The organism is Deinococcus aetherius (genome assembly GCF_025997855.1).
GTDB classification, from domain to species: domain Bacteria; phylum Deinococcota; class Deinococci; order Deinococcales; family Deinococcaceae; genus Deinococcus; species Deinococcus aetherius.
In genome coordinates this window covers 882,241-992,990 of record NZ_AP026560.1, presented here as the reverse complement: position 1 = coordinate 992,990, position 110,750 = coordinate 882,241, and the positions used below count along the sequence as shown (strand labels likewise).

Annotated in this window: 113 protein-coding genes, 2 tRNA genes and 2 pseudogenes (2 of these 117 only partly in view); 70 read left to right on the top strand and 47 right to left on the bottom strand. The window is 67.3% G+C overall.

Features of this window, described 5'->3' with window-relative positions; translation table 11 throughout:
- Window positions 1-706: the 5' portion of an alpha/beta fold hydrolase gene (locus DAETH_RS05155; RefSeq protein ID WP_264776845.1), read on the bottom strand. Its footprint begins 104 nt before the window's first position; 706 of the gene's 810 nt are visible here — the first part of the coding sequence; its start codon is at window positions 704-706; the stop codon falls past the left edge of the window.
- Window positions 707-867: 161 nt separating this feature from the next.
- Between DAETH_RS05155 and DAETH_RS05150 the strand changes: the two genes are divergently transcribed.
- Window positions 868-1,536, top strand: a complete 669-nt coding sequence (locus DAETH_RS05150) for a hypothetical protein (RefSeq protein ID WP_319993732.1) — start codon at window positions 868-870, stop codon at window positions 1,534-1,536.
- On the opposite strand, the gene DAETH_RS05145 is transcribed toward DAETH_RS05150, so the two are convergent.
- On the bottom strand, window positions 1,530-2,129 hold the full coding sequence (locus DAETH_RS05145; RefSeq protein ID WP_264776844.1) for a hypothetical protein: 600 nt from the start codon (window positions 2,127-2,129) through the stop codon (window positions 1,530-1,532). The genes DAETH_RS05150 and DAETH_RS05145 overlap by 7 nt on opposite strands.
- Window positions 2,130-2,545: 416 nt before the next feature.
- Here DAETH_RS05145 and DAETH_RS05140 point away from each other — a divergent pair, with 416 nt between their 5' ends.
- From DAETH_RS05140 to DAETH_RS05125, 4 genes are all read left to right on the top strand, one after another.
- Window positions 2,546-3,520, top strand: a complete 975-nt coding sequence (locus tag DAETH_RS05140; RefSeq protein ID WP_264776843.1) for a polyprenyl synthetase family protein — start codon at window positions 2,546-2,548, stop codon at window positions 3,518-3,520.
- A 256-nt stretch (window positions 3,521-3,776) separates the two neighbouring features.
- Window positions 3,777-5,024: a Glu/Leu/Phe/Val family dehydrogenase gene (locus DAETH_RS05135; RefSeq protein WP_264776842.1), complete on the top strand. Its 1,248-nt coding sequence runs from the start codon at window positions 3,777-3,779 to the stop codon at window positions 5,022-5,024.
- A gap of 83 nt (window positions 5,025-5,107) precedes the next feature.
- Window positions 5,108-6,436 (top strand): Glu/Leu/Phe/Val family dehydrogenase, encoded by a 1,329-nt coding sequence (locus tag DAETH_RS05130; RefSeq protein ID WP_264776841.1) that lies wholly within the window; start codon window positions 5,108-5,110, stop codon window positions 6,434-6,436.
- A gap of 160 nt (window positions 6,437-6,596) precedes the next feature.
- Complete coding sequence (locus tag DAETH_RS05125) at window positions 6,597-7,535, top strand: quinate 5-dehydrogenase (protein WP_264776840.1); 939 nt, start codon at window positions 6,597-6,599, stop codon at window positions 7,533-7,535.
- 101 nt (window positions 7,536-7,636) lie between these two features.
- On the opposite strand, the gene DAETH_RS05120 is transcribed toward DAETH_RS05125, so the two are convergent.
- Window positions 7,637-8,557, bottom strand: coding sequence for a phosphotransferase family protein (locus tag DAETH_RS05120; protein ID WP_264776839.1), 921 nt, complete (start codon window positions 8,555-8,557; stop codon window positions 7,637-7,639).
- Window positions 8,558-8,620: 63 nt separating this feature from the next.
- Between DAETH_RS05120 and xpt the strand changes: the two genes are divergently transcribed.
- From xpt to DAETH_RS05095, 5 genes are all read left to right on the top strand, one after another.
- Window positions 8,621-9,232: a xanthine phosphoribosyltransferase gene (xpt, locus tag DAETH_RS05115; RefSeq protein ID WP_264776838.1), complete on the top strand. Its 612-nt coding sequence runs from the start codon at window positions 8,621-8,623 to the stop codon at window positions 9,230-9,232.
- 82 nt (window positions 9,233-9,314) lie between these two features.
- Entirely contained in the window at window positions 9,315-9,800 is a 486-nt protein-coding gene (locus DAETH_RS05110; RefSeq protein ID WP_264776837.1) for a general stress protein, read from the top strand.
- Window positions 9,801-9,898: 98 nt separating this feature from the next.
- Window positions 9,899-11,461, top strand: a complete 1,563-nt coding sequence (locus DAETH_RS05105; RefSeq protein WP_264776836.1) for an acyl-CoA carboxylase subunit beta — start codon at window positions 9,899-9,901, stop codon at window positions 11,459-11,461.
- A gap of 57 nt (window positions 11,462-11,518) precedes the next feature.
- A complete protein-coding gene (gene mazE / locus DAETH_RS05100; protein WP_264776835.1) occupies window positions 11,519-11,758 on the top strand; it encodes a type II toxin-antitoxin system MazE family antitoxin in 240 nt (79 codons plus the stop codon).
- The gene (locus tag DAETH_RS05095; RefSeq protein ID WP_264776834.1) at window positions 11,755-12,180 is read left to right on the top strand and encodes a type II toxin-antitoxin system VapC family toxin; all 426 of its coding nucleotides are present in this window, start codon (window positions 11,755-11,757) and stop codon (window positions 12,178-12,180) included. The genes mazE and DAETH_RS05095 overlap by 4 nt, the downstream gene beginning before the upstream one ends.
- A 20-nt stretch (window positions 12,181-12,200) precedes the next feature.
- On the opposite strand, the gene DAETH_RS05090 is transcribed toward DAETH_RS05095, so the two are convergent.
- The 6 genes from DAETH_RS05090 to trxB all read right to left on the bottom strand — a co-directional run bounded on the left by DAETH_RS05090 (window position 12,201) and on the right by trxB (window position 16,738).
- The gene (locus tag DAETH_RS05090) at window positions 12,201-12,653 is read right to left on the bottom strand and encodes a MarR family winged helix-turn-helix transcriptional regulator (protein WP_319993731.1); all 453 of its coding nucleotides are present in this window, start codon (window positions 12,651-12,653) and stop codon (window positions 12,201-12,203) included.
- A 116-nt stretch (window positions 12,654-12,769) separates the two neighbouring features.
- Window positions 12,770-13,948, bottom strand: coding sequence for an MFS transporter (locus DAETH_RS05085; RefSeq protein ID WP_264776833.1), 1,179 nt, complete (start codon window positions 13,946-13,948; stop codon window positions 12,770-12,772).
- A 91-nt stretch (window positions 13,949-14,039) separates the two neighbouring features.
- Window positions 14,040-14,720, bottom strand: coding sequence for a hypothetical protein (locus DAETH_RS05080; RefSeq protein WP_264776832.1), 681 nt, complete (start codon window positions 14,718-14,720; stop codon window positions 14,040-14,042).
- 57 nt (window positions 14,721-14,777) lie between these two features.
- Window positions 14,778-14,852 (bottom strand) — tRNA-Glu (locus DAETH_RS05075).
- Window positions 14,853-15,179: 327 nt separating this feature from the next.
- The gene (locus tag DAETH_RS05070) at window positions 15,180-15,692 is read right to left on the bottom strand and encodes an HD domain-containing protein (RefSeq protein WP_264776831.1); all 513 of its coding nucleotides are present in this window, start codon (window positions 15,690-15,692) and stop codon (window positions 15,180-15,182) included.
- A gap of 71 nt (window positions 15,693-15,763) precedes the next feature.
- Window positions 15,764-16,738 carry a thioredoxin-disulfide reductase gene (trxB, locus tag DAETH_RS05065; protein WP_264776830.1) on the bottom strand — a complete coding sequence of 325 codons (975 nt, stop codon included), beginning with the start codon at window positions 16,736-16,738 and terminating at the stop codon, window positions 15,764-15,766.
- Window positions 16,739-17,350: 612 nt separating this feature from the next.
- Here trxB and DAETH_RS05060 point away from each other — a divergent pair.
- The 3 genes from DAETH_RS05060 (at window position 17,351) to DAETH_RS05050 (ending at window position 19,241) form a co-directional block, all read left to right on the top strand.
- Window positions 17,351-17,539 (top strand): helix-turn-helix domain-containing protein, encoded by a 189-nt coding sequence (locus DAETH_RS05060; RefSeq protein WP_264776829.1) that lies wholly within the window; start codon window positions 17,351-17,353, stop codon window positions 17,537-17,539.
- Window positions 17,540-17,647: 108 nt separating this feature from the next.
- Complete coding sequence (locus DAETH_RS05055; protein WP_319993730.1) at window positions 17,648-17,911, top strand: helix-turn-helix domain-containing protein; 264 nt, start codon at window positions 17,648-17,650, stop codon at window positions 17,909-17,911.
- Between the two features lie 529 nt (window positions 17,912-18,440).
- Window positions 18,441-19,241, top strand: coding sequence for a hypothetical protein (locus DAETH_RS05050; RefSeq protein WP_264776827.1), 801 nt, complete (start codon window positions 18,441-18,443; stop codon window positions 19,239-19,241).
- A gap of 159 nt (window positions 19,242-19,400) precedes the next feature.
- Here DAETH_RS05050 and DAETH_RS05045 read toward each other — a convergent pair whose 3' ends face one another.
- Window positions 19,401-20,291: a hypothetical protein gene (locus DAETH_RS05045; RefSeq protein WP_264776826.1), complete on the bottom strand. Its 891-nt coding sequence runs from the start codon at window positions 20,289-20,291 to the stop codon at window positions 19,401-19,403.
- Window positions 20,292-20,375: 84 nt separating this feature from the next.
- Between DAETH_RS05045 and DAETH_RS05040 the strand changes: the two genes are divergently transcribed.
- The 13 genes from DAETH_RS05040 (at window position 20,376) to DAETH_RS04980 (ending at window position 31,675) form a co-directional block, all read left to right on the top strand.
- Window positions 20,376-20,678 (top strand): helix-turn-helix transcriptional regulator, encoded by a 303-nt coding sequence (locus DAETH_RS05040; RefSeq protein WP_264776825.1) that lies wholly within the window; start codon window positions 20,376-20,378, stop codon window positions 20,676-20,678.
- Between the two features lie 248 nt (window positions 20,679-20,926).
- Window positions 20,927-21,280, top strand: a complete 354-nt coding sequence (locus DAETH_RS05035; RefSeq protein WP_264776824.1) for a hypothetical protein — start codon at window positions 20,927-20,929, stop codon at window positions 21,278-21,280.
- A 61-nt stretch (window positions 21,281-21,341) separates the two neighbouring features.
- Window positions 21,342-24,137, top strand: a complete 2,796-nt coding sequence (locus DAETH_RS05030) for a class I SAM-dependent DNA methyltransferase (protein ID WP_264776823.1) — start codon at window positions 21,342-21,344, stop codon at window positions 24,135-24,137.
- Window positions 24,138-24,318: 181 nt separating this feature from the next.
- Entirely contained in the window at window positions 24,319-25,518 is a 1,200-nt protein-coding gene (locus DAETH_RS05025; protein WP_264776822.1) for a hypothetical protein, read from the top strand.
- Between the two features lie 720 nt (window positions 25,519-26,238).
- Window positions 26,239-26,559: a type II toxin-antitoxin system HicB family antitoxin gene (locus tag DAETH_RS05020; protein WP_264776821.1), complete on the top strand. Its 321-nt coding sequence runs from the start codon at window positions 26,239-26,241 to the stop codon at window positions 26,557-26,559.
- Entirely contained in the window at window positions 26,543-26,956 is a 414-nt protein-coding gene (locus tag DAETH_RS05015) for a helix-turn-helix domain-containing protein (protein ID WP_264776820.1), read from the top strand. The genes DAETH_RS05020 and DAETH_RS05015 overlap by 17 nt, the downstream gene beginning before the upstream one ends.
- 67 nt (window positions 26,957-27,023) lie before the next feature.
- A complete protein-coding gene (locus tag DAETH_RS05010; RefSeq protein WP_264776819.1) occupies window positions 27,024-27,344 on the top strand; it encodes an ArsR/SmtB family transcription factor in 321 nt (106 codons plus the stop codon).
- Window positions 27,345-27,348: 4 nt separating this feature from the next.
- Complete coding sequence (locus DAETH_RS05005) at window positions 27,349-27,810, top strand: arsenate reductase ArsC (protein ID WP_264776818.1); 462 nt, start codon at window positions 27,349-27,351, stop codon at window positions 27,808-27,810.
- 1 nt (window position 27,811) lies between these two features.
- Window positions 27,812-28,498 carry an MIP/aquaporin family protein gene (locus DAETH_RS05000; protein WP_264776817.1) on the top strand — a complete coding sequence of 229 codons (687 nt, stop codon included), beginning with the start codon at window positions 27,812-27,814 and terminating at the stop codon, window positions 28,496-28,498.
- The gene (locus DAETH_RS04995) at window positions 28,495-28,944 is read left to right on the top strand and encodes an arsenate reductase ArsC (protein WP_264776816.1); all 450 of its coding nucleotides are present in this window, start codon (window positions 28,495-28,497) and stop codon (window positions 28,942-28,944) included. Before DAETH_RS05000 ends, DAETH_RS04995 begins: the two co-directional genes overlap by 4 nt.
- Before the next feature lie 81 nt (window positions 28,945-29,025).
- Window positions 29,026-29,505: a MarR family winged helix-turn-helix transcriptional regulator gene (locus DAETH_RS04990; protein WP_264776815.1), complete on the top strand. Its 480-nt coding sequence runs from the start codon at window positions 29,026-29,028 to the stop codon at window positions 29,503-29,505.
- On the top strand, window positions 29,493-30,482 hold the full coding sequence (gene arsN2, locus DAETH_RS04985; RefSeq protein ID WP_264776814.1) for an arsenic resistance N-acetyltransferase ArsN2: 990 nt from the start codon (window positions 29,493-29,495) through the stop codon (window positions 30,480-30,482). The genes DAETH_RS04990 and arsN2 overlap by 13 nt, the downstream gene beginning before the upstream one ends.
- Entirely contained in the window at window positions 30,482-31,675 is a 1,194-nt protein-coding gene (locus DAETH_RS04980) for an MFS transporter (protein ID WP_264776813.1), read from the top strand. Before arsN2 ends, DAETH_RS04980 begins: the two co-directional genes overlap by 1 nt.
- A gap of 88 nt (window positions 31,676-31,763) precedes the next feature.
- On the opposite strand, the gene DAETH_RS04975 is transcribed toward DAETH_RS04980, so the two are convergent.
- Entirely contained in the window at window positions 31,764-32,378 is a 615-nt protein-coding gene (locus DAETH_RS04975; RefSeq protein WP_264776812.1) for a hypothetical protein, read from the bottom strand.
- Between the two features lie 117 nt (window positions 32,379-32,495).
- Between DAETH_RS04975 and DAETH_RS04970 the strand changes: the two genes are divergently transcribed.
- The 4 genes from DAETH_RS04970 to DAETH_RS04955 all read left to right on the top strand — a co-directional run bounded on the left by DAETH_RS04970 (window position 32,496) and on the right by DAETH_RS04955 (window position 36,062).
- Complete coding sequence (locus tag DAETH_RS04970; protein WP_264776811.1) at window positions 32,496-33,518, top strand: tyrosine-type recombinase/integrase; 1,023 nt, start codon at window positions 32,496-32,498, stop codon at window positions 33,516-33,518.
- A gap of 70 nt (window positions 33,519-33,588) precedes the next feature.
- A complete protein-coding gene (locus tag DAETH_RS04965) occupies window positions 33,589-34,179 on the top strand; it encodes a DUF305 domain-containing protein (protein ID WP_319993729.1) in 591 nt (196 codons plus the stop codon).
- Window positions 34,180-34,253: 74 nt separating this feature from the next.
- A complete protein-coding gene (locus tag DAETH_RS04960; protein ID WP_264776810.1) occupies window positions 34,254-34,925 on the top strand; it encodes a winged helix-turn-helix domain-containing protein in 672 nt (223 codons plus the stop codon).
- A gap of 3 nt (window positions 34,926-34,928) precedes the next feature.
- Entirely contained in the window at window positions 34,929-36,062 is a 1,134-nt protein-coding gene (locus DAETH_RS04955; RefSeq protein WP_264776809.1) for a sensor histidine kinase, read from the top strand.
- 23 nt (window positions 36,063-36,085) lie between these two features.
- Here DAETH_RS04955 and DAETH_RS04950 read toward each other — a convergent pair whose 3' ends face one another.
- Window positions 36,086-36,691, bottom strand: a complete 606-nt coding sequence (locus DAETH_RS04950; protein ID WP_264776808.1) for a DUF305 domain-containing protein — start codon at window positions 36,689-36,691, stop codon at window positions 36,086-36,088.
- Window positions 36,688-37,110, bottom strand: coding sequence for a four-helix bundle copper-binding protein (locus DAETH_RS04945; RefSeq protein ID WP_264776807.1), 423 nt, complete (start codon window positions 37,108-37,110; stop codon window positions 36,688-36,690). Before DAETH_RS04945 ends, DAETH_RS04950 begins: the two co-directional genes overlap by 4 nt.
- 239 nt (window positions 37,111-37,349) lie before the next feature.
- On the opposite strand from DAETH_RS04945, the gene DAETH_RS04940 reads away from it, so the two are divergent.
- The 3 genes from DAETH_RS04940 to DAETH_RS04930 all read left to right on the top strand — a co-directional run bounded on the left by DAETH_RS04940 (window position 37,350) and on the right by DAETH_RS04930 (window position 42,340).
- Window positions 37,350-39,830, top strand: coding sequence for a heavy metal translocating P-type ATPase (locus DAETH_RS04940; RefSeq protein ID WP_264776806.1), 2,481 nt, complete (start codon window positions 37,350-37,352; stop codon window positions 39,828-39,830).
- Between the two features lie 97 nt (window positions 39,831-39,927).
- Window positions 39,928-40,527, top strand: coding sequence for a hypothetical protein (locus DAETH_RS04935; protein ID WP_264776805.1), 600 nt, complete (start codon window positions 39,928-39,930; stop codon window positions 40,525-40,527).
- A gap of 286 nt (window positions 40,528-40,813) precedes the next feature.
- Window positions 40,814-42,340 carry a tyrosine-type recombinase/integrase gene (locus tag DAETH_RS04930; protein ID WP_264776804.1) on the top strand — a complete coding sequence of 509 codons (1,527 nt, stop codon included), beginning with the start codon at window positions 40,814-40,816 and terminating at the stop codon, window positions 42,338-42,340.
- Here DAETH_RS04930 and DAETH_RS04925 read toward each other — a convergent pair.
- Window positions 42,312-42,385, bottom strand: a tRNA-Gln gene (locus DAETH_RS04925). The two genes, DAETH_RS04930 and DAETH_RS04925, sit on opposite strands and share 29 nt — an antisense overlap.
- A 264-nt stretch (window positions 42,386-42,649) precedes the next feature.
- Between DAETH_RS04925 and DAETH_RS04920 the strand changes: the two genes are divergently transcribed.
- Window positions 42,650-44,464, top strand: coding sequence for a 30S ribosomal protein S1 (locus DAETH_RS04920; RefSeq protein ID WP_264776803.1), 1,815 nt, complete (start codon window positions 42,650-42,652; stop codon window positions 44,462-44,464).
- Between the two features lie 58 nt (window positions 44,465-44,522).
- Here DAETH_RS04920 and DAETH_RS04915 read toward each other — a convergent pair.
- Window positions 44,523-45,746, bottom strand: a pseudogene (locus DAETH_RS04915) (ComEC/Rec2 family competence protein); the annotation flags it as partial.
- Window positions 45,747-45,805: 59 nt separating this feature from the next.
- On the opposite strand from DAETH_RS04915, the gene DAETH_RS24615 reads away from it, so the two are divergent.
- From DAETH_RS24615 to DAETH_RS04905, 3 genes are all read left to right on the top strand, one after another.
- A complete protein-coding gene (locus DAETH_RS24615; RefSeq protein WP_406585095.1) occupies window positions 45,806-46,186 on the top strand; it encodes a transposase in 381 nt (126 codons plus the stop codon).
- A gap of 276 nt (window positions 46,187-46,462) precedes the next feature.
- Entirely contained in the window at window positions 46,463-47,677 is a 1,215-nt protein-coding gene (locus DAETH_RS04910) for a tyrosine-type recombinase/integrase (protein ID WP_264776802.1), read from the top strand.
- Entirely contained in the window at window positions 47,674-49,911 is a 2,238-nt protein-coding gene (locus DAETH_RS04905; RefSeq protein WP_264776801.1) for a tyrosine-type recombinase/integrase, read from the top strand. The genes DAETH_RS04910 and DAETH_RS04905 overlap by 4 nt, the downstream gene beginning before the upstream one ends.
- Before the next feature lie 64 nt (window positions 49,912-49,975).
- Here DAETH_RS04905 and DAETH_RS04900 read toward each other — a convergent pair whose 3' ends face one another.
- The 3 genes from DAETH_RS04900 to DAETH_RS04890 form a co-directional block, all read right to left on the bottom strand.
- The gene (locus DAETH_RS04900; protein WP_264776800.1) at window positions 49,976-50,260 is read right to left on the bottom strand and encodes a DNA methyltransferase family protein; all 285 of its coding nucleotides are present in this window, start codon (window positions 50,258-50,260) and stop codon (window positions 49,976-49,978) included.
- A gap of 88 nt (window positions 50,261-50,348) precedes the next feature.
- Window positions 50,349-50,780 carry a hypothetical protein gene (locus DAETH_RS04895; RefSeq protein WP_264776799.1) on the bottom strand — a complete coding sequence of 144 codons (432 nt, stop codon included), beginning with the start codon at window positions 50,778-50,780 and terminating at the stop codon, window positions 50,349-50,351.
- An 18-nt stretch (window positions 50,781-50,798) separates the two neighbouring features.
- Window positions 50,799-51,434, bottom strand: a complete 636-nt coding sequence (locus DAETH_RS04890) for a hypothetical protein (protein WP_264776798.1) — start codon at window positions 51,432-51,434, stop codon at window positions 50,799-50,801.
- 29 nt (window positions 51,435-51,463) lie between these two features.
- Between DAETH_RS04890 and DAETH_RS04885 the strand changes: the two genes are divergently transcribed.
- The 6 genes from DAETH_RS04885 to DAETH_RS04860 all read left to right on the top strand — a co-directional run bounded on the left by DAETH_RS04885 (window position 51,464) and on the right by DAETH_RS04860 (window position 56,485).
- The gene (locus DAETH_RS04885) at window positions 51,464-51,763 is read left to right on the top strand and encodes a hypothetical protein (protein WP_264776797.1); all 300 of its coding nucleotides are present in this window, start codon (window positions 51,464-51,466) and stop codon (window positions 51,761-51,763) included.
- Between the two features lie 280 nt (window positions 51,764-52,043).
- On the top strand, window positions 52,044-52,259 hold the full coding sequence (locus DAETH_RS04880) for a hypothetical protein (protein WP_264776796.1): 216 nt from the start codon (window positions 52,044-52,046) through the stop codon (window positions 52,257-52,259).
- 53 nt (window positions 52,260-52,312) lie between these two features.
- On the top strand, window positions 52,313-53,098 hold the full coding sequence (locus DAETH_RS04875; RefSeq protein WP_264774389.1) for an IS982 family transposase: 786 nt from the start codon (window positions 52,313-52,315) through the stop codon (window positions 53,096-53,098).
- Between the two features lie 334 nt (window positions 53,099-53,432).
- Window positions 53,433-54,719 carry an IS21 family transposase gene (istA, locus tag DAETH_RS04870; RefSeq protein WP_264776795.1) on the top strand — a complete coding sequence of 429 codons (1,287 nt, stop codon included), beginning with the start codon at window positions 53,433-53,435 and terminating at the stop codon, window positions 54,717-54,719.
- The gene (gene istB / locus DAETH_RS04865) at window positions 54,716-55,516 is read left to right on the top strand and encodes an IS21-like element helper ATPase IstB (RefSeq protein ID WP_264776794.1); all 801 of its coding nucleotides are present in this window, start codon (window positions 54,716-54,718) and stop codon (window positions 55,514-55,516) included. The genes istA and istB overlap by 4 nt, the downstream gene beginning before the upstream one ends.
- 231 nt (window positions 55,517-55,747) lie before the next feature.
- Window positions 55,748-56,485 (top strand): sunset domain-containing protein, encoded by a 738-nt coding sequence (locus tag DAETH_RS04860; protein WP_264776793.1) that lies wholly within the window; start codon window positions 55,748-55,750, stop codon window positions 56,483-56,485.
- A 343-nt stretch (window positions 56,486-56,828) separates the two neighbouring features.
- Here DAETH_RS04860 and DAETH_RS04855 read toward each other — a convergent pair whose 3' ends face one another.
- The 7 genes and pseudogenes from DAETH_RS04855 to DAETH_RS04825 form a co-directional block, all read right to left on the bottom strand.
- Window positions 56,829-57,680, bottom strand: coding sequence for a DUF6602 domain-containing protein (locus tag DAETH_RS04855; RefSeq protein ID WP_264776792.1), 852 nt, complete (start codon window positions 57,678-57,680; stop codon window positions 56,829-56,831).
- Window positions 57,681-58,450: 770 nt separating this feature from the next.
- Window positions 58,451-59,773: a HEPN/Toprim-associated domain-containing protein gene (locus tag DAETH_RS04850; protein ID WP_264776791.1), complete on the bottom strand. Its 1,323-nt coding sequence runs from the start codon at window positions 59,771-59,773 to the stop codon at window positions 58,451-58,453.
- 153 nt (window positions 59,774-59,926) lie between these two features.
- Window positions 59,927-60,979, bottom strand: coding sequence for a hypothetical protein (locus DAETH_RS04845; RefSeq protein ID WP_264776790.1), 1,053 nt, complete (start codon window positions 60,977-60,979; stop codon window positions 59,927-59,929).
- A 1-nt stretch (window position 60,980) separates the two neighbouring features.
- Window positions 60,981-62,183 (bottom strand): hypothetical protein, encoded by a 1,203-nt coding sequence (locus DAETH_RS04840; RefSeq protein ID WP_264776789.1) that lies wholly within the window; start codon window positions 62,181-62,183, stop codon window positions 60,981-60,983.
- Window positions 62,184-62,244: 61 nt separating this feature from the next.
- Window positions 62,245-62,513 (bottom strand): annotated as a pseudogene (locus DAETH_RS04835) (IS4 family transposase); the annotation flags it as partial.
- Window positions 62,514-63,135: 622 nt separating this feature from the next.
- A complete protein-coding gene (locus DAETH_RS04830; RefSeq protein WP_319993727.1) occupies window positions 63,136-64,176 on the bottom strand; it encodes a ComEC/Rec2 family competence protein in 1,041 nt (346 codons plus the stop codon).
- Window positions 64,176-64,559: a ComEA family DNA-binding protein gene (locus DAETH_RS04825; protein WP_264776788.1), complete on the bottom strand. Its 384-nt coding sequence runs from the start codon at window positions 64,557-64,559 to the stop codon at window positions 64,176-64,178. The genes DAETH_RS04830 and DAETH_RS04825 overlap by 1 nt, the downstream gene beginning before the upstream one ends.
- A gap of 70 nt (window positions 64,560-64,629) precedes the next feature.
- Between DAETH_RS04825 and yedA the strand changes: the two genes are divergently transcribed.
- A complete protein-coding gene (gene yedA, locus DAETH_RS04820; protein ID WP_264776787.1) occupies window positions 64,630-65,541 on the top strand; it encodes a drug/metabolite exporter YedA in 912 nt (303 codons plus the stop codon).
- Window positions 65,542-65,621: 80 nt separating this feature from the next.
- Window positions 65,622-66,767 carry a DNA glycosylase AlkZ-like family protein gene (locus DAETH_RS04815; RefSeq protein ID WP_264776786.1) on the top strand — a complete coding sequence of 382 codons (1,146 nt, stop codon included), beginning with the start codon at window positions 65,622-65,624 and terminating at the stop codon, window positions 66,765-66,767.
- On the opposite strand, the gene DAETH_RS04810 is transcribed toward DAETH_RS04815, so the two are convergent.
- From DAETH_RS04810 to DAETH_RS04800, 3 genes are read right to left on the bottom strand one after another with little or no spacing between them, the layout of a single operon-like run.
- Window positions 66,728-68,056 carry a PQQ-like beta-propeller repeat protein gene (locus tag DAETH_RS04810; protein WP_264776785.1) on the bottom strand — a complete coding sequence of 443 codons (1,329 nt, stop codon included), beginning with the start codon at window positions 68,054-68,056 and terminating at the stop codon, window positions 66,728-66,730. The two genes, DAETH_RS04815 and DAETH_RS04810, sit on opposite strands and share 40 nt — an antisense overlap.
- A gap of 3 nt (window positions 68,057-68,059) precedes the next feature.
- Window positions 68,060-69,079, bottom strand: coding sequence for a phosphotransferase family protein (locus tag DAETH_RS04805; protein ID WP_264776784.1), 1,020 nt, complete (start codon window positions 69,077-69,079; stop codon window positions 68,060-68,062).
- Complete coding sequence (locus tag DAETH_RS04800) at window positions 69,076-69,351, bottom strand: hypothetical protein (RefSeq protein ID WP_264776783.1); 276 nt, start codon at window positions 69,349-69,351, stop codon at window positions 69,076-69,078. The genes DAETH_RS04805 and DAETH_RS04800 overlap by 4 nt, the downstream gene beginning before the upstream one ends.
- A 116-nt stretch (window positions 69,352-69,467) precedes the next feature.
- Here DAETH_RS04800 and glmM point away from each other — a divergent pair, with 116 nt between their 5' ends.
- Complete coding sequence (gene glmM, locus DAETH_RS04795) at window positions 69,468-70,802, top strand: phosphoglucosamine mutase (RefSeq protein WP_264776782.1); 1,335 nt, start codon at window positions 69,468-69,470, stop codon at window positions 70,800-70,802.
- A 3-nt stretch (window positions 70,803-70,805) separates the two neighbouring features.
- Here glmM and DAETH_RS04790 read toward each other — a convergent pair whose 3' ends face one another.
- Window positions 70,806-71,609 (bottom strand): alpha/beta hydrolase, encoded by an 804-nt coding sequence (locus DAETH_RS04790; protein ID WP_264776781.1) that lies wholly within the window; start codon window positions 71,607-71,609, stop codon window positions 70,806-70,808.
- Window positions 71,610-71,727: 118 nt separating this feature from the next.
- Here DAETH_RS04790 and polA point away from each other — a divergent pair, with 118 nt between their 5' ends.
- The 3 genes from polA (at window position 71,728) to DAETH_RS04775 (ending at window position 75,580) form a co-directional block, all read left to right on the top strand.
- Window positions 71,728-74,466, top strand: a complete 2,739-nt coding sequence (gene polA / locus DAETH_RS04785; protein ID WP_264776780.1) for a DNA polymerase I — start codon at window positions 71,728-71,730, stop codon at window positions 74,464-74,466.
- A gap of 93 nt (window positions 74,467-74,559) precedes the next feature.
- The gene (locus DAETH_RS04780) at window positions 74,560-74,883 is read left to right on the top strand and encodes a hypothetical protein (RefSeq protein WP_264776779.1); all 324 of its coding nucleotides are present in this window, start codon (window positions 74,560-74,562) and stop codon (window positions 74,881-74,883) included.
- A 97-nt stretch (window positions 74,884-74,980) separates the two neighbouring features.
- A complete protein-coding gene (locus DAETH_RS04775; RefSeq protein ID WP_264776778.1) occupies window positions 74,981-75,580 on the top strand; it encodes an HAD family hydrolase in 600 nt (199 codons plus the stop codon).
- Window positions 75,581-75,583: 3 nt separating this feature from the next.
- Here the strand turns inward: DAETH_RS04775 and DAETH_RS04770 are convergent, their stop codons facing one another.
- From DAETH_RS04770 to DAETH_RS04750, 5 genes are all read right to left on the bottom strand, one after another.
- Window positions 75,584-75,817: a hypothetical protein gene (locus tag DAETH_RS04770; protein ID WP_264776777.1), complete on the bottom strand. Its 234-nt coding sequence runs from the start codon at window positions 75,815-75,817 to the stop codon at window positions 75,584-75,586.
- Between the two features lie 9 nt (window positions 75,818-75,826).
- Window positions 75,827-77,230, bottom strand: coding sequence for an IS30 family transposase (locus DAETH_RS04765; RefSeq protein ID WP_264774760.1), 1,404 nt, complete (start codon window positions 77,228-77,230; stop codon window positions 75,827-75,829).
- Window positions 77,231-77,244: 14 nt separating this feature from the next.
- The gene (locus DAETH_RS04760) at window positions 77,245-78,072 is read right to left on the bottom strand and encodes a WD40 repeat domain-containing protein (protein ID WP_264776776.1); all 828 of its coding nucleotides are present in this window, start codon (window positions 78,070-78,072) and stop codon (window positions 77,245-77,247) included.
- Window positions 78,073-78,140: 68 nt separating this feature from the next.
- Window positions 78,141-78,470: a cyclic-di-AMP receptor gene (locus DAETH_RS04755; RefSeq protein WP_102125769.1), complete on the bottom strand. Its 330-nt coding sequence runs from the start codon at window positions 78,468-78,470 to the stop codon at window positions 78,141-78,143.
- A 117-nt stretch (window positions 78,471-78,587) separates the two neighbouring features.
- Entirely contained in the window at window positions 78,588-79,091 is a 504-nt protein-coding gene (locus DAETH_RS04750) for a transcription initiation factor IIE subunit alpha family protein (protein ID WP_264776775.1), read from the bottom strand.
- Window positions 79,092-79,545: 454 nt separating this feature from the next.
- On the opposite strand from DAETH_RS04750, the gene DAETH_RS04745 reads away from it, so the two are divergent.
- Both DAETH_RS04745 and DAETH_RS04740 read left to right on the top strand, forming a co-directional pair.
- Complete coding sequence (locus DAETH_RS04745) at window positions 79,546-80,301, top strand: ABC transporter ATP-binding protein (RefSeq protein WP_264776774.1); 756 nt, start codon at window positions 79,546-79,548, stop codon at window positions 80,299-80,301.
- On the top strand, window positions 80,291-81,538 hold the full coding sequence (locus DAETH_RS04740) for an ABC transporter permease (protein ID WP_264776773.1): 1,248 nt from the start codon (window positions 80,291-80,293) through the stop codon (window positions 81,536-81,538). Before DAETH_RS04745 ends, DAETH_RS04740 begins: the two co-directional genes overlap by 11 nt.
- A gap of 60 nt (window positions 81,539-81,598) precedes the next feature.
- Here DAETH_RS04740 and DAETH_RS04735 read toward each other — a convergent pair whose 3' ends face one another.
- Window positions 81,599-83,311, bottom strand: a complete 1,713-nt coding sequence (locus DAETH_RS04735; RefSeq protein ID WP_264776772.1) for a PRC-barrel domain-containing protein — start codon at window positions 83,309-83,311, stop codon at window positions 81,599-81,601.
- A 40-nt stretch (window positions 83,312-83,351) separates the two neighbouring features.
- The gene (locus DAETH_RS04730; RefSeq protein ID WP_264776771.1) at window positions 83,352-83,486 is read right to left on the bottom strand and encodes a hypothetical protein; all 135 of its coding nucleotides are present in this window, start codon (window positions 83,484-83,486) and stop codon (window positions 83,352-83,354) included.
- A 121-nt stretch (window positions 83,487-83,607) separates the two neighbouring features.
- Between DAETH_RS04730 and DAETH_RS04725 the strand changes: the two genes are divergently transcribed.
- The 3 genes from DAETH_RS04725 (at window position 83,608) to DAETH_RS04715 (ending at window position 85,836) form a co-directional block, all read left to right on the top strand.
- A complete protein-coding gene (locus DAETH_RS04725; protein WP_264776770.1) occupies window positions 83,608-84,387 on the top strand; it encodes an AAA family ATPase in 780 nt (259 codons plus the stop codon).
- A complete protein-coding gene (locus DAETH_RS04720; protein ID WP_264776769.1) occupies window positions 84,384-85,472 on the top strand; it encodes an enolase C-terminal domain-like protein in 1,089 nt (362 codons plus the stop codon). The genes DAETH_RS04725 and DAETH_RS04720 overlap by 4 nt, the downstream gene beginning before the upstream one ends.
- 88 nt (window positions 85,473-85,560) lie before the next feature.
- A complete protein-coding gene (locus DAETH_RS04715; protein ID WP_264776768.1) occupies window positions 85,561-85,836 on the top strand; it encodes a hypothetical protein in 276 nt (91 codons plus the stop codon).
- 87 nt (window positions 85,837-85,923) lie between these two features.
- Here the strand turns inward: DAETH_RS04715 and DAETH_RS04710 are convergent, their stop codons facing one another.
- A complete protein-coding gene (locus DAETH_RS04710; RefSeq protein WP_264776767.1) occupies window positions 85,924-87,270 on the bottom strand; it encodes a S8 family peptidase in 1,347 nt (448 codons plus the stop codon).
- A 99-nt stretch (window positions 87,271-87,369) separates the two neighbouring features.
- Between DAETH_RS04710 and DAETH_RS04705 the strand changes: the two genes are divergently transcribed.
- The 3 genes from DAETH_RS04705 to DAETH_RS04695 all read left to right on the top strand — a co-directional run bounded on the left by DAETH_RS04705 (window position 87,370) and on the right by DAETH_RS04695 (window position 88,809).
- Window positions 87,370-87,957 carry a Uma2 family endonuclease gene (locus tag DAETH_RS04705; RefSeq protein WP_264776766.1) on the top strand — a complete coding sequence of 196 codons (588 nt, stop codon included), beginning with the start codon at window positions 87,370-87,372 and terminating at the stop codon, window positions 87,955-87,957.
- A gap of 172 nt (window positions 87,958-88,129) precedes the next feature.
- The gene (locus DAETH_RS04700) at window positions 88,130-88,384 is read left to right on the top strand and encodes an AbrB/MazE/SpoVT family DNA-binding domain-containing protein (protein ID WP_264776765.1); all 255 of its coding nucleotides are present in this window, start codon (window positions 88,130-88,132) and stop codon (window positions 88,382-88,384) included.
- Window positions 88,381-88,809, top strand: coding sequence for a type II toxin-antitoxin system VapC family toxin (locus DAETH_RS04695; RefSeq protein WP_264776764.1), 429 nt, complete (start codon window positions 88,381-88,383; stop codon window positions 88,807-88,809). The genes DAETH_RS04700 and DAETH_RS04695 overlap by 4 nt, the downstream gene beginning before the upstream one ends.
- 106 nt (window positions 88,810-88,915) lie before the next feature.
- Here DAETH_RS04695 and DAETH_RS04690 read toward each other — a convergent pair whose 3' ends face one another.
- Both DAETH_RS04690 and acnA read right to left on the bottom strand, forming a co-directional pair.
- Window positions 88,916-89,662 carry a hypothetical protein gene (locus tag DAETH_RS04690; RefSeq protein WP_264776763.1) on the bottom strand — a complete coding sequence of 249 codons (747 nt, stop codon included), beginning with the start codon at window positions 89,660-89,662 and terminating at the stop codon, window positions 88,916-88,918.
- 58 nt (window positions 89,663-89,720) lie between these two features.
- A complete protein-coding gene (gene acnA / locus DAETH_RS04685) occupies window positions 89,721-92,435 on the bottom strand; it encodes an aconitate hydratase AcnA (RefSeq protein ID WP_264776762.1) in 2,715 nt (904 codons plus the stop codon).
- A gap of 294 nt (window positions 92,436-92,729) precedes the next feature.
- Here acnA and DAETH_RS04680 point away from each other — a divergent pair, with 294 nt between their 5' ends.
- Window positions 92,730-93,074, top strand: coding sequence for a hypothetical protein (locus DAETH_RS04680; RefSeq protein ID WP_264776761.1), 345 nt, complete (start codon window positions 92,730-92,732; stop codon window positions 93,072-93,074).
- Between the two features lie 196 nt (window positions 93,075-93,270).
- On the opposite strand, the gene DAETH_RS04675 is transcribed toward DAETH_RS04680, so the two are convergent.
- The 4 genes from DAETH_RS04675 to DAETH_RS04660 all read right to left on the bottom strand — a co-directional run bounded on the left by DAETH_RS04675 (window position 93,271) and on the right by DAETH_RS04660 (window position 96,667).
- Entirely contained in the window at window positions 93,271-94,338 is a 1,068-nt protein-coding gene (locus DAETH_RS04675) for a type III polyketide synthase (RefSeq protein WP_264776760.1), read from the bottom strand.
- Between the two features lie 143 nt (window positions 94,339-94,481).
- Window positions 94,482-95,375, bottom strand: coding sequence for an aldo/keto reductase (locus DAETH_RS04670; protein ID WP_264776759.1), 894 nt, complete (start codon window positions 95,373-95,375; stop codon window positions 94,482-94,484).
- A gap of 100 nt (window positions 95,376-95,475) precedes the next feature.
- Window positions 95,476-96,243 (bottom strand): nitroreductase family protein, encoded by a 768-nt coding sequence (locus DAETH_RS04665; RefSeq protein WP_406585103.1) that lies wholly within the window; start codon window positions 96,241-96,243, stop codon window positions 95,476-95,478.
- Between the two features lie 109 nt (window positions 96,244-96,352).
- A complete protein-coding gene (locus DAETH_RS04660) occupies window positions 96,353-96,667 on the bottom strand; it encodes a hypothetical protein (RefSeq protein ID WP_264776757.1) in 315 nt (104 codons plus the stop codon).
- Window positions 96,668-96,701: 34 nt separating this feature from the next.
- Between DAETH_RS04660 and DAETH_RS04655 the strand changes: the two genes are divergently transcribed.
- Entirely contained in the window at window positions 96,702-97,190 is a 489-nt protein-coding gene (locus DAETH_RS04655) for a hypothetical protein (RefSeq protein WP_264776756.1), read from the top strand.
- A 37-nt stretch (window positions 97,191-97,227) separates the two neighbouring features.
- Here the strand turns inward: DAETH_RS04655 and DAETH_RS04650 are convergent, their stop codons facing one another.
- Window positions 97,228-98,277 carry a GGDEF domain-containing protein gene (locus DAETH_RS04650; protein WP_264776755.1) on the bottom strand — a complete coding sequence of 350 codons (1,050 nt, stop codon included), beginning with the start codon at window positions 98,275-98,277 and terminating at the stop codon, window positions 97,228-97,230.
- 144 nt (window positions 98,278-98,421) lie between these two features.
- A complete protein-coding gene (gene ndk, locus DAETH_RS04645; RefSeq protein WP_264776754.1) occupies window positions 98,422-98,838 on the bottom strand; it encodes a nucleoside-diphosphate kinase in 417 nt (138 codons plus the stop codon).
- A 210-nt stretch (window positions 98,839-99,048) separates the two neighbouring features.
- Here ndk and DAETH_RS04640 point away from each other — a divergent pair, with 210 nt between their 5' ends.
- Together DAETH_RS04640 and DAETH_RS04635 are read left to right on the top strand one after the other, a co-directional pair.
- Window positions 99,049-101,040, top strand: a complete 1,992-nt coding sequence (locus tag DAETH_RS04640; protein WP_264776753.1) for an ABC transporter permease — start codon at window positions 99,049-99,051, stop codon at window positions 101,038-101,040.
- A complete protein-coding gene (locus DAETH_RS04635; protein ID WP_264776752.1) occupies window positions 101,041-101,955 on the top strand; it encodes an ABC transporter permease in 915 nt (304 codons plus the stop codon).
- A gap of 61 nt (window positions 101,956-102,016) precedes the next feature.
- Here DAETH_RS04635 and DAETH_RS04630 read toward each other — a convergent pair whose 3' ends face one another.
- Complete coding sequence (locus DAETH_RS04630; RefSeq protein ID WP_264776751.1) at window positions 102,017-102,973, bottom strand: LysR family transcriptional regulator; 957 nt, start codon at window positions 102,971-102,973, stop codon at window positions 102,017-102,019.
- Window positions 102,974-103,103: 130 nt separating this feature from the next.
- On the opposite strand from DAETH_RS04630, the gene DAETH_RS04625 reads away from it, so the two are divergent.
- The 7 genes from DAETH_RS04625 (at window position 103,104) to DAETH_RS04595 (ending at window position 108,055) form a co-directional block, all read left to right on the top strand.
- Window positions 103,104-103,391: a hypothetical protein gene (locus DAETH_RS04625; RefSeq protein WP_264776750.1), complete on the top strand. Its 288-nt coding sequence runs from the start codon at window positions 103,104-103,106 to the stop codon at window positions 103,389-103,391.
- A gap of 90 nt (window positions 103,392-103,481) precedes the next feature.
- Window positions 103,482-104,849: a LysM peptidoglycan-binding domain-containing protein gene (locus tag DAETH_RS04620; protein ID WP_264776749.1), complete on the top strand. Its 1,368-nt coding sequence runs from the start codon at window positions 103,482-103,484 to the stop codon at window positions 104,847-104,849.
- A 121-nt stretch (window positions 104,850-104,970) separates the two neighbouring features.
- Window positions 104,971-105,258, top strand: a complete 288-nt coding sequence (locus DAETH_RS04615) for a ribosome-binding factor A (protein ID WP_264776748.1) — start codon at window positions 104,971-104,973, stop codon at window positions 105,256-105,258.
- Window positions 105,255-105,680 carry an acyl-CoA thioesterase gene (locus tag DAETH_RS04610; protein ID WP_264776747.1) on the top strand — a complete coding sequence of 142 codons (426 nt, stop codon included), beginning with the start codon at window positions 105,255-105,257 and terminating at the stop codon, window positions 105,678-105,680. The genes DAETH_RS04615 and DAETH_RS04610 overlap by 4 nt, the downstream gene beginning before the upstream one ends.
- 51 nt (window positions 105,681-105,731) lie before the next feature.
- Window positions 105,732-106,013 (top strand): hypothetical protein, encoded by a 282-nt coding sequence (locus DAETH_RS04605; protein ID WP_264776746.1) that lies wholly within the window; start codon window positions 105,732-105,734, stop codon window positions 106,011-106,013.
- 55 nt (window positions 106,014-106,068) lie between these two features.
- On the top strand, window positions 106,069-106,545 hold the full coding sequence (locus tag DAETH_RS04600) for an NUDIX domain-containing protein (RefSeq protein WP_264776745.1): 477 nt from the start codon (window positions 106,069-106,071) through the stop codon (window positions 106,543-106,545).
- 4 nt (window positions 106,546-106,549) lie between these two features.
- Window positions 106,550-108,055: a M1 family metallopeptidase gene (locus tag DAETH_RS04595; protein WP_264776744.1), complete on the top strand. Its 1,506-nt coding sequence runs from the start codon at window positions 106,550-106,552 to the stop codon at window positions 108,053-108,055.
- On the opposite strand, the gene DAETH_RS04590 is transcribed toward DAETH_RS04595, so the two are convergent.
- Window positions 108,039-108,779, bottom strand: coding sequence for a hypothetical protein (locus DAETH_RS04590; RefSeq protein WP_264776743.1), 741 nt, complete (start codon window positions 108,777-108,779; stop codon window positions 108,039-108,041). The genes DAETH_RS04595 and DAETH_RS04590 overlap by 17 nt on opposite strands.
- Window positions 108,780-108,925: 146 nt before the next feature.
- On the opposite strand from DAETH_RS04590, the gene DAETH_RS04585 reads away from it, so the two are divergent.
- A complete protein-coding gene (locus DAETH_RS04585) occupies window positions 108,926-110,650 on the top strand; it encodes a sensor histidine kinase (protein ID WP_264776742.1) in 1,725 nt (574 codons plus the stop codon).
- A protein-coding gene (locus tag DAETH_RS04580) for a DUF4097 domain-containing protein (protein ID WP_264776741.1) crosses the window boundary here: on the top strand, window positions 110,647-110,750 show its start. Its footprint extends 958 nt past the window's final position; the window shows 104 of its 1,062 coding nt (coding positions 1-104); its start codon is at window positions 110,647-110,649; its stop codon lies beyond the right edge, outside the window. Before DAETH_RS04585 ends, DAETH_RS04580 begins: the two co-directional genes overlap by 4 nt.

Sequence of the window (110,750 nt, the reverse complement as noted above, 5' to 3'; positions counted from 1 at the left end):
GGCCTCCCGGCAGCACCGCCAGCCTTCCCCCCGCCAGCTTGGAGACGACCTCGATGCTGTGCCCCAGTGTCACTTCGTCCTGATCGCCCTGGAGGACGAGCGTGGGCGCGTTCACCTCCCGCAGGCGGTCCAGGTCCAATTCCGGTTCCTGCTCGATCATCGCCATCATCTTGGCGAACACGACCGGAAAGTGCCCCGGACCATCCGGCGAGACGGCGTCGTATTCCTGCCGCAGGTAGCCCACCGCCTGGGGGGAGCGCAGAAAGGCCAACAGCGGGCTGTTCGGCAGCTTCCCGGAACTGTTGTAATACTGGCCGATCAGCACCAGCCGTCTCACCAGATCCGGGCGGGTCAGGGCGACGAGCACGGCGACCACGGCGCCGTCGCTCCACCCGACCAGATCGGCAGGGCCCCCGACGACCTGATCCAGGTACGCCACCATGTCGTCCGCCATCACTCCGTAGCCGAACGGGCCTTCCACGTCGGGGGTGTGGGCGTGCCCCCGACGTTCCGGCACATAGACGCGAAATCCTGCCTCGCGAAGGGCTGACGCCTGGGCAGCCCAGGAGGACGCGCCCGAGAATCCTCCGTGCAACAGCACGACGGCGGGGCCACGCCCGCCCACCTCATGCCAGGTGGACAGGCCCGCAACCTCGACGTATCCGGCCCGAATCTCCTGGGGCTGTTGCGAATCCATTGCCGTCATACCGCAGGGTAACCCCGCGACCTCCCGCTTCGGCGGCCAGAGCAGTCACGCAGCCCCATTCGGCCCCTTCCCTGGAATCCGCCGCGTGACCTTATCCCCTGCCTCCCGACCTCTCCCCGGCGGACGTTCTCCTGCACCTGCGGGCGGCGGGGGCGCCGGGGGTGGCCCTGCTGGAGTCGCTCGGCCCGGTCACCTCCTGCGGGCGCTTTTCCTTGCTGAGTGCGTGGCCGGTGCGGGTGCAGGGCGGGGTGCCCGAGCGGCCCGGGAGAGACGCCCTCTTCCCCGCCTGGCTGGGCGGCCTGAAGTGTGGGGCGGCACGGGCATCCGGCCTGAGGACGCCCGACCCGGAGGGCGAGCCGGGCTGGTGGGGCCTGCATCCCAGCGGCCCGGTGTGGGGCCGGGAGGCGGGCACCCTGGAGGCCGTGGGCGAGGCCGGGCACGTGGACTGGGCGGCGGTGCTGTCGCGTGGGCCCGCCTCCCTCCCGACCCTGGACGCCTTGCCCTTCGGCGCAGACGACGGACGACGTAAACGACCCGGCGGGCGTGCGGGCGTGGACGGCGAGCGATTCCCCGGCCGCGTACCTGCGATGGCGGGAGGTGAACCCCAGCTCTTCATGGCCTTTCTCGATCTGAGCCGAGAGGTCGTCGTGTCGTGCAGCCCGGAGCGGCGGGTGCTGTGGGAGGGGGTCTCGGCGCGACCCAGCGCGGGCATCCGGCGCCGGGGCGACACCCCGGAGGAGGACGCGGCGCTCGTCTGGCCGGACCAGGGGCCAACGAGAAGGGCGGCGGGGTCTCCCCCACCGCCCTGGCGAGCCGTGAAGCCTCAGTGACCGTCCTGGCCGACACGCTCGCTCTGGAGGCGGCCCCCGCCCGTCGCATCCTCCAGGCGCATGGCCCCGTAGCGGCGCATGATGTTCAGGGCCTCGCCCGCCCGGGCCCCGTCGGGGTCGCGGGCGATCACGAGGACGTTGCCCGCCCTGATGCCGCTGTAGAAGCGCTCGGCCTGCCCGGCGGGCACGCCCATGCGGCGCAGCAGCTTCACGTAGTCCCCGTGGTCACTGCCGGTCAGGGCGCCGAAGAGCCCGCCGAGCCCCGCCCCGCCGATGGCGCCGAACAGCATGGCGAGGACCCCGCCCTCCTGGTAGACGCGGGTGTCGGGGATGATCAACAGCAACACCCACACCGGGAAGGTCAGCGCCAGGCCCGCGAGCGTGCCCAGCAGGGTCCCGCGAATGACGCTGCCCGAGCCGCCCGGCGCCCCCTCCTCGGGGCTGACGCCGGTCTGCTGGGCGATGGTGTCCTTGGTGATCGCGTCGAGCATGCTGAAGCCGAGGCGGTCACGGTCAAAGCCGCGCTCTTGCAGGGCGCTCAGGGCCACCCGCGCCTGCTGCGGCTCACGAAAGAGGGCAACGACACTTTCCATTGCCTCCGGTTCTACCACGGGCCAGGCGCGCAGGGCGAGGGACAAAGGAACATGCCAGGCTTGTCTCTCCACGGAGGGCAGGGCGTTCCTTGGCCCTGGGGAGAGCGGCTGGGCCGGTCACACGCCCCCTCACCCCGCCCTCTCTGCTTCGTAGCTTTGCAAGTCCCACCGGGGGGAGAGGGGCAACAGAGTGACGCTTCCTTCTGTCGCAGACACCCCGAACCCGGTTGGGGGAAAAGTCGGGGAACAAGGCCCTCTCAGGGAGGGCAGGGGCGCTCACCCCTTGAGCCGGGTGTCACCTTCCCTTGAGGCCGCCTGAAGACAGACCGCACCACCCCCCGCTCCCCCCAGGGCTTTCGTCCCCTTTGTCCGCAGGAGGTACGTTCGGCCCACCGGACGTTTTCTATACTGCCCGCATGACCGGCGTGGCGTCCCTGATCCTCCCCGGCGCGGCCTTCGAGGCGCGGCTGCGCGAGGTGTTGCGGTCGCGCGTCGAGTTCATCGAGCTGATCGGAGAAGACCTCGTGATGGCGGGCGGCAAGCGGGCGCGGCCCACCGTGACCTACCTCGCCGCGCAGGCGCTTGGGGCGGACGCCGCCCACCCCCACTGGCCGGGGGTCACGGACCTCGCCGCGTGCGTGGAGCTGCTGCACTCGGCCTCCCTGTTGCACGACGACCTGATCGACGACGCCGACACCCGGCGCGGTCAGCAGGCGGCCTTCCGGAGATTCGGCAACGTGGTGTCCGTGATGAGCGGGGACTTCATGCTCTCGCGGCTGCTCATGCTGCTGGCCGGACTGCCGGGGAGCGCCCCCCTGGTGCGGGCCTTCGGGGAGACGGCCAGCCTGGTGTGCGAGGGCGAGGTCTTGCAGTTCCAGGTCGCCGCGTACGCCGATTACAGCCTGGGCAATTACCTCGACGTGATCCACGGCAAGACGGCGGCCCTCGTCGAACTCGCCGCGAGTTCCCCCGCCCTGCTGCTCGGCGCCCCCGGGGAGGAGCACGCGGCCCTCGCCACCTTCGGGCGGGAGTACGGCCTCGCCTTCCAGATGCGCGACGACCTCCTCGACCTCGCGGGCGACGAGGACACGCTCGGCAAGCCGGTGGGCGGCGACCTGCGCGAGGGCAAGGCCACCCTGCCCGTCCTCCTCCTGCTGGACAGTCCCCAACAGAAAGAGGTCCGCGATGTCCTCGCCCGCCGCGCCGCCGCCGAGGGCGACGTGGCCCGCGTCCGCGACCTCGCCCTTGCCACGGGGGCCGTGGACGCCACCCGCGAGGAGATCGGGCGCCGTGTCGCGCTCGCCGTGGACGCCCTCGGGGCCCTGCCCCCCTCCGAGGCGCGCGACGCCCTCGCCACCCTTGCCCGGCACGAGATCGACCGCGCTTCCTGAGAAAACGGGCGGATCAGGGGGAGGGCGTCCGAAGAAATTGGACACCTTTCGTTTGCCGCCTTCCGCCTTACGAATGACTTCTGACGGGAGATGGGGTCGAGGGGAAGGGCCCGACGAGTACCCTGTCACCCGATGCAGTGAGTCCTTCTCCTTTCATTTGCAAGGCGGCGTGCTTTTACTGCAATCCCATTTTCTCGGCGGGGTGCTGTCTATGCGTGTATGCTCAGAACGCTAGACCAATGCGGAGGAAAGCGTGATGAGGGCATCCGGACTCAACTGGCAGGGCCTGATGGAGCAACTTCAGGAGGCGCTGCCACATTGCGAGGTGACCGACCAGTCCCTCGCCTATTTCAAGTATCCCAAGCGCACGGTGAGCGTGAATCTGCCCGTGCGGATGGACGACGGCACGGTGCGCGTCTTCCAGGGCTACCGCACCGTCCACTCGACGGCGCGCGGCCCCAGCATCGGCGGCGTGCGCTTCAAGGCAGGCCTGAACGCCCACGAGTGCGAGGTGCTGGCCGCGATCATGACGCTCAAGGCCGCCGTGGCGGACCTGCCGCTGGGCGGGGCCAAGGGGGGAGTGGACGTGGACCCGGCGCTCCTGAGTGCCCACGAGCGCGAGGGCCTGGTGCGCCGCTACACCTCCGAACTCGTCGACCTGATCGGCCCCACCGAGGACATCCTCGCGCCCGACGTGGGCTCGGACCCGCAGGCGATGGCCTGGATGCTCGATACCTACGGCGAGAACACGGGCTCCACCACGAACGGCGTGGTGGTCGGCAAGCCCCTCGCGCTGGGCGGGAGCTACGGCAGCAAGGACGCCCGGGGCCGCAGCGCCGCACTCGTCACGGGCCGCATCCTGGAGGGGCGCGGCGAGAGCCTGAACCGGGCGCGCGTCGCCGTGTACGGCTTCGGGGACGTGGGGCGCCAGGCCGCACAGACCCTCGCCGAGCAGGGCGCCCTGGTGATCGCCGTCTCGGACCAGCAGGGGGGCGCCTTCGCCAGCGGGGGGCTTGACCTGGACGCCCTCTCGCGGCACCGGGAGGCGCACGGCACGGTGCAGGGCTTCGCCACCCCCATCGAGGCCGGGGAGGTCGTGGAACTCGACGTGGACGTGTTGATGCTCGCCTACGACTACGGCGCCGTGAACGCGGGCAACGCCCACGCCGTCCGCGCCCGCTACGTGGTGGAGGCGACGAACCGCGCCGTCCTGCCCGAGGCCGAGCGTTTCCTGAAGGGCCGGGGCGTGACGATCCTCCCCGATCTCGTCGCCAGCATCGGCGGGGTGGTCGTGAACTACCTCGAATGGGTGCAGGACGCCAGCAACTTCTTCTGGACGGAAGACGAGATCAAACGCGCCATCGACACGCGGGTGAACGCCGCCGTGGACCGGGTGACCACCTTCTGCCGCACGCGCGGCGTGGACGACCTGCGCACCGCCGCCTACGCCCTCGCCCTCGGGCGGCTGCACGAGGCGAGCGTGATGCGGGGCGTGTATCCGTGAAGCTCTCAGCCGTCAGCCATTAGGGCTTTTACTGACGGCTGATCGCTCCTTTCCCTTCCCATCCCCCAACCGGAGGCTTCCCCATGACCGCCACCCAAGACCCCCAGAACCAGACCCCAGCTCAACCCCAGCTCGGCGGGCACACCCTGCCGAGTTACCTTGATCCGAACAACATCGGGCCGTACGAGATCTACCTGGAGCAGGTCGAGCGGGTGACCCCCTACCTCGGCAAGCTCGCGTACTGGGTCGAGACGCTCAAGCGGCCCAAGCGCATCCTCGTCGTGGACGTGCCCATTCACCTCGACGACGGGACGGTCGCGCACTTCGAGGGCTACCGGGTGCAGCACAACACGTCGCGCGGCCCGGCGAAGGGCGGCGTGCGCTTTCACCAGGACGTGACCCTCAGCGAGGTGATGGCGCTCTCCGCCTGGATGACGATCAAGAACGCCGCCGTCAACCTCCCGTACGGGGGCGGCAAGGGCGGCATCCGCATCGACCCGCGCAAGTACTCCACGGGCGAACTCGAACGCCTGACCCGCCGCTACACGACCGAGATCGGGCTGATCATCGGGCCGGAAAAGGACATCCCCGCCCCCGACGTGAACACCAACCCGCAGACGATGGCGTGGATGATGGACACCTACTCTATGAACGTGGGCCGCACGGCGACGGGCGTGGTGACGGGCAAGCCCGTGTCCCTGGGCGGCTCGCTGGGGCGCGGCGACGCCACCGGGCGCGGCGTGTTCGTGACGGGGGCCGAGGCTTTGAGCAAGCTCGGGATGCCGCTGGGGGGCGCGCGAATCGCAGTTCAGGGCTTCGGCAACGTCGGCAACGCCGCCGCGCGCATCTTCCATGACCACGGCGCGAAGATCGTCGCCATCCAGGACGTGACGGGCACGGTCCACAGCGAGGCCGGAATCAACCCCCACACCGCCGCCGCCCACCTCGCCCGCACCGGGAAGATCACCGGGCTCGAAGGCACCGAGGAGCTGACCACGGGCGAGTTCTGGGGCGTGGACTGTGACGTACTGATCCCCGCCGCGCTGGAGAAGCAGATCACGGCGGAGAACGCGGGCCGGATCAGGGCGAAACTCATCGTCGAGGGGGCGAACGGGCCGACCACTCCCGCCGCCGACGACCTGCTCCGTGAACGCGGGGTGACGGTGGTGCCCGACGTGCTGGCGAACGCGGGTGGCGTGACGGTGTCGTACTTCGAGTGGGTGCAGGACTTCTCCTCGTTCTTCTGGACCGAGGACGAGATCAACGCCCGCCTCGACCGCATCATGCGCGAGGCGTTCCTGGGCCTGTGGGACGTGAAGGAACAGCACGGGGTCACGCTGAGGACCGCCGCCTACATCGTGGCCTGCACGCGCGTGCTGGAGGCGCGGGCGCTGCGGGGGCTGTATCCCTGAAGTGGTAAGCCGCCAGCTTTCAGCAGTCAGCAGGAGAAAAAGCCTCGGCACCCGCTGGGGCTTTTTCTGTCAGTCCGCCCCGGACTTCGCCTCCAGCACCCAACCCGCCCCGGCTGACGGCTGACCGCTGAAAGCTGACCGCTCCCTTACAATGCCCCCCATGTCCGATCTTCTGAGCGGGTGGCACCCGGCCCCGGCGGGGTTCAAGCACGTGGTGAGCGTGTCCCTGGGGAACAGCAAGCGCAACGCCCGCGAGGAGATGAGCGTGCTGGGCCAGCCCTTCGTGCTGGAGCGCATCGGCACCGACGGGGACGCGAGGAAGGCGGCGGCCCTCTTCCAGGCGCTCGACGGGCGGGTGGACGCCTTCGGGCTGGGGGGCGCGGACCTGTACGTGATCGCGGACGGGAAACGCTACACCTTCGGCAACGTCCGCAAGCTCGTCGCGCACGCCAAGATCACGCCCGTGCTCGACGGCAGCGGCCTGAAGAACACCCTCGAACGCGACGCCGTGGCGCAACTCGATCCCCTGCTGAACTGGCGCACCAAACGGGTGCTGATGGTCTCCGCCGTGGACCGCTTCGGCATGGCGGAGGCGCTGGCGCAGGCGGGGGCCGACGTGGTGTACGGCGACATCGTGTTCGGCCTGAACCTGAACGTGCCGCTGCGGTCCATCGACGCGCTGCGCCGGGTGGCTCACCTCGCCCTGCCCGCCATCACCAAGCTGCCGCAGGACTGGTTCTACCCCACGGGAGAAAAGCAGGAGACGAGCGTCGAGGGCAAGGGCACCCGCCTCTACGCCTGGGCCGACGTGATCGCGGGCGACACCCACTACGCCAAGCGGTACGCGCCGCGCGACCTGGGCGGCAAGACGATCCTCACCCAGACGATCACCGAGGCCGACCGCGCCTGGATGAAAGAGCGCGGCGTCGCCCGCCTCATCACCACCACCCCGCGCATCGGCCGCCGCAACTTCGCCACCAACGTCCTCGAAGCCTTTTTCGTGGCGCTGAGCGGCCAGCGTGAGGCGCTGAGCGAGGAGGAATACCTGCGCTACATCCGCGAGGTGGGGTTCAAGCCGGAGATCAACGAGCTGGGGTAAGCGGGGATGGGCTGCATAGGTTTGACAGCCGTTGCATCTCACGCTATCTTATTTGCATCACCGCCCGAGAGGGCGGATTTTTTGTGCCCCGCCCAGGCGTTCTACTCCCGCAGCCACTCACGCCACTCCCCGGGGGCGTCCACAGCGAACCGCAGGAGGTGGGCGAGAACGCCCCCAGGCCGCGCGCTCCACAGCTCGCGGGACGTGGGGGCCCGGCCCAGGCGGCGGAAGGCCATATTCAGGTACACCTCCAGGATGCGGCCCTCCGCGCCGTCGCCGAGCAACTGGGGCGCCACCTCGCGGTAGGCCCTCAGGGCGTGGACGGCGGCGTGAGGGGGCAGGGCGGGAAAGTCGAGGGCGGGGTCCGCCCACCCCGCATCCCCCCAGTCGATGAGCGCGGCGAGCGAGCCGTCCGGGTGAACGAGCAGGTTCCCGGGCTGCGCGTCCCCGTGGAGGAAGCGGGAGGCGGGCCGGGGCAGCGCGGCGGTGCGGGTCAGGAGCCGGATGGCCCAGTCGGCGGTCATGCGGTCGACGCGCCCGAGGGCGGCGGCCTCCACGCCCTCCCTCGCGTCCGGGAGGTCCCAGACTTCCAGCCAGCCGCGCGGGTCGGGCACGTCGGTGACGGCCAGGTGCAGGCGGGCGAGTTCGTGCCCGGTCTCGCGGGCGGCGCGGACGAGGCGGGGGTTGGCTCCGTCCCAGCCCGTGCCGTGCAGGCTGGGGGCGTTCACGCGGGCGTACACGGTGACCGGCGCGTCCACCACGTCCCGGCTGTCGTCGAAAACGAGGAGGGGCGGGGTGCGAATTCCGGCTCGCAGGGCGGCGGGCACGGCGACGGCCTCGGTGCGGGCGTCCTCCTCGCCCGTCTCGTCCCCCGGCACGGCGACGCGCAGCACGACCTCGCTGTTGGCGTAGGCGCGGTTGACGATCCCCGCGCTCGGCAATCTCTCCAGGGGGCCGCGCAGCCCGTGTTTGCGGGCGAGGGCGCCGAGTTCGGCGGGGGTGAGGTCGGGGAGTTCGGACACGCCCCAGTCTCCCCTGCACAGGCGGCAGCGAGCATCGGCCATCCGGCGGGTACACTCGCCCCCATGCAGGCGCTTGTGGACGCGATTCGGGAGCAGGGGCGGATTCTGCCGGGCGGGATTCTCAAGGTGGACGGGCTGGTCAACCATCAGCTTCTCCCCGGCCTGACGCGCGAGATGGGCGAGCGTTTCGCGGCGGGCTTCGCGCCCCTGCAGCCCAGCAAGATCGTCACCATCGAGGTGAGCGGCATCGCCCCCGCGCTGGCGACCGCGCTCGTGCTGGGAGTGCCGCTGGTGTACGCCCGCAAGAAAAGGCCCGTCACCATGCACGAGGTCGCCTACACCGCCCAGTCGGTCAGCCGCACGAAGGGGGGCGTGGTGGACCTCTTCGTGAGCAGCGAGTTTCTGGAGGCAGGGGACCGGGTGGTGGTCGTGGACGACTTCCTGGCGTCGGGAGGCACCTTGCGAGCCCTGTCGCACATCATCGCGGCGAGCGGCGCCGAACTCCTCGCCCTGGGCTGCGTGATCGAGAAGGGCTTCGAGGACGGCCGGGCGAAGCTCGCCGACCTGGGGGTGCCGATCCTGACGCTGGCGAACATCGTGCGGATGCGCCAAGAGGAGGGCGTGGTGGTGGAGGCGGGGGGCTGGGGCCGGGAGCGGATGCCCACCCCCCTCTGAGCGGAAGGATGAGTTTTCCTGAAGCGCCCCCTCAGATGCGGGCCGGGAGCGGTCCCTACGCTGGACAGGGAGGAGTGACCCCGTGACCCAGCCTGACCCCCGCTCGGCCCTCATCCCTGACCAGAGTGCGCGCGTGAACGTGGCGACCTATGCCACCTACCTCGAAGCGCAGCGGGCGGTCGACTACCTCAGCGACCAGCGGTTCCCGGTCGAGCGCACCGCCATCGTGGGTGAGGGCCTGAAAACCGTCGAGCAGGTCACGGGCCGCCTCGACTGGGGCCGCGCGGCGAGCCTGGGCTTCGGGCAGGGGCTCTTCATCGGCCTCTTCATCGGCCTGCTCTTCGGGCTGCTGGGGCTGGGCGGGGGCAATCTGCTGTACGCCGTCGCCTACGGCATGGTGCTGGGCGCGATCACCGGCCTGATCTGGGGATTGATCGGCTACGCGGTCACGGGCGGGCGGCGCGACTTCACCTCGGTGGGCGGGATGCGCGCCGACCGCTACGTCATCCTCGCCGACGCCGAGGTCGCCGAGCGGGCGCGGACGCTGCTGGGCGGCCTGCCTTCTTGAACTTCGGGGCTCACCCCCGCGTGCCCGCCTGCCGCGCGGGGGTGTCTCCTGTCCGGGAACGCGGTCCAGCCTGGCGTCCGCCCCGCTAGCATGGCCCCATGACACAACCCGGGCTGGAATTGCAGGAGCTGATCGCCGCGATGGAGCAGCGCCGCGCGAAGGTCGAAGCGGGCGGCGGCCCCGAGCGCCAGAAAAAGCAGCGCGAGGGCGGCAAGCTCACCGCCCGCGAGCGCATCGAGCGCCTGCTCGACCCCGGCAGTTTTCTGGAACTCTCCACCTTCGTCGAACACGGCGGGAACCGCCTGATGGCGGGCGTCGAGGCCCCCGGCGAAGGTGTGGTGACCGGGCGCGGGACCATCGGCGGGCGGCAGGTCTTCGTCTTCAGCCAGGACTTCACCGTCCTCGGCGGCTCGCTGGGCAAGATGAACGCCGCCAAGGTCACGAAGGTCATGGACCTCGCCGCCAAGACGGGCTGCCCGGTCATCGGCCTGAACGACTCGGCGGGCGCGCGGATTCAGGAGGGGGTGGATAGTCTTAGCGGCTACGGCGAGATCTTCTACCGCAACGCGATCTACTCGGGCGCCGTGCCCCAGATCAGCGCGATCCTGGGACCCTGCGCGGGCGGCGCGGTGTACTCCCCCGCCCTGACCGACTTCATCCTGATGAGCCGGGGAAGTTCGTACATGTTCATCACCGGGCCGGAGGTCATCAAGTCCGTCACGCGCGAGGACGTGACCTTCGACCAGCTCGGCGGGGCGGACGTGCACACCCGCCGCTCGGGCGTCGCCCACCTGGAGTACGACGGGGACGAGGCGGTGCTCGACGGTATCCGCGACCTGCTCTCCTATCTGCCGCAGAACGCCCGTGAGCAACCGCCCGTGCGCGAGTGCCATGACCCCGTGGACCGCCGCAACGACCGCCTCCTCGACCTCGTGACGCCCGACCAGCGCAAGCCGTACGCGATGCACGACGTGATCCACGAACTCGTGGACGACGGCGACTTCCTCGAAATCCAGCCCGGCTGGGCGCGCAACATCCTCTGCGGCTTCGCGCGGCTGAACGGCTCTCCCGTGGGCATCGTGGCGAACAACCCCAAAGTGATGGCGGGGACGCTGAACATCGACGCCTCGGACAAGGCGGCCCGCTTCATCCGCACCTGCGACTGCTACAACGTCCCGATCCTGACGCTGGTGGACGTGACAGGCTTCCTGCCGGGGGTGGCGCAGGAGCACGCGGGGATCATCCGGCACGGGGCGAAGATGCTCTACGCCTACGCGGAGGCGACCGTCCCCAAGATCACCCTGATCACCCGCAAGAGCTACGGCGGGGCGTATCTCGCCATGAATTCCCGCGACATGGGCGCCGACGTGGTGTACGCCTGGCCCACCGCCGCCGTCGCCGTCATGGGCGCCGAGGGAGCGGCGAACATCGTCTACCGCCGCGACATCCAGAACTCGGAGAACCCGGAGGCCACCCGCGCCGAGAAGATCAAGCAGTATAAGGACACCTTCGACAACCCTTACGTGGCCGCCGCCAAGGGCTACATCGACGACGTGATCCCGATGGAGGACACCCGCCGCGTGCTGATCCAGACCTTCGGGATGCTGCGCGACAAGGCGGAGACGCGGCCGTACAAGAAGCACGGGAATATGCCGCTGTAAGGACGGCACCCTCCCAATGCTCCTTACCCCGTAGATTATCGGTAAGGAGGACGATCCATGCGTACGACGCTGACCAGCAAGGGCCAACTGACGCTGCCGGTCGAGGTCCGCAAGAAACTCGGTCTGGGGCAGGGGACGCAGCTTGAGGTTTCGGTCAACGATGCGGGTCAGGTGGTGATGACGCCCATCACGGAGCCGGAGGACCCGTTCGCCGCCTGGGTTGGCGTGGTGGCCCCTCTTCCAGAGGGAACGTCTTCGGTGGACTTTTTCCGGGACCTCCGAACAGGCGATGAATGACGACGACGCTCGACTCCAATGTCATCAGCGCCCTGTTGCGGGGGGAAGGGACCGAGGCGGCCATCCGCCGCGTGCTCAACGCCTCCCGGCAGCAAGGGGAACTGCTAGTCTGCGGGGTTGTCCATGCGGAACTGCTGGCGGGGCCGGGCATCACCGCCTCGCTGCTCGACCGCTTTCTGGACGCAACGGGCATTCGCGTGGACTGGCTGCTGGAGGAGGCGATCTGGCGCTCAGCCGGAGCCGCCTTTGCTCCCTACGCCGGTAAGCGCAGGACTTCTGGCGGAGGTACGCCCCGGCGACTGCTCGCGGATTTCCTGATCGGCGCGCACGCGGCGGTACGTGGGGCGCGGCTGATTACCCTGGACGCCGCCCATTACAAGACGTCCTTCGCGGACCTGGAGGTCGTGATTCCCGCCTGGTAGGGGGGCTGCAAGCTGAAAATCTAACCCTGCTCGTCCAGATTCCCGATGACCAACCGCAGCAGCCCGATCAGCTCCCGCGTCTGCCGGTCGTTCAGCCCCACCCGCTCGCCGATAAGGCGGGGCACGTCGGCGGCCTGGTCGCGCAGGGCCCGTCCCTGGGGGGTCAACGTCACCTCCAGCTCGCGCTCGTCGCTGGCGCGGCGGTGACGTTTCAGGTGCCCGGCGGCCTCCAGGCGCTTGAGGAGGGGCGAGAGGGTGCCGGAGTCGAGGTGCAGCCACTCGCCGAGGGCCTTGACGGTGGGGGGGTGGGGGGCGTTCCAGAGGGCCAGCATCACGAGGTACTGCGGGTAGGTCAGGCCCAGGGGTTCGAGGAGGGGACGGTACGCCATCACCATGCTGCGCGACGCCACGTACAGGTTGAAGCACAGCATGGTGTCGAGGTCATGGATGGGGGGTTCGGGGGTCTGCGTCATGGCGGTACGTCCGGGCCTTCAGTATGAACGGTGTTGAACCGGCGTCTTTGAACAGGGATGAACCCGGGCAGCATTCGTGAAGGACAGCTTACCGTTCCCGTCCGCGTCCCGTGACCTCAAGGGCCCGAAGGCGTGCCGCGTCCCTCCCCCCGCCCGGCCCACCCCAGCGCCCCCCCGGCGAGCACGAGCAGCGCGGGCACGACCGCCTGGGCCAGAAAGAGCGAGGAGGCATCGGCGAGGGCCCCAAGCAGGAAGGGCGCGAGCAGGATGGCAAGGCCCGAGGCCAGCGCCGCCCGGGCGCTCGCCACGTCCTCACGGCCCGGCGCCGTGCCCACCGCAAGGGAGAGCAGCGCCGGGTAGAGGTTCGCCACGCCCAGCCCGGTGACGAACAGGCCCAGGATCCGGACGGCGGCCACCGGGACGAGCCAGTAGACCGGGAAGCCCAGCAGCGCGACGATCAGCGAGAGGGCCACCACCCGCCGGGCGGGCAGACGGGAGAGCAGCGCGCCGCCCGCCAGCCTCCCCAGGAGCATCGCCAGCAGGAAGGCGCTCACGGCGGTGGCCGCCCCGGCCCGCGTCAGACCGGCAACGCCGCTCAGGAAGTCGGCTGCCCAGAAGGCGACCCCGAACTCCACCGCCACCACGAGCAGGAGGACCGCCCAGAGGCGCCAGTAGCGGGCGGGCAGGGCTTCGCGGGCCCGGGCTTCCGGCCCACCCGGCCGACCGAAGCCCACCCGGGCGAACACCCCGGCCAGCACCGCGAGGAGCCCCGCCGCGAACCACAGCACGCCCCGCCAGCCCAGCCCGGCGGCCACCACCCCCCCGACGGCGAGGGGCGGGAGGACGCTGCACACGCTCGCCACGGCGTTGGCCTCCGCAAAGGCCTGGGGTCGCCTCTCGCCATGCCGCCGCGCGAGCACCGCCGACACCTGGACTAGGGTCATCGACCCCAGCGTTCCCATGACGAGCGCGCCCAGCACGCTGAGGGGGAAGTTCGGCGCCGCCGCGAGGAGCAGCCCGCCTGCCGCCATCCCCGCCGCCCCGCACCACAGCACGGCCCTGGCCCCAAAGCGGCACCCCAGCCGGTCGGCGGTCACGCTGGCGATCAGAAGGCCCACCGCGAAGGCGCTGGTGTGCAGGCTCGCCTGTGCGTAACTCAGGCCCAGCTCCTCCCGCAGGAAGGGCAGCAGCGGCCCCAGGACGTTCAGGAGGAAGGCGAAGTAACCCAGGAGCAGATAGGCGCCCCAGGTGACCGGGTCACGCGCGAAACGGTGCTTGACCTGCGTTGCCCTCACGGCGAGGCTCGCCGCGACACGAGCGAGGGGCGGGTGGGGTGGGCGGTCGTCCCCTGGGGGAGATCCTCTCGGAAACGCGGCACGGGCGAATTCACCCTTCCCCGTCCAGCAGGCTGAACGTGATCACCGTCTCGTCCTGGACACCCAGGGGGCTGTGGTCCGGCAGGCTGGCCCACAGGCCCCCGCCCAGGGCGTGTGCCGTGTCGAGCAGCGGCGCGTCGGCGGCGGGGTCGAGGGTGCCCCAGAGGTGGGCGGTGCCCCCACCGCCGGGCATCGCACGCCACAGCAGCGCCCCGACCTCCTCGGAGCCCGCGTAGGCGAGCAGCAATGTCACGTCCCGCTCCCCCTCCAGCCACGCCGCAAGGTGGCGGGACAGCGCGGAAGCCCACTCCGGCGTGCCGTACGCCTCGGCGAGCGTCGCCGCCCAGACGGGCAGGTGCAGACGGCCCACCTGCTCCACCCGGATCACGCCCACATCCCCGGTGAACTCGGTCCCGGTAGGGTGGTACTCGCCCACCCGCAGGGCGGCGACCTCCTCTCCCCCAGCACTCTCCCCCGCGCTCGCCACCAGGGCGGGCATGTCCTGGGCGTGATGCCAGGCGCGGACCAGGGGCAGGCGGCCCTGGTCCGCGTCCGGGAGGTAGGTGGCATTGAGCGCGAGGACGTTCACCCCCGGCGTGTGCAACGTCACCGCCCCCCGGAAGTCGCGGCGAACCGTCGAGAGCGGCTCGAAGTAGGCGACGAGTTCGGCCAGGGCGGGCGGCAGGCTCATGGAGGCAGCCTAGCGGAAAGCACGAAAAAAGCCGCCTCCACGGGGAAGCGGCATGTGTGGTGACCCCAACGGGACTTGAACCCGTGTCTGCGCCTTGAGAGGGCGCTGTCCTGACCGCTAGACGATGGGGCCGTCCGGTGGAGCCCGCCGGGTAAGGCGGTGTCAGGCGCGAAGAAAGATTCTAGCAGGGCTGTGGAGGAAGTCAAGAAGGAGTGGGGCATCCCCGGGCTGTGCTCTTGATCCGGTTCGGGATGTCCACAACAGAAGGAGGCAGAGCAGATGTGCCTGTGACCTGGCGTTTTCGCTCTGCTGCCCCTCTCCCCCGGTGGGACTTGCAAAGCTGCGAAGCAGAGAGGGCGCTGCGAAGCAACGGGTGAAGGGGCGTGTGACCAACCCAGCCGCTCAGCCAGGGCCAAGGGACACCTTGCCCTCCGTCGATAGCAAAGTCTAGGGGCAGCCTCACTCCAGGTCGTCGTAGTGGTGTAGCAGCGCCGCGTCGGGGTCGCCCCCTGCGTGGTGGTGACGGGCGACGAGGCGGGCGACGCGGGGCCGCGCTCCCACCCGGGCGAGGAGTTCGGCCCCGAGTTCGGGATGGTAGGCGCGCACGGCGAGGGGTCCCAGCGGCACGACCCGGGCGAGGCGGTTGGGCACCAGGCCCACCAGCACCCGCTCGGCCACCCGGTACGGGCGGATGCTCTTGCCGCAGTCGTGGAGCAGGGCGGCGGCCACAAGTTCGGGCGCCGAGCGCGGGTGATCGCGCAGGAGGTGGCGGGCCACCCGGCAGGCGTGCTCGCGGTCGCGGGGGTCCATGCCCAGGTACACGCGCCGCTCGGCGGGGGTGAGGTGCGAGGTGGCCCAGCCGTCGTCGGGGTGGACGTGGGCCGGGCTCAGGCTGCGGGTGAGCCGCCCGACCTTGCCCGCGTACCCCCGGACCTTGCGGCTCAACCGGGTGGGGAAACTGGGGGCGGGCATGGGGTGAGGATAGGCGAAGGGACGGGTGGGAGGGCAAATCCCCCGGCACCCGTCCCCCTCCCGGACCCGGCTCAGTCGTCCGCCGCCACCGTCCCCTGCTCGACCTCCAGCGCGGCGAGGGCCCGCTCGGCGCTCATGGCGGCCCGGGTCCCGGCGCCCACGCTGGTGGCGAGCTGGCGGTACACATAGTCCGACACGTCGCCCGCCGCGAAGAGCAGGGGCACGCTGGTGTAGATTTCGCCTTCGACCTCGACGTAGCCGTCCTCGCGCAGCTTCACCGTGTCCCGCACGAAGTCGGTGTTCGGCACGTGCCCGATGAAGACGAACACGCCGTCGGTGGGCATGTCCTGTACCTCACCCGTCTTGAGATTCTTGAGGCGAACGCCGGTCACGCTGTCCTCGCCCTGAATCTCCTCGACCACGGTGTCCCAGATAAACCGCATCTTGGGGCTGGCAAGGGCGCGGGCCTGGGCGACCTTGTTCGCGCGCAGGGTGTCCCGGCGGTGGATCAGGGTGACCTCCTCGGCGAACTTGGTCAGAAACAGGCCCTCCTCGACCGCCGCGTCGCCGCCGCCGATCACCACGACCTTCTTGCCCCGGTAGAAGAAACCGTCGCAGGTGGCGCAGGTGGACACGCCCTTGCCCCAGAAGTGCTCCTCGCCGGGCACGTTGAGTCGCTTGGGGTTGGCTCCGGTGGCGAGAATCACGCTGCGGGCGCGGTAGGTGCCGCCGTACCCCCGCACGGTGAAGGTGTGGCCGTGCTCGCCCGGCATGCACTCGATGCCCTCCACCTCGTCCATCTCGATTCGCGCGCCGAACTTCTCGGCCTGCTGCACCATGCGCTGCGAGAGTTCCATGCCGCTGATGGGCTCTGGGAAGCCCGGGTAGTTCTCCACGTCCTCGGTTTGAGCGATCTGGCCGCCGGGCAGCCCTTTTTCGAGGATCAGGGTTCTGAGGTTGGCCCGGCCGGTGTAGATGGCTGCCGTCAGCCCGGCGGGCCCGCCGCCGACAATCACCACGTCGTAGTCTTGAGGGACGCTCGTCATGGGAAAAGCGTACCACCGCTCACTTTCCGGGAAGGTCAGTCGGGCACACTTTGATTTTCAAAGTAGTTTGTTTTGTCTTACACAGCTGTACGGTCCGAACGGGGCCGTCCTGACAGGGACCCAGCAGCAAAACACCCCCGCCAGCGGGCGAGGGCGCCATGTTTTTTGGCTGGGGCACAAGGACTCGAACCTTGATTAACGGTGCCAGAATTCTGATCGCCCCTCTGATGGCTGGCTGGGATTTTTACCAAAAGTGTGTCTGAGCCGCATTCTTTCTGTTACTCCGTCCCATCTCGTCTCCCCTTGTCCCCCCCTGTCCCCACGTCTACTACAGCGCTACTACAGCAGGACTACAGCGGACGGGAAATGCAATTTCCAGGGGGAGGCCCCGGCCTGTGCGGTCCACACCTCCCCCACCCTCCGGTCCTTGTGGAGACGACAGACGCCAACACAACCCCCGTCGCTGTATTTCGCTTGAAAGTGCGCGCTCGAACCCTACAATGGGCTTAAGTTGCCCAAGTCTACCTGAGGCACAGCGCCGTCGTTCATCCGGGGTTAGCTCATTCCGAGTCGACCCCGGATTGCCTTTTCGCGTTTCCCCGGAGGACCCTTATGACACACGCCCCCACGCCGCCCCGTCTTGCCTTCACCCGAGAGGAGGCTTGCGCCATGCTGGGCGGCATCAGCCTCCCTACCTTGGATAAGTTGATCTCCTCCGGGAGGCTCAAGGTCGTGCGCCTCAAACGGCGCGTCTTGGTTCCGCTCACCTCACTGGAGGATTTCTTGCTTTCTAACTCCTGACCTCACAGCAAAAGCCATGACCCCCGCTCTACGAGGCGGGGGCTTTTTTATGCCCCGAAATTCACCGCCGCATGAGGGTTACAAAGTCGCCCAACAGTAGCGTCTCCGATGTGCCTTTGTGAGCACCTCCAGCTTAGCCAAACCAACGTGCCTTTGCCCCACCAAGGAGCCAACATGACGCAGTTAATCGATAACCAAGACCCCCCTCAACGTCTCACCATCCCTTTTGAGGAGGCCCGCCTCCTAGTGGGCGTTGGGCGGAACACTATGTATCGACTGCTCAACAACGGCACCATCCGCTGTGTCCGTGCAGGCAGGAAAATTCTGATCCCGCTCAGCGCTATTGAAGAGTTTATAAATGGAAAGCATTGACTTTTACCCACCGCCTTCATAGTTTGGTGTGATGTCGCGTAAGCCCCCGCCGCCATACGCATGCGGCAGAGGCAATCTTAAAGTCACGGACTGCTACACCCTCAAATTCATGAAATACACCTCCCGGTCCAGGTTACACATACCCAGCTCCCCGCTATTACAGGCAGGGTTTTCAATTTCCTTTTAAGGAGCCAACGTGGCAAGAGTCAAACTTTCCGTAATTCCCGACCAGCCCTACTACAGCTATGACGAAGCCTGCTACTACCTCAAACTGTCCGCGCTTAATCTTGATCGACTCATTAAAAAGGGCAATTACTACGCTGTTGAAGTGAAATATATGATTGGAAGCTTTTACTGCCGCGAAGTCTTTGTCCAACTTATGAGAGACAAGTATCTGTCCAAACTTTGACGGCATCCTCAAGCACATCCAGCCCCGCCCTGTCTTCCCGGCAGCGGCGGGGCTTTTCCGTGGGTGCCCACGGACCTTCCCGCCCCACCGCCCGCTTTCCCCAACCCCCGGAGTCTTCCCATGAGCAAGCGTCCCACCCCCTTAAAACTCGCTGGCGTAGAGCTGCTGCACGACCGTGACCTCCGCTATGAAGGCGACCGGCGCGACCAGCAGTACAAGCGCGCCTGGACAGCCACAGGGGGCCACTTCCCCCGACGTGCCCTCCCGGACCCGCTCACGCCGGAGCAAGAGTTCTACTTCAACGCCTTGGCGCAAGTGCGGCGCTACGGGGGTGAGCCCCGGTGCGAACCCGGCAGAGCCGTTGGCTTCATCCGCGAGCTGGACAGGATGTACCGGGAGCACGGCACCCTGGTGCTGCTCACGCTGCGGCTCCTCCACCTTGACGGGGAATCCCTGTACTGGAGCGGTGGGCGCGAGGCCCTCGTCTCCGGGTCCAAGTGGGCCATGACGGGCCTGCTCAGCGTGAAGGGAAAACGGATACGGAGCATGCTGACCGTGATTGAGCGGGGCCTCCAGGACAACACGCATCAGCACAGCGCCACTCACCTGAGCGGCCTGTGCGCGAGCTACCAGAAGGCCCTCCTGGAGGCGCCCAGGGGCCTAGGGGCAGGGGCGGGCGTAGAGCTTGCGCCGGGCCTGCACGGCGTCATCGTGGGCGACACCCCCCAGGACCGGAAGGCCCTGGCGCAGTACATCCGAAAATTCCCCGATGCGAGGGCCAGGCTCCCCACCGACGATGAGCTGCACCTGGAGATGCTGAATGAGATCGCGGAACACATGATCTGCGGCGGAGATGACGAGCGGGTGCCGCTGGTGTGGCGCTTCCCACGGGACTGGAGGCCGGGCAGGCGGCTGACCTAATTTATGACCGGCTCGATTACCCTTACGCCCTCCACTTCCCCCGCTCCTGGCACAGGTTTCTGGGTAGTTTCAACTCTGAATTTCCCCCATGCAGCTCTACAGCGCTGCCATCATCCTGCCTCCATCGGCACCCTGCTGCTGCCGGAGCGCCAGCACCCCTCACTGCTCCACCACCTCCACCTGACCGTCCTCATGGACCCTGCAAAGAAGGTCGTAGGGCACGTCATCGGCCCCGAATCTGAAGGCGGCACGCCAGAACCACAGGCGTCCATCCCCAAAACGGACGTTGCGGGCACCGTTGTTCAGGTTCTCCCAGATACTCCCCACCTGGAAGACATGCCGGACCGGCACGCTGAACTTCTCAGCGATGGCCTGCCTACACATTTCCTCGGCCTGCATCTGGGTGTATGGGCCTTCCTCCGCCCGGCGGATGGCCTCCTGTTGAGCTGCTTCCTGCTCCTGGCGGTCCTTTTCCTGCTGTGCCTGCTCAGCCCGCTCAGCGTCGTCCTTCCGCTTCTGTTCCGCCCGCTGGGCGTCTTCCTGTCGCTGCCGATCCGCCTCCTCGGCATCCCGGCGCCGGGCATCCGCCTCCTGCTGTGCCTGGCGCTGTTCAGCCGCCTTGGCCGCCGCTGCCTCTTGGGCCGCCTTGATGCGTTCCGCCTCCGCCTGAGCTGCGGCTCTCCTGGCCTCCGCCGCCTCCCGCTCCGCACGGGCCGCCGCCTCACGGCGCTGGTCCGCCTCCGCCTCCAACCGCTGGGCCTCAAAGCGGCGCTCCTCCGCTTGACGACTGCTCACGGCGACGACCGGCGTGCAGGCCAGCACCGCCAGAAACCCGGCGGCAAAGGTGAGCTGCTGGGCGCGGCGCCCGTCCACCTTGCGCTGGGCCTGCACCCACTTCACCAGGGCGCGTAGGGGACCACCCTGCACTGAGTTGTGCAGGATGACGGCCCCCAGGGCAAAGACGATCAGGGGATAGACCCAGTGCAGGGGCATGGTCCAGGCGGTGAGAGCCAACCAGAGGGCATACAGGATGAGGGTAGGGAGTGTCACGGATGCACTTTATTGTGTGACACACTTTCATCCGTCTTACTCCGGCATGTCGCCTGAAGGTGTTTCTGCCGCAAGGCTGAGGGGATGGCAGTCCCACGGCGCATCCGTCCCCGTCCCGAACGTCCACCCCACGACGAGGAGCTTCAGAAGTGGCTGGGGCAGCGGATCAAGGCTGTGCGGAACGCCGTGGACATGAATCAGGACGACTTTGCCTACGTGGTGGGCGTGCAGCGCAGCTATATCGGGCTGATCGAGAACGGGAAGCGCGACCTAAGGGTCAGCACGCTCCAGCGCATCGCCTCCGCCTTTGACCTTCAGGTTCATGAGTTGCTGGACCCGGACTTTGTGCTGGACCCCGCCCAGCTCAAGGGGGAGCAGTCAGGGTAGGCGCAAGCAGCCTGAGCGCCCGCCCTCCGGCTGCCAGAATGTGATCTCCGGCGTCAAACGGCGTTGGATGGCTTTATTCCTAGGAGGTTTTGCCCCCGTTGCCCTCCACCTCCCGCCAGCAAAAATGGCTGCTCCCCTACACACAGCAGCCGCCTCTCCCTCTGTGGAGCAGGAACGCCCCCACATATACCCCCGGCAACGCCTTAAACCGGCTTGTGACCGGCCCTGAAGTACGCCATCGTCGCCCCATGCTTATCCGGTTGTGGTTTCCGGCCTGTGACCTCTTTGACCCGGCACGGCTTACAGACGCTTTCTGGGTCGAGTGCGACCTCCAGGAGGCCCTGCACCTGACCCCGGAGTTGCACGGCGTTCATCAACAGCAGCAGGCCACGCACCCCACCTGGCCCCTCTGCTTCCTTGTCTCCCGCGACGGGCAGCAGGTCCAGCCGCATCCCCGCGTTTTTCCCTACGCGGGACAGTGGGGGAACTGGAATCCGTTCAGGGCCGTTCAGCCCCTCACCCTTTCCTCCCTGAACGAGCTGGAGCAGTTGCAGCAGCCCCTTTCTGCACCGTGGACTTGGCCGGACGAGCTGGGGGCTTGAAGGCCGCCCCGGTGCGGCAGATGAGGCACGGTGCTTTGAAGCTAGACCCCATACTGTCCCGGTGAACCCCGCCGAATTCGCCGCCAAGTGGCGCGTGCTGGCCCCCAGAGTGAGTGAGAGGGCCGGGTATTCCGAGCACTACCGGGACGTGACGGCCCTGTTGGGCGAGTCCACCCCCAGCAGCGACCTGACCGGGGACAGCTACGCCTTTGAGAAACACGTCAAAAAGGCGGGCACCGGGGAGACGGGCTTTGCCGACGTGTTCCTGCGCGATCATTTCGTGTGGGAGTACAAAGCCGGCGGGAAAAGCCTCGGCAAGGCCCTCCAGCAAGCTCTGCTGTACGCCCGCGAGCTGGGCAACCCGCCGCTGCTGGTTGTCAGCGACTTCCAGGTCATCGAGATCCACACCAACTTCACCGCCAGCAGTCCCCGGACCATCCGCATTACGCTGGACGACATTGAGCGCGACGCGCCGGTCAGCGGGGACCTCACCGCGCTGTCCGCCCTGCGCGCCCTGTTCCGGGACCTCAGCAAGCTCGACCCCCGCCAGCTCCGCGAGCGCGTTACCCAGGACGCCACCGCCCGCATTGGGCAGGTCGCGCAGGCCCTCACCACGCGGGGCACCGCCCAGGTGGAGGCCGCCCACTTCCTGATGCGCCTGGTCTTCGCTATGTTCAGTGAGGACGTGGGCCTGCTGCCACGCGGGCTGCTAACCAAGGTGCTCAAGCGCGCCCGCGAGCACCCGGAGCGCAGCCAGGGGTACTTCCAGGAGCTGTTCACGGCCATGCAGCACGGCGGGGAGTTCTGGGGAGAGGACGTGCCCCACATCAACGGCGGCCTGTACGAGGACGGCTTTGCCCTCCCCATCACCCGTGAGGACGCGGACGCCCTGCTGGCCGCCTCCACCCTGGACTGGTCGCAGGTGGAGCCCGCCATCTTTGGCTCGCTTTTCGAGGCCAGTTTGGACGCGGCGACGCGCAGCAAGCGCGGCGCGCACTACACCGCCGTCCGCGACATCGTGCGGGTGACGGACCCGGTGCTCATGCAACCCCTCCGGCGGGAGTGGGAGGCCGTGAAGGCGCAGGCAGAAGCCCTGAGCAAGAAGCGCGGGGGCAAGCTGGCCGCCCTGGAGGCCGTGCAAGCCTTCCACACCCGGTTAAGTCAGGTGACAGTGCTCGACCCGGCCTGCGGCAGCGGCAACTTTCTGGTCGTGGCCCTGGGGCAGCTCCTGGACCTGGAGCAGGAGGTCCGCTCCCTGGGCTTTGAGCTAGGGGCTGGACCCTTTGCCATGCCGCCCCTGGTGCACCCCCGGCAGCTCCGGGGCATCGAGGTGGAAGCCTTTGCCCATGAGCTGGCCAGCGTCTCCGTCTGGATCGCGCATCTTCAATACCAAGCCGCCCACGGCTCGCACTGGGAGACGCCCGTCCTCCAGCGGCTGGACAACATCCAGCGCCGGGACGCCCTGCTGAACCCGGACGGCACGGAAGCGGCGTGGCCAGAGGTGGAGTTTATTGTAGGCAACCCCCCATTTTTGGGGGAGAAGAAGCAGGGGCCTGCGCTGGGGCTGCCCTACGTGGGGCAGCTCCGCAAGGCGTACCAGGGGCGCGTCCCCGCTAGCAGCGACCTCGTCTGCTACTGGTTCGAGAAGGCCCGCGCCTCCGTCGAGTACGGCCCCACACGCCGGGCGGGCCTGATCAGCACCAACAGCATCAACATGCCCGGCAACCGCCGCGTGCTGGAGCGCATCAATGACGCGGGGGCCATCTTCCGCGCGTGGCCCAACCTGCCCTGGTTGCAGGACGGGGCCGCCGTGCGGGTGGCCGCCGTGTGTTTTGACGACGGCAGCGAGACGGAGCGCGTCCTGGGCCACCTGGAGGCGGAAGGCACCCCGGCGGAGCGGGAAGTCCTGACGCCCGTCCCCGCTATCCACGCCAACCTCTCCGCCGGAGCAGATGTGACCAGCGCGGCGCGCCTCCCGGAGAACGCGGGACTGAGCTTCCAGGGCGTGAAGCTGGCCGGAGCCTTTGATCTGCCCGGCACCACGGCCCGCGCCTGGCTGACCCTGCCCAACCCGGACGGGGCGGACAACGCGGATGTGCTGCGGCCCCTGCTCAACGGCGACGACCTCGTGGACGTGCGCGGGGACACCTGGGTGATCGACTTTGCCAGCCGCACGGAGGAGGAAGCCGCCCGCTACCTCGTGCCCTTTGCCCATGTGGTCGAGCATGTGAAGCCCGTCCGGGCCAACAACAACCGGAAGTCCAGGCGGGAGCGCTACTGGCAGCTTGGGGAAGTGATGCCCGCCATGCGCCGCGCTCTAGCCCCCCTCTCCCGCTACCTCGCCACCTCCATCGTCGCCAAGCACCGGGCCTTCGTGTGGTGTGAGGCGCGGGACCTCCCCTCCGGGCGGCTGGTGGTGGTGGCCAGTAACCAGGACTGGATGTACGGGGTGCTGAACAGCCGCGTGCACGTCCTGTGGGCCAACGCCAACTCCAGCACACACGGCAAGGGCAATGACCTGACCTACACCTCGACCACCTGCTTTGAGACGTTCCCCCTCCCGGAGTGGACGCCCACTGCCCAGACCTGTGTGGCGGAGGCCGCCCGGTTCCTGGAGACGGCACGGACGGCCATGAAGGCGCAGGGACACACCCTCACGGGGATGCTGAATGCCCTCTCTGAGGTCCAGGACAGCACTTCCCCGGCTTACACCCTCAAGCTGGCCCAGGAGCGGCTTGATGAGGCTATGGCTACCGCCTACGACTGGGAGTGGCCCCTGCCGGAAGCGGAGGTGCTGGCGCGCCTGCTGGCGCTGAACGGGGAGCGGGCTCAGCCTAGAGAGGCAGTGACGGCGTGAGAGCATAAGAACTATGGCTGGTCATCTCCACTCTGCTTAAGGCAAAGCTCATCCTCAGTGTCTTTGAGTACCGCCATACTCTCGGGCAGCGGTCCTGGCACTTCCTTAAAAACAAACCTTTACTGATTTGTTGAAAATGCATTAAAGACACTGTTATCACTGAATTACAAAGGAGACTAAGATGATCAACCTGATGTTAACAAGCCTGCTTGCGCTTGTATTGATGGTCATCTTGCTGTTATATGGAGCCGCTCTTTACCCAAACCCTAAAGATTTTTTGCCTTTCGCAATGAATGTAGCTATGCTGTTTGCGGGTGTTGAAGCTGTGTTATTTGCTATAAAAGCATACCAATTGGCAAAGCCGGGCTATGATAAGGCTATTAGTGATCTCGATGAACTTCGTCGTCAGGGTGAGCGGAAGAATATTCTAATTGAAGCCTCGATAGATGCTTTTTCGGTTATCTACTCCGGCTCACCATTCATGATAATCTCTCTCCGTGGGCCTCTGAATGAAGAAATTGAACTTGAGGAGGCAAGAGTAGAAATTCACATCACACGCTTTCACTACAATATGGATGAATCTTATATTGGTTATGTTGATATCGGCACTAGCAGCAAAACGGAGATTTTGGAATTGAAGCATCCTATGATTGTCGGGCCAACTGAGCACCATCCTGGTCAAATTTATCTGGCTGTCGTGCGGGCGCCTCAGACCTTTGGCGATAGTCAACCACCACGTTATAGTGAAGAAATTGAGGTTACGGTATATGCCAAAGTCTCAAATGGCGTGCGACACGACATCGTTTCTCGTAGGGGTATTGTTAAGTGTTACGACGATGGGCGGCTTGATCTATCCGAGCGGCAAGGAACACTATATCAGGGCGTCTATGCCGTTGATGAGTCACTAAACGGCTACATGGAACGATCTAATTCACCCTCAAATTCCGAGCCTATCGTAGCTATTAACACTCATCGTTACATCCGTTTGGGAGAACCTGTAGTTGACTTATATTTGGAAAACTTGAGCTTTGATCCGGTGACCGTTATATCATGCCAAATTTCTGAAACCTGGCCGGATGGCAGTTGCCGTACCCACAAGCTTAGACACGAGCATATTTTGCTACCTCATCAGGGGCCGACTCTGGTTGCCGTACTACAAGGACCTCCACGCACAGAAGTTCGTATCCAGGCGAGCTTCTCTAACGGCAGGCGAACCGCATCCGTGGACCGTTACGGTGTGTGCGACGTTACTCAGTCAGTGAACTATTTTGAATGGGAGGCCGACGCCCATACGGCAAACCGCGAGCTTAGGGGTCAATTACAGCTATTCCAGTATATGGAAATGACCAATACCCCGCCTATTAAAAAAGCGGATTCTTGAATTAAATCTCAAATTTAAGCTCAAATACAAACGTGCATATCAACCAACTATTGTTAGCATCAGGAGCACTACCAAGCTCCTTCCAAGTTGGGTAGATGTGGGGACCTGACGCCCTGTTCCGTCTCCAGGCCGTTGCGGCGCGCGGCGTGGAAGCAGACGCCCCCGCGCAAGCTGCTCCTAGCCTGAAGTGTGCAGGGGGACAAGCTCGCGCCTGTCCCCCTTCCTTCACTCCTCCCAGTGGTGCCGCTTCCTGGGCCGATCCCGGTATTTTTCTGCCCGGCACAGACCACAGCTACAGACGGTGTTGTTCTTGCTGGCCTGTCCACAGGCCTTGTAGCGCCAACCCCAGATGCGGTTGGGGGGCCACTCCTTCACATAGGCCCGGCGGAGACGGCGGCGGATGATGCGTTGGCGGTGGTGGCGAACGATGGCGCGTGAGTGCCGTTTCTGAATACTTTCACCCCGCGTCACGGGGCGAATTGGGTTGGTCAGACCCTACCGAGGCTGTTCAAGCTGCCAGCCCGCGACGCAGGGAGCGCCGCTCCATCAGGAGACATGCCATGCCTTCAGGATACGCCGGAAGACCGCCACGGCCAGCGCCCTAGGCGACAGGCCATCCCGCCTATCCCACCTGGAGGACTTCCGAGCTACCGTAACCAGCAGCAGCCCAGCACCAAGTCACGTTCTGAAGCCGCTTGGGGCGGTTGCCCAAGGAGAAGGATGCCGAGTTACCTGTGTGTCATTGAGGGGCCAACCGATGAAGTGCCCAACTGGGGCGGCTACACCGTCGACCTCAGGGTCAGCACCACGGGGCAAAGCCGTGACGAGGTGCTCCAGCTCCTTCAAGAAGGGATGGCCCTTCACATCGAGTGGTTGCAGGAGGACGGCGTGGAGGTGCCTGCCCCAACAACCACGGAGGCCGAGCACCGGGCGGCGCTGGAAGCGGATGAAGACCCAGAGATCAGCAACCTTAACGGCGTCGAGTTCCTGATGCTTAAGCCCATTTCCCCGACCCCAGAGAACCATGACCATCAGCCATGACACCCTCTTCAGGGTTTGGGAAGCCGCCTCTGAAGCGGTTGACGGTCTGCTTGCTCCCATTGAGACGGAAGAGCGGCACGCCGCTGCTCTGCACCTGTTGGAGGCCGTGTGGGAGGCCAAGGCGGAGCACCCGAAGTTGGGCAGCCTGCTGGGCCTGCTCTCCGGGCACATCGCTGCCTATGAGGAGGCGGTTTCCCCCATGCCCGCCTCCCCACCGTACCGCCTCCTCGCCTTCCTGATGGAGCAGCAAGCTGTCACCGTAGTCGCCCTGGCGCAGGCCACGGGCATCGACCGTGAGGAGCTGGGCCGCCTGCTCTCCGGTGGGCAGGAACTCACCCTGGCGCAGGTACGCGCGCTGGCGGAACACCTGCACGTCAGCCCGGCAGTCTTCCTGTAGGGACCGATGAGCCGTCTTAACGCTCCCACGCATCAAGCCAGCTTGATTCCACACCTACAATGACCCCGTGACCGCCCTGGCCATCCCCAGTGTGCTTGACCAGCTCAAGGCCCTTTCCCACGAAATCCGCTACGCCCTGGTGCAGCACCTCGCGCAGGGTGAGCGCTGCGTCTGTGACCTGGAGGCCCTGCTGGAACTGCCCCAGTCTAAGGTGTCCTACCACCTCGGCATCCTGCGCGACGCCGAGCTCGTCACGTCTGAGCAGCGGGGCAAGAACACCTACTACACCCTGCGCCAGGACCAACTCTTTCAGTTGGGTGGGGCACTGTTGACCGAGATTTTCGCGGGCGGGGCGCACTTGACCCATCAAACAAAATCCATATGCTGAGGGCGTGACCCGCGTTCTAATCTTGTGCACCCACAACAGCGCCCGCTCCCAGATGGCAGAAGCCCTCACCCGTGAGGCCGCCCGGAAGGCGGGCCTCGACCTGGAGGTGCACTCCGCCGGGACGGAGGCCACGCGGGTGAAGGACGACGCCAGGGCGGTCATGGCGGAGATCGGCCTGAGCCTGGACGGCCACAGCAGCAAGACGCTGGACGACGTGCCGGACCCGCAGAACTTCGACTACGTGGTGACGGTGTGTGACAGCGCGGCGGAAGCCTGCCCGGTCTACCCCGGCAGGACCACCCGCCTCCACTACCCCTTCGTGGACCCCAGTGGGGGCAGCCTGGACCGCTGGCGGGCCGTGCGGGACCAGCTCGCGGAGCAGTTCACCGCCCTCGTGCAGGCCCTTGAGATGGGGCAGCCCGTGCCGCCCTCCTATGAGGACAGCCCTGCCGTCCGCGTGGCCTGAAATGACGCCTCTGCTATCGCGGGCGCTGCTCGCGGAGGGTCTGGGCACCTTTGCCCTGGTGTTCTTCGGCCCCGGAGCGGCGGTCGTGCAGGCGCAGACGGGCGCGCTGGGACACCTGGGGGTGGCCGCCGTGTTCGGCCTGACGGTCACCGCCGTCATCGCCGCGCTGGCCCCCATCAGCGGCGCGCATATCAACCCGGCGGCCACCTTTGCCCTGGCCCTCGCCGGGCGCTTCCCCCGGCGGCGGGTGCTGCCCTACCTGGGCGCGCAGCTCCTGGGAGCCACCCTGGCCGCGTTCACCCTCCTCGCGTTGTTTGGACGGGAGGGCCACCTGGGCGTGACGGTGCCCGCCGGGTCCTGGGCGCGGGCCCTGGCGCTGGAAACCCTGCTGACCTTCTTCCTCCTCCTGGTGGCCCTGCGCTCCGGCCTACCGTGGGCGGTCGGCGGTGTGGTGGCCCTGGAGGCAGTGATGGGCGGCCCCATCACCGGGGCGAGCATGAACCCGGCCCGCTCCTTTGGCCCGGCCCTGGCCAGCGGGATTTGGACGGCGCACTGGGTGTACTGGGTAGCCCCGCTGCTGGGCGCGGCCCTGGCTGTCGCCACCAACCACGTCCTAAGCCCGGCGCAGCCCCTGGAGGCCCAGCCCGGTCGCGCGCAGGAGTTCAGGCCGGAAGGAGAGCCAATATGACGGACCCTCAGACCCCCAACCCTGCCTCCCGTCCCCCCAGCGTCCTGTTTATCTGCACGGGCAACACCGCCCGCTCGCAGATGGCGCAGGTACTCCTAGAACACCACGCGGGTGAACGGTTCCGGGTGCAGTCCGCTGGTCTGGAACCGGGCGAGATCAACCCGCTCACCCTGAAGGTGCTGAAGGAGCGGGGTCTGCCCACCGGGCATCTCCTGGCCAAGGGGGTCCGGCCCCTCCTCGGGGAGCACTTCACCTACGTGGTGACGGTGTGTGACCGGGCGGAGGCCAACTGCCCCATCTTCCCCCACACGTCCTACCGCCTGTCCTGGGCCTTCGATGACCCCGCCGCTGCCCAGGGCGACGAGGAGGAGCGCCTGGCCGTCTTCCGCCAGGTGCGGGGCGAGATCGAGGACAGGATTCAGGACTGGCTCCGCCAGCAGGCGTGAAGGGCAGGCCCGGCAACCGCCTCCGACCCCCTCTCAAACGTTGCTGTTGACAACGAGTTAACCCGCGCGTACAGTCAGGCCATGACCGTTGTGTATGACAACAAACCGGAGGAGGCTACCCAGGCGGGAGCCCTTCTCCGCACGGTGACACGGCTGTTCGGCGAGCTGCAACAGCGCAACTTCGCCTGCTGCGACGTGCAGTCCGCCACCCAGTGCGTCATTCTCACCACCCTGGGGCGGGAGGGCGACCAGACCCTCTCCGCCCTGACCCGCGCCCTCAACCTGGACAAGGCGTGGCTGAGCCGCAGCACGGATGACCTCGTGGAACAGGGCCTCCTCGTCAAGACGCCCCACCCCGGCGACCGCCGCGCCCTGCTGCTGCGGTTAACCGACGCCGGGCAGACCGCCGCCCGTGACCTCGACGCGCAGCTCAACGCCCAGTCCGCCCGCGTGCTGGCCCGCCTGCCGGAGGAGGACCGGGCCGCCACACTCCGGCTCCTCACCAGCCTGGGTGCCGCGCTCCAGGCGGAGCTGGACGGGGAGGCGGGATGCGGATGCTGACGCGTCCGGCGACCCCCACCGACCTGCCCCGCATTGAGGAGCTGCTGAACACCCTGAGCCTACCCGTGGCGGGAGTGGCCGACCACCTGGAAGACCTGCGGCTGGCGGAGGACGGTTCCTCCCTCCTCGGCCTGGCGGGTCTGGAACGGTACGGGCAGGTCGGCCTCCTGCGTTCTGTAGCCGTCATACCCGCCGCCCAGGGGCAGGGGGTGGCCGCCGGGCTGGTCCGCGAGGTGCTCGACCAGGCCCGTGCCATGTGCCTGGGGGAGGTCTACCTGCTCACCACCACTGCCGCGACCTACTTCCCGCGCCTGGGCTTCACGGAAGTGCCCCGCGCCAGCGCCCCCGCCGCCCTGCTGGCCTCCCGCGAGTTCCAGGACGCCTGCCCCCAGACCGCCACCCTGATGCACCTGCCCCTGAAGGAGCCTGCCATGACCCAGACGATCCCCGGCCTGCCAGACCACACGACCACCTTCGACCTGCTGAAGATGCTGCGCGCGGAGCCGCAGCGCCCGCTGGAGTTCCACCTGAACGGGGAGTTGCTCGTGCCTGCTGGCTACCACGTCACGGAGGTCAAGGCCGTCAGCATCGAGTCGATGGACTGCGGCGGCAAGGCGAACGCCTGGCGGGAGACGATCATTCAGCTCATGGACGGTTCCGCACAGGAGGCGGAAGCCGGGTTCATGACCAACCGCAAGTTCCTGGCCATCTACGACCGCGTGGCCGGGCGCGTCCCCGTCTCCAGCCAGGCCGAGGTGCGCTTTGAGTACGGGAACAGCGCCCTGCCTGCCATGCAGTACCACGTTGCCGGGCTGGAAGTCCTCCCGGATCGCCTTCAGGTCCACCTGCGGACGCCCGGCGTGCAGTGCAAGGCTTCGGACGCCTGCGGCACCCCCGCCACGGACGCCAGCGCCTCCTGCGCCCCGGAGAGCGGCTGCTGCACGCCCGCCGCCCCGGATCTCATCACCCTCGGCTGATGCCCGCCCTGTCCGCGTCCACACGTCCCCTCGTGTGGACGTTGGCCTTGCTGAGCACCGTCAGCTACGGGGCCTTGTACTACGCCCAGCCCCTCCTCGCGGTGGCCGCCGAGCACGCCCTGGGGTGGAGCCGGGTGCAGACGGGCCTGGCCTTCACGCTGGCCCTGCTGGTGACGGCCTTCATCGCCCCAGTGGTGGGGCGCGCTCTGGACGCGCGGGGAGGGCGGACGCTGCTCAGCGGGGGGGCCTTCCTGGGTGCCCTGGCGCTGCTCACGCTGGCCCTGACCTCCAGCTACCCGCTGTTCATCACCGGGTGGCTGCTGGGCGGGGTCGCCATGAGCCTGACCTTCTACGAGGCGGTGTTCACCGTGCTGGGGCAGCAGGTGCAGGGGGCGGCCCGCACGCGGGCGACCCTCACCATCACGCTGATCGCCGGGCTGGCCAGCACCATCTTTGTGCCCCTGACGACCGCCCTGCTGGAGGGGGGCGGCCCGCGCGTGGCGCTCGTGAGCCTGGCCGCTCTGCTGTTGGGCGTCGGGGCGCTGACCTGGCGGGTGCTGCCGGACGGAGGGGCAGGGACACCCCGAGGAGAACGCCCGCCCTTCAGACCGGACGCCCGCCTGGTCCGGCTCACGGTGGCCTTCACCCTCGCGCGGGTGGTGACGGTGGGGGTAGGCTTGCAGCTCGCGCCGCTTCTGCTGGCCGCAGGCTACGCCCCGGCCCTGGCTGCCAGCCTCACGGGACTGGCGGGCCTGGCCGCGCTGCCGGGGCGCGCCCTGGTTGTGCCGCTGCTCGCGCGGCTGGGGCCGCTGCCGCTGACCGTGTTCCTGTTGGCGCAGCTCGCCCTCTCCGCCCTGCTCCTGCGCTGCACGGGCGCACGCACCATGGTGGTGACGGGCATCATCGCGTTTGGGCTGGCCAGCGGCGCGCTGACCCTGGCCCGCGCGGAGCTGCTGGCTCAGCACCACACCCCCCAGGACTTCGGTGCGGCTAACGGCTGGATGGCGCGGCTGGTGAACCTAGCGCAGGCCCTCACGCCGCTGGGGGTCGGCCTGCTGTTCACCTGGACGGGGGGGTATGGCGGCTCGCTGCTCCTGATGACCGGGCTGGGCGGTGGGGCGGCCCTGACGCTGCTGGGAGCGGCACGCGGCAGCGCCCGCCCACAGGCGACCACCGTGAAGACGCGGGGTTGAGGCAGACTTGCCGCTCCCAGAGATGTTTGGGATGGAGAGCGGCGTTTAGGCGCTCCCTTAGCGTCGCAAGTTAGGGCTTGAGCAAACCTCAGCCTGTAACGCCGCTGGATAACACGAGCAGTTGGGCAAGGGCTGGAAGAAAGGGCGCCAACACAGTCATGTGGTCGGCGGCAATCTCCATAAATTTGACATAAGTCGTGGTGAAGGTAGGCTGTCCCTGTGCGGCGCGCATATCAGCCAACTGCTGCTTAAGTTCCCCAAGTTCAGCCGCATCAGATACCACTCCAACCAGCGCTTCCTCAACTTTTTTAAAGAGGTCTGCCGGGTCTATACCAACCACATTGTGAGAGTAATCGGTGGAGTGGATGTTGACCCGAGTGTTGGAACCATGAAGATTGTAGGTCACGCTGTATGGCATTGGAGTGGATTTAGGCTTGGCAACGTTAGTAATTCTCAAGGTGTAATGTCCCGGTACAACGTCCAACGCTGCAACGTATTCCACGTCATCGATTTGGAATGTTTCTACACGTCCAGACGGCAGACGTCGCTCCAGCATGTCGCCCTCCTGGAAGTCGACGTCCTCACGGAAAAATATTACTTTCCCCTTACTGATACCCGTAGTCCGAAGGCCCTCTACCACCGTTCCGTCCTGCTTGAGCAGCTTCAGGGATTCACGTTCAAATTCCGCAAAAGGGTTGATCATACCCGATGATACGCAGAAAACGTAACTAAGGCAACACATTATGCAGGCGGTCCATTTCGGTGATTTATGTTCTCGGGCCGGGGGCTCACTCCTACTTCCTCAGGCATAATGCGTTTTATGCCTGATGTTCCACCAGCCGTCAAAGGGTCCGACCTCGCCCTCTACCGGGGTGATCTCCTTGCCCTCACCCGGGAGTGGACTGCCCTCCATGATGACGAGCTGAGGCGCCGGGCTGTCAAGGCGGCGGGAGAAAAGGACGTGGCTGCCCTGGTCAGCCTCACCACCGCCTATCTCAGCCACGCGGGGGGCTCCGGCGTCCTCACCAGCCCGCATACGGTCGCTGCCTACCAGCGGGGTGTCCGGCAGTTCCTGGAGTGGGCCACGGGGCAGGCCGTGAACCTCCTGCGACCCGGTCGACACGACGGGCAGGGCTACGTGAACACCCTGCTGGCTGCCGGGCGCGCTCCGTCCGGGGTGTCACAGCGGGTGGCCGCCGCCGCTGCCCTCTACCGGGCGCTGCGCTGGGCGGGGGCGTGTGAAGCTACCCCCTTCCAGGACGTGAAGGTGCCCAAGGACAAGACGCCTGGCATCGTGAAGCGCCCCCCGTACACCGAGGACGAGCTTCACGACGTGCTCCGGGTGGCGGATACCCAGGCCCGCTTCCTCCTGCTCCTGACGGCCCACGGCGGCTTGCGGATCAGCGAGGCGCTGGCCCTGAGATGGGAGGAGCTGGACGAGGGCGCCCGGCGCATTCACGTCACCTCCGGCAAGGGGCGCAAGAGCCGCGTCGTGGCCATGAGCACGTCCCTGGCACGGGCGGTGCGGGACTACCGGGCGGAGTACGGCCCGGAGGGCACAGGGCATGCGGACGGCAACCGCACCACGGGCACCGACCGGGTGTTCCGCTTCTCGGACACGGAGACGGCCCGCTACCACCTCAAGAAGGCGTTCAAGGCAGCGGGAGTAAAGTTCCGGGGCTTCCACCCGGGGCGCAAGTATGCGGGCACGCGGCTCCTCAAGCAAGTGAAGGACTTCGGGCGGGTGGCCGCTCACCTGGGGCATGAGAGCGTGGACACCACACGGAAGGGGTATGCCGCCCTGGCTGTGGACGACCTTAAGGACGATCTGGCGGGCTGGTAGTCGTATCGGACGCGTACCGGAACGCCGCTTTACGCGAGCTTAACAGCACGCTCCTACCCTCAACGCTGAGGTGAACGACGTGCGAACAACTCTCCTGACCGCTCTGGCACTCAGCGTCATGCTCCCCCCTGCCCTGGCCCAGATGAACCACAGCGGGATGAACCACACGCTGCCCAGTGCTGGAACCCAGACCGCCGCAACTACGGACATGAGCGCCCTGGACAAGCTCACCGGCAAGGCATTCGACCGCGCCTTCCTCTCCATGATGGTCCCCCACCACCAGGCCGCCGTCGCCATGAGCCAGGTGGTGCTGGGCTCCAAGGATGCCCGGGTCAGGGGCTGGGCCACGGCCATCATCCGGGACCAGAACCGCGAGATCAGCCAGATGAACACGCTGCTGAGGGGGTACGGCGGTGTGGACCCTCAGATGGCCGGGATGATGAAGACCACGATGAGCAGCATGGCCGCTGAGGTGAAGCAGGCGGGGAACAAGGAACGGGCCTTTGTGAAGGGCATGCTGCCCCATCACGCCTCCGCCATCGACATGGCGACCCTCGCCTTGCAGAAGTCCCAGAACCAAGGCGTCCTGAAGCTCGCCCGGGATATCGTCCGTGCTCAGGCTCAGGAGATGTACGAGTTCCAGACCTACCCGCTGCGCTGACCCGCAGACCTGACCCTGCCTCACCCAGGAGGCAGGGCCTTGTGTTTCCCGTTTCCCGGCACACTGGAGGTCGCATGCCCAATGTCCTGATCGTGGACGATGACCCCGCCATCCTTGAAATCCTGCGTGCCTACCTCACTGCAGAAGGGCACACGGTCCTGGAGGCCACCGATGGGGCACGGGCGCGTGTCCTGCTACCCCGGGCGGACCTCGCCATCCTGGACTGGATGCTGCCTAGTGTGTCCGGCCTCGATCTGGCTCATGAGGCCCGCGCCGCCGGGCTAGACCTGCCCATCCTGATGCTGACGGCGCGCGGCGAGGAAGAGGACAAGCTGCGCGGCCTGAACATCGGCCTGGACGATTACGTGGTCAAACCCTTCAGCCCCCGGGAGGTCGTGGCGCGGGTGCGGGCGCTGCTGCGCCGGGTGGGCGTCCGGGATACCGTGACCGGCGGGGGGCTTCAACTGGACCTGCGTGCCCGCATCGCCCGTCTGGATGGGCAGCTCCTCGACCTCTCCAAGCTGGAGTACGACCTACTCTCTGCCCTCGCGCAGCATCCCGGCCTGGCCTGGACCCGCGAACGCCTTCTGGAACGGGTCTGGGGCAGCGACTTTCCCGGGACGGAGCGGGTGGTCGATGTCCACGTCACAGGTCTGCGCCGAAAGCTCGGGGATGACGCTGACCACCCCCGCTTCATTGAGACCGTGCGCGGGGTCGGCTACCGCTTCCGGGAAGCGCAGGATTAGGCCATGCGCTTCTTCCCGCGCCTGCTGCTCTCCCACCTGCTGGTGATCGGGCTGGCCCTGGGCGGCCTGTTCCTGTCCGCCGAGTGGATCGCGCCCGCCTTCTACCGCAGCCACGTTGAGCAGATGGTGCGCCTCCTCGGCCCGGAGGGGGCCAGCCTGCGCCCCGACCTGGAGATGGGCATGCGGATGACCCTCACCCGCGCCCTGCTGGCCTCCCTGCCGCTGGCCGTCCTGGTGGCGGCGGGCACGGCCCTGCTGTCCTCCCGGCGGGTGGTCCGGGGCGTGCAGCTCCTCCGGGAGGGGAGCCGCGACCTGGCGAGCGGGGAGTACGCCCGGCGTCTGCCGGAGGAAGGCCGCGACGAGCTGGCCGACTTGGCGCGCAACTTCAACCGTATGGCCGCCGCCCTGGAACGGGTGGAGCAGGGACGCGTCGAGCTGATCGGCAACGTCGCCCATGAGCTGAGGGCACCCCTGGCCGCCCTGCGGGGGTACGCGGACGCGATGACGGATGGGGTCATGTCGCCGGAACACGCCGCCCGTTCCCTCGTGCGTGAGGTGGGGGCGATGGAGCGTCTGGTGCGCGACCTCAGCCTGGTCTCTCGGGTGGAGGCCGGGGCGGTGGAGCTGCACCCGAGCGTCTTTGCCCCTAGTGCACTTCTGCTCGCCACTCAGGAGCGATTTGAGGACGCGTTTGCCGCCAAAGGCGTGACCCTGGAGGTTAGGCACGCTTCCAACCTTCCCGAAGTGCGCGCGGACCTGGAGCGGGCCTCACAGGTGCTTACCAACCTGCTGTCCAACGCCCTGCGTCACACGCCGGAGGGGGGACGGGTGGAGGTGGAGGCCGAACGGGCGAGCGTCTGCGTGCGCTTCCGCGTCACCGACACCGGAACGGGGATCGCCCCCGAGCACCTGGGGCGCATCTTTGAACGCTTCTACCGGGGGGACCCCGCGCGGAGCCGCCTGGACGGTGGGAGCGGTGTGGGGTTGACCATCGCCCGGGGGCTTACCGAGGGCATGGGTGGGCGGCTGGAGGTCGCCTCCCGGCCCGGGGAGGGCAGCACCTTCACGTTCACGCTGCCGTTGGCCTCGGTCCCCCCACCTTCCATGCCCAGAAGAGAGGCATCGGCCCAGCTTTGACAGGTGCCCCGCGCGGCGCCCTCCTACGGGTGCGTCCGCAGCCAGTCCCTGAAGTCATGCATCTCGTCGGCCTGAGCCATGATGATGCGCTGCGCCAAGCCCAGCACCTGCTCGCTCTGCCCGTTTTGCAGGGCGATGTTCGCCATGTCATTGGCGCCGCCGTGGTGGGGCAGCATCATCTCCAGGAACATTCGGTCGGGGTTCTGTGCCTGCGCCATCATCCCGCTCATGCCCGACATGGCCTGGCGCATCCGGTTCTGCCGCGCCGTGTCCACCCCACCCAGGCGGCGCAACTCGGCCTGCATCTCCGCGATCTCCCTCTGCTGGTCGTCGATAATGCCCTGCGCCCAGGCCCGGATCAGGGGATCACGCAGCCGGGGCAGGGCGGCCCGGCTCATGTCGATGGCGCTCTGGTGATGGGGGATCATCATGGAGAAGAACGCCCGGTCAAAGGCCGTGCCGGAGAGGTCCCGCAGGTCGTTCAGGAGCGGCTGCATCCGGGCGTGCATGTCCATGTTCATCTGCATGGTCATGGACATGCCGGACATGCTGCCCCCCGCGCTGCCACCCGCCTGGGCGGCACTCACGGGCAGGACCATGAGGGTCAGGGTCAGGATCACCTTGTTCATGCGGTCATGCTCCCCAAGAGCTGCTGGCAGGCTTGTTCACAACGGCGGCAGCTCTCCGCGCACACGCCGCAGTGGGCCATGTTCATATCGCGGGCGTGCATCTCGCACTCGTCCCCGCAAGCCTTGCAGGCGGCGAGGCACGCCTGAAGCTGGGCGCGCAGGACGTTCTGGTCCGGTTGGGTGAGCCGCGAGAGGACCCGCCCGGTGGTGCCGCACACGTCGGCGCAGTCGAGGTTGAGGCGGATGCAGTGGACGAGGTGCATCAGGTGCTCGCGCTCACCCAAGCAGGCATCTGCACAGGAGGTGCAGACGTTGGCGCACTCGAAGCAGGCGTCGATGCAGGCGGCCAGGGCGGCTTGATCGAAGACGCTGGCAGGGTTGGGGTGGGTCTGGAGCATCCGCTGGGTGTTTTGTGGCATGGCAAGGTCTCCCTGGGGCGTGGGCGGGCGGCAAAAGCGGCGAGTTTCCAGATGCAGCGGTGGGTGAACACCCGTGCCCGGTCAGCGTAGGCAGCGCTGTGTTCAGCTTGTGTAAAGCCCAGGCGACCCTCAAGGCGGGCTCAAGGACGAGGCCCAAGCCCGCCGGACGCTTTTACAAGAGCTGAACACACCCGCTCTACGTTGACCCCACAGCCTCACGGAGGTGAGAGGGGGAAACGATGACGCACCACGGACACGAGGGGCACCACCCACACGGCGCAGGCCAGGGGGTCCTGGAGGTGTCGTTCAAGAACTGCTTCGATGCCAGCGAATTTGCCGACCTGGAGGAGAACTTGGCCCGCGTTCCGGGTGTGACGGGCGTTCACCTGGACCGCACGCGCGGGGTCGCGCATCTGACTTACGACCCGGGGACAGTGATGGCGGAGAGCCTGAAGCACCACCTTCATGCCGCCGGGTACGCCTGTGACTGCGAGGACAGCTCTCCGTCCGCCGTCCAGCCGGGTCATCCCCAGGTTGGCCATGAACACCACGTCCTGCCCACGGCAGCACCGGGACAGACAGGGCACGCGCCGCACATCGGGATGGCAGCCGGTGAGCACGCTGCTCATGGCGGTGTTTCTGTGACGGGCGGCCACACCGGGCATGAGGTTCAGCCCGGGATGGGCCACGACGAGCACGCGGGTCACGGTGCGGAGATGGTGAACGACATGCTGCGGCGCTTCGTGGTGTCGCTGTTGCTCACCCTCCCCATCGTGCTGTTCTCCCCCATCGGGGAGAGCTTGGGCTTCCGTCTCGCCCCGCCCTTTGGCCTGAGCATGGGGTGGTTTGGCCTGATCCTGTCCACGCCCGTGGTGTGGTGGGGCGGTTGGCCGTTCATTAGTGCCGCCTGGCGGGCGTTGAGACGGGGCGAAGCCAACATGATGACCTTGATCGCCACCGGCATCCTGGTCTCGTACCTGTACTCGCTGTGGGCCACCCTCTTCCTGCGGACGGACGAGGTGTTCTTCGAGGCCGCCGCCATGCTCACGACCTTTTCCCTCGCCGGACACTGGCTGGAGATGCGCTCACGCTTCGCCACCGGACGAGCGGTCGAGGCTCTGCTGCGGTTGGCCCCCTCCACAGCCTGGATCATGCGGGGCGATCAGGAGGTTGAGCTGCCGCTGGAGCAGGTGGTCGTCGGGGACGAGATCGTGGTGCGCCCGGGGGACCGCGTGCCGGTGGACGGGGAAGTGCTGTCCGGCACCTCCTACGTGGACGAGAGCATGATTACTGGAGAGCCGGTGCCGGTGGGCAAGCGCGCGGGGGACCGGGTGACGGGCGGCACCGTCAACCAGAACGGGGCCTTCCACTTCCGGGCGACCGCCGTGGGTGCAGACACCGCCCTGAGCCGCATCGTGCAGATGGTGCAGAACGCGCAGGCGAGCAAGGCCCCGGCCCAGCGCCTCGCTGACCGAGCGGGGAAGTACCTGGTCTTCGTTGCCCTGGGCAGCGGGCTGATCGCCTTCCTGGTTTGGTCCTTCCTGGGGGCGGGAGTCGTGTTTGCCCTCACGGCGGCGGTCTCCGCCATCGTGATCGCCTGCCCGGACGCCCTGGCCCTCGCCACACCCACCGCCATCACCGTGGGTGTGGGCAAGGGGGCGCGGGAGGGGGTGCTGTTCAAGAACGCCACCGCGCTGGAGGCGACCGCCGGGGTGGACACCGTGATCTTTGATAAGACGGGCACGCTGACCGAAGGCCAGCCCGCCCTGACTGACCTCGTGCCCGCGCCGGGTGTGAGTGAAACCGAGCTGCTTCACCTGGCCGCCTCCGCCGATCAGCCCTCACAGCATCCCCTGGCAGAGGCCATCGTGCGCGGCGCGCGGGAGCAGGGCGTGGCTCTGAGCCGCGTGGAGGGTTTCGACTCTATCCCCGGTCAAGGAGTGCAGGCCCGGGTGGAGGGGCGCCGGGTCCTGATCGGCAACCGCAGGCTGATGGAGCAGGAGGGCATAGCGTTGGGGGAATCTGAGGCACAGGTCGAGCGCTTGGCGGGGGACGGCAAGACGGCCATGTTTGTCGCGGTGGAAGGACAGCTTGCGGGGATCGTCGCCGTGGCTGACCGGGTGCGGGTGTCCGCCGGGGAGGCCGTGCGGGCGCTTCACGGTCTGGGCGTGCGGACGGTGATGCTGACCGGGGACAACCGCCGCACGGCGGAAGCGGTGGCACGGCAACTGGGCCTGGATACGGTGATCGCAGATGTGCTGCCCGAGCAGAAGGCTGCCCAGGTGCAGGAGTTGCAGCACCAGGGCCGCCGGGTGGCGATGGTGGGGGACGGTGTGAACGACGCGCCCGCCCTGGCACAGGCGGAGGTCGGGGTCGCCATCGGGGCGGGGACCGATGTGGCGGTGGAGACGGCGGACGTGGTGCTGGTGAGAAGCGACCCGGCGGCGGTGCCTGTCAGCATTGCTCTGGCGCGGCAGGTGCAGGGCAAGATCAAGCAGAACCTTTTCTGGGCGGCGATCTACAACGTCCTCGCCATCCCCTTCGCGGCGGGCGTCCTGTATCCCGCCTACGGCGTCCTGCTGCGCCCGGAGTGGGCCGCCCTGCTGATGAGTGCCAGCACCGTCATCGTGACGGTCAATGCCCTGCTGCTCAACCGGCTGCGGTTTGGGCGACCTGGAATGGCTCCCGGAGCAGAGCAAGTCAGGCAGCTTACAAGTTGACCCAAGCCCAGCCCTAACCCCTTTCCAGCGTCCTGTCCCGCTAACAGCTTCCTTAGCCTGTTGGCGGCCTTCCTGTACGGGCATCACCACAAACGGTATGAATGTTGTCCAGGACGGCAAAAGTTTGATCTTTGGTCTGTTCGATGGCATCGTCGGGTCGGCCACCGTGAAGCAGGGTGCACGGGGCACAGGAGGCACCTGTCAGATGGACCAGATGAATGTGGTGGCAAGTGATGAAGCCGGATTCCGGGCGCTGTGGGAGCGGCACAAGCTGGTGGAGGCGATCCGCAGGGGGCGCAAGCCTGCGATTCCCGCGCCGCTCAGCCGCCATGTCGAGACGCTGAAGGAGGCGTTGTGGCCCCTCCCCCTCTCCTTTGACGACTCTCACCCGCTGGTGGAGACCCTGAGGCGCCTGGCCAAGGAGGAGGGCATCGACACCCTTGATCTAGCCCGCGTCCTGGTGGGACACCTGATGCTCCCCGGCAAGCATGTCCGGGATGGGGAGTTTGCGGTGTTTGCTGCCCGTCTGGAGGCGCTACGTGACCTTCTGGACCTGAAGGCCCAGGAACTGGAGCGACGCCGTCAGGAAGGCGCGGAGGCCCGTGGGGAGGAGAAGTTCCAGGGGTCAGTGAGCCCGGAGGAGTTTGCCCAGTATGTGGAGAATCTTTTGATGGGCAAGGACCGCTCCAAAAAATGAAGGATTTTTCTCTTGCGTATGTAGGGGCAATCCCCTACCATTCATTCACAGCGCGGGCCTGAGGGCCTGCGCTTTTTCTTTTCCGATCTAAATATGCCAGTACAGAGTAAAGGAGTCGTCGTGTAACCCTTCCACCCACCTTCTATGCCAGGAATGCCTGCTCCGGGTCAACTACACCCTCAGGGAAAAGGCCACTTACGGCAAATCACGTCGCTGACGGCCAGCAAGTTAACGGTGGTCAGCAGACATAGCCTTTGTACTCGTTTGGAAAGCACGGTGTTGGAGAATGACAGCAAAGACGGCAAGCAAGAAAAACGGAGCCAAGAAGACCAAGTCGCGGGGGAACGGCCAAGGAACGGTCTACAAGAAGCAGAATGGCAAGTACGCCTGGACGATCACCATTACCTATGACACGTCCAGCGGGGAGCGTAAGCGCAAGACCAAAAGCGGCACGACCGACAGAAAGTCAGACGCTTACAAGGAAATGGCCCAGGCACAGGCAGACCTGGCGCGCGGCGCCCTCTCCATTCCCGACAAGGTTACGGTAGCGGAGTATGCAGAGCGGTGGCTGAGGCAACAGCAGCTCGGCAGCCTTCCCAGCACAGTGAAGCGTTACCGGGAGGAGCTGAACTACGCGCTCAAGCACATCGGGGATATGCATCTCCAGGCTGTTCGGCCCATGCACCTCAATGATCTTGCCCTCAAGCTGGCTGAGCAGACCATGAATCACGGCGGCAACATGTCGGCCCGGACGCAAGCCTACGTTTTTGGTCGGGTTCGGGCGCTGTTTGCCGCCGCGCTGGTAGAGCAGGTACTTCACCGGAACCCGGCCATCGGCATTAAGCGCGTCAAGGCGGAGAGGCAGCGGAGTGCAGGGCAACCTCTGGACCCGGAGCAGCTCGCCCGGTTCGAGCGGCTCGGCAGCACGCTCTACCGCCACGGGGTGTTCCGCATGTGGCCTGCGCTCTACCTGGGCGCCAGCCTGGGCCTGAGGCGCGGTGAAATCCTGGCCCTTCAGTGGGATCAGGTGGACCTCGTAAATGGCAGGCTCCACGTCCGGCAGTCGCGGAACCGGGAGAAGACCGGCGGGAAGGTCAAGGGCACCAAGACGAAAACCTCCAACCGCTCCCTGAAGATGCACTCGGCCCTGATCGAGGTGCTCCAGGTGCATAAGGCGCGTCAGGCTCAGGAGTGCCGGGAGGCGGGGGAGTTGTGGCAGGACCTGGGGGTGGTCTTCAGCACAGCTCAGGGAGGTTGGCTGGCCCCCGACATTCTCCGGCCAGCCTTAAGGACGCTCATCCGGTGGTCTGACCCGCAGAACGTGGGGCATGTAGACCGACGGGGGGTGCCGCGTTCCGCACGGCCCGAGTTGCGGCAGGTCATGCTCAGCGGCGAGCGTCTGCCCGACATTACGCCTCACGACCTGAGGCATACCTACGCCACCATCCTGGCCCGGAGGGGCGTTCCCATCGAGGTCGTCAGCCGCAACCTGGGGCACAGCGACGTGACCGTCACCCTCCAGGTTTACCGCCATGTCCTGGACGCAGAACGCGATGAGTGGCTGGTGGACCCCTTTGAGGAGCGGCGGGCTTCAACACCTGAGGTAGATGCCATGGCGCCCTCACAGGACACTGTTGAGGAGACGGACGGAGCGCAGGAGCGCAAGAGGCAGCCGATTGACGCGGGTGGGCCTACTACAGCGCTACTACAGCGCAGGCCCAAAATGAACGCAGGAGCCAAAATTGCAAGCATAAAAAGTCCCCGCCTGGAGCGGGGATTTTCTTTGGCTGGGGCACAAGGACTCGAACCTTGATTAACGGTGCCAGAAACCGTCGTCCTGCCATTAGACGATGCCCCATCGCCGACTCTGGCCGCGCACCATTCCAGGCAGGTGAGCGTGAGGGAGTATAGCTGCCCCTTTCCCGGGCGTCAACCGCCGGGGACTTGCCCAGGAGGGCCTGAAAGCGGGTAAACATCGAATAGACCGTGTGTAACGCCATCACGTCGCGCTTGCCCCCCCTGATGGGCGGTGCTAGAGTGTGGTGTTGCCGCGCTTAAGCGCAGGTACAGGGACAGGGCGCCGGGCGCGTGAAGTGCCGGGAGCCCAGGAGGACAGGAGTTCATGGAAGACCAGACCCAGACCCCCGCCGTTGAAGGCGGGACCATTCAGCCCACGCCGGGCACCGACCAGATCAGCGAGGGGCAGACGAGCACGGGCCAGACGGACATGGCGGTCACGGAGACGGCGAGCAGCGCCTCCGTGGCCCAACCGGCTGCGCAGGCCGCTCCCGCTGAGGCGAGCACCGACGACCGCGACTACCCCGCCATGACGATGGAGGATGTGCTCGCCAGCGAGGCGACCGAGCACCAGGCCGTGTCGCGCGGCGACATCGTGGACGGCACGGTCGTGTTCATCGGCCAGGAGGGCATCGCCGTGGACGTCGGCGCGAAGGTGGAGGGCACGATTCCCCTCAACCAGATCGCCGAGGAGCCCGTCACGCTCGAAGAAGCCCAGGGGATGTACAAGCCCGGCGACAAGATCGAGGCGTACGTCGTGCGGGTGGACCTCGCCAACAGCCAGATCGTGCTGAGCAAGAAGCGGGCCGATCAGGACAAGGGCTGGCGGGTGCTGGAGCGGATGCAGGAGCGCGACGAGGCCTTCGAGGTCGAGGTGCTCGAAAAGGTGCGCGGCGGGCTGGTCGCACAGGTCGAGGGCATTCGGGCCTTCCTCCCGGCCTCGCAGGTGGACACCCGCCGGGTGAACGACCTCGACCCCTACGTCGCCAAGCCGCTGATGGTCAAGCTGATCGAGCTCAACCGCAAGCGCAACCGGGTGATTATCAGCCACCGCGCGATCATGGAGGCCCAGAAGGCCCAGGCGCGCGAGCAGACCATCGGCAAGCTGGTGCCCGGCGCGACCTTCGAGGGTGAGGTCGTCGAGATCACCGACTTCGGCGTCTTCGTGAACCTGGGCGGCATCGACGGGCTCGTGCACCGCTCGGAGCTGACCTACGGCCGCTTCAACCACCCGCGCGACGTGGTGAAGGTGGGCGACAAGGTGCAGGTGCAGGTCATCGACGTGGACGAGGGGCGCGAGCGCATCAACCTCTCGATGAAGTCGCTGACCGAGGACCCCTGGCAGGGCGCGGTGGAGAAGTACCACATCGGCCAGCGGGTGCGGGGCAAGGTCACGAACCTCACCAACTTCGGGGCGTTCGTGGAGCTGGAACCCGGCCTGGAGGGCCTGGTGCACGTCAGCGAGATGAGCTGGACGAAGCGGGTGCGCCACCCCAACGAGGTTCTGAAGGAAGGCGACGAGGTCGAGGCGGTCATCCTGCGGATCGACCCCAAGGAGCGCCGGATCAGCCTCGGGATCCGTCAGACCACGGACGACCCGTGGAGCGCGCTGCCCGACCGTTACCCGCCCGGCACGCCGGTCAAGGGCAAGATCACCGGCATGACCGACTTCGGCGTCTTCATGGAGATCGAAGAAGGCATCGAGGGCCTGATCCACATCAGCGAACTCGATACCCAGCGGGTGAACAACCCCGCCGACCTCTTCAAGAAGGGTGACGAGATCGAGGCCGTGATCCTGAACATCGACCCCGTGGAGCAGCGCGCCAGCCTCTCGCGGCGCCGGGCACTGGGCGGCGGTGGCGGCCCCGTGCGCGACTTCGTCAGCCAGGGCGGCGGCTCGCGCAGTGACCGTTACAGCGGCGGCCAGGGTGGCGGACGCAGCGGTGGCGGCGGGCGCGGCGGGCGCGGCGGCGGTGCCGACTACACCTTCAACGCGAAGGACGCCTCTCAGGGCGGCGGCAAGATCAGCACCAAGCTGGGCGACGTGTACGCCGACCTCTTCGCGCAGTTCGGCCTGGGCGGCGACAAGAAGGACGACGCCAAGACCGAGGGCAACCAGAACGAGAAGCAGGGCGAGTAAGCCTCTGGAAGTCAAGACCCGCCGGGATCGATCCCGGCGGGTTTTGCTTGTCCCAGGATCAGGGTAAGGGCCAACGCACGGTACCGACCCTATCCGTGCGCCAGACACGGGCACCCACCTCCTGAACACGCTTCAGCACGTCCGGGTGCGGGTGGCCGTAGGTGTTGCGTCCTACGCTGATGAGGACGTCGGCGGGGGTGCTCTCGCGCAGGATGTCTGACCCGGTGCTGTGGCGGCTGCCGTGGTGGGCGGCCTTGAGAAGGTCGAGGTCGCCGACACCGAGCCGCGCCTCGACGGGGGCGGGCAGGTCGCCGAGCAGGGCGGCGCGGAAGCCGTGGGACTCGACCCGCAGGGCGACGCTGTTCTCGTTGTCCTCGGTGCTCCACACCCGCCCGGCGGGCCACAGGACGGTGAGGGTGACGCCGCTTGCCGTGACCTGATCGCCACGCCGCACCTCGCGCACGGGCACGCCCTCCTCGCGGGCGGTGGTAAGAAGTTCGCCGAGCACGGGGTCGTCCGCCTTGCGCTGCCCGATCCAGAGTTCGCCGACCGGAAGGGTGCGCAGGACGCTCGACAATCCCTCGATATGGTCCGTGTCGGCGTGGGTCGCCACAACCGCCGACAGGTTCCGGACGCCCAGGGCACGCAGGGCGGGAACGACCGTCCGCCCGCCCACGTCGTAGTCGCTGCCGACCGAGCCGCCCCCGTCCACCAGCACGCTCAGGCCGGGGGCACGGATGAGGGTGCTGTCTCCCTGCCCAACATCGATGAACACCATCTCCCGGGCGGGTTTCAGCAGGCCGGGGAGCAGGGTCAGGAGAGCGCAGGCGAGGAGTGTGCCGAGCAGGGCGGACGCACGGAGACGACCGCGCAGCCACAGTGCGCCCGCGAGGGCCGTCACCGCGTAAGCGACGACCCCGGCCGGACCCACCTCGCCCCAGGTCAGGACGGGTGCGTGCCCGAAGACCCCGGCCACACCGAGCAGGGCCGCCGCGAGGAGGGCGGTCAGCCAGTTCACGAGCACGGCGAGCGGACCGAGCAGCCCCGCCACGAAGCCCAGCGGCACGAGCGCAGCCATGATCACGCCCGCGATCAGGTTGGCGGGCAGGCCCACGAGCGGCAGTTGCCCGAAGTTTCCGAGGGTCACCGGGAGGGTGGCGAGTTCCGCGAGGACGGTGGCGACGAGCGCGAGGCGCAGCCAGTGGGGCCACCGCTCGGGGAGTCGCGCCGCCGCCTGCCCCGAGAGGGAAAGGCCGAGGACGGCCAGGAAGGAGAGTTGATACGTTAAACGCACTACGGACCTTGCCGTACCGTACGCTGCCCGCAGGCTGGTGCTGTGACATGCGGCTCAGTGAGGAACAGTGGGCATTGGTCGCTCCCCTTGTGCGCCCACCTCGCAAACAGTCGAAGATGGGCCGAACCCCTCGCCCGGACAAGCAACTGCTTGAGGGGATGTTGTGGGTGCTTTTGTCAGGAGCCCAGTGGGATCAGTTGCCCAAAGCGGAATATCCACCCAAATCCACCTGTTACGGGCGTTTTCGTCAGTGGAATCGGAGAGGGGTTTTTCCCCGACTGCTTTGGCGCCTGTATACGCAGACGGGAGATCCCCGGCTGCTGGCCCTGCGCCAGGCATTTCTCGCGGGAGTATTCAGCCCAGCCAAACAGCAGCAACTTCGTTCTAGTCGGCGGAAAAAGGCAGTGGCCTCGAAATCATGGACGTGATGTGCAAAGCAGGAGGGTGTTGGTACGCGGCACTTTTGAGATGACCTCTAGCGCTCAGGGGCTGCGCCGGTGTAAGGTTCACACAGCGCACGGAGAGCACCACTGAAGACGGTTCGGAGAGCCCCACATCCGGCACGAACCAGGTATGCGCGCCCTGGACATGTATGACCGCAGGAGGTCAACATGCATGGGCGCGCGTCAACGTCTGAATTGGCAGCCTGCTGTGCAGGCGTATGGGGCAAGGCGACTGTCCCTGTTGCGGTTTTGGAGCGTGTGATGGCGACCAGCGTGACCTCCAGCAGGGGAGGTTCAATGGAGGCCCATGCTCAGCCGTTCGAGGTCTACTTCCAGCCGGGGAAGACCCCCCTTTTTGCGCTTAAAGACGCAGGCGGTGAGGTGGTGGAGTGTGTGCACCTGTACCTCGCGCATCTGACCGCCTGCGACAAGAGCCCCGCCACCGTCAAGGCATACGCCTATGCTTTGGTTGACTGGTTTCGCTTCCTGCATCGCCAAAAAACCGAGTGGTCGGCGGCCCTGCCCAGTCATGTCCGCGAGTACGTCAACGATCTGCGCTCCCGCACCAACCCGTACCGACTGCACGGTGCAGATCGGCCCCCAGCGGGCAGCGTCAACCCGGTCACGGGCAAGGCCAAGCTCGCAGCCCGCTACCAGCCCACCACCATTAACCACCGTCTCAGCGTCCTGGCGAGTTTCTATGCGTTTTTGCAAGACGAGCACTTGTTTGTCCAGGCCAATCCTGCCCGGCCCTTGCGCCGAACCCGGACGTTCCTCTTTCGAGGTGTCCATCCGTATCCGCTGCCGAGCCGTGCGCCGTTCCGTCAGAAGGTGCCCGCGTTGTTACCGCGCGCCCTGTCCGACGATCAGGTGCGAGCGGTCATCGAGCAATTGACCTGCCACCGCGACCGAGCGATGGTCCATCTGCTGCTGTCGGCGGGCCTGCGCGCGGGCGAGCTGTTGGGCATGACCCCAGGCGACGTGGATTGGGGCAGCCAGACCGTGCGGGTCATCACCAAAGGGTCCCGGAGCCCGGAGTGGGTGGCGGCCAGTGCCGAATCCTTCACCTACCTCCGCCTCTACCTGGCTGGCCGCGCCCTGTCAACGTTTGACATGCTTTGGCAAACCCGACGCGGGCCCTACCGACCACTGAATTATTCCGCGTTGCGGGGCGTGCTCAATCGCGTCAACGACCGGCTGGGAACCAACTGGGTGTTGCACGACTTTCGTCACACCTGCGGCATCCGCCTGGCAAGTGATCCGACCATGGCCCTTGTGCATGTGCAAAAACACCTGCGGCACAGGTGGATCACCACCACACAGACCTACTTGCGTGTTCAGCCCCAGGAAGCCATACGTCAGGTGTTGCGGCACTTCAATGAGCCGCGCAAAGAAACAACACCTTTGACAACCGCATGTGATTACGATACCGATGATCTCGCCGCTTTTTTCAAAACTGATGAAGGAGACTTGTGATAACCGAACTCACATCAGATGAAATTTTAATGTTCCACGGAAAATCCGTTAGTAAGCATCTCGTTACTACACAAGGGAGATACAACTTTGCGTTCAATTTGTTTATGCGCGAGCTTGAGGTGCAAGTGGGAGAGAATTGGCAGGAGAAGTGGAATGCCATAGAGTCGTTATTGGGAAAGGAGGAAAGCCAGTGGCCCGGAATAAGATTCAACAAAGATGTAACAAGCTGCATAATTAACGCTATAAAACGTTTTACATCTTTGAGCGGAGTACGACCCAGTTACGATTTTCTTACCAAACCCCTGTTTAATAACACAAATAAAATCTACTGGGCAGATAAAAAAGAAATAGAAGCAATGATAGCTGACCATGCAGCTAAATCTCATATCAGCGCACAAAGCATGAACAATATCATGCTGGCGCTCGCTCGAATCTCCTTAAAAAATGGTTTGGGTGTACCAGACTTGAAGACACCTCATTTTCTTGAATATGCAGAATATTGTTATAATAACAACATCGTCCCGAAAGGCTATGTCCATGCACAAAATATAATGATAGCATTGGGTTGGATTGTTGATCCTCCTCTAACCCCTAATATGCGAAGACGACTCTATCAAGAGAGTGTTGCCGAGCTTGTGGATCGGCGCGGTCTTCAGTCAAAGGTGGTGCGCGACCTCATCGTGCGTTATCTAGAAGAGCTAGAGCCGACTCTGGATTACAGCTCGCTATGCAATCTTACCCAACGGCTGACGCGATTTTGGCACTGGATCGAAACCTATTCGCCTGGCATCGACACACTGCGCCTGCCTCCTGACGTTGCACGAGCATGGAAGAAGGCGGTGATCGACACCGACCGAAGCGAAGGTCAAAAGCGGGATGAGCAAATGTTCTACACCGTTCGAAACTTTTACATGGACTTGCGCGAGTGGTGCGTTCACCGTCCGGATGAGTGGAGCGGGCATCTTTACCCATCGCCGATCACGGATTCAGACATAGCCGTCTTCAACTCAACGAGTAGGTTTCATAACCAGCGAGCGCGGATGCATGAGCGCATTCGGAGGCTGGCACCCCACCTGACGCGCTTGATTGGATGGCTTCGCCGCCGGTTCACAGAGGTGCGAGCCATTCGTGAGCAACTTTGTCAAGTGGCCGTAGGCGATCAATTTGAAGTCAACGGCGTGAGGTACGAGCGTTTGGGACCCAACGGGTTGACGGTGTTTGGGCTTCAGTCAAAAATTCTGTACTTCCGGCGCGCTGATCAACCGAAGGCATACCGGCGATCCATAGAAGAGGAGGAGGAAGTTGCCTTTTGGGCGTGGGCCGGGCTGGAGGTGCTGCGCCTCACGGGTCTCCGCATAGAAGAATGTTTGGAATTGACCGACCTGAGCCTACGCAAATTGACGTTGGCGAGCGGTGAGACGGTCGTTATTCTAAACATTGCTCCTTCGAAAACCGATCGGGAGCGGATGATCCCTGTGAGCAAGGAGCTGCTGGCTGTCCTGGCCCAGATTCGCCGCCGCGTCGCAGGACCAGATGGTGTGGTGCCAAGCACGGTCCAATACGACCGCGGTGAACGCGTGATGTCAGCATCGCTGCCATTTTTGTTCCTCAGACGGCGACATGGGCGGCAGTGCCACGTGGGCGCAACATTTTTGCGTGACCAGTTGGAGTTGGCCTGTGCACAGGCCAACCTACAAGACGAACGGGGAGAGCCGGTGCGATTCGTGCTGCACGACTTTCGGCGCTTGTTCGCCACCGGACATGTCAACGAGGGCCTGCCCGTGCACATCGTCGCCTGGATGCTCGGCCACCAGAACCTCAACACCACAATGGGCTATGTGGCGGTTTACGACCTGGAAGCGCATCAGGCGTACCATCAACACTTGGCGCGCAGACGCAGCGAGCGCCCAGCACATGAGTACGGCGAGCCGACCAAAGCCGAGTTGGAGGAGTTTGAGAGCCATTTTCGGCGTCGGCAACTGGCTTTGGGCAATTGCTACCGGCCTTACCAAACGCCGTGTGCGCACGAACACGCTTGCGTGCGCTGTCCCATGTTGCGAATGGACCCGGATCAAATGCCTCGCCTGTTGGAGATTGAGCGAGACACCATACGGTTGATGACAGAGGCGCGGGCCAACGACTGGGTGGGGGAGGTGGCAGGCTTGGAACTGACCTTGGATGGCATTCGGGACAAGAAGTTGCAGGTGGAGCGCATTCAGGCGGGAACGCAGTAAACGGTTGCAGCGAAGTTCGGCGCTGTGCGGCAAACGTCAATGTTTCTTCGAAGATGGCATCTGGCTAGTTGCCGCTGCCGCAGGCGGGGTTGAGAAAGCGGAGGGTCGGCAGCAGGTTGAGGAAGGTCCGCAACCGGGCGGACTTGCCCCGGGCCTGGTCGCGCAGGGCATGCATTTCGTCCAGAAAGAGGGGACCGAGGGCCTTGAGGGTGTTGGCCTCGGAGGTGTAGTGCGCACCGAGGGCACGGCGCTCGGCCTTGTCCATGACCCCCTGGAACATGCTGCCGAAGATGGCGAGGCTGATCTTGCCCCAGTTGAGGCTACTGGCAGCGAGCAGCAGATCGCGCATTCGCCCCTTGAAGTTGGCAACGTCGATCTGCTCCTCGAAGAGGCTTCCGTTCGCAGGGGGGAGGCTGGGCGAGTTGCTCGCTCGGGAGTCACCTCACCCGTCTGAACCGCTTGTCGAGCTGGTCGAAGATGTACTGGGCGGTGGCCGCATAGGCACTGCTGTACGTCGCCGTCACTGTCGTCGTGTTCCCGGACGAAATCACTCCCCAGGTCATCTCCTGAGGCAGTGTCTGGATGAAGCTCCCGAACGTCGAGGTGTTCTGGCTCGTCGCGTTGGACCGCAACACCACCTGGTTTCGCTCGATCTCCTCGGCCCGCCACGGCTGCCGTCCCGAGGTCGTCGGCGCGGTCGGCGCAGTTGACACCACCGCCGCCAACACAGGATTGTCGGCGCCAGCGGGAATCGTGCCCGTCACGTAACCGACAGTTGTGGTCACCCGCGTCGGGGCAACGGTCTGGGTGGGGAGGGGCGCGCAGGAGACGGCGGAGGCCAGCACGAGCAGGGGCAGCAGTTTCTTCATGGGGACTCCCATTCCGGTTCAGGGCTTGACGTTGAAGTTCTCGGGCTTGAGCGGCAGGGTGGCGACCACGGTGAGGTCCTTCCCATAGCTCTTCGGCAGCAGGGAGCCCCGGACCAGCAAGTTGGGAGCGGCCTTCAGGTCGTCCACGAACGACCCGCCGGGCACGTCTTCGAGCCGATAGGTGATGCGGGTGGCGCGGGCCTCCGTGCCAGGGATGATGTAAGGCTCGGCCTCCCCGGCGGTGATCGTCTTGGCGTCGGGCACCGCCTCCGCCTTGACGAGGGTGATCTTGCCGAAGCAAAAGTTCTTGTAGTCACCCTGGCCGACCCAGTTGTTCTCGTAGGGGGCAACGGGGGTGAAGGTCACGCCCTCGTATCCCGAGGGGCGCTGTTCGTGGCGGGTCTTGGCGAGCTGGTGGCGTTCAACGAAGTCCACGAGGCGTTCGGACGCGCCGAAGGGTCCACCCAGCAAGGTCTGCTTCATGTTCAGGGGCTTGAGGCAGGGCTGGGTGCCTGCCTGGCCGGTCCGGCTCAGCAGGGTGAGGCCGCCGTTGTCCAGGAAGAACTGGGCGGAGGCGTTGAGTTGTTGGGGATCAGGGCCCTTCTGGCAGGCGCACAGGACGAGGGGGAGGAGAAGCGCGAGGCGGCGGCTCATGGGGTACTCCGAGGCAACAGATGGTCCAAGTGGCCGATGAACTGGTCGAAGAGGGCAGCGGTGGTGGCGAGGCGCGTGTGAATGCCGATGGTCACCGTGGAAGCGTTCACGATGAGATCGAATTCCTCATCCAGATAGGGGACGAGGCCGAGCTGGTCAGCCAACTCTCCGTAGAGCAGGCGGAGGTAGAGACGGTCGCTCTTACAACCGTCGAGCTGCCACGCCTGACCAGTGGGATGGACGAGGCGACCGGCAGCCATCCGGGCGACGCAGAGAAAGTCGTCCAAGTTGGCCCGGTAAGTGACCTGGACGAACCGGGACGGAAGTAGCAGCAGGGGTGGAGTGCCAGGCATCACGCTCCTCGGTTGACGGGTCACAGACCGGGGTCTGGCATGGCTTCGCGGGCGAGGACGTGCTGTTCCAGGGCAGCGGGGAGGAGAGACAGCAAGGGCTGGTCACAGACCTAATAGCGAGAAAAGACGACGGGCCGAGGGCGAGAGAGCACGCCCTATGGAAGGCAGGTTCGAGAGGTGTATTTTTCTTCTTATTTAGAATACATCCTTCTAGCTAAGAGTCGAGTCTTCCAGGCGAGAAATCTAGGGTGGGGCGGTGACTTCCCGCCGTAAAGCCTCCCTGCGCAACAAGCAACAGGGAGCCGTTGGCAAGAACATCATTGGGGAGCGGTTGCGCCTTGCCCGGCACCACCACACCCCACCGTTGACGACCAACGCCCTGAGTACCCTGGTTTACGAGCGCTATGGGTTGGACATCACGCCAAACATGATCAGCAAGGTTGAGGGAGGCTTTCGGGCAGCTTTCGACTAACCGCGAATAGGGGTTGACAGGGTGGGGGGAGAAATGGCAAAGGGACGGTGCTCATGTGCCGTCCCGACCTCAGTCTACTCCCCATTCCCGACGCCCTGCGACGCCTGACGGTCTGGCTGACCCCCCAGATGCCATCCAAGCTGGTCCACCCCCACGAGAAGATCAGTGACGCCGAATTGGTGGCGGTGGCCCTATTGCAGCGGATTCACAAAGCACCCTACTTCAGGGGCTGGTGGAGGATGCTCAAACTCAACCACTGTCCCCATTACCCTTCGGAGGTCCAGGCCCGTACCCGGCTGGAACGCTTGACCCCTGTGATCGAGGGCGCGAGTGTCGAAGTCCAGGCACTGGACTTCGTGGCCGTGGACTCCGAACCCCTCCCAGTCTGCACCTTCAAGCGCGCTCCCCGTTGCAAGTTCAAGGGGGCACGACACGGCTTCAGTACCTCCGGCCCGGTGTATGGGTTCAAGCTGCATGCCTGGACGACCCTGAATGGCAAAATCGCCCAGTACGTGCTCCGGCCCGCCAACGAGCATGACTTCACCGTCGGGTGCGTGATGAACCGCGACTGGCCCACCTTCGGTGGGCCGAAGCAGATTGGGGACAAAGGCTATCAGTCCGGCACGTACCTGACGCCACCCAAAAGCAATGCCAAGCGTCCTGACCCTCGTTGGAAAGACGAATATGCGGCTGCCCGCAAGATCATCGAGTCGGCGTTCTCGGTGCTGGTGGGTTCCGGCTTGCGGTGGGGGCAGGTCAAGACGATGGCGAGCTTGCGGCTCAAGGTCGCCCTCCTCGTCCTCGCCCACAACCTCAAGTTCTTTGACCTCCCCGCCTAATCACACTTGGCGCTCCGAGTCAATCCCTATTCGCGGTGACTATGAGGTGCGGGCCTTCTCCGCCGTCCTCGACCTCTCCAGTGACTGGTTGCTGGGGCTCACCGAACGCAAAGTGCGGCTAGACGAGGCTCGGGGTTGAGATGCTGTTCCCCCTGGGTTAGGGTGGAATTCGTGGAGCCGTGCCCGTCGTAGAAGACGCACTTGCGTCCTCGTGACGGTGGCGGTTTCAACATGACCAGAAGGGGCGGAACAGATTTGACCACTTCGAGGTAGCAGCCCCCTCCGGCCTACGATTCGCGGTGAATCGGAGGTCAGGATGCTCGGAGGCGCCCAGGTGCGACGAATCATCGAACTCAAGGCCACAGGACAGACCATCAGCGGCATCGCCCGCACCCTCGACCTCAGCCGCAACACCGTCAAGAAGTACCTGCGAGCCCCGGGCCTCCCACAGCCCAAACCCCGTCCCAAACGGGGAAGCAAGCTCGACCCCTATGTCCCCTACCTGAAGGAGCGCATCGGGCAGGGCGTCCTGAGTGCGGTCGTCCTCTTCCGCGAGGTGCAAGTCCAGGGCTACACCGGGCAGTACACGGTGGTCAAGGACTTTATCCGCCCATTTCGGCGGACACCCGTGTCCGCCACCCGGGTGACGCCCCGCTTTGAGACCGCGCCTGCGGTGCAGGCGCAGGTGGACTTCGGGCGCTACAGCTACCTGAACCTCGAAGGGCAGACCCGTTCCATCTGGGCCTTCGTGATGGTGCTGGGCTGGTCTCGGGCGCTGTACGTGGAGTTCATCCGCAAGGCCGATACCGCCAGCTTCATCCGCTGCCATCTCAACGCGTTCGCCTATTTCGGCGGACTGACCCAGACCATCCTGTACGACAACACCAAACAGGTGGTCCTCGAACGCGATCAGAACGGCGAGCCCGTCTGGAATTCGCAGTTTCTGGACTTCTCCTTGCGGTTGGGCTTCTCGATTCGGCTGTGCCGCCCCTACCGGCCCCGTACCAAGGGAAAGGTGGAGAGTGGGGTCGGGTACGTCGAGAAGAACTTCTGGCTGGGGGCACGGTTCGTGGACGATGCCGATCTCAACCGTCAAGCCAGGCACTGGCTTGACCATGTGGCGAACGTCCGCACTCACGGCACCACCCGCGAGAAGCCCGTGGAACGGCTCGCCCTGGAACGCCCGACACTGACCCCACTCCCTTCACTGGAATCTTTGTCGGTGTTTGTGCGGGAGGTGCGCAAGGTGGCCTGGGACGGGTTCGTGTCGTACGGCGGCAACTTCTACGGCGTCCCGTGGCGCTACGCCGGGCAGACGGTCGAGGTGCAGGCTGACCACCTGGAGGTACAGCTCTTCAGCGGGGGGATGCGCATCGCGGTGCATCCCCGGTCGGCGCAACGGGGAGCGCGCTTCCTGGCGGAAGCGCAGTACGACGGGCTGCCCACACCCGGAGACGACTCCCGGCGCCGCCGGGCCTTGCTGGCAACCCAGACCGAGGGCCTGCCCGAGATGCGGGTCGAGCAACGCCCGCTGGCCGAGTACGAGGCGTTGGTCGCCGTTGGGGAGACGGCGACCCTGGAAGAGGTGCTGGCGACCGTGTTCCGGGATGGTGAGGCATGATCGCCACCCTGCGGTGCCGGGATGACCTGCTGGCCCTGGGCTTGCCGCATGCGGCAAGCTTGCTGGAGAGCCGTCTGGACGCGGCGGCCAAAAAGGAGCTGCCGTACGCGGACTTTCTGGCCGACCTGTTGCGGATCGAGGTCACGGCCCGGGACGAGGAAGGCCGTGCCAGGCGGTTGAAGCAGGCCCGTTTGCCCTTTATGCGGTCCCTGGAGCAGTTCGACTTCGCCTTCCAGCCGAGTGTCGACAAGCGCCTGGTCAAGGAGCTGAGCACGCTGTCGTTCGCCGCGGACGGGCAGAACGTCATCCTGCTGGGCCCGCCCGGCGTCGGGAAGACGCACTTGGCGGTGGGGTTGGGCCTGGCCGCCATCACCCACGGGGAGACGGTGCTGTTCGTGCGGGCCGGGCAGCTCATGGAGGACCTGCGCAAAGCGCAGGCCCTGAATCGACTGGAACACCGCCTGCGGTACTACGCCAAGCCAAAGCTGCTGGTGATCGACGAGTTCGGGGTCTGGCCGTATGACCGTTTAGCCGCCAACGCCCTGTTCGGGTTGGTCGCCGCGCGGTACGAGCGGGGCAGCGTGATTCTGACGGCGAACAAGGGGTTCGCCGACTGGGGTGAGGTACTGGGGGACCCGGTGGTGGCAAGCGCCATTCTGGACCGCCTGTTGCACCACAGCCATGTGCTGAACATCAAGGGCGAGTCGTATCGCCTGCGGGAGAAGAAAAAGTCCGGGCTGTTCCCCAGCGCGCTGCTGGGGAACAGCGAGGCGAGTCAGGAGGTGCAGCGGCCGTAAACGTCAGGGGGGTGGTCACACCCATTCCGCCGAAACTGCTCACGACGAACCCGACATTGACACCTCGCTCGGCCATGCGCCCTGTCATGCTGCCCGACGTGAGTGATCAAGAACCGCACGCGGCGGCCAACGCACAACAAATCCGCCTGTTGCGCGAGGAGCTGGAGGAGCGCTCGGAGACGGCTTTCTCCCCATCAGCTTCCCGTGAGCGACCGGGCCTACACTCTCCTCATGTCCCCCAGAAGCGTGAGCATCTGGCTCGCCCTGACCCTGATGACGCCGGGCCTCGCCACCTCCTACAACCTGAAAGCCCCAGTGGTTCCCGATCCGATCAAGACCTCAGGGGACGTGCTGACGAGTGACCCCAACATCATCTGCAAGCCCGGGTACACGCAGACTGTCCGCAACGTGCCGCAAGCTCTCAAGGAGCAGGTGTACCAGTCCTACGGCATAAAGAGCCGCGAGAAGGGCGAGTACGAGGTGGACCACCTGATCTCGCTCGAACTCGGCGGGAGCAACAGCGTCCGTAACCTCTGGCCCGAGTCCTATCAGACAAAGCCCCTCAATGCCCACGTCAAAGACCAGCTCGAAAACCGGCTGCATGACTTGGCCTGCTCGGGCAAGATCACCTTTCAGGAGGCGCAACAAGCTATCGCCCGGGACTGGCAGGCGGCTTATGTACAGTACGTTGGTCCCTTGCCCGGCGGTCTGACGCCAGCCCAAGGCAGCACTGCTCCGGCCACCCAGGCGCCCACGGTGTCTGCCTCCCAGGGAGCCAGTCAGGTGAGCGGCGCAACCCCGCCCAACGCGGACGGGAGTTGCCCGGCAACGGCGCCCATCAAGGTGAGCAAGTCTGGCATCTACCACCTGCCGAGCGGGGACAGCAGCTATGCCCGCACGAAGGCCGTGAACTGCTTTGCCAGTGCGGTAGCGGCCCAGGCGGCGGGTTACCGGGCGCCCCGACGCTAAGCTCAGCCATGCCTGACACGAGCATCAGCATCACTGTGGTTCGCCCGGATGGGAGCGTGGGAACGCCGACGCCCTGCCAGCAGTCGCTGTTGGACGCCGCAGGGCGCCTGCTCGGGGCGGACCCCCATTTTCAGCAGCTCCAGCACCCGACCCTTGTGTGCGCTGAGGTGAATGAGGGGTTGGGGGAGACGGAGCCTAGCTACCTCTACCTGCGCTATGAAGTCCCCGGTGCTGTGCCGCAGGAGTTCTGGGCACATTACGGGACACGGGACAGGGTGGCCTGGAAGAATGGTCAGGTGACCGTTAAGCCAGCCTGAACGCAGGCATGTCGAGAATTACCAATCTACATATGTTCTTTCTTACAAATCACCTTCAAACGCTCTAACCATTCCTCATCGGGATCAAGCCTAATTTCTTCAGAACTGGGAGCTGATATTGACTGATTGGATACACCATAACTGGGTGCTACGTCCTCCGGTGCAAGAATGGAGTGATATAGATGCAGGAGTAGGTCAGACATAAAGCTATACAGCGAGGACTTTGAATGTCGGGGGGAGTGATAAGCTGGAACAATTGGTTGGTATAGATCATCCAACATGAATAGAGCTGGTCTGATTTCTGAAAGTTGGCTCCTGACTCCCCACGTTATCGTACCATGTCCAAGAACACACAATGCTCTAACCACCTCTAAACGCTTCAGAGTTTTGTTAATATGGTAGAATCGTTCTATTAAGTCTTCGAAATTCACGCCGTCTTTTAAATCACTAGCGACGATAGCTGAATAAAGAGGATTGGTAAGGCCGTGATTACAATCACTTCCCTCACGATTTTCAGTCATCCTATATGCGAGCGTACTCGGTCTATGAAGTCGGTGGCAAACGACAAGTTTTTCCATAGCCGCGTCCAACTCCTCAAAACCCAAGGATTGTTTTACCTCGATGACAGCGTACACGCCTTCCACAGGATAATGGTATCGTCGTGACGTTTTAGTTGCCCCACCTTTAATAATCGGAAACCAATTGCTGTTAAACACAAGGACATCAAAATCTCCAGCCGTTCTTCCGAGACTATCATTGATGACGCCAGAGCGTACTGAATAACGCACTGGAAGTATATCCCCTATCGCTTCACGAAGAATATCCTCGACACCGGGCCCAGAGTCGAAGTTATCTATTGCCATTTCTTTTTCTTGCAATACCCCTTGTTTAATGGACCTCTCGGCCGCTATACACCTAAGCAAAAAAGCCGATTGGAGGGTTTGTTGAGCCTTGTCGCGCGGTTGCCATTTGGATGTGTCGGGTAGAGAGAGACCGGACGCAGCGCTACGCTTAGGAGTTCTCTTACTCTTTTTTTTAACCATTGATTTATCCTTAACCAACTTTCGACGGCACGGCGTTGTATCCCCTGTTGGGCCACATGGCGCTTGCATAGTTCAGGGGGCAGGGGCGGGGCGCTCTGACTGTTCACAGCAAGCCGACGGACCGCCTCCTGTGACGCAACAGCCGTAGAGGTGGTGTCATCGATACCTCGACGCTCGCCTGGACGATGTTGCTCGAACTCAGCAGCCATAGGCACCATGCCGATCACGAAGGGCTGAACGTCGTACTTCTCCTCCACGCCTTAACTTACTGCTATCTTCGCCCTTGTCTCTCTTGGGCTCGCTAGCTGGGCTGGTGAAGGCGGGTGCCCTGCTGGGGACCTAACTGGAATACCGAGCCGTGAACGATGTAGAGGACTCGATCCCGAGTGATTAGGGGCCTTCCCCTACCTCGGCTTTCTTTAAATCTGGTTTCCGGGATGATACCCTCTTCCTCTTCCAGCCGCCAGCCGAAAGGCGGCTGTTCAGACATTCCCCCGTGATCGGTCTGGAATCCCTTCCCAAGCTTTCCAAAACTCCTTGTTTTGGTGTTCACTACCGAATGGTAGGCAAAACACGCGGGTCAGGCCGTTGGAGGACTATCTCGCTCAGGGCAACCCTTGTTCGTCTCCCCCCTCGAGCACTCTGAGCATCTCCTCGAACACCGCGCGTAGGCCGTCCCAGGTGTAGTCTTCGAACTGCACACGACCCTCGTCAATGGCACGCACTGTCTCGGAGAATGCTTTCTGGATCTGCGTCTTGCCCATAATCTCGCCTTGGTACTGCCCCAGCGCTTGGTCATAGCCACGCCACTGGACCGGATACAAATCCCCCTCTGGGTTCTGCAACAGCTCGGGCGGAAGATACAACTCAAGGCTACATGCGAGGCCGTTGACATCAAGCTCGCTCACGCCGGTGGGGCCGATGGTCGGGTAGCGCTCAGCGAGCGCAAGGTGCGGGAGTTGCATGACCTTGATGTTTTTGGGCAGCGCCAAGTCCCGCATCCCACGTAGCGCTGCGCGGGCGCCGGTATCGGCATCAAAAACCGCGATTACGCGGTTTTTGAGCTGCATCGAGACTAGGGCCTTAACGTAGGACACTAGTCTGCCCGCACCACCTTCGGCGTTCACGACCGAGAAGTCGGCGAAGGCGAAGTAATGGGCAAGATGAGGGTAAAGCAATCGCAGGCTGTCACGCAGCACCGGCATGTCGGTCGTTCCCTCGGCGAGGACGACGACCTTCTCACTAAGGGTGTAGTCCTGCGCGCTTGATTCAACCGCCTGTGCGCACAGCAAATCGTCCTCCCCGTAGTACCCTCCGGCGACCAAATCAGTGTAATCGAGGGTGACGTCCTCCGCATCGGGTAGGAAATCGAGCGCCACACGCAGAAGGTACCGAAAATCGATGTCATGGTCCGGAAAGCCCATGGCTCCCGAAAAATACTCAAAAGTTCTTGAACGAAGCTCCTTGAGCTGATCTCGTGGTTCAAGCTGACCAAAAATAACCTTGTAATTTATTTTAAGAGCCAGCTCCACCAAATTTAACCAACGTCCGAAGGTATACTCCTCGAAGTCGTCTACCAGACCCTCCGCCTCGTACAAATCCGCAAGGACACCAGAGCGAAAATAGGCGTTTTCAGCTTCAACCTGCCGGTAGAACATTTCAAAGAGGCGGCGCACCTCTCTCAAATTGATACCCATAATGTCCAAGCGCTGACGTATGTGACTTGCCTTGGTGCGGTAAAAGAAGTACGTTCCCTCGAGGGGGTCCTCCCAGGAGTTTGGGGCGAAGGGCAGGAGCCTATCGTTCTCTGTCGGGTTCATGACCATTCGCTCAGAGTCACTGAACACAGAGAGCAAATCCCCGCCAACGTAGCTTTTGCCAGACAGAACCCTCTGGTCACCAATGTATAGTCCGAAATACGAGCCCATGTGAGACGATTCTACCGCCCTCTCCGTGCGCAGCGAGACCAGAAGTGAGTGCCTTAGCCAGAGCCGGGGCTCCTCGGAGGCCGGGAAATTGCCTGGGAGGGCTGGCAAGTGTTTGATCCAGCATGAGTGCGATCAAACCAGGTGCAGCCTCGATTAGAGCTTGCTCAAGTAGATGTCATGCAGTTCCCGAATGAACATCAGCGTCGCCCGTACGAGGATGTTCCAATCTACATCTGGCATATCGATTGCGTTGTACTCATACTGACCGTGCACAAGGATGTTTCGCGCCTTGTAGAAGACCTTTGCGGGGTGCGCCTCCTGCCCAAGTCCCGGGAGATGACTGACGACCCTCATGAGTTGCTCCTTACTCGCGTCGGAGACCTGGTCGAGCAGCATTTCCAGGGCATCGCCTTCCCGAGGACGCCAACTCAAAATTTCTTCCGTCGCAGCGTTAAAATCTTCTAGCGAGATAGTTGCGCTCATTCGCTTGGTCATTTCAACGTACTGCGGGATGGCGAGGAGACGCTCCACGCAGCGGTAGAGTTGAAGGAAACATGTGTCCCAGCGCGGAGCAAGCAGTGACGCGAGCAGTGCGCCGTAGGGCAACTTTTCGGTGCAGGGTGCCGCAAGGAGACCTTTAAACTCAGCTACTGTGGTCTGCCCAAAAGGTAGCTCGAGATTATCTGGGTTCGACACTAACAGATCGAAGACACCCCGAAACACGTTGAAATCGGTGGGTTGCAACACCTTTAACACACTGTACGGTTCAAAGAAGCGCACGATGATATCGAAGTCATGTCCTTGATACCCAGGACTCTCGTCGCTCAGACCTAGCACCTCGTCATAAAGCGATCTCCAGTGCAACCTACGTCGGGGCGGCACAGGAAGTTCTGAGAGCGCGACAACTGTGAATGCCGGGTCGTTGTCTACAGGAGAGTACATCTCAGAGTCCATTTCTTCGGGCTCGAATCCAACGCAGACGAGGTAAAGCTCATCTCTAAGGCGAAGTGTGCTGAAGCTTAGTCGGCTGTTGTAGATGTACTGCTCGCCCCTAGTAATCTTTGCCCCTGTAATAAATGGTCTGTGCTCGTGATGGCTGGAGATCCAGTGAGATCCAGCCACCTCATACTCTCCCCCGGCCTCCTGATAACGCTGCTTCAGCTTTTCGAAAATCAGGGTGTTCGAACTGGTGATGCCTCTGGCCATTTCAATAGGCTCTCCAGCTCGGTACCATCGATTCGACTTCAAACCTCTCCTCAAGCAGCGTAGCGAAAGCCTTGAAGAAGAAACTGCGCTCGAACTCACCAACTTTTCCCACTCGGCGGCTAATCAATTGATTCAAGGTTCCAAAATCAAGAAATTGCCCTATCTCAGTAGGTGTTTTAACATTCAAACGCACAATAAACTGTTTTCCATTCGCCAAAAGGGCAGCATGTGCGGTGGCGTGCTCTTTCTCGTTTTTATTAATACCAGGCCGACCATAGATGAATTGAGACATTGCCGCCATAAAGGCGACACGTGCGGGTTGACTGGCAAAGAGATCACGCCCCTTGCGAAAACGTATTTTGCCTGCGTCATCGTCCTCATGCACCTCCGTTGTAGGCTCACCCTGGTACCTTGAGAAAGCCGCGTCTATTTCAGATAAAAGGCCAAGTACACCATAAAACATAGTATTAAACTCTCGGTCACTGGTTGCCTCTATGAAGTCGAGTTTTGTGAATTCATCTGCCAGCTTCTCTTTGGTATCAATAGTCTCCTTTCTGGCGCCGAACACCATAAAGAGTTCTGCTACCTCGCTGGCCTGAAATTGTCCTCCCAAAGCCCGGCGACGCACGTCATCCACCGTAAAGACTTCGATCTGCGGCACGCGCTGCTTAATCTCCTTGAGAATGGAGCGAAAAATCAGCTCAATCTGTCGTTGAAGATTCCAGGGTACCTGCCCAGTGTTGAGGACAAGCATCCGGTAGAGCAAACTGTTGGCGTCCTCCGTAATCCAAAACTCTACGCGCATCTGACGCTCGGAAACAGTGACCCCGTCATGGAGTTGAGCTTCCCGCAGGGCTGTCGTCCGCTGCATGCCATCGATGATCGAGATTGAGTCGCTTCCCGCCGCAGCAATGATTGCATCCACCTCCTGAGAGGTGGATGCAGGAGTGATCTTGGCAAACGCTGTTTGATCGACAACGACACCGATAACAACCGGGGGGAGAACTGCGCCTCGTCTCAGATCCTCGACCATTCGATCGCGGATACGAATCGCCGTCGTTGTCCTCAGGGGTTGCCGCTGTTTCTCGATACCACCCCGGTTTTGATAAGCCTGATTGACCAGCTCCAGGTACTGGTCCACGCGCATGGTTTCCACCACTGAATAGCAGTTCACACGGTTGTCTCGGATGATGCCGTTGGCCATGGCGACAGAATAGAGCGTGGCTCCTCAGCAGGAGCATGCTGACGTTCTGTTGGCCGAGCTACCACTTGGTCCGGTCCAGGACGAAGCGGGCATCGGAGGAGGTCGGGAAGCGAGAACTGCCCGAAGCGCTTGAACCGCTGGTACCCCATGTCGTCAGGGCCCGGCAGATCAACAAGCTGAACGGAGCTGGTACAGGACCACGCTCCGCGCCTGAATCACGGCTAGGATCAGGGCGCTCAGAACCGTCAGCCATCGAGGATTGAGCGGGAGGTGCTGAGCGAGCAGGGTACAGAGGCTAGACTCACCGGGTCGGCTCCGGGTGTCTTCCATCGCAGAAAACATCGCACTGGAGGCGACTTCTCATGCCTGAACCTTACTTTTGACCCCGACAGAGGCTCCTCGCCTCACTCCGGCTCGTGTCGTTCTTTCTCACAACCCTACCCAGCCTCAAATCATACAAGGTATTTGAATTTCAGGGAACGTATCTATTTCTCTTCCTACGCGAGGAACTACACAATGCTGTGAGCAGGAGTGATCATCTATTTGATCTACAGCCTTACCAGTATCCTTTGTTCCTCGTGACCAAAAACTCCTTTTCCTTTTTTGTCATACATCGTGCCAGCCGCTGAGCACTTCGCCCTGAACGTCGCGGAGATATGCGTATTTGCCGGCTTTGCCGGGCAGGGCGTCAAAAATGTCCCTCGGATCAACCAGGGTATTGACACACTCGTCCCCACCCAACGTGCTGAAGTCAAATGTAATTGTTGCGCCATCTTAGCGGCCATTGGTGCCTCGCCCTGCCAACATTGGGGAAGCTTGGTCAGTCCTGCCTACCAGTGGGGTGCCGGGGAAAGGGGACTGCCAAAGCACGAGGCGCTGCATCATGCTGTCGGCCAACCCCTCATGCCGTATCGAGTTAGTTCTTAGCCTCATTCACTATTTCTAGTCGCCCTTATGTTGACAGCATAGTGCATATAAGAAAGCCCACGTCGAGCAGCCACAACGGGAAGGGGAGCAGGCAAAGGGCGGCGGCGAGGGCGATGACGCCGTAGGGATCGGGCCGCCCGCGCCCGATGGCATAGGCGAGGAGCACGGCCCCGCCCATCAGCACGGCGCGGAAGATGCTGGGGGACACGCCGACGAGCAGCAGGTAGGGCCCCAGGAAGAGGAGCGCCCCCGCATAACGCCACCCCAGCGGCACCCGCAACCACATCAGCAGCCAGACCACCGCGCCCGTCAGCAGGGCGACGTTCTGGCCGCTCAGCGCCATCAGATGCGAGAGGCCCGAGCGGGCGAAGGCGTCCCGCACCGAGTACCCCTCCCCGAAGTCCTCGCGCCCGATGTCACCCCGGTCGCCGAGTTCGACCGCCTGCATCAGCGCCGCCTCCCGCTCCCCCAGACCGACGGTGAGGCCCCGGCGGAACCAGCCGTGCGGGCCACCTTCCGGCGTGTTCCGCCGCAGCCGGGCACCGACGAGGACGGTGGTGGGCGCGGGGACGAAGAGGCCCCCCTGCCCGCGCAACCAGGCCGCCTGGTCAAAACCGCCCGGAACATCCTGCCCCTCCGGGCGCACGAGGCGACCGCTGAGCACCACCCGGCCCGGTGGGACACGCGGTTTCGGGGACACGGCCACTCGGGCGGGCGGGTCTTCAAGGCGGAGGAACTGCCCGTCCCACTCGCCCGTCAGCGTGACCTGCGCGCCCACCCAGGGAGCCATCCGGTCGGGTCTGGCGGCGTTCAGGCGCTCCGAGCCGAAGCCGAGCCCTGCCCCGACGAGGGCGAGCAACGCCAGCGCGGCCCTTCCGTCGAGAACGGCGAGGGCCGCGCCGAGCACGCCCACGAGCAGGCCCCACCACACTCCCAGCCCAAGCAGGATGCCGCTCATCACCCCGCAGGCGAGCGGGACGGACCACGCGAGACGCCCGGAGGCGGCGCGGGTGGGACTCGGGGTGAACGCTCGGCCGCCGGGCGCGGCGGCGTGTCTCCCGAGCATCAGAACGTCACGAGCGGCGTGAGGGCCGAGAGTGTGGACGGACCGATCCCGCTCACCTGGTCGAGGTCGGCGAGGCTGCGGTAGGGGCGCCCGGCGACGATGCGGGCAGCAAGGGCGGGGCCGATCTTGGGCAGAGCTTCGAGCTGTTCGGTGGACGCCGAGTTGAGGTTGACTCTCCCCGAGATGAGCGGCTTCACGCTCGCCGTCGCCGGGTACTCGGGGGCGGCGACGGGCTCCTGCGCCCCGGCAGGTGGAGGCACTTCGGCGTGGGTCACGGTGGGCCCATGCGCCTGCGGGAAGAGGGCGGGGCCGAGGGCGAGCCCGCCCACCGTCAGCACGCCGACCGCGAGAAGGAGCGTCCAGTGCCGTTCCGAGATCCACACGGGCGCCAGTGTAGGACGGGCCCCACATCGACCGGGCGGCAAATTCGCACAGCGCGCGTATGCTCTCCGGGTGACCCCCACCGCCACCCCCGCCGCCCGCCTCACCCCTGCCGTGCTCCTTTGTCTCGCCCTGGTGTATGTCGTGTGGGGCAGCACGTACTTCGGCATCAAGGTGGCGATAGGCAGCCTGCCGCCGCTGGGGATGCTCGCCACGCGCTTCCTGGTGGCTGGGGTCTTGCTCTACGCCTTCTTGCGCGGGCGGGGCGTCCCGGCACCGAGCAGGCGGGAGTGGGCGGCGAGCGCCGCCGTCGGCCTCCTGCTTCTCGGCGGCGGGACGGGCCTGGTCACCCTCGCCGAGCGGGACGCGAGCAGCAGCGTCGCGGCGCTCGTGCTGGCGGTCTCTCCCCTCTTCGCGGCGCTCTTCGCCCGGCTGTGGGGCGAGCGGACGAGCGGGCGCGAGTGGCTGGGGATCGGGGTGGGGCTCGTCGGGATCGCGCTGCTCAACGTGGGCGAACTCCATGCCACGCCGCTCGCCGCCCTGCTCCTGATCCTCGCGCCGCTGTGTTGGACGTTCGGCAGCCAGTGGTCGCGCCACCTGCCCCTCCCCGCCGGGCTGATGGGCAGCGCCGCCGAGATGGTCACGGGCGGGGTCCTGCTGGCCCTGCTGAGCGTGCTGTTCGGGGAACGCTGGGGCACGCCGACCGCCGCGAGCCTCGGCGCCCTCGCCTACCTCATCGTCTTCGGCAGCCTCGTCGCGTACAGCGCCTACATGTACCTTGTGGCGCACACCCGCCCGGCCCTCGCCACGAGCTACGCCTACGTCAACCCGGTCGTGGCGGTCCTCCTCGGGGTGGGGCTGGGCGGCGAGACGCTGACGGGGCTGGGCTGGGCCGCCCTGGGCGTGATCCTGACGGGTGTGGCGCTCGTCGCCTGGCCCCGGCGGGTCAGGACGGGCGACACCGGGACGGTCGGGGCAGACTGAGCCGCCCCGTCGCGGCATGTCGCGACGGTGGAGGCGGTGGGTCGCCGGGTCGAGCCCCGACAACGCGCTACCTTCCCCCCATGCCTGGTCACCCCTCCCCCCTCACCCCCGCCGGGCTGAGGGCCTTCGCGTTCCGGACCCTCGGCCCGCGCACGTCGCTCCGGTCAGCCCTCGACCACATGGTCTTCGTGCAGGCCGACCCCATCCGCGCTCCCGCCCGCGCGCAGGACCTGACGTTGATGGCCCGGGTGCGCGGCTACCGGGCGGGCGACCTGGAGCGGCTGTACCCCACCCTCGCCGTTGAGGAGGACATGCTGCCCAACTACGGCTTCGTGACCCGCCCGGTGCAGGCCCTCCTCCACCCGCGCGAGGTCGGCGAGAGCCCGTTGGAGCGCGAGCACCCGGAGTTGCTGGAGGCGGTGCGGGCGTTCGTCGGGGAGCGGGCGGAGGTTCACCCGCGCGAGGTGGCCGCCCTGCTCGGCCGGGGCCGGGTGGTGAACGCCTGGGGCGGGCAGTCGGCGGCCACGACCCGGGCGCTCGACCTCCTGCACCGCCGGGGGGAGGTGCGGGTGACCCGGCGGGTCAGCGGCGTGCGGCTGTACGGCCCAGCGCCCCACCTCGCGGCGTTGCGGGCGGCCCCGCTTCCCACACCCGAGCGCGTGCGCGGCACGGTCCACCTCCTCGCCGGGCTTTACGGGCCGCTCCCGGAGGCGAGCCTGGGCTACCTCGTCGGCCTCTCGCGCTTCGGGCTGCCGCACCTGCACGGCGAGTTGCGCGCGGCCCTGCGGGTCGCCGTGCGGGAGGAACTGACGGGCGCCCGAGTGGACGGCGTGCGGTACGTGTGGCCTGCCGGGTGGGACGCGGGAGCCCTGCCCACCCCGCGCGGCGTGCGGGTCGTCGGGCCCTTCGACCCCCTGGTGTGGGACCGCCGCCGCTTCACCCACCTGCACGGCTGGACGTACCGCCTGGAGGCGTACACCCCGCCCGCGAAACGGCAGTTCGGGTACTACGCCCTGCCCGTCTTCCAGGCCGAGCGAGCGGTGGGGTGGGCCAATCTGAGGGTGGAGGGGGGCGAACTCCGCGCGGACGTGAACCTCGTCCCCGGCGTGCGCGAGACGGCAGCCTTTCGCAGGGGGCTGGAGGCGGAACTGGGCCGCCACCGGGCCTTTCTGGGGCTGGAGGACCCTCAGCGGGCCGGGAAGGCCAGCACCTCCTTCTCCCCCTGAACGATCAGGACGCCGGGCACGATCACGCTGGGGCCGAAGCGGCGCGAGGTGGTGACGTGGCGGGAAACTACACGGGGCGTGTTCGTGCCGCCCAGGGCGTCCACCCGGTACACGAGGACCTGCCCGTCGGTCCCCGCGACCACGAGGCGGTTTCCCGTCACGTCGAGGCGCGAGAGTTCGGTGTGGGTCCCGTGCGGCGGAAAGGCGAGGAGTCCACCGTTCGTCGTCTTCGCGCCCCACACCAGCCGTACCGTGTCGGTGAACCACAGCCGCCCCAGGGCCGGGCCGCCGATCCAGGCGAGGCGCCCCCCGTTCCGGCCCCCTTCCGGCAATGAGGCACGCGCTCCCCCCGGCTCGCCGTCGCGGCGGTGACAGGCCACCACCCTCAGGTCGTCGCCGACCCACGCAGCCACCCAAAGACACTGCCCGTCCAGCGCGACCCCCCCGAAGGTGGCACCCCGCGCCCCGCTCAACTCGGGGAAGGACAGCGGGACGGGGCGAGACACCGCGCGGCCCGTTCGGGCGTCCACGGCGAGGAGCGGCTGGGTGCCGCGCCCCTCCACCAGACCGGACTCGGGCGGCACGGCCTGGAAGTAGAGGGTGTCGCCCTCGCGCCGCAGGAAGCTCGCGGCCCGCACCGTCCAGCGCCGCCCGCCCGTCCCGGCGTCCCAGGCGGCGTAGGCTCCCCCCTGGCCCAGCAGGGCGTCCCTGCGGCTCGCGGTGAGGAGCAGGCTCCCGGCCCGGTGCTCCACGGTCTCGTCTGGGCGGGTGACGAACCGCCGCTCCCCGCCGAGCCCCGTCAGCACCTGATCCTGGCCGAACTGGCCGCCCGGGGGCACGCCCGAGACCCGCAGCAGGTCGCCGAACCACCGCAGCGCGGAGGGCACCGAGACCGTGAGCTTGTGGCACCAGAGTTCGCGCCCGGTGCCTACCTCGATCACCGCCACCCGGCCGCCCTGCGTGGTGGCGGCCACAAAGGTCGCGTTCGCGGCTAACCCTGGGCGGAACCCACCCCGGCGCCACAGGACCCGCCCGCTCGCGGCCTCCCGCGCCCAGAGGGTCTGCCCGCTCAGGCCGACCACCCGGGAGCCGCTGGCAGCAAGCACCGCGTAGCCCTCGTCGTTGTACTCCAGCGGGGCCCGCCACAGGGGCAGGGTGACGGGCACCCGCTCCCGCTCGGAGAAGCGCGGCGCGGTCGTGGGCGACCCGAAGGACACGCCGCCGTCCCCCGTCTGCCCGAACGCGGCTCCCGCCCACAGCAGGGCCAGCGCCCACCCGCGCCACACCATGCTCTAGGATAGGCGCCGCTTGTGAGGAGCCGCCCACCCCTGGGCCCAGGCCCCGGCCACCCGCCCGAGGGCCTCCCGCACCCCGTCCCCGCTGCCCGCCCGCGCCTGCCGCGCCGTGGCGAGCACATTCAGGGCGAGCCCCGCCCGCTCCTCGTCCCCAAGTTGGGCGGGCGTCCGGGAGTGCCCGTGCGCGGCGAGTTCGGCCCGGTACGCCTCCCGCAGGCCGGGACCCAACCTGGCCCGGTCGGGCGCGTCCAACCGCACCCCGAGGAGATGGGCGAGGTCCTCCCCGAGCGGGGCCGCGTGCGTCTGCCCGTAGTCGATCAGGACGGGTGGGCTGCCGTCTTTCGGCCACAGCACCTGCCCCGCGTGCAGGTCGCCGTGGGCGAGGGTGACCCCGCGCGTGGCGGTGAGCAGGGCGGGCAGGGCGCGGGCGGCCTCCTCGACGGCGCTCACCTCGGTGGGCGTCCAGCCGGGGTCGGGGTCGGCGGCGATCCGCCCCGCGTGCCGCACGGCCCGCGCCGCGTCCCAACCCCACTCGCCGACGAGTTCCGGGCGGTCCAGCCAGAAGGCGTGGTGCCGGGCGAGGAGCCGCGCGACCTCCACGAGCGCCGCCTCCCGCTCGTCGTCGGTTCCGAACGCCCCCCACCCGGTTGTCGCGTCCGTCAGGTCGCGGGTGATGAGGTGCGCCCGCAGACCGTGGGGGTCGAGGGCCGCGTGCAGGAGCGGCGCGTGCGGGACGGGCGAGCGAGGGGCGAGGTCGCGCAGGTAGGCGGCCTCACGGGCCAGACGGCGGTAGGCCCGCTCGTCCCGCCACCCGGCCGGGAGGTACTTCAGGAAGAGGGGACCGTGCCCGGTCGCGTAGCGCGCGAAGGCCGCTCCCTCCCCTTCCCAGGCCTCCACCCGGCGGCGCGGGCCGGGAAAGGCCGCCCGCAGCCCGGCGGGCCACACCCGGGACGAGACGGCGGGACCGCCCCCCCGCAGCGTGTCCCGCCAGTCCCCCAGGGTGGCAGTCAGCCTCAAGCGAGGAGCGTGAGGAGCCCGGCGAGCGAGCCGCCCGTGAGCGCCGCCCCGGCCAGGAAGGCCCCCAGGCACCCCAGGCCGCCCCGCCGCCGGGTCTGGCGGTAGTGCCCGCCCCCAGCGTAGTGCCCCCGGTGGCCGCTGCTGTGGCTGTGACCCAGCGCGCCGCCCAGGAAACCGCCCCGGCGCCCGCTGCTGTGGCTGCGCCGCCTGAACGCGCCGTGACGACCACCGCTGTGACTGAAGGAGAAGGAGCCGCCCGAAAATCCGCTCATGCCTCAGGGTACGCGACGAAGGCGTCCGGAGTTGCCTGCCCTCACGGGTCGCTGGGCGCCCGCTGCCTGGGTGAGCATCATGCACACTTCACTCACGGGGGTACACTGACCCCACGATGAGCGAGCGCAAGTATTTCGGAACGGACGGCGTGCGGGCCGTCGCGGGCGAGTTTCCGCTCACCGCCGCGTGGGTGATGGGCCTGGGCGCGGCGGCGGGCGAGGTGCTGAGGCGGCGCAATCCCCACCCCAGCGTGGTGATCGGGAAGGACACCCGGCAGAGCGGCGACATGCTGGAGGCGGCCCTCGCGGCGGGCCTGACGAGCCGGGGCGTGAACGTCGTCCACGTCGGCGTGCTACCCACCCCTGGCGTCAGCTACCTCACCCGCCACCTGGGGGCCGACGCGGGCGTGGTGATCAGCGCCTCGCACAACCCCTACGAGGACAACGGGATCAAGTTCTTCGGCGCGAGTGGGGAAAAACTCGGCGACGCGACCGAACTGGAGATCGAGGCCGCCGTGGACGGAGTTGCCAGCCTTCCCCCCGTGACGGGCGTGGACCTCGGCTCGGTCACGAACTACACCGAGGCCGAACGGCTGTACGTGGGCTTCCTGCGCTCGCACGCGCCCGACCTGACGGGTATGAGGGTGGCGATGGACTGCGCGAACGGGGCGGCGTACCGGGTCGGGCCGCGAGTTTTCCAGGCGGCGGGGGCGGACGTGTTCGCCGTGTACACCACACCTGACGGTCGCAACATCAACCGGGGCTGCGGGAGCACCCATCTGGGTCACCTCCGGCAGATCGTGCGGGAGGGGGACTACGACCTCGGCGTGGCCTTCGACGGGGACGCCGACCGGGCCCTCTTCGTGGACTCGCGCGGGAACGTGGTGCAGGGCGACCACATGCTGCTGCTGAACGCCCGCGCCCGGCAGGACCGGGGCGTCGTGACCACGATCATGGCGAACATGGCGCTGGAGGTGAAACTGCGCGAGGCGGGCATCCCCCTGGAGCGCACCGCCGTCGGCGACCGCTATGTCCACGAGCGGCTGCATGGGCGCGGCCTCACCCTGGGCGGCGAGCAGAGCGGGCACGTCCTCTTCCTCGACCACAGCCCCACCGGGGACGGGGTGCTCACCTCGCTCCTTACCCTCGCCGCGATGAAGGGGCTCGGCACGACGCTGGACGAACTCCACGACGAACTCGTGATGTTTCCGCAGACCCTGGTGAACGTCCGCGTCGGCGACAAGAAGGCCATCGCCCGCGACGAGGTGGTGCAGGCCGCCGTCTTGCAGGCCGAGGAGCGCCTGAATGGCCGGGGCCGCGTCAACCTGCGCCCCAGCGGCACCGAGAACCTGATCCGCGTGATGGTCGAGGGCCCCGACGAGGCCGAAATCCACGAGGTCGCCGGGGCACTGGCGAAAGTGGTGGAGGAGCGGGGGCGGGTTGGGGTGTAAACCCTACTCGTGAGCGAGTTCCCGTCGGAAAAAGGCCAGGAGTTTGCCTTCGACCTCGGCCTGGTGGGTCTCATTGATGTAGTGGTCGCCGTCCAGTTCCACAAGCTCGCTTCGGGCACCCGCCGCCTCCAGCGCCGCGTGCATCCGCCGCGCCTGGGAGATGGGAACCTCCCGGTCGTGCCTGCCGTGCAGGTGGAGAAACGGCGCAGAACCGGCCGAGACGTGGGCTACCGGACTTGCCAGCACAGCGAGGTCAGGCCGCTCGGCCAGGGGTGCGCCGAACAGGGGGAAGGGCTCCGGGCCGAACGGCATCCCAGGGTCGAGGAAGTCCATCACGCCGCAAACGTTGCCAATGGCCTGAACCTCGGAGGACCAGCCTTCCCAGTCGCCGCCTAAGCCCTCCAGTCCAGACGAACCGGCGGTCGTACCCAGCAGGCCAGCGAGGTGGGCTCCCGCGCTGATCCCCCAGACGCCGATGCGCCTTGGGTCGATGCCGTAGACATCGCTGTGGGCACGCAGCCACCTCACCGCCGTCTTAGCGTCGTGAATCTGGGCAGGGAAGAGGGTGCCCGGTGCGAGGCGGTAGTCCACGGAGACGGTCACGAACCCCGCCCGGGCAAAGAAAACGTTCGCCACCGGCCACTTGCCGAACATCACCCATGCGCCCCCGTGGAGGTGGAGAACGGCGGGTGCAGGTGTGGAAGCCCGCCGCCGTGGCCGCAGCACGTCGAGACACAGGCCGTATGCACTGAAGGGCACGTCCTCCTGAAGTTCGAGGTCGGGGGGCGGGAAGGCTTCGGCAGACACTCCCGCACCCTACGGCGTGAAGATCGAAAACGGCATCGGCCGTTCCAGCTACTTAATTCCCGCACCCACCGGGACCTGTGCAGCACTCCCCGCCTGCCCCCCTCCGTAGAATGCCCCCATGACCCCGCCCGCCTCCGGCTCCCCGGCCCCCGATACCCTCGTCCTGATCGACGGGCACGCGTTGGCCTTCCGCTCGTACTTCGCGCTGCCGCCGCTGAACAGCAGCCGGGGCGAGGCGACGCACGCCATCCTGGGCTTCCTGCGCTTCACCCTGCGGCTGGCGCGGCAGCCCTCCAACCAGGTCATCGTGGTCTTCGACCCCCCGGTCAAAACCTTCCGCCACGAGCAGTACGAGGGCTACAAGTCGGGCCGCGCACAGACGCCCTCCGACCTCCCCGGGCAGATCGACCGCATCCGCGAGGTCGTGGACGCGCTGGGCTTCCCGAGGTTGGAGGAACCCGGCTTCGAGGCCGACGACGTGATCGCCAGCCTCACCCGCATGGCGGAGGGCAAGGGCTTCCAGGTGCGGATCGTGACAAGCGACCGCGACGCCTACCAACTGCTCGACGACCACGTGCGGGTGATCTCCAACGACTTCTCCCTCGTCGGGCCGGGGGAGGTTTTCGACAAGTACGGCGTGACCGTGCGGCAGTGGGTGGACTACCGGGCGCTGACCGGGGACGCCAGCGACAACATCCCAGGTGCGAAGGGCATCGGGCCGAAGACGGCGGCGAAGCTCCTCCAAGAGTACGGCGACCTAGACACCGTGCTCGCCCGGGCGAAGGACGGCACCCTGGAACCCAAGGGCACCCGCGAAAAGCTGCTCGCCTCGGAGTCGGACATCCTCTTCAGCCGTGACCTCTCGCGGATGGTGACCGACCTGCCGCTCAAGGTGGAACTCGGGGCCCTGCGCGGCGCGGGTGACCCGGCGCGGCTCGAACAGCTCCTCGACGAGTTGGAACTCGTGAGCGTGAAGCGGGAACTGACGACGCTGGGGCAGCCCGCGCCGGAGGTCAGCGAGCCGGACCCCACGCCCGCCGAAGTTGCCGAGGAGATCGAGATCGCCGAGTGGCGCACTCCCGGCGAGGGCGTGACCTGGGGCTTCGTGCTGTCGCGCGAGGACGACCTGACCGCCGACCTGCTCGCGGCGGCGACTTTCGACGGGCGGGTGGCGCGCGTGGCCCCGGCCGAGGAACGGCCCCGGGAGGCGGACGGGGCGGTGGCGGCCTTGCAGGCGACCTCTCCCGAGGGATTCCTGCTGGGCGGGGAGGAGGACCGCCCCCCCACCAAGGCCGAGCAGAAGGCGGCGGAGAAGGCACGCAAGGCTGCCGAGAAAGCCGCGCAGAAGGCCGCCGCCCTCTTCCCCCCCACCGTCTCCGAGGCCGAGTTCGTGGGGCAACGGACCCTGACGGCGGCGGGCGCCAAGGCCCTCGCGGCGCACCTCAGCGTGCGGGGGACGGTCGTGGAGCCGGGGGACGATCCCCTCCTCGTCGCCTACCTCCTCGACCCCGCGAACACGAACATGCCGACGGTGGCCGAGCGGTACATGAAGACCTCCTGGCCGGAAGGCGCCGCCGCCCGCGCGGTGATGACCCACCACCTCCTGCGCGACCTCCCCGGCCAACTCGACGAGCCCCGCCGCAGGCTGTACGAGGACATGGAAAAGCCGCTCGCGGGCGTGCTCACCCGCATGGAGGTGCGGGGCGTCCGGCTCGACAGCGACTACATCCGGGGGCTGGCGGGGGCGACCACCGCCCGGATTCAGGAGTTGGAGGCGGAAATCTACCGTCACGCGGGCCGCGAGTTCCCCATCCGCAGCCGCGACCAGCTGGAGGCCGTGCTGTACGACGAACTCGGCCTCGCCAGTGGCAAGAAGACCAAGCTGACGGGCAAGCGCAGCACCGCCGTCTCCGCCCTCGAACCCCTGCGCGAGGAGCACCCCATCATCCCCGCTCTCCTCGAATACCGCGAGCTGGAGAAGCTGCGGGGCACGTACCTCGATCCCCTGCCCACCCTCGTCAACCCGCGCACCGGGCGGCTCCACACCACCTTCAACCAGACGACCGCCGCCACGGGTCGGCTCTCCAGCCTCAACCCCAACCTCCAGAACATCCCCATCCGCTCGGAACTCGGCCGCGAGATTCGCAAGGGCTTCGTCGCGGACGAGGGTTACCTGCTCCTCAGCGCGGACTACTCGCAGATCGAGTTGCGGCTCCTCGCGCACATCGCCGACGACCCCCTGATGCAGCAGGCGTTCCAGGAGGGGGCCGACATTCACCGCCGCACCGCCGCGCAGGTCCTCGGGCTGGACGAGGCGACGGTCAGCGCCCAGCAGCGCCGGGCGGCGAAGACGGTCAACTTCGGCGTGCTGTACGGCATGAGTGCCCACCGCCTCAGCAACGACCTGGGCATCTCGTACGCGGAGGCGGCGTCGTTTATCGACATCTACTTCTCGACCTACCCGGGCATCCGGGGCTACATCGAGCGCACGCTTGCTTTCGGGCGCGAGCACGGCTACGTGGAGACGCTGTACGGGCGGCGCCGCTACGTGCCGGAGCTGAAGGCCACCAACCGCAACGTGCGCGAGGCCGGGGAGCGGCTGGCCTACAACATGCCCATCCAGGGCACCGCCGCCGACATCATCAAGGTGGCGATGGTGCGGCTGGGCGGCGAACTCGACGCGCTGGGCGCCCGACTCCTCCTGCAAGTCCACGACGAACTGCTGATCGAGGTCCCCGAGAGCCGGGTGGACGAGACGACCCGCCTGACCCGCGAGGTGATGGAGGGGGCGGCGAACCTCATCGTGCCCCTCGCCGTGGAGGTGGGGGTGGGGCCGAACTGGTACGACACGAAGTAAGGGCTTGGCCGCCTTCAGTTTCGCTTCACACGGGGAGGGGGCGTACCTTCCGGCGGGCGGGGGTCGGGTCTTCTGGGCGCCGGAGGTTTCCGCATGACGATGAACAACCAACTGGAGGAAACGCTCGCCCTGCTCTCGGGTGGCGTGGAGAACATCGACCCCAACCTCGCCGTGACCCACCTGCGCTCCTGGCAGGCGGCGGTGGGTGACCACCCCAGAGGCGAGATGCTCGCCGTGCAACTCGGGAAGATCGCCGAACTCCTGCAAGCCGGGCGGTACACGGAAGCCGCCGCTTCCCTTCCCCCGCTGGGCGCCGAGGTGGAGACCGTAGCTCAGGCCGCTCCCGAGGACGTGCGGCCCACCCTGATGCGCCTCGCCGAGGTGCTGCACCTCTCGGACGGCGGGCTCGACGGCTGAACCTACCGGATTCATTGGGCGCCCGGTGCCGATGGCGGGCGCCCTTCCTTTGTGGACCGTGTGGGCAATCCGGGTCACCCCAGCGTTACGCTCGGGCATGACGATCAAGGCCCTCTTCTGGGACATCGGCGGCGTGCTGCTCACGAACGGGTGGGACCGCGAGCAGCGGGCGGACGTGGTCGCGCGTTTCGGGCTGGAGCCGGAGGACTTCGCGGAGCGGCACAAGTTGGCGGTGCCGGAGCTGGAACGGGGCCGCATGACCCTGGCGGAGTACCTGGAACAGGTGGTGTTCCACACCCCGCGCCCCTTCACCCCGGAGGACTTCCGCGCCGCGATGGAGGCCCAGAGCCAGCCGCGCGAGGAGACGCTGGCCCTCGCGCGGGAGCTGGGGGAGCGGCACCGGATGTACTCGCTGAACAACGAGGGCCACGACCTGAACGAGTACCGCATCCGCACCTACCGGCTGGGCGAGTTCCTGCTCGCCTTTTTCACCTCCTGCTCCCTCGGCCTGCTCAAGCCCAACCCGGCGATGTACCGCCTCGGCCTGAGCCTCGCGCAGGTCCGCCCGGAAGAGGCCGTGATGATCGACGACCGCCCGCAGAACGTGGAGGCGGCCCGCTCGGTGGGGATGCACGCGGTGCGTTACGAGAACGCTGCGGGGCTCCCGGAGGCCCTGGCGGCGCTGGGCGTGCGGTAGGGGTCAGGGGAGCGGGGCGCCCTGAAGCTCACCACTGTACCTGTGCAGAAGGAGCGTCTTGCCGTCCGGCGAGAGGGTGGCGGAGGTCTCGGGCGTGTCCAGCACCCGCAGCAGGCGTCCCGTTCTGGTGTCGTACAGCAGGGCCGAGGAGACGTTTTGTACGGTGCGCGAGAAATTCAGGAGGACCCGGCTCCCGTCGGCGTTGAAGCTCGCCGCGCGGATGCCCCTGGCGCACACTCGGCGGATTCAAGCGGTCGTTGCAACAGCAGTATGAATGGCGTGCAGCGCGTGTTCGAAGGCCTCCTTGGGTGTTCGCCAGTCGAGCACCTTGCGAGGTCGGGCGTTCAAGGTAGCGGCCACGGCGGCAAGGTCGTCCGCGCTGTGCACGCTCAGGTCCGTGCCCTTTGGAAAATATTGGCGCAACAGACCGTTCGTGTTCTCGTTCGTGCCTCGCTGCCACGGGCTCTGCGGCTCGCAGAAATAGACGGCGACCCCGGTTTCACCGCGCAGTTTAGCGTGCTGGCTCATCTCAGCACCCTGATCCCACGTCAGTGACCGTCGGAGCTGCTCCGGCAGGAGGGTGAGTGCGCTCGTCACAGCGTCACGCACCGCTTCAGCACCGTGTCCAGCCAGCGCCGGGCCATTCTTGACGCGAGCTTCCACACCGTGGCTGGGCAGACGAGGGAGATGAAGCAACAACGTGAACCGCGTCGAGCGCTCCACCAAGGTCCCGATGGCCGAGCTCCCCAGGCCGAGGATGAGGTCGCCTTCCCAGTGGCCCGCCACCGTCCGATCCGCCGCTTCTCCTGGACGCTCTTTGAGCATGACTTCGGGGGCGACGAACGGCTTGCTCATTCGGGCGCGACGCGCTCGAGGAACACGCAACGTTCGACCGGTTCGCAGACAGGTGACCAGCTCACGGCGCAGCCCACCCCGCCCTTCGATGTACAGCGCCTGGTAAATGGCCTCGTGGCTGATGCGCATGGTGCGGTCATTCGGAAAGTCGAGTTGCAGTCGGCGGGCGATCTGCTGTGGACTCCACGCACTGGCCCAGCGGCGACTCTGTCGCCGCCCGTGCCGACGGCCCTTGAACGCCACAGTCGGCCCAGGAATAGTTGCCCCGCAGGGCGAGGTGACCTGCCCGGCCAGGCGGTCTTGCACGTACGCCCGCAGCGCCACGTTCACCGCGAGTTTGGCTGGTTTTGGTCGGCGGGCGGACCGTTCGGCGTGCCACTGGGCAGTCGTCGCCCGGTACTCCAGGCCGCCGCCACGCGTGGCGGCGTTACGCCGCAGTTCACGCGAGATGGTCGACGGGGACCTTGCCAAGTGCCTCGCAATCTCCCGCACGCCATGACCTTGTGCTCGACGGAGCGCGATCTCTTCCCGCTGGGCGAAGGACAGATACCGCCCTGACGGCGTGGCGTTCCAGGGAGCCAATGTTGTGGGGGGCATACCACCTGCCTCTCGAAACCATCGCGTGCCCACCGCAGGCGAGACACCGACGGCTGTGGCTGCATCTTCACTCCCTTGACCCGCCGCAATCAACACCCAGAACTGCCGCTGGTGCTCCCGTCGGGCGACGCTTGGCCGTCCTGGCGAATGCAGCTTACAGCGCCCCGCACTATCTGATTTTCGCTTCCCAGTGCTCATCCCACCCTCCTTGGTCAGGGTGTTGCGACGACCACTTGAATCCACCCTCTGGACCCCATGCCCTGTGGGCACGGCTCAGTGTAAAGGGGAAGGGTGCGCTCGCTCAGGCCCCAGTCGCCCTGCCCCAGCCGCTCCAGCCCGAGGTCGAGAAAGGCCACGCCGTACCCCCGGCCCGTCAGCAGGGAGCCGTCCGGCGCGAACCCGAAGGGGTGGAGGACACCCGTCAGCCCCGGAACGGTGAGCACTCTCTCGCCCGTCTCCGTGTTCCAGAGGGTGACGCTGCCCTCCGGTGCCCCGGCCTCGTTCACGGCGAGGAGGGGCCGCGTGGGGTGGAACGTCAGGCGGCGGGGCTGCGAGTGCAGCAGCAGGGTGGCTCGGCGCCGCCCCGCCGCCACGTCCCACAGTTGCACGTAGCCGTAGACGTTCAGGGCGGCCAGGGTGCGGCCGTCCGGGCTGAAGGCCAGCGCCTGGGTGCCGCGCAGGCCCGGGAGGCTGCTCGTCCAGCGACCCCTTCCGGTCTGGACGGTCAGGACGTCTCCCGCGCGGCTGAGCCAGGCCAGTGTCCCCAGGTCGGGCGTGAAGGCCGCCCGGCCCACCTCATTCCCAGCCTCTCGGAAAAGGACGCTGCCGCTGACTTTCCCGGTTCCCGGGTCGCGGCGCTCCAACTCGGGCGCGAACCAGCCGGTTCGGGAGGGCGGTTGCGTCACCACCTCGCCCTGCCCCGTGAAGCCGAGAAAGTTGACGCCCGCGATGCTCCATGACGGCCGGACTGTCACCGGGGCGAGAGCCTGCGCGGAGGCGGCGAGGGTCAGCAGGAAGGCGGCACTCCGGAACCAGATCACCGCTTCAGTCTGCCCGAACGTTCGAGCCCCGAACACGCAAGCAGCGTCGTCCCGCCACAGTCACGTCCTCAGACCTTCACGAATTCCTGCACCCCCAGCACGAACATCACCGCGCCCCCCACCGCCACCTCGACGGGGTCGGCGACCAGCCCCTCGCCCTGCTCGCCCATCGGGACGCTGGGGGTCACGAGGCGGGTGCGGGTGCGGCAGGTCCGCTGCACGTGCCGCTTGAGTTCGGCGAGACGCTCGTCGGACACCCCGATCATCAGGGTGGTGTTGCCCTCCCGCAGGAAGCCCCCGGTGCTGGCGAGCTTCGTGACCTCGAAGGCGTTCTCGGACAGCACGCGCACGAGGGCGGCGGCGTCGGCATCCTGAATCACGGCGAGCACCAGCTTCATGAAGCGCAGCATAACAGAGGGGGTGTGAAGGGTCGGTCAGCGCGGCGGGCCCAATCATACGGGCACAAACAAAACGGCCTCCGCTGTGGGAGGCCGGGGAGTGGAACGGTGAGGAGCTTACGCGACCTGCTTCTTCTTGCCGCTCACGGGAGCGCTCTGCTCCTGGCCGAGCGCCTGGGTCTCCTTGAGGCGGAAGATCACCAGGCTGCCCACGAAGGTGCAGGTGATCATGCCGTGCGCGTTCAGGAGCGACAGGGCCTTCATCACGTCCTCGCGGCTCATGCGAAGCTGCTCGCTCATGTACAGGGCCGAGTCGGCGCGGCCTTCGAGGTAGTCACGCACGCGCTTGGCGTCGTTCGTCAGCGGCGTGGCGGGCACGTCGGCGAGGCCGGGGTCGGCGAGGCCGTACACGGCGCGGGTGCCTGTGCCCGGCAGGCGGCGCACCCGGCCCTGGTCGAGCAGGCTGGCAAGGGCGGCGCGCAGGTGTGAGAGGGCCAAGCCCGTCGTCTTGGCGAGTTCGGTCTCGACCCACTCGGGCTTGCTCTCCAGCGCCTTGAGCACCAGCTTCTCGTTCGCCCGGCGAGTCTCCTGCAGGTCTTCGAGGGTGGGGGGATTGAACATGCGCTATCCTCCGTTAAAACCAGAGCAAAACACCCGTGCTTCACCCTGGTGTGGTTGTTGAGTGTGAACCGAGTTCAACTGCGCCCAGAAGCGCAACTTTCCTATTGTGACAGGTTTTCATGCCTGTTGCATGAGACCTGCCCGAGGTACTGGAGAGCCCGAGACGCTTGGAAAGTGGGAGCCGGGGTGACGGGCCCGGTCACGAACGGTGGCGCATCGTAAGCGGTCGCGCGGCGCAGCACCGTGACCCGGCGCCCCCTGTGAAGCGCCCGTCAGCTTGTGCCGGAGAACCTGGCCTTTCGGTCAAGCCCGCTTCACATGACGGACCCCACTTCCTTGATCCACTCGCGCCGGAGGGGTGCGTGCTTTTCGGGGGAAGGTGCGGCATCGCCCGCGTATGCTGCGGGGCGAACGAGGCGGCACAGCCTCAGCGATACGGAGGGAGACCGGGAGAGTGCTCGATATCGAGAGCCTGAGCAAGACCTACGGGGCGCACGCGGCCCTGCGGGAGGTGACCCTGCGGGCCGGGGAGGGCCAGGTTTTCGGCCTGCTGGGCCCGAACGGGGCGGGCAAGACGACCCTGCTGCGGATCGTCGCCACGCTGCTGGCCCCCACGGCGGGCACGGTGCGGGTGGCAGGCCACGACGTCCGGCGCGACCCCGAGGCCGTGCGCCGCTCGGTCGGTGTGGTGAACGGCGGCATGGGCCTGCCCGCCCGCCTCACCGGGCGCGAGGTGCTGCGGTCCTTCGCGGGGCTGTACGGCCTGAATCGCAGGCAGGCGGACGCGCGCATCGGGGAACTGGACACCGCGCTGGGGCTGGGGCGCACGCTCGACACCCGGGCGGGGGACTACTCGACCGGCATGGCGCAGAAGGTGGTGATCGCCCGCGCCGTCATCCACGACCCCCCCGTCCTGATCCTCGACGAGGCGGCGAGCGGGCTCGACATCTTCGCGCGGCGGGCCCTGCTCGACTTCGTGGCGGCGACGCGGCGCCCGGGGCGGCTCACCCTCTACTCCACCCACGTCATGAGCGAGGCCGAGGAGGTCTGCGACCGGGTGGCGATCCTCCACCAGGGGGAGGTGGTGACCGTGGGGCCCGTGGGGGAGATTCTGGGAAGCACCGGGGAGCGCACCCTGGAGCGGGCCTTTTTCGCCCTGGTGCGAGCGCAGGCGCAGGAGCCCCGGGCCGAGGTCTTTCGTGCGCCCTGACTTCGTGTGGCGGGTGGCGGCGCGCGATCTGCTCTCCACCGTGCGCGACCGCCGGGCCCTGCTGAGCAGCGTCCTGATCCCCCTCCTGCTCATCCCACTCTTCACCCTGGGGCTGCCCCTGCTGCTGGGCCGCTTCGTGGGCGGGCAGGCGCAGGAACGGCAGCGGGTGGGCGTCGTGGGCACCCTCCCCGCCTCCCTGAGCACGGCCCTCACCCGCGACGAGCGGGCGCCGGACGGCAGCGTCACCCGGGCCGGGGTCGTCCTCGTTCCTGTGACTGATCCGCGCGCCGCCGTGGCCTCGGGCGAGGTGGACGCCGCCCTACGCGTGACCTCCCCCCTGCCCGCCCGCGCGGGGGACGGCACCGGCAGGCTGGAGGTCTACGCGCGGCTCGGCAACCTGCGCGCCCAGACGGGAGCCTACGCCAAGGTGCAGGACGTGGTGGAGGGGTACAACCGCCAGCTTGCCGTGAGCCGCCTCGCCGCGCTGGGGCTGGGCGCGGGAACGCTGACGCCCGTGACCCTGGCGCCCATCGACGCGAGTCCGGAGGGGGAGCGGCGGGGCGGGCAGCTCGCCTTCCTGATCCCGCTGCTGATGCTCAACTTCGTCCTGACGGGCGCGATGGCGACGGCGCTCGACGCCACGGCGGGTGAGAAGGAGCGCGGCACCCTGGAGAGCCTGCTCGTCTCGCCCGTCCGCCGCTCGGAGGTCGTCGCCGGGAAACTGCTCGCCACCACCGTCACGGCGCTCACGACGGCCTGTTTCAGCGTGCTGGGCTTTCTGGCGACCGGGCTGGTGGCGCGGGCGGCCCTCTCGCAGGAGGGGACCTCCGACGAGATCGCGCAGAGTTTCGGCGGGCAACTGACGCTCACTCCCGGGAGCGCCCTCGCCCTGCTCGCCACGGTGGTCAGCGCGGCCCTGCTCATCAGCGCCGTCCTGATCGCCCTGAGCATCTACGCGCGCAGTTACAAGGAGGCGCAGACGTACGTCACGCCCCTCTCGCTCGCCATCGTCTTTCCCGCCGTGCTGCTGCAATTCAGCGACTTCCTGACGCTGGGGAGCGCCCTCTACGCCCTCCCCCTCTTCGGGAGTATGCTCGCCATCCTCGACACGGTGCGCGGCACCCTCACCCCGGGGCACCTGCTCGCCGCCGTGGGGGCCAACCTGCTCGGCGCCCTCGCGCTCGGGTTGATCGCGCGGCGCTCCTTCGGCCGGGAGGAGGTCATCTTCCGCTCCTGAGCCAGACGGGAGGCGGGCCCCCTTCCGCAGTGGAGGGAGCCCGCCTCATTCGTCCGGGGATCAGCGACTGGAATTCTGGGGATCGGTGGGGTTCAGGGCGACGGGCGCGTCGTCCTGCCCCTCCAGCGCGGCCACGCCCGTCTCGTGCGGGCGCGCGGCGAGGGGGTCGATATTCACCGTCTCCTTGCTCACGCTGTTCACCAGGATGTCGAGCACGTTCCCCTCACGGGCGAGCTGCACCGCCTTGTTGGTGATGATCTCGCCGACGTTGAGGATGATCGTGTCGTCGGGCGCGAGGATCACGCGGGTCACCGGGCGGCCCAGGGCGTCGCGGACCTTCTGATCGAGCTGCTGCTCCTGGCGCTCCTCGATAGCCTGCCCGGCCTCGTCACGCTTCTCGCCGAACCACGACTTCGCGCGCTCCAGCAGGTTGCTCGCTCCCTCGCTGACGCTGGCGACCCCGCCCGAGAGGGCCGCACCCGCCGCCGGGGTCGCCCCCGTCCGGGTGCCGGTCGTCGCGGCAATCAGGGCCGCCTCAACCCCGAGCTGCCGGGCCCGCTCGGCGAGGGCCGGGGTCACGATCTGGCCCTGCACGGCGACCAGGCTGCCGCTGGGAGCGCGCACGTCGGTCTTCACCCGGCGGCCCACGGTAGCGTCGAGCGGGTCCATCTCAGGCTGGGTCGTCTGTGTCTCGGGCTGGAGGCGCTCACGCAGCCCCTGCATCCCCTCCTGCATGGCCCCGCCCGTGGCGGCGGCGAGCAGCGCGGGGAGCACCCCGGCCTGCTCGGCGCGCTGGACCTGGAACTCGGTGATCGTGTCACCCTTGTGGACGACGATCTCCTGCACCCCGTCGGCGAGGTTGGCGACCACGTCGTTCGAGGCCGTCTTGCCCACCACGAACTCCCGCTGGCGCTCGGTGCTGGCCCCCTGCAAGTTCTCGACCGAGCCCTGCACCCGCTCCTTGACGGTGCCGTACGTCTCGGAGAGCGCCCCGCCCGTCACGCCCGTCAGCAGGGCGGTGAGCTTGCCCGCCTGGTCGGCCCGCTCGATCTGCTCCTGGGTAATCGTGTCGCCCTTGTGGACGAGCACGGTGCCGTCGTCGAGGGCGAGGTCGTTTCCGGCGGTCTTGCCGACCAGGAACTCCTTCTGGCGCTCCTTGGTGGCCTCGGCGATGTTGCCGTAACCCTGCTTGACGTTCTCGGCGACGTTCTGGTAGGTGCTGCTGACGCTCTGCGCCGCGTTCTGGTAAGCCCCCTTCAGCCCGCCCGGCTCCTGCTCCTGCATCGCCGTCGCCACGCTGATGGGCACGATGGCCGCGTCCTCGCCGATCTGGACGTGTTCGGGCGCGGGTACAAAGGTGCGCCCGCTGGAGAGGTCGCTGAAGATGCCGCCCGTCGCCTCGTAGCCCTCGACCCGGCCGCTGTGCTCGTCGAAGAACACGTCGGCGATCTTGCCGAGGTTCTGGCCGTCGGTCGTGAGCAGGGTCATTCCCACGAGGCTGACCTTGGAGTCGAGCACGTCGGCGAGGCGGCCGTCGTCACGGGTGGAGGTCACCGATTCGGTGCTGTCCACCATGATGGCGTCCTCTCCGATGGACCGAATCGCCTCGAAGGGCACCACCTTCGCCGCGCGGAAAAAGCCGCCCTCGTCCACCAGGATGCCCAGCACCTCGTTGGCCTGGTGGTCGAAGACGAGGTCGCGCGCCGTCTCTATCTTTTCCCCGCTGTCGATGGCGATGACGGGGCGGCCGAGCAGTTCCTTACCTTTGATCATGAATAGACTCCGTTTCGGGTGGTGACCGGAAAGGCCCGCTTCAGAAGCCGAGGTTCAGGATGCCCTGCGGCTTGAGATACAGGAAGTAGGCGAGCAGGAAAAGAACGATCAGAATCAAGATAATCAGGAAGGCGGTTCTGCCGCCGCCGCCACCGGTTCCTTGCAGTCGGGCCATGTGTCGATCCTCCGAGAAAAGTCTAGAAACGTCGCCCCCACAATGTGATTTTCCGGGCTCACCCCAGGTTGACTGAACCTTACGCCAGCCTTAAGGCTGCCCGACACCCTACACTCCGCCCATGAGCGTCCCCGCCCGCCCCCTGCCCCATCTCCGGGCCGCCCCGCCCCGCCTTCCCCACGAGCGCCCCCTCGCGGAGCTGCCCCTCACCGTCCTCGTGGGGGTGACGGGGGTGGGCAAGAGCACCGCCCTCGCCGCCCTGCGGGGCGCCGACCCGGGCGTGCGTGTCCTTCCCGACCGCCGCGAGATCACCGACCACGTAATGATCCTTCCGCGAGCAGGGGGACCAGTGAGCGACCGCGCCGAGCGCTTCCGCCTCACCGCCCTGTACCGGGAGCGGTACCCCGGCGGAATGGCGCACGCGCTGGGCACCCTGAGCGCGGACACCCGGCACTGGGGCGAGCGGCCCCTCTTCGACGGGCTGCGCGGGCTGGAGGAGGTCCGGCACGCCGCCGAGACCTTCCCGGCCTGGCGTTTCGTGGCCCTGACCGCCCCCGACCCGGTGCGGGTGCGGCGCCTGCTGGGCCGCGCCGACGCCTTCGACCGGGTGGCGGGGCGGGGAGTGGGAGGCGACCTGCGCGCCGACCTCGCGGCCCTCCCCGGCGCGGGGGCCGTGTTCACGCCCGCCGAGCTTGACGGCCTCGCCGCGCTAGCGGAGGGGGGACACGCCCCCGCCGACATCCTCGCCAAGACGCGGATCGTGGTGACCGAGCGGCAGCACTACGATCCAGATGCGGCGGGCGCCTTCCTGGGGACGTTGCCGCGAGCCCGGGCCCTGGTCCTCGACACGGTGGCTCTCTCCCCGGCGCAGGTCGTGGAGGCGGTTCGGAAGTGGGCGTGAGCGTCGCGCGGGTGGCCCGGGTGGAGGGCATCCCCTACCGCCTGCCACTGCGGGGTACGCTCGCCTGGGGCGCCCACAGCCAGCTCAGCGCGGCCGAACACGTCCTCGTACGCGTGACGCTGGACGACGGGACGGTCGGCGTGGCGGAGGCCACCCCGCGCCCCACGATCTACGGGGAGACGCCGGGGAGTGTTGTCGCCATCCTGCGTCACCTCGACCCCGCGCTGCTCGGGCTGCCGATAGACGACGAGGCGGCGCTGAACCGGGTGAGGAACAGCGTGGCGAACAACCACACGGCGCGCGGGGCCCTCGACATGGCCCTGTGGGACGCGCGGGCACGGACACGCGGGGAGACGCTGCTGGGCACCCTGCTGGGTCCAAATCACCGGGTGCGCGTGAGCTTCATCCTGGGCATCGCCCCCCCCGCCGAGATGCTGGCGGAGGCCGAGCGGGTGGTGGCGGCGGGCGTGCGCTGCCTGAAGGTGAAGGTGGGCCGCGACCACGCCCGCGACCTCGCCGTGATCCGGGAACTGCGCCGGGCCTTCGGGGACGTGGTGGAGCTGTACGCCGACAGCAACGAGACGCTGACGGCGGAGACGGCCCCCGCCGCCCTCACCGCCATGCGGGAGGCGGGCCTGACCTGCGTGGAGGAACCACTTCCCGTCCGCGAGCTGAGAGCCCGCGCCGACCTCCACGCCCGGGCGATCCTCCCCATCGTCGCGGACGACAGTTGCTTCACGCCCGCTGACCTCGCGCGGGAGCTGAGTTTCGACACCTTCGACATCCTGAACGTGAAGACCGCCCGCAATGGCTTCACCGACGGGCTCGTCATGCTGCGGGAGGCCGCCGGGCGCGGCAAGCGCGGCATGGTGGGCTCGCAGGCGAGCACCGGCCTGGGCACCCTCCACGCCGCCCTGCTCTCGACCCGGGCCGAGGTCACCGAGCCCTGCGAGCTGAGTTTCGTCCTCAAGTTGGCCGACGACCTGTTGAGCCTCCCCATCACCTTCCGGGACGGCTGGCTCGACGTGCCCACCCTGCGCGACCACACTCTCGACGCCGCCCAGGTCGAGCGGTACCGGCTCTAGCGCCCCCTTTGTAAGACCGCTGTCAGACGAAGGCGTGACCCGTCTAGGTACATCTCGCCTTTTCCACCCGTTTCAAGCAAGATGAGGCATGGGTCAAGACATCCTTAACGCGCTCGTTCTGCCCCTCCTGTTCAGCATGGGGGCGGGCACCTACGCCTACCTGCGATTCCCGGAGCGCCGCCCGCGCGTGCTGCTGACCCTGATCCTGTTTCAGCTCGTGGGGGCCTACGGCCACGCGACCCAGCCGGGCGCGGCGCTGTTCGGCCTGCTCGTCGTGCACGGCCTCGTCGTCTTCGCGCTGCTGCTGCACGGCCTGCTCATACCGCAGAGCGAACTCGCGTCCGAGCGGGTGCGCCGCAAGTAACTCCTCCAGGGAACGCGGCGAGCGGTGGACCTCCCTCTGGACGGTCCACCGCTCACGTTGTGGGCCGGTCGTGCCGACCCTCCCGACTCAGCGCAGAGCGGCGCTCACGGCGGCGTTGGCGTCGAGCAGGGGCAGGCCCGCCGAGGAGTTCGCGCTGGAGATCAGGAGCGCGCGCGTCTGAGCGGCGGTGAGGCCAGGATTTGCGGCGCGCATCAGGGCGGCCACCCCGCTCACGAGGGGCGCGGCCTCGCTCGTACCCGCGCTGAGGGCGTAGCCGTTTCCAGGAGCTAGGACGAGCATGTCCTGCTCGGGAGTGGCCCCCTCGCAGACGCCGCTCGCCGCCCCACCCGGCGCCACGAGGTCGAGTTTGCGCGTGACCGTGGCGTTGGGCCGGGCGCTGTAGCAAGCAAGTTTGCCGTCGTTCGCTCCAACGGCCCCCACCGCGATCACGTTGGGGTTGCTGGCCGGGTAGTACACCCCTTCATTGGGGGTATTGCCCGCCGCCGCGACGAGCACGGCCTTCTTGGCGGCGCTATTCAGAGCCATGTCGAGCGCCTCGTCCCCGAAGTCCCCAGGACCGCCCAGGCTCATGTTGATAACCTTGGCGCCCTGCTCCACGGCGTAGTTCAGCCCCTTCGCGATGTCGCTCGTCGAGCCCCCCGCGCTGCACAGTACCTTGACCGGCAGCACGTTCCGCCCGCTCCACGTCACCCCCGCGAGCCCGACCCCGTTGTTCGTAGCCGCGCCGATCAGCCCCGCGCTCGCCGTGCCGTGCCCGACGAGGTCCACGGTGGCGGAGGGCTCCGCGCTCAGGAAGCTCCGGCCGTCCAGCAGCCGCCCGCTGAGGTCGGGGTGCCCACCGTCCACGCCCGTATCGAGCACCGCCGTCAGGGCGGCGACCGGGGTCTTTCCCGCCGCCTGGAGGGCATTCCAGGCGCCCGAGGCCCGGATGCGGGTGAGGTACGTCTGGGAGACGTTCGTGAAGCCGATCTCGAAGCCCGCGTTCCCCGGGTAACCGGGATCGTTCGGCGTCGCCAGCGCCTTGTAGAAGAAATCCGGCTGCACCCGCAGGCCCGCCGCCGCCAGCCGCCCCGCGAAGGCCCGGTCCGTCTCGCCCGCCGGGGTCTGCGCCAGGGTCAGGTTCTCCGTCACCCGCTGGGTCCGCACCGTGGAGAGCAGGCTCAGCCCCTGCGCGCTCACGGTTCCCTCCCTGTTCACGACGAGCACCCGCCCCGGTACGTGCGGGGCCGCCCAGCCCCCGGCGAAGGCGGTCGACTGGGCCGCCACCGTGACCGGGAGGCCGCTGGGGAGCGCCGCCTGACTGCAAACGGGTGTCTCGTCCACGTCGGGCAGCTCCGGCGCGTTGCCCGCCCCCCCGCACGACACGAGGGCCACGGCGACGGTCAGGGACAGCAGGGGCAGAGCGAGTTTCATCCGCTCGTGATACCCCATCCACCTGACGGCAGACTGAGGACCGATCCGCACAGCCCTCATCCGGTGGGGGTGCGCAACGGCCCCGCGTACCATAGCCGCATGAGCGACCCGGCCCTGCGCAAGATCAGCGAGGAGGAGTACCTTCGCACGGAGGAACTCAGCCCCTTCAGGCGGGAGTACATAGATGGTTTCGTCTATGCCCTGCACGGCGAGGACACCCCGAACGCGCAGGCGGGCGCAGCCAGCAGACACGGGCTGATCTGCATGAACATCGGCTCGGCGCTGCACCGAGTCGCCCTCCGGCAGGGCTGCCGCCTGTACCAGAGCGACATGCGCGTGCGGCTGTCGCAGCCTCGCTTCACCCGGTACTACTATCCCGATCTGGTCCTGACCTGCGACCCGGTGGACGCCGCCGCCACCTTCCTCCCCTCGCCGTGTCTCGTCGTAGAAGTCCTGAGCCCCAGCATCCGCGATCCGGACCGCCGCGAGAAGCTGTTCGCCTACACGACCCTCCCCAGCGTGCGGGGCTACCTGCTGGTGGACACGGCGACTCGCGCCGCCCGCCTGTACGTCAGGGACGGCGACAGGTGGGACGAGCAGTACGCGGAGGAGGAAGGGGAGTTGAGGTTGCCGTGTTTGAACGTTCCGCTGGCTCTCTCCGACATCTACGAGGGCATCGACCTCTGATTGATGGTAATTGGAGATGGTGCAGGACGGTGTGCGGCTGCCCTGCCTGGGCGTGGAGTTGAGGCTGGACGAAGTGTACGAGGGGATGGGTCTGTAAGGCCACCGGACGACCCCTCACCAACCAGCATTGCCACTTCCATAAAGTTTTGCCATGTCACACTTTGAATTGGAAATGGACAAATTCGGACGTGTGGTCATCCCTAAGAAAGTCCGGGAAGCCCTGAACCTCCACGCGGGGAGTAAGCTCCGGGCCAACCTGAAGAACCGGACCCTTACGCTGGAGGCCGAGGCGAGGCCCTACGAGATCAGGTACGACGAACACGGCTGGCCCACCATCCATTTCTCCCAGTCCGTGCCCCTCCCAGCCGACTTCGACCCGGTGCGCGACATCCGCGAGGACCGCGCGGCGGAGCTACTCAAGTGGTGAGCACCCCCGCCCTGACGTTCTTCGACACCAGCACGCTCGTCGCCGCCCTCTTCCCCGATCATCCCCGGCACGGGTGGGCCACGACCCAGAGGGGGGCGGCCTCTGCCCTGGGCATCAGCACGCACACTCTGGCCGAGACCTACAAAGTCCTGACCGTTCACCCGCGACTGGGCATCCAGCCTGCGGACGCCACACGACTGCTCGAAGCCGCCACCGCGAACATGACCAAGGTGACGCTAGACCCCTCCCTGTACTTCGCCGCTATGCGGCGCTGTGTGGATGGCGGTCTGCCGGGCAGCATCATCTTCGACGCCCTGATCGCCCTGGCGGCCGTTAGCGCCGGGGCCGCCGCGCTGGTCACCCTGAATCCCAGGGACTTCAAAGGGCTGGGCAAGGACGTGGCGGGGATTGTCGTTCACCCGTAGAGAACACGAAACATCGCCCTTCCCCATCGTGAGGTTATTAAGAGCAGAACGGATTCGGCAACAAGCTAGACACGTTCTCTGTAATAATAGTTTCGACGCCCTAATGCTACGGATGCAATTTACTACTTACATACGCATTGAAGCTCGTTATGCTCGAAACGTACCTATTTAACAAACGACAATGACCATTTACTTGTTCCTTGGAAAAGTTGAATTCCATCCCATCATGAGGAAGTGAATTTAAGATGGCAAGCTCATAGGCTATTAGCCGCTTGTTGTCGTCAATAATTTGGGAGAATAAATCAATTATGAGAAAGCGGGGACTTCTCTCCTTGTTGGAAAGCATTCTCACTATGGGTGCATAATTACTACCGAGCTTGGTGTAAAACCACAGGAATTTTATTTCATTCAATATGAATGCTGAGGCCGGTATAACTCTTTTGTAAAGAAATCCTTTTATTTGTGTTTGTTCCGCCTTGAGTGAATTACTAAGCGTCTCCAACGAAATACTCGACAAGTGTGTCTCTATAGGTTCCCCATTTGGTAAAACTATGCCAGTCATTTCATCATTTATTACTGCCTCATTTGTCAACGACTCATCATTAATAGCTGCGTCTCTATAATACTTTACGTTGTCAAAGAACTCATAATGCGTTACCAACGATGTAGAAAGAAGTGTCTGGCTCTCTGTAACAAAGTCAGAGAATTTATCGATTAACTTAACTTGGCGAGCTAGTTGAGCCTCCAATCGTTTAACTGTCGCCCCACTTCTGGATGCAACAATGGCAGCAATAACGCTAGACAAGGCTGCCACAATTGCCACCAACAAAGTAACGAGTTGAGTTGTATCCATAGAAAAATAGGGGACAACGCCCCTATCTAGAATAGCACTAATAATTTTTAGCCTAGTCTTACGCCTTCGCCCCCGCCCCACTCCGCTCCAGAATCCCACGCAGCACGGTCTGGAGGATGCCGCCGTTCTTGTAGTAGTCGATCTCGACCGGCGTGTCGATGCGGCACTGGACGGTGATGTCGCGGCTCACGCCGTCCCTCGTCACCCGCAGGGTCACGTCCTGGCGGGGCTTCAGGTCGGGGGGCAGTATCACGTCGAAGGTCTCGTCACCCTGAATGCCCAGTGAGTCGGCAGTCTCGCCGTTCTTGAACTGGAGGGGCAGCACACCCATGCCGACGAGGTTGGAGCGATGGATGCGCTCGAACGACTCGGCGATGACGGCCTTCACACCCAGCAGGAAGGTGCCCTTGGCGGCCCAGTCGCGGCTGGAGCCCATGCCGTAGTCCTTGCCCGCGAAGACGAGCAGGGGGATGTTCTGCGCCCTGTAGTTCTGCGAGGCGTCGAAGATGCTCGTCACCTGCCCGGTCGTGAAGTCGGTCGTGAAGCCGCCCTCGGTGCCGGGGGCGAGCTGGTTCTTGAGGCGGATGTTGGCGAACGTCCCGCGCGTCATGATGCGGTCGTTCCCGCGCCGCGAGCCGTAGGAGTTGAAGTCCTTGGGTTGAATACCGCGCTCTTGCAGGTACTTGCCCGCAGGAGTGTCGGCCTTGAAGGACCCGGCCGGGCTGATGTGGTCGGTCGTCACCGAGTCGCCCACCTTCACGAGCGCGCGTGCGCCCTCGATGGAGGACACCGTCTCGCTCGGCCCCCCGGCCAGGTTCTCGAAGAAGGGCGGGTTCTGGATGTAGGTGGACTCGGGGTTCCAGTCGTACAGGTCGCCGCCCGTGACCGGAATGGCGTTCCACTGGGCGTTGCTCTGCTCGATGCCGTCGTAGACCCGCTTGAACATCTCGGCGTTGATCGCCTGATCCATGATCTGCTGGATTTCGGCGTTCGAGGGCCAGAGGTCGCGCAGGTAGACGGGCTGCCCGTCCGTGTCGGTAGCGATGGGCTCGTCCACGATGTCGTTCACGACCGTCCCGGCGAGGGCGTAGGCCACGACGAGCGGCGGCGAGGCGAGGTAGTTTGCCCGGATGTGCGGGTTCACGCGGCCCTCGAAGTTGCGATTGCCCGAGAGGACCGAGGCCACCACGAGGTCGCCCTCCTGGATCGCCTGCACGACGGGCTCGGGGAGTGGGCCCGAGTTGCCGATGCAGGTCATGCAGCCGTAGCCGACCGTGTTGAAGCCGATCTGGTCGAGGTACGACTGAAGGCCCGAGGTCTCCAGGTACTCGGTCACGACGCGCGAGCCGGGAGCGAGGCTGGTCTTCACCCACGCTTTGGGCTTCAGACCGCGCTCCACGGCCTTCTTGGCGACGAGGCCCGCCGCGATCAGGACGCTGGGGTTGCTCGTGTTCGTGCAGGACGTGATCGAGGCGAGCGTCACCGCGCCCTGACCGATTCGGATGTCGGTGCCGCCGATGGTGCCCTGAGCGTCGAGCTGCTCGGGCTTCAACTCGAACCCGCGCTGCTTGACCGGAGCGGTGAGCGCCTCGTTGAACACCGTGTGCATGTCGCTGAGGTTCACGCGGTCCTGGGGACGCTTGGGCCCGGCGAGGCTCGGCACGATGGTCGAGAGGTCGAGTTCGATGGTGTCGGTGAAGACGGGGTCGGGCGTCTCGTCGGTGCGGAACAGGCCCTGGGCCTTGTAGTACGTCTCGACGAGTTCGATCTCGTCCTCCAGGCGGCCCGTGCGGCGCAGGTAGCGCAGCGCCTCGTCGTCCACCGGGAAAAAGCCCATCGTCGCGCCGTACTCGGGGGCCATGTTGGCGATGGTCGCGCGGTCGGGCAGGGTCATGTTGCTCAGGCCCGCCCCGTAGAACTCGACGAACTTGCCCACCACGCCCTTCTCGCGCAGCATCTGGGTCACGCGCAGGGCGAGGTCGGTGGCGGTCGCCCCCTCCGGCAGCGCGCCCGTCAGTTTGAAGCCGATGACTTCCGGCATCAGCATGTAGATCGGCTGGCCGAGCATCACGGCCTCGGCCTCGATGCCGCCCACGCCCCAGCCCACGATGCCCAGACCGTTGATCATGGTGGTGTGCGAGTCGGTGCCGACGAGCGAGTCGGGATACACGACCGCACCGTCGTCTTCCGGGCGGCTCTGCACGCCCTTGGCGAGGTATTCGAGGTTGACCTGGTGGATGATGCCGCTCGCCGGGGGCACCACGCCGAAGTTGTCGAAGGCCTGCTGGCCCCAGCGGAGGAACTCGTACCGCTCTCGGTTGCGCTCGAACTCCAGCGCCATGTTGTTGGCGAGGGCGAAGTCGGTGCCGAACTCGTCCACCTGCACCGAGTGGTCGATCACAAGGTCCACCGGGATCAGGGGGTTGATCTTCTTGGGGTCGCCGCCGAGCGAGACCATCGCCGTGCGCATGGCCGCGAGGTCCACGACGGCGGGCACGCCCGTGAAGTCCTGGAGGATCACGCGGGCGGGCTTGAAGGGAATCTCGATCTCCTCGTTGACGGGCTTCCAATTCGCCACGGCGCGCACGTCCTCCTCGCGCACGTCGTAGTTGTTGGCCTCGCGCAGGACGCTTTCGAGCAGCACCTTCACCGAGAAGGGCAGCTTGCTGACGTCGTGCCCGAGATCCTGCAACTTGCCCAGGCGGTAGTAGTAGAGCGGTTGCCCGGCCTTGGTGGTGAGCGTGTCGCGCGCACCGAACAGGTTCATCGCCATCTCTGGTCTCCTCCTTGCCCTCAAAGGGGGCAGCCCACAGGGGTGGGATTGGTGCCTTCATCATAAGCGACGGCCCGCTGGGCGCCTCCCGTTACCGTCACAGGCACGCTGTCACCACTTAGGAGACAACACGGGTGCGACGGATGAGGGGAAGGCCCGCCCGGATCAGCTTGAGCCGCCCTTGACCCTCGGCACGGGCTGGTGGGAGGCGGGGTACGCTGAGCGAGCTTCATAATTTTGGGCCCCGCCCCGCTCACCAGCCGCACCACCCCCCAAGAGGGAAAGGAGACGCACATGGACGACAGCACGAACGGCCGCTCGGGCGGAACGGGACCCCAGGACAACGTGCCCCAGGAGCAGGTGCAGACGAACCCCAACTGGGACACGGGCGGCGAGAAGAGCACGGGTGACGCCATCCAGGACGGCATCTACCAGCACGTCAGTGACGAGAACGCGGGGGCGGGCGCGGACGATCCCGTCAATCAGGGGGCCGTGAGCGACGATGGGCGGCAGCCCAGCGCTCCAGCGGGCGGCGTGGAGACGGACTCCCAGAGCTACGGCGGCTACAGCGAGGGAATGCCCGCGAGCGCCGCCGCCGCCAACCCCGAGAAGACGGTGGACGGGGAACAGGGAAGCTGAGGCGCGGGAGGAGCGGGGCGGGGTGAGGAGGTAGGCCCTGCCCCACTTGCGTTGGAGAAGGGTGGCTCGGGGATGAGGGGGGCGCAAGAGTTCCTCCACCTGTCTCCAATGTCCTGCCCGCTCACCCCCACCCGGCCTCCCCCCTCTGCAAGCGGCTCTACAGGTCAAGGGGGAGGAGCTAGAAACCCAGGGGCCCTCAACTCGGAAACTCGATCAGCACATGCTCCGCGCTGAAGCCCGGGCCCATCGCGCTCAGGAGGGCCTTGCCCTGGGGACCTTCGCGCAGGGTCTCCTCCAGCACGAAGAGGACGGTCACGCTGCTCATGTTGCCGTGGCGGCACAAGACGCGGCGGCTGGCGTTCAGGGCTCCTTCGGGGAGGTCCAGGGCGTCCTCGTAGGCGGCGAGGACCTTCACGCCGCCGGGGTGGACGACGAAGGTCCCCACCTCCTCGCGCGTCCAGCCGTGGGCGGCGAGGGCGCCGGAGACGTTGTCCGCCATCATGGAGTGGACGAGGGTGGGGATGTCGCGGGAGAAGCGGACCTTGAGGCCGTCGTCCACCACGTTCCAGCCCATGATGTCCTCGGAGTCCTCGATCAGGGTGGAGTAACCGCCGTGGAGGCTGAGCAGCGGGGGCGGGCCGGGCACGCCCTGTGCCGTCACGACGAGGGCCGCGCCGCCGTCGGCGAAGAGGGCCGTGCCCACGAAGTTGCTCTTGGACTCGTCGCCCTTCACGAGGGTTAGGCTACACAGCTCGACCGCCACGTACAGCACGCTCTGGTACCCCGCGCGCACGAGGTCGGCGGCCCGCGCGAGGCCCGCCGCGCCCCCCGCGCAGCCCAGGCCCCAGACGGGCAGGCGCGCGGCGTGACGGTTCAGGCCCAGCGCCTCGATGAGGGAGGCGTCGAGGCTGGGGGTGCTCAGGCCACTGGTGTTCACGACGACGACGGCGTCCACGTCGGCAGGTTTGATCTCCGCCCGTTCCAGTGCCTCGCGGGCCAGCCGGGAGGTCAGGGCGCGGGCTTCCTCGACGAAGACGGCATTCTTCTCGCCGAAGCCGCGCGGCTGCATGTACCACTCCAGAGGGCGGGAGATGGCGCGGAACTTGATCTGCGCGTTGTCGAACACGTCGAGCATGTGCGGGCGGGCGGCCATGCGCGGAAAGAGGGTGCGCGCCGCCTCGCGGATGTCCGACTGAGAGACGCGGTGGGGCGGAAGCCCGGTGACGAGCGAGCGGACAACGGGGAGAGCAGCCATGGCGGGCATTCTCTCGTCTGCCCACCGAGGCTCCGCCGTACCAAAAGCACGGTTTGGGCGCAGGGAAAACCCCGATTAACGGCTCATCTTGGGTCAGAAGAGGGGTGGAGGCAGGCCCACTCGCCCATGCTCCACCCCTCCACCCATGCCGCTCAGCGCCGCCGTTTGCTCTCCCACTCCTGGCGGCCCACCTCGTCGAGGCTGCGGAAGTCCTCGTCCGAAAGCTGCACCCCGGCGGCGGCCACGTTCTCTTCGAGGTGCCTGACCTTACCCGTGCCGGGGATGGGCAGCATGACCGGGCTGCGCCTGAGCACCCACGCGAGCGCGACCTGCGACGGCGTGGCCCCGACCCGGCGCGAGACCTCGTCGAGGACGCTGCCCTCGCGGGTCAGGCCGCCCGCCGCGAGGGGGTACCACGGGATGAAGCCGATGCCCTCGCGCTCGCAGTAGTCGAGCACGTCCTCACTCTTGCGGCCCACGAGGTTGTAGAGGTTCTGCACCGTGGCGACCGGGAAGACCTGGCGGGCCGCCTCGATCTCCTCGACGCTCACCTCGCTCAGGCCCGCGAAACGGATGACGCCCTCGTCCAGCAGCTCGCGGATCGCCCCGAACTGCTCGTCGCGGGGCACCTTGGGGTCGATGCGGTGCAGTTGCCACAGGTCGATGCGCTCGACGCCCAGGCGGCGGCGGGAGACGTACGCCTGCTGCTTGAGGTACTCGGGGCGCCCCACCGGAATCCACACGTCGGGGCCCGTCCGGGTCAGGCCGCCCTTGGTGGCGACCACGACCGTGTCGTAGGGGTACAGCGCCTCGCGGATCAGTTCCTCGCTGACCGCCGGGCCGTACGAGTCGGCGGTGTCGATGAAGTTCACGCCCAGGTCGGGCAGGCGGCGCAGGGTGGCGAGGGCCCCCTCGCGGTCGGTGGGGTCGCCCCAGATGCCTGCCCCCGTGATGCGCATGGCCCCGAAGCCCAGGCGGTTGACCTCCAGCTCTCCCCCGATGCGGAAGGTGCCGCTCTGTGCCGCGCCCATTTGCAGTGTCGTCATGGTTCTCTCCTCCACCGGGCATTGTGGCGGAGGAGGCGTGAGGAGACGGGAGAGGGGTGGGCGGAGAAGGGCACACCGTTCGTTTAGGAAAGGGCCGCCCTCAGCCCTCCCTCTCGGGCACCTCGCAGGTCTCGCGGAAGACGAACTGCGAGAGCCGCTTGCGGTGGCGGCTGCTCCAGTCGATGCTGGGGCGCTTCCCGTCCTCGGGCAGGTAGCCCAGGCGGTAGACGGCCATCAGTTCAAGGTCGTCGGGCACCCGCAGGAGTTCCCGGATCGCCTGCCACTGGCGCCCAATCTCCATCGGCGTCGAGACGAACTGCAGGCCCATTCCGACCTCCCCCACCGCGTTCCAGATGTTCTCCATCGCCGCGCCGAGGCCGAAGACGGAGTAAAAGCCGCTCAGCTCCCCGGGTCGGTACTCCGCCTTGTCGAGCAGCGCGGCGAGGAGCAGGGGGCTGCCCTCCACCAGCCTGCGGTTGTCCTCGCCCAGTTTCTTCGGCACGCCGAGCTGGCGCATGATCCTCAGCCCCGCATCGGAAAAGATGCGGCGGGTGAAGGGGCGCAGGGGGCCGGGCAGGTGGTCGATGTGGATGCCGTCGCGCTTTTGCTCCATCTCGGCCTCGGTGAAGCGGAAGTAGCGGCGGTACCGCTCGAAGAAGACGCCCGCCTCGATGAGTTCGGTCATGCTCTCGCCCGAGATGCGCGCGACTTCCCGGATGGTGCCTTTGTCCTCGATCAGGACGAAGCGCCACGGCTGGCTGTTGAAGTGGCTGGGGGCGGCCTGCGCGACCCGCATCAGGAGGTGCTGGTGCTCTCGGCTCACGGGGTCCGGGCGAAAGGGGCCGTTCGTGGTCCGGCGGGCGAGCATCCCCTCGATCAGCCCGGTCCGGGGCGTCCTGGGAGGGGAAGACGTGACGGGCGGGACGGTCATGGGTGCAGGCTAGCGCGGCGGTACAGGGCGGCGTGCCCCCGGCCCCTCACCACGCCCCCCACATCCCTGCCCCGAAGGCCGCCGCACACAACAGCGCGAGCCGCCAGTGTCCCGCCCGCCCGGGCCGGGTGCGCGGCATGAGCAGGAGCAGGCCCAAGGCAGGCAGCAGGGCGAGGCCGCGCGGGCCGGAGAGCACCCCCGAGAGCCCCGCGCCCACGCAAACCACGAAGAAGAGGGCGTGGTGGACCCAGCGTGCCGTCAGCCGCCACCCCAGTTGCAGGCCCAGCCCCAGCGTGAGGAGCCCGGCCATGAGGGCGGCGGTCAGGAGAAGGGCGAGGCGGTGGGGGTCCACATGTCCCATGCTCGCACAGCCTCCCCGGGCTACCCTGACGGCGATGAAGTTCGCGCGCCCGGTCCCCGCCCTGCTCGCCCTCACCGCCCTGCTCGGCGTGGGCCTCGTCGGGTGCCGCTCGGACGCGCGGGGGGGCACGGCGGAGGACCTGACCGCCCAGGTCCTCTTCACCGTGAACGGCACCTACGACGCGCGGGCCGACCGGCGCGAGCGCGTCGGCAACGGCCTGCGGCGCATCACCTGGACCTCCCGCCCGCCGCTCCCCGCCCGCGCGGTGGTCGTCCGTTTCGACGGCAACGTCCGCTCCCTGTCGTGGGACCTGGAGGTGGAGGGCCCCGACTTCAGCGCCCGCAGCCTGGCGGGGGAAGGCGCCGCCACCGTCTCCACCCCCCAGGGCGAGGGGCTCAGACCCCGGGGAGGCCGCCTCGCCGAGGTGCTGATCCTCCGCACGCCGGAGGGCCTGCGCCTCGTGACCCGGGGCTTCGTCATCCGGGAGGAGCCGGCGCTGCTGCCCGCCTTCCGGGGACAGTGATGAGTGATGGGGATGAGGCAGGGCCTCCGACCCCTCATCACTTCACGTTGTTCCGCCCCGACCGTTTGGCCGCGTACAGGGCCTGGTCCGCGCGGGCGAGCAGGGCGTCCGCCGTGTCGTCCGCGAGGCGGTAGGAGGCGACGCCGAGGCTGGCGGTGACGGGCAGGCCCGCGACGGGCGAGGCGGCGACGCTCTGGCGCAGGCGCTCGGCGAGGGCCTGGGCCTCGGGCTTGGCGAGGCCGGGGAGCAGGATCAGGAACTCCTCGCCACCCCAGCGCCCCACCAGCCCGCCGGAGCCGCGCACGGTGCGGCGCAGCCGCTTGGCGACGCCACGCAGCACGTCGTCGCCCGCCGGGTGACCGTACTGGTCGTTGACGGCCTTGAAATGGTCGATGTCGCACATGACGACGCTCAGGGGGGCCCGGGCCTCGGCGGCGTGGCGCAGACGGTCTTCGAGTTCCTCCTCGGTCGCGGCGCGGCACAGCACCCGGGTCAGGCCGTCGAAGCGGGCGGCCTGGAGCTGCGCGCTCGCCTGCTCGTGCAGGGCGATGTTGGCCTCGATGAGCCGGGCGGCGACGAACGAGACGCCCGCCGTGACCCCCGTGGCGAGCCCCCCCGCCACCCAGGCGGCCAGCAGCGCCGGGGAGAGGGTCGGCCCCTCCAGCAGCACGAGGCTCAGCCCCGCCAGGAAGACCAGGACCGCCGCGCCCCCCCACGCGGAGCCCAGCAGCAGGGGGGCCACACCGGCCAAGGCCGCCGACCACACAGTCAGCTCGAAGGGCAGGGTGCCCGACGACGTCATCCGCCCTGCCTCCAGCCACAGCAGCGGGGTCAGGACCATGAACGCGCCCACGCCGACTCGGCGAACGTGTCGGGGAGCCAGCGCCGTGCAGAGCAAGACCACCACGAAGACGCCCGCGATCCAGAACTTGGGCGTCTGGTACGCCCCCGGAAAGGCGCCGGGCGGATTGAGCAGGGCCGTGACGGCGGCGAACAGCAGGTAGGCCCCGCCCAGCAGCCACAGCAACCGCTGGCGGCTGCGGCGCAGCTCGGGGCGGAGGGGGGAGGCAAGGCGGGGGGTCAGCATGGTCTCGCCCCGCAGGGTAAGCCCCTCTCTCTGACCGTTCCCTTGCAGCCTGACCGGGAGGTCACCTTCAGAGATGAACAAAGATGAAGACGCCGCCCGCGTCCCGGGTGAGGGGGCCTGCGGGCGGCTCGAAAGGGGGGGCGCTCAGCCGAGCAGTTCCTCCGGCTTGAAGAACAGGCCGAGTTCACGCCCGGCACTCTCGGGCGAGTCGCTTCCGTGGGTGACGTTCTCCCCGGTCGTGGTGGCGTAGTCGGCGCGGATGGTGCCGGGGGCGGCATTGGCCGGGTTGGTGGCGCCCATCATCGCCCGCCAGCCGGAGATGACGTTCTCGCCCTCAAGGGCGATGGCGACGACCGGGCCGCCCGTGATGAACGTCACGAGTTCGCCGAAGAAGGGGCGCTCGCGGTGCTCGCCGTAGTGGGTTTCCGCCGTCTCGCGGGCGATCACCATCTGCTTGAGGCCGACCACGCGGTAGCCCTTGCGCTGGATGCGGGCGAGGATCTCGGGCGTGAGGCCCCGGCGCACGCCGTCGGGCTTGATCATGGCAAAGGTGCGTTCCATACCGCCCGCGAGGATAGCAGGCCCCGCGTGCCCCACGGGCCCGGCGGACCGGGATCGGGGCAATGCCGTGGAGGGGTGCGGTGGGCGCACGCCGACCCCGAGCGGCTGCCCTCCCCATCCCGGGCCCTCACTCGGCGGGAGGATCAAGGGGGCGGATTCGGCCGGGCGGGCACCTTCCAGCCTGTCCAGTCAGGCGCCTACAATTCAGGAATGACCTCTCTCCCAGACCCTCGCCCCTCGCCGACGGCGGCCACCATCGCCCTCGTGGCGAGTGCCGTGGCAGCGGCGGGGCTGCTGCTGTTTCCCCTCGCCACCCTCGGGCGTGACTTCAGCGCCGGGGGCGTGCTGCTGCACCTGACCGGGGGCACCCTGAACCTCAGCTCCAACCAGCAGGCCCCCCTGCCCGCCGTGGGGCCCGTCCTCACGCTCGGCTGGCTGGCCCTCGCCCTGCTCGTGGCGAGCGTGGTGGGGGCCGTGCGGCGGGCGCGCTGGGTGTGGCTGACGGGCCTGCTCGCCTTCCTCGCGGGGGTGGCGGCGGTCTTCGTCCTGGGGGGCGTGCTGAGTGCCGAGACGGCGCGGGTTCTGACGGACACCAGCCTGCGGCCCGGCGCGCGGCGGCAGCTGCGGAACTTCTACGGCGGGGGCGGGATGAATCTGGGCCTCTTCCTCGCGGTCCTGGGCGGGCTGATCACGGCGGTCGCGGGGCTGAGCGCGCGGCGGGCGTGGTGGGAGCGGCTCAACCGCCTGCGCGGACTGCTCGTGCCCGCCGTCGCCATCGCGCTCGCGGTGCTCGTGGGGGCGGTCGTCGTGCTCGTCGTGCAGCCGGGGGTGAACTCGGGCGGGGTGCCCCTGCCCCTGTGGGGCCGCTGGCTCGCCAAGAGTGACGTGGTGTATTTCGTGTACTCGGCCCTCTTCGCGCCGATCACGGCGCTGGGGCCTTTCCTCGACAGCCTCAAGCTCGCCACGCCGCTGATCTTCACCGGGCTGAGCGTGGCCTTCGCGTTCCGCACGGGCCTGTTCAACATCGGCGCCCCCGGGCAGCTCACGATGGGCGCCATCGCGGCGGCGCTCGTGGGCGTGTACGGCCCCCCCGGGCTGGGGTGGGGGCTGCTGCTCCTCTCGGTGATCGCGGCCGGGCTGGGCGGGGCGCTGTGGGGCGCGATTCCGGGTTTTCTCAAGGCGCGGTTCGGGTCGAGCGAGGTGATCAACACGATCATGCTCAATTACATCGCCTCGGCCATCTTCATCTTCCTGATCGGCAGCGAGACCTTCCCCTTCCTGGGGCGGGAGTACAGCCTGCCCTTCAAGGCCGAGGGATTCGAGCCCCGCACCGAGGAGTTGCAGGAGGCGGCGCGGCTGCCCACCCTGCTCGACCTCTTCAACGTGGGCGGCCCCGGCGGCGTGGCCCTGACTATCGCCCCAATCGTGGCCCTCGTCACCTTCTTCGTCGCCCGCCCGCTGCTCGCGCGGGTGCGGCGGGGCACCCTGCTCGCCGGGTTGGCCGCGCTCGTGCTGGGGGCGCTGACGTGGCGCGTCGGCATCCCGGTACAGGTCACGGGCAGCCAGCTCAACGCCTCCTTCCTGATCGCGCTTCTCTGCGTGGCGCTGTTCGGCGTCCTGATGTGGCGCACGGCGACCGGGTACGCGCTGCGGGCGGTCGGCTTATCCCCCCGGGCAGCGGAGTACGGCGGGATCAGCGTGGCGCGCGGGACCGTCCTGGCGATGACGCTGGCGGGCATGTTCGCGGGGCTGGCGGGCACCCACTACGTGAACGGCGGCGCGCTCGACGAATACCGGCTGCGGGGGAACACCCCGGTGAACGTCGGCTTCGACGGCATCGCGGTCGCGCTGATGGGGCAGAGCACCCCGGCGGGCGTGGTGGCGGCGAGCGTCCTGTTCGGCGCCATCGACACCGGTGGGCTGGAGGTCGACCAGCAGCTCGACCGGGTGAACCGCGACATCGTGACGGTGCTCAAGGCCCTGATCGTGCTCTTTATCGCGGCGGGCGGATTCCTCAGCCGCCGGGTGACGGACCCGCCGCCTCCCCAGCTCGTGCAGGCGACGAACGCGAGCGGCACGGCGCAGGAGGCTCAACTCGCCCCCGTTGCCGCCGCCGGTGAACGCGCCACACCGCTGCCCAACCTCGGCGTGAGCAGCGAGGTCAATGCCCGGGTCGAAGAGGCCCAGAAAGGGGGCCGCTAGATGGAAGGCCTCTTTGCCCAACTCCTGACGACCGCCTTCCTGGCGACCTTTATCCGCTCCGTCGTGCCCCTGCTCCTGACCGGGCTGGGCGGGCTTTTCAGCGAGCGAAGCGGTGTGGTGAACATCGCGCTCGACGGCCTGATCATCTTCGGGGCGCTGGCGGGCGCGGTGGCGACGCTCGTGCTGGAGCCCACCTTCGGGGCGCTCGCCCCCTGGCTGGGATGGCTCGCGGGGGCGCTCGTGGGCGGGCTGATCGCCTGGATTCACGCGGTCGTGTCCATCAAGTACCGCGCCGATCAGGTCATCAGCGGCACGGCGATCAACCTGCTGGCGAGCGGGGTGCCCGCCGTGATCCTGACCGCCCTGTACGGCACGAGCACGGAAAGCCCCAAGGTCCAGAACCCGCTGCCACTGTGGGGCGTCGGCGAACTCCGTTTCAGCCCACCCGTGTTCTTCGCCTTCCTGGTGGTGGCGGTGACGTGGTACGTGCTCTACCGCACCCCCTACGGCCTGCGCCTGCGGGCGACGGGCGAGCATCCCGGCGCGGCGGCGAGCATGGGCGTGAACGTGCGGCGGATGCGCTACAGCGGCGTGATCCTCTCCGGAGTGCTGGCGGGCACGGCGGGCGTCTTTCTGAGCATCGGCAACCTCGACTCGTACGTGCGCAACATCAGCGCGGGATTGGGCTTCATCTCGCTTGCGGCCTTGATCTTCGGGCAGTGGAAGCCGCTCGGCGTGCTGGGCGCCACCCTGCTCTTCGGCTTCCTCCAGGCGCTCTCGATCACCCTGGGCGGGACCGACCTGCTGCCGCCGACCCTCGTCACGGCGCTGCCGTACCTCATCACCATCATCGCGCTGATCTTCACGGGCCGCAGCGCCGCCCCTCGCTCGCTGGGCAGACCGTACGACGGCTGAGGAGGGAAACACGGCGGGAGGCGGGCCCCGGGATGGACGGCCCGCCTCCTCATTTGGCTCCTCAGTTGAGGGGTGGGGCGGAAACCGGAACGGGGAGAGGCCCCGGCTCCTTCGCGGGCAGCTCGGGGACCGGAAGGTGAGAGAGCACGGCCTGGGTAAAGGCCCGGATGACCGGCAGGCCCGCCCGGTGGGGCAGCGCGGCGAGCGCGAGGGGCCGGGCGAGGGGTTCGGGCAGCGGCAGGGCGACGAGGCCCGGCGGCAGGGGGAGGAGCGCGAGCCGAGGCATGACGGTAACGCCCAGGCCATGCCCCACCATCGAGAGGATCACGCTGTCCTGCTCGACCTCGGAGACGGCCGTCAGGGACACGCCACGCGCGGCGAGGTACGTGCGGATTCGCCGGTAACAGGAGTCGAGATGCGGCGGCAGGATCAGGGGCGCGGCGCCCAGCTCGGCGAGGGTGACGGGGTGCGTCCCGCGCGCGGCCGGGGCGACGAAGAGGTACTCGTCGGGCGGCAGGGGGGACAGGCGCAGGTCCGGGGCCTCGTCGGCGAGGATAACCGCGAGGTCGGCCCGGCCCGAGCGGACGGCGGGCGCCCCTCCCCCGCCTGCATCCGAGTCGAGCAGGGCGACCGTCACGCGCGGGTGGCGGGCCCGGAACGCCGCGAGGGCGGGCGGCAACAGGTGCGTGGCGGCGGAGCGCATGGACGCGACCCGCAGGGTGCCCGACAGGCCTCCGTTCTCCTCCTGCGCGGCGAGGAGCGCGTCGGCGGCGGCCTGCACGGCGGCGCGGGCGTGGGTCAGGACCCGGGCGCCTGCCTCGGTGGGAACGGTCCCGCCCGGCGTCCGGCGCAGCAGGGGGCGGCCCGCCAGCGCCTCCAGCTTGGCGACCGCCTCGCTGAGGCTCGACTGCGACACGCCGTACTCCGCCGCCGCCTCGCCGAAACCCCCGGCGTCCGCCACCGCGATCAGGGCGCGGAGCTGGGCCAGCGAGGGGGCGGGGGGCGTCCGGTCGGTCATACCCCGATTGTAGGCGCGCGGCCTGACCTTGCCATCGGTTTCCCCGATGCCCCGGCCTCGCCGTCCCCCGTCCACCCGATGTCCTGTGGGTGGAGTCCGGGCGCACGCTGGGGGGCAGGAGGTGGCCCCGATGACCCACGCCCGGCAGTTTCCCCCTATCGACCTTCCCCTTAGCCCCGCCCGACCGGAGGGCGAGGTGTTCGGCACCCTGATCGCCGAGGTGCTCACGCCGGACGGGCGGGCGACCGTGCCCCTCCTGCCCGACTGGGAGCTGCGCGCCTGGGCCGTCGCCCGGCTGGGAGACGCGACGCTGGAGGCGAGGCCGCGCCTCCCGGGGCTGGGGGCGGGGGACCTGGACCTGGACCTGCGGATCGCCGGGTACACACCGCTCGGCCCCATTCGGCGGGCGCGGCGGTAGGCGACTTCCCCCACCACGCCCTAGACGTTTGGGGAGCGCGTCAGTTCCGGCTCACCCACACGCGGCGCGCCCGTGCTTGGCTGTGGGTCCATGCTCCGCCGCCTGACCCTGCTGGCCCTCCTGCTCGGCCCCCTGCTGTGCGGGCCGGACGCCCTTGCGGCGACCAAGACGATCACGGTTCGCCCGGGGGACACGCTCTACGGCATCGCCCGGCGGAGCGGGGTGAGCGTGGCGAAGCTCAAGGTCCTCAACGGCCTGAAGTCCACCACCATCAAGCCCGGGCAGAAGTTGCGGCTGAGCGGGAATCCTCCCGTGGTGGCCAGGGCGACGGTGCCCAAACCCACCCCACCTCGGCCCGCTCCGGCCCGGACGAGCCTCTACACCGTTCGCCCCGGCGACAACCTGGGGCGGATCGCTGCCCGGGCGGGAGTCAGCGTGGCCGCGCTGCGGGCCGCCAACAACTTGGGCGGCACCCTGATCAAACCCGGCCAGCGGCTGCGGGTGCCCCCGCGCGGCACGGTGACGGTGACTGCCCGCCGCCCCGCGCCCGCCCGGCCCACCACCGAGGTGCGGGTGGTGTACGGGTACGTGCGGGTGGGCGCCCGCGACACGCTTGCCTCGCTGGCCCGCCGCTATCACACGACCGCCGCGAGCCTCGCCCGGCTCAACCGTCTGAATGTCCGCGCTCGCCCCTACGTCGGGCAGCGGGTGCTCGTGCCGCGCCGGGTGCCCGTGCCGATTCCGCCCGCGCCCAGGAGTCGGCCGATCAGCGTTAAAACACTCGCTCCCCTCAACATCCCGGTGCGGGTGCTGCGGGTGGACCTGCGGCACCGGGACGTGCTCGTCGCGCCCGTGCTGCCCCGGGCGGGCCTGAGCGCGGGGGCGCGGGTGGGGACCCTGGCGCGCACGAGCGGGGCGCGGGCGGTCGTGAACGGCAGCTACTTCCACCCCCGCTCCTACGTGCCCGCCGGAGACCTCGTGATGCAGGGCCGTCTCCTCGCCTGGGGCCGTATCCCCGCCGCGCTCGCCATCACGCCTGACAACCGCGCGACGATCATCACGAGCACCACGCCCCTGCTCGGTCGCCCGCTGGAGGCGAGCTGGCGCGGCATGGAGACCGTGATCGCCACCGGCCCGCGCATCCTGCGCTCGGGCAGGGTCGTCACCCACTATGCCAACGTCTTCCGTGACCCCGCCCTCTTCGGCCGCGCCGCCCGCAGCGCCGTGGGCCTGAGCGGGAGCCGCGACCTCGTCTTCGTGACCACCCACGCGAGGCTCACGACGACCGAGATGGGCAAGGTGATGGCCCGGCTGGGCGTGAAAGACGCCCTTCTCCTCGACGGCGGCAGCAGCGCGGGCCTCGCGTGGAACGGCCAGCCGATGCTCGACAGCGTACGCAAGGTCGCGTACGGGATCGGCGTGTTCACGGACTACACCGGGCGGCGCTACGCGAGGTGAGGAGCGGCCAGCAAAAAAGCGCCTGTCCCGTCCTTGCTGGCTGCTGGAAGCTGGCCACTGGTCGCCCCTCCCTGCCCTACCATGCAGGGATGACGCCGTTTCTTCCCCCCCGGAGCCACCCGTGAAGCCCGAGCAGGTCCAGGCGCAACTCACGCGGGTGCTGTCGAGCGCCATCGCCGAACTGCGCGACCCGCGCGTGCCGCTGATCGTGACGGTCGAGCGGGTCATGGTGACGGCGGACTACGGGCTCGCCCGGGTGTACGTGAGCGCGATGGGGGCCGACATGCCCGCCCTGCTCGACGCCCTCTCGCACGCGCGGGGGCACCTCCAGCGCGAGGTCGCCGCCCAGGTGCGGATGCGGCGCACGCCCACCCTGGAGTTCCGCGACGCGGGAGACTCGCCGCTGTGACGGCGACCGACCCGGGGGCGACCGTGCCCGAAACCCGCAGCGCCCTGCGCGTGCGTTACGCCGAGACGGACGCGATGGGGGTGGCCCACCACGCGACCTACCCGGTGTGGTTCGAGGTGGGGCGCACCGACCTGATGCACGCGCTCGGCCTCCCCTACACCGAGGTCGAGGCGCGCGGCTACTTCCTGATGCTCTCCGGCCTGAACGTCGAGTACCGCCGCGCCGCCCGCTACGACGACCTCCTGACGCTGGTGACGCGGGTGGGGAACGTCCGCTCGCGCACCCTCACCTTCTCCTATGAGGTCCGGCGCGGGGACGAGTTGCTGGCGACGGGCGAGACCCGCCATATCGCCACCGACAAGACCTACCGCCCGGCGCGGTTGCCCGACGACGTGGTGGCGCGGCTGTCGGGGAGGTCGTGAGCGGCAGCGGGAGAGTTCTGCAACGCCACGTTGACGATGCAAACTGGGGATGTGCCTGAGCCGGATCGTCTTGAAGCCGTACGGCAGCTTTATGGCCGGGTCGTGGGGTTTCAGCTCCGCATCGAGAAGACACCCCAGGCGACTCCTCATATACGCCAGCAGGCCAGAGCCCTCGCCGCACCGCTGGAGGGGCTCAACCGGAAACTCAGGGGGCGCTCCAGCTCTGCCCAACTCGACTTCGTTCAGGCCCGACTCCTGACCATTCAGCAGGAACTGGGTGAGCTGTTTGCGCAGCAACTCAACCCGCTGATGGAGTCGGAAGCTGAGGGCTGATCGCTGACGGCTTCCCCCACCCTTCCCCTCCCCTTCCCGCTAGACTGCCTCCCACATGACCCACCTGTCGCGCACCCTGCCCATCAAGCGCGCCGCACACGTCTACCTCGTCCGGGAGGGGCAGCTCCTGCTCGTCGAGGAGCGGATGGACGACGGCAGCATCTTCTACGGCCTGCCCGGCGGCAAGGCCCTGCCGGGCGAGAGCCTGGCGAGCGCCGCCGTCCGGCAGGTCGCCGTGGAGACGGGCCTGACCGTCACCGACCTCGTGTTCGTGAGCCTCCTCGAAGGCGAGATGCTGACGGGCACCCGCAACGAGTGCTACGCCAACTTCGGGCGCTTCACGGCGACCTTCAGCGGCGAGATCGGTCCCAGCGACCCCGAGGTGGTGGGCGTGAAGTGGGTGCCCTTCGAGCAGGTCGAGGGCCTGGTGCGCTACGGCCCGCCCCCCGAGGTCGAGGAACGCAACCCCCTGATCTGGGTGCCCACCCGCGACTTCCTGCGCGGCGAGGCCCGGACCTACTACCCCATCTAAGGCCATGACCCAGGAAAACCGGGGACGACGTTTCCTCCTGCTGCTGGGCGTCCTGAGTCTGGGCGGGGGGCTGGGCTGGACGGGGGCTCAGCCGTCTCCCCCCTCACCCCTGACGATTCCGGCGCGTCCGGTCACCTCGACCCCGGCCGACACGCTGCGAGACCCCATCTTCCCCGGCCTCGGGCAGGCGGGGCTCGACGTGCGGCACTACGACGTCGCCCTGACGGTGGAGCGGCCCGGCACGCCGGAGTTGCGCGGCGCCGTCACCCTCACGCTGGCGAGCACCCGCGCCCTGCCCGAGGTGCGGCTGGATTTCCTGGGTCCGGCGGTGACCGCCGTGCGCTGGAACGGCCGGGCCGCGCCCTTCCGGGTGGACGCGGCGGCCCAGAAGCTCGTCGTGACGCCCCCCGCGCCGCTGCTTCCCGGGCATGAGGCGCATTTGAGTGTGGAGTACCGGGGACGGCCGGGCGTGATCCTCGACCCGGGCTTCGGCGCCGCGCCCGTCGAACTCGGCTGGCAGAGCGTTCCGGCAGCCGGGGGGCGGGCGGGGGCGAACTTCGCCCTCAGCGAGCCGCACGGCACGCACACCTTCTTGCCGTGCAACGACCATCCCTCCGACAAGGCGACCTTTACCACCCGGATCACGGTGCCGCAGGGCTACGTGGCGGCGGCGAGCGGGGTGGAGGGCCCCGTGGGCGAGGGGAACGGCACGCGCACCTTCGTCTTCACGCAGGCCGAGCCCATCCCGACCTACGTGCTGGGCCTGTTTGTCGACCGCTTCGAGCGGGTGACGGCGCCGCCCGTACCCGTGGGGGTGAACGGGGCCCCGGTCGCGCGGCGCGACTACTTCCCGGTGAGCACGCCCCCGAACGTCCGCGCCGTCTACACCCGGACCGGGGAGGCGCTGCGGGTGCTCTCCGACTGGTTCGGCCCCTACCCCTTCGGCGCGTACGGGACGGCGGTCGTCACGCCCCGCCTGCCCGCCCTGGAGACCGCCACGCTGAGCACCATCCCGGTCACGAGCGGCGAGCGCACCTCCGTCCACGAACTCGCCCACCAGTGGTTCGGCAACGCCGTGAGCCCGGCCACCTGGGCGGACGTGTGGCTGAACGAGGGTTTTGCGACCTACTCCGAGCTGATCTGGACCGAGGCGCAGGGGGAGGACGGGGGGGCGGTCGTGACCCGGTGGTACGACACCCTGGTGCGCGCGGGCACCCGGCCCCTCGTCGCCACCCGGGAGGAGCAACTGTTCGACCGCAGCGCCTACCAGCGCGGGGCGCTGGCCCTCCAGGCCCTGCGCGTGGCGGTCGGCGACGGCGCCTTCCGGGCCTTCCTGCGCGCCTACACGGCCCGCTTCTCGGGGGGCACGGTGAGCACGGCGGAGTTCCTCGCCTTCGCCCGCGCGCAGACGGGCGAGCGGGGGGAGGCGGCGCTGCGGCTGTGGGTGGAGTCGCCGGGGCTGCCACCGCTACCGGTGGTGGCGCGGGCGAGCGTCAGCCCGCGTCTTTGAGAGGCCCGTTACCGGGGGGCAGCAGAAAGGTCAGGTCCGTTTTCTGGGTGACCTCATAGTCGCGCATGATGCCCACCTTGTAGTTCACTAGGATTCGGCCATCCCGTGCGAGACGCATCAGCGTGAACGTGACGCCAGTGATGTTGCCCGTCGTCAGGTCTCCCTGGTCAATCTCCCAGGTGGTGCCCGTGCGAGGACTCATCCCGTCTTTGTCGTTCACGCTGACCGGCTTGCCGATTTCCGTGGTTCCCCAGGGTGTACGGATGGTGTTGGCCTTGAGGTTGACTTGCAGGCCGTTGAGGGCTTCCAGACCGTCACCCCCCTGAAGGACCAGCAGGCTGCCGCCCGTGCCGCGCTTGTGGACGGTCAGGGTCGAGGTGCCTGACGGGAAGAGGTCAGGCTTGGCCGCCCTGACCTGCGCGTAGGCCTCGCGGGAGATGCCGAACCACTCGCGGTAGGGGAAGGGCTGGCCCTCCGGCGTGTTCAATGTGAGGTCGAGGGTCTCGACGGGGTGCTCCTTCATCGCCGCCTGCAACCGCGCCAGCGTTGCCGTCGTCTCTTTGGAGAAGCCGACCGTCACGAGTTGCACGGGCGTCGCGGTCGTCACTGAGGCGAGCACGGTCGCCATGGCCGTCGGAGGGGCAGGAGGAGTCCCCTTCGCCAAGGTCGGAGCACTCAGCACACCCATGAGCAGGAGGGGCAACAGGGTCTTTCGGAAAGGCACCGGGAGAGGGTAAGGCGCCGAGTCTTGCACTTCACTTAATTCTCGCTCGTGAGGGCTAAGCGGACATGATCACAGGCGGACTTGTCTCCAGCCCTTCCCCCTTTCGGCGGACGTTCCTCCCCTCCCCTTCCTCCTACCCTGCGGGCATGATGGAGGCGATGACCCTGCCACCTGCACCCGGGCGGGCCCGCCGGGAGGGACCGTTCTCCGATCTGCTGAGCGTGCGGACCTACCGTGTGGCGCTGTACGTCGCGTTGGCGCTGCCGCTGGGCGGGCTGGTCTTCCTCCTGCTCGCCGTCGGGACGCTCTCGGGTGTGCTCACCCTGCCGCTGCTCGCGGGCGCCGCCCTCCTGCTGGGCACCCTCTGGCTCGTCCCGGCGCTCGCGGAGGTGCAGCGGTGGCTGGCCGGGCTGGTCGGGGTGCGCTTCTCGCGGGTGCTGCCGCCCCCGACCCACGCGGGCGTCCTCCCCTGGCTGCGGGCGACCCTGAGCGAAGGGGCGACGTACCGGGCGCTGATGTTCCATACCGTGCAACTGCCCCTCGCCGCCCTGTGCTGGGTGGTGCTGGGGTCACTTCTCGGCGTGTCGCTCCTCGCCCTCACGGCGCCGCTGTGGACCCGCCGCCCCGACGTGTTTCCCGTGATGTGGGACGGCGGCACGGTGGCTTTCTCCGGGCTCGGGGTGGCGGGCCTGACCCTGGCGGGCGTGGGCGGGCTCCTCGTCACGGCGGCGGTGCTCGACCTGTTCGGGCGGATGTGGGGGCGGCTCGCCTCCGCGCTGCTCGCCAACCGGGCGGACGAGGTGATCGCCCGCCGCGAGGTGGCCGCGCTGCGCCGGGCAGCGGGCCGGGTGGCCCTGGGGGACGACTTGGGCGCGACCCTCGCCGACCTGGCGGGGCAGGCGCGGGCGGCGAGCACGGCGCGGGCGGTGGCGCTCGTCACCCCGGACGGCACCGTGCGCGCGGCGAGCGGGCCCGACTCCCCGGAGTTGCGCGGGCCCTCGCCCTTCCTCGCGGCGGGCGGGGCGGACGTGCGGCTCGCGGCGGGGGGCGGCGCCCTGGCAACCCTGCCGGTCGTGGCGGGCGGGCGAGACGGCGGCACCCTGCGCGCGGTGTATGCGCCCGGCACCGGGCCCACCCCGGACGAACTCGCCTTCCTGCTGAGCATCGCCGACCACGCGGGCACGGCCCTGCACGCCGCCGAACTCATCGAGCGGGCGAGCGCGCGGGCGGGGGAGCAGGAACGCGCCCGGCTGGCCCGCGAACTGCACGACAGCGTGGCGCAGGCCCTCTACGGCATCACCCTCGGCGCGAAGACGGCCCGGGCGACGCTGGGCCGGGACGAGGGGCGCACGCGGGCGAGTCTGGACTACACCATCCGACTCGCCGAGGGCGGAGTCAGCGAGATGAAGGCCCTGCTCTTCAGCCTGCGCCCCGACGCGCTGGAGGAGGGCGGCTTGATCGCGGCCCTCTCCCAGCACGCTCACGCCCTGGAGGCCCGCCACGGCCTGACCGTCCACGCCGACCTGGGGGCGGAGCCACACCTCTCCCCCGCCGCTCAGGCAGCCGCCTACCGGGTCGCGCAGGAGGCGATGCACAACGTCGTCAAGCACGCCCGCGCCTCCCGGGTGTGGCTCACCGTCCGCGAGGAGGGGGGTGAGGTCACCGTGCGGGTCCGCGACGATGGGCGCGGCTTCGACGCCGCGACCCTGCCGGGCGGGACCCTCGGCCAGCGGGGGATGCGCGAGCGGGCGCGGGAGGTGGGCGGCACCCTCGACGTGAGGAGCGAAGTGAGCGCGGGAACGACCGTCACCCTGACCCTGCCCGCCGCGCCCCACCCGGTCCCCCAGCAGGAGACGGAGGTGGGCGCGTGACCATTGCCCGGCGCCCTCCCGACCGCCCCCTGCCCCCGGTTCTCGCGCGCATCGCGCTGGGGCTCGCGCTCGTGGCGGGCGGGGTGGGGCTGGGCTGGCA

Bases quoted from the DNA above. Each gene is read 5' to 3' on its own strand.
- DAETH_RS04680 (WP_264776761.1), top strand. From the start codon at position 92,730: ATGGACGACAGCACGAACGGCCGCTCGGGCGGAACGGGACCCCAGGAC.
- DAETH_RS04625 (WP_264776750.1), top strand. From the start codon at position 103,104: ATGACCCACGCCCGGCAGTTTCCCCCTATCGACCTTCCCCTTAGCCCC.
- DAETH_RS05070 (WP_264776831.1), bottom strand. From the start codon at position 15,692: ATGCCCGCCCCCAGTTTCCCCACCCGGTTGAGCCGCAAGGTCCGGGGG.
- DAETH_RS04620 (WP_264776749.1), top strand. From the start codon at position 103,482: ATGCTCCGCCGCCTGACCCTGCTGGCCCTCCTGCTCGGCCCCCTGCTG.
- arsN2 (WP_264776814.1), top strand. From the start codon at position 29,493: ATGCGGATGCTGACGCGTCCGGCGACCCCCACCGACCTGCCCCGCATT.
- DAETH_RS04800 (WP_264776783.1), bottom strand. From the start codon at position 69,351: ATGAGCGGATTTTCGGGCGGCTCCTTCTCCTTCAGTCACAGCGGTGGT.
- DAETH_RS05125 (WP_264776840.1), top strand. From the start codon at position 6,597: ATGTCCGATCTTCTGAGCGGGTGGCACCCGGCCCCGGCGGGGTTCAAG.
- acnA (WP_264776762.1), bottom strand. From the start codon at position 92,435: ATGGCGATGAACCTGTTCGGTGCGCGCGACACGCTCACCACCAAGGCC.
- DAETH_RS04845 (WP_264776790.1), bottom strand. From the start codon at position 60,979: ATGGCCAGAGGCATCACCAGTTCGAACACCCTGATTTTCGAAAAGCTG.
- DAETH_RS04990 (WP_264776815.1), top strand. From the start codon at position 29,026: ATGACCGTTGTGTATGACAACAAACCGGAGGAGGCTACCCAGGCGGGA.
- DAETH_RS04665 (WP_406585103.1), bottom strand. From the start codon at position 96,243: ATGCTCGCCCGCCGGACCACGAACGGCCCCTTTCGCCCGGACCCCGTG.
- DAETH_RS04960 (WP_264776810.1), top strand. From the start codon at position 34,254: ATGCCCAATGTCCTGATCGTGGACGATGACCCCGCCATCCTTGAAATC.
- DAETH_RS04765 (WP_264774760.1), bottom strand. From the start codon at position 77,230: ATGAGCACTGGGAAGCGAAAATCAGATAGTGCGGGGCGCTGTAAGCTG.
- DAETH_RS04995 (WP_264776816.1), top strand. From the start codon at position 28,495: ATGACGGACCCTCAGACCCCCAACCCTGCCTCCCGTCCCCCCAGCGTC.
- DAETH_RS04735 (WP_264776772.1), bottom strand. From the start codon at position 83,311: ATGATCAAAGGTAAGGAACTGCTCGGCCGCCCCGTCATCGCCATCGAC.
- glmM (WP_264776782.1), top strand. From the start codon at position 69,468: ATGAGCGAGCGCAAGTATTTCGGAACGGACGGCGTGCGGGCCGTCGCG.
- DAETH_RS04660 (WP_264776757.1), bottom strand. From the start codon at position 96,667: ATGGGACATGTGGACCCCCACCGCCTCGCCCTTCTCCTGACCGCCGCC.
- trxB (WP_264776830.1), bottom strand. From the start codon at position 16,738: ATGACGAGCGTCCCTCAAGACTACGACGTGGTGATTGTCGGCGGCGGG.
- DAETH_RS05105 (WP_264776836.1), top strand. From the start codon at position 9,899: ATGACACAACCCGGGCTGGAATTGCAGGAGCTGATCGCCGCGATGGAG.
- DAETH_RS05025 (WP_264776822.1), top strand. From the start codon at position 24,319: ATGATCAACCTGATGTTAACAAGCCTGCTTGCGCTTGTATTGATGGTC.
- DAETH_RS04725 (WP_264776770.1), top strand. From the start codon at position 83,608: ATGAGCGTCCCCGCCCGCCCCCTGCCCCATCTCCGGGCCGCCCCGCCC.
- DAETH_RS04815 (WP_264776786.1), top strand. From the start codon at position 65,622: ATGCCTGGTCACCCCTCCCCCCTCACCCCCGCCGGGCTGAGGGCCTTC.
- DAETH_RS04950 (WP_264776808.1), bottom strand. From the start codon at position 36,691: ATGAACAAGGTGATCCTGACCCTGACCCTCATGGTCCTGCCCGTGAGT.
- DAETH_RS04655 (WP_264776756.1), top strand. From the start codon at position 96,702: ATGAAGTTCGCGCGCCCGGTCCCCGCCCTGCTCGCCCTCACCGCCCTG.
- DAETH_RS04700 (WP_264776765.1), top strand. From the start codon at position 88,130: ATGGACAAATTCGGACGTGTGGTCATCCCTAAGAAAGTCCGGGAAGCC.
- DAETH_RS05060 (WP_264776829.1), top strand. From the start codon at position 17,351: ATGACACACGCCCCCACGCCGCCCCGTCTTGCCTTCACCCGAGAGGAG.
- DAETH_RS04955 (WP_264776809.1), top strand. From the start codon at position 34,929: ATGCGCTTCTTCCCGCGCCTGCTGCTCTCCCACCTGCTGGTGATCGGG.
- DAETH_RS04670 (WP_264776759.1), bottom strand. From the start codon at position 95,375: ATGACGACACTGCAAATGGGCGCGGCACAGAGCGGCACCTTCCGCATC.
- DAETH_RS05145 (WP_264776844.1), bottom strand. From the start codon at position 2,129: ATGGAAAGTGTCGTTGCCCTCTTTCGTGAGCCGCAGCAGGCGCGGGTG.
- DAETH_RS05130 (WP_264776841.1), top strand. From the start codon at position 5,108: ATGACCGCCACCCAAGACCCCCAGAACCAGACCCCAGCTCAACCCCAG.
- DAETH_RS04780 (WP_264776779.1), top strand. From the start codon at position 74,560: ATGACGATGAACAACCAACTGGAGGAAACGCTCGCCCTGCTCTCGGGT.
- DAETH_RS04715 (WP_264776768.1), top strand. From the start codon at position 85,561: ATGGGTCAAGACATCCTTAACGCGCTCGTTCTGCCCCTCCTGTTCAGC.
- istB (WP_264776794.1), top strand. From the start codon at position 54,716: ATGATCGCCACCCTGCGGTGCCGGGATGACCTGCTGGCCCTGGGCTTG.
- xpt (WP_264776838.1), top strand. From the start codon at position 8,621: ATGCAGGCGCTTGTGGACGCGATTCGGGAGCAGGGGCGGATTCTGCCG.
- DAETH_RS04710 (WP_264776767.1), bottom strand. From the start codon at position 87,270: ATGAAACTCGCTCTGCCCCTGCTGTCCCTGACCGTCGCCGTGGCCCTC.
- DAETH_RS05040 (WP_264776825.1), top strand. From the start codon at position 20,376: ATGGCAGTCCCACGGCGCATCCGTCCCCGTCCCGAACGTCCACCCCAC.
- DAETH_RS04895 (WP_264776799.1), bottom strand. From the start codon at position 50,780: ATGAAGAAACTGCTGCCCCTGCTCGTGCTGGCCTCCGCCGTCTCCTGC.
- mazE (WP_264776835.1), top strand. From the start codon at position 11,519: ATGCGTACGACGCTGACCAGCAAGGGCCAACTGACGCTGCCGGTCGAG.
- DAETH_RS04840 (WP_264776789.1), bottom strand. From the start codon at position 62,183: ATGGCCAACGGCATCATCCGAGACAACCGTGTGAACTGCTATTCAGTG.
- DAETH_RS04930 (WP_264776804.1), top strand. From the start codon at position 40,814: ATGACAGCAAAGACGGCAAGCAAGAAAAACGGAGCCAAGAAGACCAAG.
- DAETH_RS04600 (WP_264776745.1), top strand. From the start codon at position 106,069: ATGACCCACCTGTCGCGCACCCTGCCCATCAAGCGCGCCGCACACGTC.
- DAETH_RS04630 (WP_264776751.1), bottom strand. From the start codon at position 102,973: ATGACCGACCGGACGCCCCCCGCCCCCTCGCTGGCCCAGCTCCGCGCC.
- DAETH_RS05055 (WP_319993730.1), top strand. From the start codon at position 17,648: ATGTGCCTTTGTGAGCACCTCCAGCTTAGCCAAACCAACGTGCCTTTG.
- DAETH_RS04900 (WP_264776800.1), bottom strand. From the start codon at position 50,260: ATGCGCGATCTGCTGCTCGCTGCCAGTAGCCTCAACTGGGGCAAGATC.
- DAETH_RS04850 (WP_264776791.1), bottom strand. From the start codon at position 59,773: ATGGGCTCGTATTTCGGACTATACATTGGTGACCAGAGGGTTCTGTCT.
- DAETH_RS04975 (WP_264776812.1), bottom strand. From the start codon at position 32,378: ATGATCAACCCTTTTGCGGAATTTGAACGTGAATCCCTGAAGCTGCTC.
- DAETH_RS04875 (WP_264774389.1), top strand. From the start codon at position 52,313: ATGTGCCGTCCCGACCTCAGTCTACTCCCCATTCCCGACGCCCTGCGA.
- DAETH_RS04755 (WP_102125769.1), bottom strand. From the start codon at position 78,470: ATGAAGCTGGTGCTCGCCGTGATTCAGGATGCCGACGCCGCCGCCCTC.
- polA (WP_264776780.1), top strand. From the start codon at position 71,728: ATGACCCCGCCCGCCTCCGGCTCCCCGGCCCCCGATACCCTCGTCCTG.
- DAETH_RS05015 (WP_264776820.1), top strand. From the start codon at position 26,543: ATGACCATCAGCCATGACACCCTCTTCAGGGTTTGGGAAGCCGCCTCT.
- DAETH_RS04890 (WP_264776798.1), bottom strand. From the start codon at position 51,434: ATGAGCCGCCGCCTCGCGCTTCTCCTCCCCCTCGTCCTGTGCGCCTGC.
- DAETH_RS05050 (WP_264776827.1), top strand. From the start codon at position 18,441: ATGAGCAAGCGTCCCACCCCCTTAAAACTCGCTGGCGTAGAGCTGCTG.
- DAETH_RS04910 (WP_264776802.1), top strand. From the start codon at position 46,463: ATGGCGACCAGCGTGACCTCCAGCAGGGGAGGTTCAATGGAGGCCCAT.
- DAETH_RS04635 (WP_264776752.1), top strand. From the start codon at position 101,041: ATGGAAGGCCTCTTTGCCCAACTCCTGACGACCGCCTTCCTGGCGACC.
- DAETH_RS05090 (WP_319993731.1), bottom strand. From the start codon at position 12,653: ATGACGCAGACCCCCGAACCCCCCATCCATGACCTCGACACCATGCTG.
- DAETH_RS05035 (WP_264776824.1), top strand. From the start codon at position 20,927: ATGCTTATCCGGTTGTGGTTTCCGGCCTGTGACCTCTTTGACCCGGCA.
- DAETH_RS04750 (WP_264776775.1), bottom strand. From the start codon at position 79,091: ATGTTCAATCCCCCCACCCTCGAAGACCTGCAGGAGACTCGCCGGGCG.
- DAETH_RS04585 (WP_264776742.1), top strand. From the start codon at position 108,926: ATGATGGAGGCGATGACCCTGCCACCTGCACCCGGGCGGGCCCGCCGG.
- DAETH_RS05095 (WP_264776834.1), top strand. From the start codon at position 11,755: ATGACGACGACGCTCGACTCCAATGTCATCAGCGCCCTGTTGCGGGGG.
- DAETH_RS04980 (WP_264776813.1), top strand. From the start codon at position 30,482: ATGCCCGCCCTGTCCGCGTCCACACGTCCCCTCGTGTGGACGTTGGCC.
- DAETH_RS24615 (WP_406585095.1), top strand. From the start codon at position 45,806: ATGCGGCTCAGTGAGGAACAGTGGGCATTGGTCGCTCCCCTTGTGCGC.
- DAETH_RS04945 (WP_264776807.1), bottom strand. From the start codon at position 37,110: ATGCCACAAAACACCCAGCGGATGCTCCAGACCCACCCCAACCCTGCC.
- ndk (WP_264776754.1), bottom strand. From the start codon at position 98,838: ATGGAACGCACCTTTGCCATGATCAAGCCCGACGGCGTGCGCCGGGGC.
- DAETH_RS04675 (WP_264776760.1), bottom strand. From the start codon at position 94,338: ATGCCCGCCATGGCTGCTCTCCCCGTTGTCCGCTCGCTCGTCACCGGG.
- DAETH_RS04970 (WP_264776811.1), top strand. From the start codon at position 32,496: ATGCCTGATGTTCCACCAGCCGTCAAAGGGTCCGACCTCGCCCTCTAC.
- DAETH_RS04775 (WP_264776778.1), top strand. From the start codon at position 74,981: ATGACGATCAAGGCCCTCTTCTGGGACATCGGCGGCGTGCTGCTCACG.
- DAETH_RS04640 (WP_264776753.1), top strand. From the start codon at position 99,049: ATGACCTCTCTCCCAGACCCTCGCCCCTCGCCGACGGCGGCCACCATC.
- DAETH_RS05140 (WP_264776843.1), top strand. From the start codon at position 2,546: ATGACCGGCGTGGCGTCCCTGATCCTCCCCGGCGCGGCCTTCGAGGCG.
- DAETH_RS05020 (WP_264776821.1), top strand. From the start codon at position 26,239: ATGCCGAGTTACCTGTGTGTCATTGAGGGGCCAACCGATGAAGTGCCC.
- DAETH_RS05135 (WP_264776842.1), top strand. From the start codon at position 3,777: ATGAGGGCATCCGGACTCAACTGGCAGGGCCTGATGGAGCAACTTCAG.
- DAETH_RS05000 (WP_264776817.1), top strand. From the start codon at position 27,812: ATGACGCCTCTGCTATCGCGGGCGCTGCTCGCGGAGGGTCTGGGCACC.
- DAETH_RS04860 (WP_264776793.1), top strand. From the start codon at position 55,748: ATGTCCCCCAGAAGCGTGAGCATCTGGCTCGCCCTGACCCTGATGACG.
- DAETH_RS04650 (WP_264776755.1), bottom strand. From the start codon at position 98,277: ATGCTGACCCCCCGCCTTGCCTCCCCCCTCCGCCCCGAGCTGCGCCGC.
- DAETH_RS04810 (WP_264776785.1), bottom strand. From the start codon at position 68,056: ATGGTGTGGCGCGGGTGGGCGCTGGCCCTGCTGTGGGCGGGAGCCGCG.
- DAETH_RS04690 (WP_264776763.1), bottom strand. From the start codon at position 89,662: ATGGATACAACTCAACTCGTTACTTTGTTGGTGGCAATTGTGGCAGCC.
- DAETH_RS04830 (WP_319993727.1), bottom strand. From the start codon at position 64,176: ATGCTCGGGAGACACGCCGCCGCGCCCGGCGGCCGAGCGTTCACCCCG.
- DAETH_RS04920 (WP_264776803.1), top strand. From the start codon at position 42,650: ATGGAAGACCAGACCCAGACCCCCGCCGTTGAAGGCGGGACCATTCAG.
- DAETH_RS05080 (WP_264776832.1), bottom strand. From the start codon at position 14,720: ATGAGCCTGCCGCCCGCCCTGGCCGAACTCGTCGCCTACTTCGAGCCG.
- DAETH_RS04940 (WP_264776806.1), top strand. From the start codon at position 37,350: ATGACGCACCACGGACACGAGGGGCACCACCCACACGGCGCAGGCCAG.
- DAETH_RS04730 (WP_264776771.1), bottom strand. From the start codon at position 83,486: ATGGCCCGACTGCAAGGAACCGGTGGCGGCGGCGGCAGAACCGCCTTC.
- DAETH_RS04935 (WP_264776805.1), top strand. From the start codon at position 39,928: ATGAATGTTGTCCAGGACGGCAAAAGTTTGATCTTTGGTCTGTTCGAT.
- DAETH_RS04595 (WP_264776744.1), top strand. From the start codon at position 106,550: ATGACCCAGGAAAACCGGGGACGACGTTTCCTCCTGCTGCTGGGCGTC.
- DAETH_RS04705 (WP_264776766.1), top strand. From the start codon at position 87,370: ATGAGCGACCCGGCCCTGCGCAAGATCAGCGAGGAGGAGTACCTTCGC.